The following is a 115,343-nucleotide window of genomic DNA, read 5'->3' on the forward strand; positions in this document are numbered from 1 at the left end:
CGGCGCGCGCGACGAGCTCCTTGCCGGTGCCGCTCTCGCCCATGATGAGCGTCGTCGTCGGGTACTCGGCGATGCGCTCGATGAAGCCGAACACCTCGAGCATGCGCCGGCTGCGCGCGACCATGCCTTCGAAGACCGTCGAGTCGCGGCCGCCGAGCTCGAGGATCCGCACGCGCTGACGCAGGCGGCGGCGCTCGACGATCATCTGGATCGTGTGGTGCAGACGCCGGCAGTCGACCGGCTTCTCGAGGTAGTCGGCGGCGCCCGCCTGGATGGCGGCGACCGCTTCCTTCACCGAGGAGTGCGCGGTGATCAGGATGAGGTCCGCCTCGGGATCGCGCCTGCGCACTTCCTGCAGCAGCTCGTATCCGCTCATCCCCGGCATGCGGACGTCGCTCACCGTGACGTCGATCGGGGTGTGGGCGAAGATCTCGAGCGCTTCGCTCGCGGAGCTCGCCGCGAAGACGCAGCACTCTCGCTGCCCGAGGTAGCGCGTCAGGATCGTCCGCAGGACGGGATCGTCTTCGACGACGAGGACGCGCGGCGCGTCGCCACCGGCGACCACCGGCGCACCTTCGTGAGCTCGGCCTTCCGCTTCCTCCACTGCCATTCCCCCGCTCGGGCCGCCGAGCAAGGGGGGTGCCACCGCGCTGTGTCAGAACCGACAACCTCGCGTGCCGCGGTTGTCACGCTCTGTCGAAGGGTTGGCTCGACATCGCAGGTGCGCAGCGCGCGCGGGGGCCGTCGAAGACGTGGCACAAGCCGGCCATGTTGCGGAACATTCGTCAAATTTGTGGCGCCCAAGGCCCATTCCGCTTGGCAGATGGAACACGAGACGGTAAGCGGAAGCGCTTGCCGTTCGGCATGCACGGGAGGTTCCATGTTTCGTTGGAGGGTTGCTTGGCGGGCGGCGACGACCGTGATCGCGGTCCTCGCGCTTGGCGCCGCGGTCGTCGCACGGGCGGCCGATGACGCGCCCGACGCCAAGCCGGAGGACGTCGTCAAGACGTATCTCACGGCGATGCAGAAGGGCGACTACGCCACCGCCTACCGCCTTCTCACACCCGAGATGCGCAACAACCTGGATGAGAAGAAGTGGATCGCCCAGCAGGTCCTGGTCATGAAGCTCGCCGACGTGCAGATCGACTCGTTCGAGGTCTTCCCGGCCAGGATGCAGGGCGAGAACGAGGCCATCGTGCCCAACTTGCTCAAGTCCAAGGACAAGTTCATCAACCAGACCGGCGCCAACGAGTACGAGCTCTATACGCTCGTCCGTGGACCGGAGAAGGAATGGCGGATCGCGTTGCAGCAGCTCGTCGAGACGGACGCGGTCGCCAAGTGGTTCCCGCCCACCGTCAAGGCGGAGTAGCACCACAAGGAGGAATGAAGATGACCCGGCTCCGCGCGGTGGTTGCGGGCGGCGCTATGCTGCTCGCCTTGGCCGCGTGCCATCGCGACGTCGAGATGGCGCCGCTGATCGACCGCAAGATCTATCTCACCGACAAGTTCTACGACGTGAAGGCGCTGTCGCCCGAGAAGGCGATCGTGGTCGGCTACGGGGGCAAGATCCTGACCACGAACGACAGCGGACGCAGCTGGAACGTCGCGCAGAGCAATACCGACAAGGCGATCTACAAGGTCGCCATGGCGGACGAGACGAACGGCTGGGCGGTCGGGCAGGGCGGCACGGTCCTCAAGACGACCGACGGCGGCCAGACGTGGCAGCCGATGGATGCCGGCACGCAGTCGTACCTGTTCAGCGCCTTCTCGCTGTCGCCGCAGCACCTGATCGCGGTCGGCGACAAGTCGACCATCGTGCAGACGACGGACGGCGGCGCGACGTGGCAGGTGTCGAAGTACGAGCCGCCGAAGCAGGAGGACATCTCCGACGAGCTGCTCGCCGGTCTCGACGACGCCGCCGTGATCGCGCAGGAGCCGTCGTTCTACGACGTGCAGTTCGTCGATCCGAACACCGGCTGGATCGTCGGTGAGTTCGGCAAGATCCTCAAGACGACCGACGGCGGCAAGACCTGGACGGAGCAGCAGGAGTCGCTGCTCGGCGGCGAGATCGTCGACGCGCTCGATCTGCCGACGTTCTTTGGCATTGACTGCGTCGACGCGAACGAGTGCGTGGCGGTCGGTCTCGACGGCAAGATCGCCGGCACCAAGGACGGCGGCGCGACCTGGGCCTTCGAGGACACCGGCAGCGACTTCAGCGAGCCGCTGTTCACCGTGCAGATCTTCCCCGACGGCTCGGGCTGGGCGGCGGGCGTCGCCGGTGAGGTGATGAAGCGCGAGCGCGGCGAGTGGCAGCAGGCCGACCTCGGCATGCGCGTCTTCTCCTGGCTGCGGCAGGTCTCGTTCGCCGACGAGAACAACGGCTGGTTGGTGGGCGGGTTCGGACTCATCCTGCGCACACGCGACGGCGGCAAGACCTGGATCCCCGCGGCGGCGTGACGGCAGGAAAGGAATTCTTCGAGGAGAACGACGGTGAGCCCTGACGCGACCGAGACGAGACCGCTCTACTGGCTCGGCTACAAGCTGATCGAGTGGCGCTTCCGGGTGATGGTGATCGTGTTCATCATCACCGCTTTCTTCGCGTACCACACCTACAAGCTCTACGAAGCGGGCTTCGTGACCTCGTTCGGCGATCTGCTGCCGCAGACGCACGAGTTCATGAAGGTCCACAACAAGTACGCCGGGACCTTCGGCGGCGCGAACAACGTGATGGTGATGGTGGAGGTCAAGGATGGCCACATCTTCAACACCAACACGTTGACGCGCATCTACCGGATGACCGAGGAGCTCGATAAGGTCTACGGCGTCAATCACAGCCAGATCGACTCCATCGGTCACCGCACGACGCGCTCGCTGCGCGTCGCGGCCGGCGGCACGATGCGCTCCGAGCCCGTCATGATCGGGCCGCCGAAGACCGAGGAGCAGGCCGCCGAGATCCGCCACATCGTCCACAACACCGAGAGCATCTACGGCATTCTCGTCTCGCTCGACGACAAGGCCGCGCTGCTCAAGGCGAACTTCATCGAGGGCCGGCTCGACTACCGGCGGATCTTCGACGAGATCAACGAGCGCGTCATCACGCCGTTCGAGAAGGGCTGGGTCGGCGCCACTTTCAACAACAAGGACGACGCCGGCGTGTTTCCGCCCGCGATCGTCGAGACGGTGTTCGCGGGCACCCCGGCCGAGGGCAAGCTCCAGCCGGGCGACAAGGTCGTCGACGTCGACGGCAAGAAGATCGAGAACCGCTTCCAGTTCGCAGAGGCGATCGCCGCGCACGAGCCCGGCGAGACCGCGAAGGTCACCTTCGAGCGCAACGGCCAGACGCAGACCGTCGACATCAGCGTCCCCGAGAGCGACATCATCGTCTCGGTCGCGGGCGAGCCGCGTCTCTACGGCTGGGTCTACCACTACGCCGACGAGGCGAAGTGGATCTTCCTGATCACGACGGTCCTGACGTGGATCCTGCTCTACCTCTACTTCCACGACTGGCGCGGTGCGCTGCGTCCGACCATCACCGGCGTGATCTCGGCGATCTGGGGTCTCGGCTTCATCAACCTCGTCGGCTTGCCGTTCGACCCGCTCACGCTCGTCATCCCGTTCTTCATCACCGCGCGCGCGATCTCGCACTCCGTGCAGATGCACGACCGCTACTACGAGGAGTACGAGAAGTGCGGTTGGGACAAGGAGAAGGCGATCGTCGGCGCGTTCGCGGAGCTCTTCGTGCCGACGCTGTCGGGCATCATCACCGACGCGATCGGCATCCTCGCGATCCTGCTGGTGCCGATCCTGATGCTGCAGAAGCTCGCCATCTCGGCGTGCTTCTGGATCCTGGCGATCACGGTCAGCGAGCTGCTGCTGAACCCGATCGTGTACCACTACCTCGCGCCGCCCGATAAGGAGACGGTCCTGCAGCGCGAGCGCGGCTGGTTCCGCAACCTGATCGTGTCGTTCGTCAACGGCCTGCTCACCAAGAACGGCCGGCGGGCGACGGTCGTGGGGTGGGCCATCGTCGCCGTGCTCTCGGCCTACTTCATCAAGGACATCCAGATCGGCGATCCGACGGCGGCGTCACCGCTGCTGTGGCTCGACTCGCCGTACAACGTCTCGCACACCAACATTCAGCAGAAGTTCGGTGGCGTCGAGCCGCTGATCATCGTCGCGGAGGGCTACGACAAGGACGCGATGAAGGACCCCGACGTCCTGCGCACGATGGAGAAGTTCCAGCGCTACCTCGAGCGCGATCCGGACGTCGGCTACAGCTTCTCGCTCGCCGACATCCTGCGAGCCGTGAACATGGTGTTCCACGAGCTCGAGCCCAAGTGGGGCGTGATCCCCAACGACTGGATCGACGTCGGCGGCCTGTTCTTCGTCTTCTTCTCCGGCTCGCCGCCGAGCGAGACCGCGAAGTACGTGACGACGGACTACGCGACCGCCCACGTCACGTTCTACGCGAAGAACCACAAGGGCGACAACATCCGCCGCATCATCAAGCGGGCGCGCGAGTTCATCGAGCAGAACCCGATGGAGAAGGCGCAGTTCCGCCTCGCGGGTGGTCTGATCGGCGTGCTCGCCGCGGGCAACGAGGAGATCCTGAAGAACGACCTCCTGATGAACGCGCTCGGCTTCCTCACGATGTACGTGACGGTGCTGTTCACGTACCGCTCGTGGGCGGCGGGCCTGTACCTGCTCGCGCCGCTCGCGCTCGCCAATTTGATGATGAACGCCTACCTGAGCACGGCGGGCATCGGCATCAACATCTCGACGCTGCCGGTGGTCACCGTCGGCATGGGCTTCGGCATCGACTACGGCATGTACATCCTGAGCCGAACCATCGAGGAGTATACGAAGAGCGGCGACCTCGACTTCGCGGTGCGCGAGTCGCTCAGCACCTCGGGCAAGGCCGTGACCTTCACCGCGGTGACCATGGTTCTCGCGACGCTGGTCTGGTACTTCTCCGAGATCCGCTTCGACGCCGAGATGGGCGTGCTCCTCGCGCTCTGGATGGCGGTCAGCTTCGTCGCGTCGATGACGCTGCTGCCGGTGCTGCTCGTCGGCCTGCGGCCGCGCTTCATCCTGCGCGAGCGTGCGGACGTCGCGGCTGCGTCGGCGACGACCACGCGCGGCGCCGTGAGCTGAGGCACGCGAGCCCCATGCGGGCGCGGCCGCGCCGCGAGGCCGCGCCCGCGTGGACCAGCGCATGATCGAGGTAGAGGGTCTCTCCAAGTCGTACGGCTCGATCCCCGCACTGCGCGAGGTCTCCTTCCGGGTCGCGGCGGGTGAGATCGTCGGCCTGCTCGGGCCGAACGGATCGGGCAAGACCACGCTGCTGCGCATCCTGACGGGTTTCTTCCCCGCCGATCGCGGACGCGCGCGCGTCGCCGGCGTCGAGCTGTCGGACGATCCCTTCGAGGTGCGCCGCCGCGTCGGCTACCTGCCCGAGCAGTCGCCGCTCTACCCGGAGGTCAGCGTGCGGCGCTTCCTGCGCTTCGCGGCCGACGTCAAGCTCGGCGACCCCGAGCGCCGCGACGAGCGCGTCGACGCGGTGATCGCCGAGTGCGGCCTCGAGGGCGTGCAGAACCGGCGCATCGGTACGCTGTCGAAGGGCTACCGTCAGCGCGTCGGCATCGCGCAGGCCCTGATCGGACGTCCGCAGGTGCTGGTGCTCGACGAGCCGACCGCCGGGCTCGACCCGGCGCAGGTGCTCGAGGTGCGCCAGCTCATCGCCTCGCTCGGCGGCGGCACGACCGTGCTGCTCTCGAGCCACGTGCTGGCCGACGTCGCGAGCGTCTGCGACCGCGTGCTCATGCTGCATCTCGGACGCCTCGTGCTCGCCGAGCGCATCGACACGCTGCGCCGGCAGGTGCGGAGCTCGGGCGAGCTCGTGCTGCGCACGCGCGCGAGCGACGAGCAGCTCGCGCGTCTGCTCGCGGCGGTCCCCGAAGCCCAGGAGACGCGGCGCGACCGCACGCCCGACGGCTCGGTCCTGCTGCACCTCTTGCACCCGGGACGCGACGGCGACGAGGAGTCGCGGCGCAGCGCCGAGCGCGTCACCGACGCGCTCGCGCGCGCGTGCGTCGCCGACGGTCTGCCGGTGCTCGAGCTCGGACCGCGCACGCGCACGCTCGAGGATCTGTTCGTCGATCTGCTCGGAGAGCGTCCGCAATGAAGAAGCGCCTGCCGTCGCCGCGCCGCGTGTCGGCGCTGCTGCGCAAGGAGCTGCACGCGACGTTCGCGCAGCCGCTGCTCTACGTGGTCGGCGGCGTCTTCCTGCTGCTCGCCGGCTACTACTTCTACTCGGACCTCGGCTTCTTCGTCACCTTCGGCTTCGGGCAGAACATCTTCGAGAACTTCTTCCAGCTGCTGTTCGTCGACCTGCGGCTCGTCCTGCTGCTGACGGTGCCGCTGCTCACGATGCGGCTCTTCGCCGAGGAGCGGAAGCTCGGCACGATCGAGCTGCTCTTCACCTACCCGCTGTCGGACCTCGAGATCCTGCTCGCGAAGCTGATCGCCTGCACGCTCGCCGCTTGTGCGCTGCTGCTCACCACCGCGGTGAGCCTCGTCTACCTCTACCGGATCGAGCCCTTCGCGTTCGGGCCGGTGTTCACCGGCTACCTCGGGCTCGCGCTGCTCGCGGTGTCGTTCGTCGCGTGCGGCACCTTCCTCTCGACGCTCACCGACAACCAGGTGGTCGCCGCGATGTCGACGGTCGGCACGCTGCTGCTGCTCTGGATCCTGTCGTGGAACGAGGCCGCGCCGGGGATCGCGTCGCTCGGCTTCTTCTCGCGGCTCTCGATCTTCAACCACTTCGAGAGCTTCTCGCGCGGCGTGATCGAGACCAAGGACCTGGTCTACTTCGCGTGCCTGGTCGCGTTCGCCGCGGCGGCGACGCTCGCCTCGCTCGGCTCGCGCGCCTGGCCGCGCTCGCGTCTCGCGCCGACCGTCGTGGGGCTGCTCGGTTTGCTGGTCGCGCTCGGCATCGTCGACGCGTTCGCCGAGCGGCACAACATGCGCTTCGACCTCACGCCGCAGCAGAAGTACACGCTGTCGCCGCACGCGCGGCGCATCCTCGACAGCGTGACGCAGCCGATCGAGCTCATCGCCTTCGTGCGCTCGGGCGACCCGCGCAACGCCTCGACCGTCGACCTCCTCGAGCGGATCAGCGAGGTGACGCCGCTCATCAAGCACCGCGTGGTCGACGTCAACCGAAATCCGGCGCTGGCGCGGCGCTACGGCGTCGACGCGTTCGGCGCGATCGTGATCGCGACCGAGGACCAGCACCGCGTCGTCGGCCAGGCGCGCGAGCACATGGTGGTGGGCGCGATCCTGCAGCTCACGCGCGGCAAGCGAAAGGTGGTCGGCTTCGTCGGCGGGCACGGCGAGATGGATCCGGGCGACCGGGATCGCCAGCGCGGCCTCTCGCTGCTCGCCTCGAGCCTGCGCGACGACGGCTTCGACGTGCGCTCGGTGACGATCGCCGATGGCGTGCCGGACGACGTCGACGTGCTCGTGGTGGCGGGCGGTGAGAGCCCGTGGTCGGACGCCGAGCTCGCGCGGCTCGACGAGTGGATGGCGCAGGGCGGACGCTTGCTCGCGCTGCTCGACCCGCGTCAAGCGCCGGAGCTCGCGGCGTGGCTCGCGCAGCGCGGCATCGCCCCCGCGCCGAACGTCGTGCTCGATCCCGAGAATCGGCTCTACGGCGGCGAGGGCGTGTCGATCGAGGCGGCGCCGCCCGCCGACATCGCGGTGCTCGACGCCGACGGGCTGCCGTCGGCCACCGTGATCGCGAGCGAGCTCGGTCAGGGCGTGCTGCTGTCGACCGCGCGCGCGCTCGAGCTGTCGGCGGGCGCGGTGCCGCTGCTGCAGAGCGGCGCGGAGAGCTGGGCCACGACCGCGATCGAGCGTGCGGAGTCGGGCGACGTCGAGTACGAGGAAGGGCGCGACGTGCCCGGACCGCAGGTCGTCGCCGCGGCGCGCGAGTGGCAGGTCGCGGGCGACGACGACGAGGCGAGCGTCGCGCGGCTCGTCGTCATCGGCGACGTCGACCTCGCGACCAACCGCTTCATCGAGTTCCTGAGCAACCGACACGTGCTGCACAATGCGATCACCTGGCTCGTCGGCGAGGAGGCGCTGATCGCGATGCGTCCGGAGCGCAAGCAGTCCGGCCGCGAGCAGCTCTTCCTGAGCGCCGGACAGGCGCGCACGGCGCTGCTGCTGTCGACCGGCGTGATGCCCGGGCTGAGCCTGCTGGTGGCGCTCGTGCTCTATCTCCGCCGCAGGACGGGCGCGTGACCTGGAAGGGGAGCTTCTACTGCTGGCTGGTCGCGGCGCTTCTGGCGGTGCTCTACGTCGGCACCGCGCACGAGCCGCCCGCGCAACACGAGCTCCCCGGCGTGGCGCCGCACACGCCGGAGCCGAGCGAGCGCGGCTACGAGATCGATCCAGCGTCGCTGCGCTCGGTCGAGCTGCGGCGCGGCGAGCGCACGGTGGTGCTCGAGCGCGGCGAGCGCTCCTGGAAGGTGATCGAGCCGGCCGACCGCACGATTCCGGGCGGCCTCGTGCAGGCGTTCGTCGACCAGCTCGTCGACAGCGGCGACGGCGAACGCGTCGCCGAGGACGCCGCCAACCCGGCCTTCGGCTTCGACAACCCGCAGCTCCAGGTCACCGCGACGACCAGCGACGGCGAGCGCCTGACGCTCGTCGTCGGCGCGCGGACGCCGACCGGCACCGCGGCGTACGCGCGCATCGAGGAGGACGGCGGCGTCGTCCTGGTCGGCCTGAACCTGCTGTACTACGCGGATCTTCTGCTCGGCTGAGCGCGGCGGTCGCGCCCGGGGCGTCAATTGACCTCGGCAAGCGCAGCGTAGTAACCGATCTGCCGAGTACGGAGTCCCCGCCCGGGCAGGTTCTGCCCGAAAAAGCTCTGTCTCCACGCTCCCGCATGACGACGATGGGCTCGATTGGCATCTCCGCGCACGGCGCCTACGTTCCGAAGGCGCGGCTGCCGCGCGAGCTGATCGCGGGCGAGTGGGGCGGCTTCTCGATGGGCGGCGAGAAGGCGGTCGCGAGCCACGACGAGGACAGCCTGACGCTCGCCGTCGGCGCGGCGCTGAACTGCTTCGCTGCGGGCGAGGTCCCCGACCTCGACGGCGTGCTGTTCGCCTCGACCACGTCGCCGTACCGCGAGAAGCAGGTGGCGGCGACGCTCGCCGCGGTGCTCGACTGCCGCGAGGAGATCCGCACGGCCGACGTCACCGACTCGCTGCGCGCCGCGACGACGGCGCTGCTCGCCGCGATCGACCAGGTGAAGGCGGGCGCGCGCAAGGTGCTGGTCGCTGCCGGCGACTGCCGCACGCCCGAGCCGGACTCGATGAACGAGCAGTCGAACGGCGACGGCGGCGCCGCGGTGGTGGTCGGGCGCGACGACGTGCTCGCCGAGATCGTCGAGACCGTGAGCCTGTCCGACGAGTTCCTCGGCAGCTTCCGCACCGACGAGCAGGCGTACGTCAAGAGCTTTCCCGGCTTCGACCTGAAGCTCGGCTACGGGCGCCAGCTCGCGGCGGTGCTGCAGGCGATCCTCGCCAAGACCAAGATCGAGCCCGCGGCGCTGTCCTCGGTCGTCATCGCCGGGCCCAACCCGCGCGCGCCGCAAGGCGTCGCGAAAGGCTTCGGCCTCGACGCGAAGAAGCAGCTCGCCGACACCCTGTGGGGAACGATCGGCGACGTCGGCTGCGCGCAGCCGCTGCTGCTGCTGTCGGCGACGCTCGAGCAGGCGAAGCCGGGCGACCAGATCCTCGTCGTCGGCGTCGGCGACGGCGCCGACGCGATCCTGCTGCGCGCGACCGACGGCGTGTCGCGCTTCCGTCCGCAGCGCGGCGTCGCCGAGCAGATCGAGGTCAAGCGCACGCTTCCGTCGTACGGCAAGTACCTGCGCTTCCGCCGGCTGCTGAAGAAGGACGCGCCGGCGCAGACGCAGTCGACGCCGGTCGTGCTGTTCCGCGACCGCAAGACGCTGCTGCCGCTCTACGGCGGGCGCTGCAAGGCCTGCGGCACGGTGCAGTACCCGCCGCACCGCGTCTGCATCGAGTGCTCGGACCGCAGCGGGCTCGAGCCCGTCAAGCTCAAACGGACCGGCAAGGTGTTCACCTTCGTCGTCGACCACGTCGCCGAGTCACCCGACGGTCCGGTCGTGAGCGCGGTCATCGACCTCGACGGCGGCGGCCGCGTGCTGATGGAGCTCACCGACTGCTCGCCCGACGAGATCGAGATCGACATGCCCGTGGAGCTCACGTTTCGCCGCTACCACGACGGCTTCGGTATGAAGAACTACTTCTGGAAGGCGCGCCCGCGCGTTCCATAGGAGACGTACCCGCATGGACTTTGGCTTCAGCGAAGACCAGGAGATGCTCCGCCAGTCGGCGAAGGACTTCCTCGCCAAGGAGTGCCCGATGACGCTCGTCCGCAAGATGATGGACGACGAGTCCGGGCACTCGCCGGAGCTGTGGAAGAAGATGGCGGAGCTGGGCTGGCAGGGCCTGATCCTTCCCGAGCAGTACGGCGGCGCGGGGCTCGACTTCGTCGACCTCGTCGTGGTGCTCGAGGAGATGGGGCGCGTCGTGCTGCCCGGACCGTTCCTGTCGACGGCGGTCTACGCGGGGTTCACGCTGCTCGACGCCGGCAGCGAGGAGCAGAAGCAGAAGTACCTGCCCCGCATCGCGTCGGGTGACCTGCTCGCCACCGTGGCGCTGCTCGAGCCCTCGGGACGCTGGGACGCGGAGGGCATCGCCGCGACCGCGACCGCGACCAGCGGCGGCTACCGCCTCGACGGCACGAAGCTCTTCGTCCCCGACGGGCACATCGCCGAGCTGATCATCGTCGCCGCGCGCAAGCCCGGCACCGCGGGCAAGGACGGCGTGAGCCTCTTCTGCGTCGACGCGAACGCGTCCGGCGTCAAGCGCACGCCGCTCAAGACGATGGACCAGACGCGCAAGCTCGCCGAGGTCGTCCTGACGGGCGTCGAGGTCGGCAAGGACGCGCTCGTCGGCAAGGAAGGCGAGGGCTGGAAGACGATCGAGCGCCTCTCGGACCGCGGCAAGGTCGCGCTCTGCGCCGAGGCGTGCGGCGGCGCCCAGCAGGTGCTCGACATGTCGGTCGCCTACGCCAAGGTGCGCGAGCAGTTCGGCAAGCCGATCGGCTCGTTCCAGGCGATCCAGCACAAGTGCGCCAACATGATGGTGCAGGTCGAGAGCTCGAAGTCGGCGACGTACTACGCGGCCTGGGCGGTCGCGAACGACGTGCCGGAGGCGCCGCTCGCGGCGGCGATGGCGAAGGCCTACTGCTCCGACGCCTACCGCACGGTCGCCGGCGAGGGCATCCAGATCCACGGCGGCATCGGCTTCACCTGGGAGCACGACATGCACATCTACTTCAAGCGTGCGAAGAGCTCCGAGGTGACGTTCGGCGACGCGACGTGGAATCGCGAGATCGTCGCGCAGCACATCCTCTGAACTGGGGACCGCGTGCGCGCACGGCGATCCCGTACGTCGGGATCGTCGTCGCGCTCAACGTCGGGTTCAGCCTCTACCCCGAGCACGACTGGTTCTGGTCGTTGCTGGTCGGCAGCGTGCTCGTGCTGCGCGACTACGCGCAGCGGGTCTGGGGACACGCCTGCCTGCTGCTGATGGGGCTCGCGGCGGTGCTGTCCTACGCGCTCGGGTCGCCGGAGGTGGCGCTCGCCAGCGCGACCGCGTTCGCGGTCAGCGAGACCGTCGACTGGCTCGTCTACACCGTGACGGAGCGACCGTTCGCGGACCGCGTGCTGCTGTCGACGGGGGCGAGCGCGCCGGTCGACACCGTGGTGTTCCTCGTCCTCGCCCACCTCTTCAGCTGGGACCTGCTCGCCATCGGGGTCGCGAGCAAGTGGACGGCGGGCATCGTCGTCTGGAGCGTGCTGCGCGGGGGGCGCAGCCAGGGGCGGTACGAGGCCGCGGCCTGCTGACGCGGCGCTTCGTCGCCCGCGCAGGACGCGCTTGACCGGGTCCGCCGGCTTCGTGAGAGTTGCCGGACGTGCCATCAGCGAGGGAGCCATGAGCGAAGCCAAGACCGTGATCGAGTCCGTCCTCAAGGAGGACCGCAAGTTCCCGCCGCCCGAGGCGTTCGCGCGCGAGGCGCACGTCAAGTCGTTCGCCGACTACGAGAAGATGTACGCGGCGGCGGAGAAGGACCCCGAGGGCTTCTGGGCGGGGATCGCGAGCTCGCAGCTCGACTGGTTCGAGCCGTGGACCAAGGTGCTCGACTGGCAGCCGCCGTTCGCCAAGTGGTTCGTCGGCGCCAAGATCAACGCCACCTACAACTGCCTCGACCGGCACCTCGGCACCTGGCGTCGCAACAAGGCCGCGCTGATCTGGGAGGGCGAGCCGGGCGACTCGCGGACGCTCACCTACCAGCAGCTCCACCACGAGGTCTGCCAGGCGGCGAACGTGCTGAAGGCGCTCGGCGTCAAGGCGGGCGACCGCGTCGGCCTCTACATGCCGCTGATCCCCGAGCTCGCGATCGCGATGCTCGCGTGCGCGCGCATCGGTGCGACGCACTCGATCGTCTTCGGCGGCTTCTCCGCCGAGGCGGTGCGCGACCGCATGAACGACGCGCAGGCCAAGGTGGTGATCACCGCCGACGGCGGCTGGCGGCGCGGCTCGATCGTGCCGCTCAAGGCGAACGTCGACGCGGCGCTGACGGGCTGTCCGTCGGTCGAGACCGTGCTGGTCGTGCGCCGCACGGGCGAGAACGTTCCGATGGCGCCGGGCCGCGACCGCTGGTGGCACGAGGAGATGGCGCGCGCGTCGGCGAAGTGCGAGCCCGAGCCGCTCGACTCCGAGCAGCCGCTGTTCATCCTCTACACGAGCGGTACGACCGGCAAGCCGAAGGGCGTCGTGCACACGACGGGCGGATACTTGACGCACGTCACCTACAGCACGAAGCTCGTCTTCGACCTCAAGGACACCGACACCTACTGGTGCACCGCCGACATCGGCTGGGTGACCGGGCACAGCTACCTGGTGTACGGCCCGCTCGCGAACGGCGCGACGACCATCATGTACGAGGGCGCGCCGAACCATCCGCGTCCCGACCGCATCTGGGAGATCGTCGAGAAGTACGCGGTGACGATCCTCTACACGGCGCCGACGCTGATCCGCTCCGTCGTCAAGTGGGGCGAGGAGTGGCCCGCGAAGCACGACCTCTCGTCGCTGCGTCTGCTCGGCACGGTCGGCGAGCCGATCAATCCCGAAGCGTGGATGTGGTACCACGAGAAGATCGGCGGCGGCCGCTGCCCGATCGTCGACACCTGGTGGCAGACCGAGACCGGCGGCATCATGATCTCGCCGCTGCCCGGCGCGACGCCGACCAAGCCCGGCTCCGGCACGCTGCCGCTGCCCGGCATCTTCCCCGACGTCGTCGACCGCGAGGGCAAGAGCGTCGGCAAGAACCAGGGCGGGCTGCTGGTGATCCGCAAGCCCTGGCCCGGCATGCTGCGCACCGTCTACGGCGACCCCGAGCGCTACGTCAAGCAATACTGGAGCGAGATCCCGGGCAACTACTTCACCGGTGACGGCGCCCGCCGCGACGACGACGGCTACTACTGGGTGATGGGCCGCATCGACGACGTGGTGAACGTCGCCGGGCACCGCCTCGGCACGATGGAGGTCGAGAGCGCGCTGGTGTCGCACCGCGCGGTCGCGGAAGCGGCGGTGGTCGACCGCCCCGACCCGGTGAAGGGCCAGGCGCTCGCCGCCTTCGTCACCCTCGAGGGCAACTACCAGCCCTCGGAGGGGCTCAAGAACGAGCTGCGCGAGCACGTCGCGAAGGAGATCGGCGCGTTCGCCAAGCCCGACGACATCCGCTTCACCGACGCGCTGCCGAAGACCCGCAGCGGCAAGATCATGCGCAGACTCTTGCGCGACATCGCGAGCGGCAAGGAGAGCGTCGGCGACACCACCACGCTCGAGGACCTGAGCGTGCTCGCAAGGCTGCGCGAGTCCGAAGAGTAGGCGCCTGCGCGTTGCCGCACCGGGACGGAGGCGATACCGTGCGCTCGATGCGCGAGCGTGAGCCCGAGCCCGGGTGGTGTCCGAGTCCTTCGTGAGCAGGACCTGGCTGCGGAGGATCGCGCTCCTCGTCGTCGTCGTCCTGGGGATCTGGGGTCTCGTGCGCGTCGTGCGGCCGGCGCGGCTGCCCGACGGCATCGCGTCGAGCAACGGCCGGATCGAAGCGACCGAGATCGACATCGCGACCAAGATCGCCGGCCGCATCGAGGCGATCTTCGTCGACGAGGGCGATTACGTCTCGGCGGGTCAGGTGCTGGCGAAGATGGACACCGCGACCCTCGAGGCGCAGCTCCGCCAGGCCAAGGCCCAGCTCCAGCAGGCGATCGTCGCCGTCGAGACCGCGGAGAGCATCGTCGCGCAGCGGCAGGCGGAGAAGAACGCCGCCCTCGCGCTGATCGCGCAGCGTCAGGCCGAGCTCGAGGCGGCGCGCAAGAACTTCGAGCGCATCGACGCGCTCGCGAAGAGCCGCGTGAGCTCGCGCGAGGAGCTCGACGAGGTTCGCGCCCGCTACGAGGGTGCGCGCGCCGCGGTCAGCGCCGCCGAGGCGCAGTCCGCCGCCGCCGACGCCGCGATCGGCGTGGCGCAGTCGAACGTCATCCAGGCGCGCGCCGAGGTGGAAGCGGTGCAGGCGACGATCCAGCGCATCCAGGCGGACATCGAGGACAGCACGCTGCGCTCGCCGCGCGACGGCCGCGTGCAGTACCGCGTCGCCGAGCCGGGCGAGGTGCTCGCGGCGGGCGGCCGCGTGCTGAACCTCGTCGATCTGACCGACGTCTACATGACCTTCTTCCTGCCGACCGCCGCGGCGGGGCGCGTCGCGATCGGCTCGGAGGTGCGGATCGTCCTCGACGCGATCCCGCAGTACGTGATCCCGGCGAAGGCGACGTTCGTCTCGGACGTCGCGCAGTTCACGCCGAAGACGGTCGAGACGGAAGAGGAGCGACAGAAGCTCACCTTCCGCGTCAAGGCAAAGATCCCGCCGGAGCTGCTCAGGAAGTACGTCGAGCACGTGAAGACCGGCGTCCCGGGCATGGCCTACGTCCGGCTCGATCCGAACGTCGAGTGGCCGCCCGAGCTCGCCGTCCGGCTTCCGGGATGAGCGCGACGCCGCCGAGCCGCGCCACCGGCGACGGCCCGGAGCGCGGGGCGGACGCGGCGGTCGCGCGGCTCCGCGGCGTCTCGCTCGCGTACAAGACGGCCCACGCGCTGCGCGACGTCGACCTCGATCTGCCCGCCGGCGTCATGGTCGGGCTGATCGGTCCCGACGGCGTCGGCAAGTCGAGCCTGCTGTCGCTGGTCGCGGGCGCGCGCGCGATCCAGAGCGGCAGCGTCGAGGTGCTGGGCGGCGACATCGCCGACCCCGCGCACCGCGCCAGGGTGCAGCCGCGCATCGCCTACATGCCGCAGGGTCTCGGCAAGAACCTCTACCCGACGCTCTCGGTCTACGAGAACATCGACTTCTTCGGACGCCTCTTCGGGCACGACCGCGCCGAGCGCGAGCGCCGCATCGCGGCGCTGACGAAGAGCACCGGGCTCGCGCCGTTCGTCGACCGTCCCGCCGGCAAGCTCTCGGGCGGCATGAAGCAGAAGCTCGGGCTGTGCTGCGCGCTGATCCACGATCCCGATCTGCTGGTCCTCGACGAGCCGACGACCGGCGTGGATCCGCTCTCGCGCCGCCAGTTCTGGGAGCTGATCGACGACATCCGCGCGCGCCGTCCGGGGATGAGCGTGGTGGTCGCGACGGCGTACATGGAGGAAGCGGAGCGCTTCGACTGGCTCGTCGCGATGAACGCGGGACGCGTGCTCGCGACCGGCACGCCCGCCGAGATCCTCGCGCGCACCGGAGCCGACTCGCTCGAGGACGCCTTCATCGCGCTGCTTCCGGAGGATCTGCGGCGCAGCCACGTCGCGGTCCGCATCCCGCCGCGGAGCGCGGCGACGACCGAGGTCGCGATCGAGGCGCACGGCTTGACCAAGCGCTTCGGCGACTTCGTCGCCGTCGACCGGGTGAGCTTCCGCATCGAGCGCGGCGAGATCTTCGGCTTCCTGGGCTCGAACGGCTGCGGCAAGACGACGACGATGAAGATGCTGACCGGTCTCCTGCCGGCGAGCGAGGGCAGCGCGTCGCTCTTCGGACGGGAGGTCGACGCGCGCGACCTCGAGACGCGCCGGCGGGTCGGCTACATGACGCAGTCGTTCTCGCTCTACTCCGAGCTCACCGTCCGGCAGAACCTCGTCCTGCACGCGCGTCTGTTCGAGATGCCGGAGAGCGAGATCGGGCCGCGCGTCGCCGAGATGGCGCGCCGCTTCGACCTCGAGGGCATCCTCGACGAGCTCGCGAGCTCGCTGCCGCTCGGCCAGCGTCAGCGTCTCTCGCTCGCCGTCGCGACGGTGCACCGCCCGGAGATGCTGATCCTCGACGAGCCGACCTCCGGCGTCGATCCGATCGCGCGCGACCTTTTCTGGCAGTCGCTGATCGATCTGTCGCGCAACGACGGGGTGACGATCTTCCTCTCGACGCACTTCATGAACGAGGCCGAGCGCTGCGACCGGATCTCGCTGATGCACGCCGGGCGCGTGCTGATCAGCGACACCCCGGCGGCGATCGTCGAGCGCTACGGCGCGGCGACGCTCGAGGACGCGTTCATCCGCGTGCTCGAGGAGGCGGCGGAGGAGGGCGGCACGAAGGACGACGTCGCCGGGGAGCCGGCGGAAGCAGAGGCGGAGGCGCCGTCCGCCGCCGCGACGGAGACGGCGCTGCCGGCGTCGGCGTCCGCTGCTCCGACCGAGATGGCAGCGCCGTCGTCCGCGCACGCGCGCCCGCGACGCTTCGATCTGCGGCGCGCGCTGAGCTACGCGCGGCGCGAGTCGCTCGAGCTGCGTCGCGACCCGATCCGCCTCACGCTCGCGGGGCTTGGCAGCGTCCTGCTGCTCTTCATCATGGGCTACGGGATCAGCCTCGACGTCGAGGAGCTGACCTTCGCCGTCCTCGACCGCGACCAGACGGGCACGAGCCGCGAGTACGTCTGGAACCTCGCCGGCTCGCGCTACTTCATCGAGCAGCCGCCGCTCGCCGACTACGACGACCTCGACCGGCGCATGCGCTCCGGTCGGCTCGCGCTCGCGATCGAGATCCCGCCGAACTTCGCGCGCGACCTCGCGCGCGGACGGCGCGTCGAGATCGGCGCCTGGATCGACGGCGCAATGCCGATGCGCGCAGAGACGGTGCGCAGCTACGTCGAGTCGATGCACGCGCTCTGGCTCGCGCGGCGCGCGGCGCAGGCGTCGAGCGTCGCCGGGAACGACCTCGCGACGATCGAGATCCGCTTCCGCTACAACCCGAACGTCGAGAGCATCGTCGCGATGGTGCCCGCGGTGATCCCGCTGCTCCTGATGCTGATCCCGGCGATGCTCGCGGCGCTCAGCGTCGTGCGCGAGAAGGAGCTCGGCTCGATCGTCAACTTCTACGTCACGCCGACCCGCCCGCTCGAGTTCCTGCTCGGCAAGCAGGCGCCCTACGTCGTGATGGGGGTGCTGAACTTCCTGCTCCTCGCGCTGCTCGCGGTGACCGCCTTCGGCGTGCCGCTGAAGGGCAGCTTCCTCGCGCTTTTCGTCGCGACCTTCCTCTACGTCTCCGCGGCGACGGCGATCGGCCTCCTCATCTCGTGCTTCATGCGCAGCCAGATCGCGGCGATCTTCGGCACCGCGATCCTGACCATCCTCCCCGCGGCGGAGTTCTCCGGGATGATGGATCCGGTGTCGTCGCTCGAGGGCGCGGGAGCGTTCATCGGCCGGATCTACCCCACGACCCACTACTTGACGATCTCGCGCGGCGTCTTCTCGAAGGCGCTCGGCTTCGGCGAGCTCGAGAGCTCCTTCGTCCCGCTGCTCGTCGCGACGCCCCTCGTGCTCGGGCTCAGCGCCGTGTTCCTGAAGAAGCAGGAGAGCTGAGCATGCGCTCGGGGCACATCTTTCATCTCGGCGTCAAGGAGATCCGGAGCCTGCTCCGCGACCCGATCCTGCTCGTCCTGATCGTCTGGGCGTTCACCTTCTCGATCTACGTCGCCTCGACGGCGGCGCCGGAGACGCTGACCAAGGCGCCGATCGCGATCGTCGACGAGGACGGCTCGCCGCTCTCCGAGCGGATCATCAGCGCGTTCTATCCGCCGTACTTCCTGCCGCCGGTGCAGATCGGTCCCGCGGAGATGGACGCGCGCATGGACGAGGGCCTCGACACGTTCGCGCTCGACATCCCGCCGAACTTCCAGCGCGACGTGCTCGCGGGACGCTCGCCGGCGATCCAGCTCAACGTCGACGCGACGCGGATGAGCCAGGCGTTCACCGGCAGCGCGTACGTCCAGGCGATCGTGCTCGGCGAGATCCGAGCGTTCCTGCAGGGGGTCCGCACGGAGCCGGAGACGCCGGTCGGCCTCGCGATCCGCGCCCGCTTCAACCCGGAGCTCAACAAGCGCTGGTTCGGGGCGATCATCGAGCTCGTCAATCAGGTGACGATGCTGTCGATCATCTTGACGGGCGCCGCCCTGATCCGCGAGCGCGAGCACGGGACGATCGAGCACCTGCTCGCGATGCCGGTGACGCCCTTCGAGATCATGACGGCGAAGGTCTGGTCGATGGCGCTCGTCGTCCTGATCGCGTGCACCGGCTCGCTCTTCGCGGTGGTGCAGGGGCTGCTCGAGGTGCCGATCGAGGGCTCGATCCCGCTCTTCCTGCTCGGCGTCGCGTTCAACCTCTTCGCCACGACCTCGATGGGCATCTTTCTCGGCACGATCGCGCGCTCGATGCCGCAGCTCGGCTTGCTGACGATCCTCGTGCTGCTGCCGCTCGAGCTGCTCTCCGGCGGGGCGACGCCGCGCGAGAGCATGCCCGAGATCGTGCAGACGATCATGCTCGCCGCGCCGACGACGCACTTCGTGCTGCTGTCGCAGGCGATCCTCTACCGTGCCGGCGGCCTCGACGTCGCCTGGCCGCAGTTCGCGGCGCTGGCCGCGATCGGCGGCGTCCTGTTCACGATCGCGGCGCTGCGCTTCCGCAGCACGATCGGGACGATGGCCTAGACGGACGGCCATCGATCGACGGGGCTCGACGACGCCCTGGACGAGCCCGGCGATCGTGCCCGAGCCGACGCCCTACGCGCGCCGGCGCGCCGCGCCCGGCTCGCGTCCGAACAGGCGCCGCAGCTCGTCCTTCGCCCGCTCGAGCACGCGCCGCTGCCGCGCCTCGACGTTCCGCCCGGCGCGGTTCAGGTAGAAGGTCAGCATCGACATCGCCGAGCGGTACGGGTCGGACTTGCGGCGCGTGCTCCGCCTTGCGGAGCGCTCGAGCGAGCGCGCGACGGCCTTCGGATCGCGCAGCTTGAAGACGCCGGGCTCGAGGTCGAGCGCGTTGCTCGAGCGCGTGACGCCGGCCGACCAGCGGCGCGGACCGTTGCCGCGCTCGGCCGTCGTCGCCGCGCGTCCGCTCGCTCGTTGCGCGCCGCGCCGGGCGCGGGACGCCGCACGGGGCTTGTCCTTCGCCCGGCCGCGTGCGGTCGCGCGCTCGCGCGCGCTCCGCTTCTTCGCTGGGGTCGCCATCCGCTCACCTCCTGTCCGTTCGCCGTCGGTCGGCGGATCAGCAAGACGCCTGCCGGCGCGGAAGGCGCGGCGACGCGAGCGCCCGGTCGGGCCGCCGCAACCGGGCGTTGCAACGACGTTGCATTCGTGTCTCGCCCGTCGCGGCATCCCGTGGTACCCAAACCGGATGCCTCCGGGTTCCCCGATCTCGCTTTACAACACGCTCACGCGCCGCATCGAGCCGCTCACGACGCGCGAGCCCGGCCACGTCCGCATGTACGTCTGCGGCGTGACGGTGTACGACCTCGCGCACGTCGGGCACGCTCGGGTCTACGTCCTGTTCGACGTCGTGATGCGCTACCTCGAGGCGCAGGGGCTGCGCGTCACCTACGTGCGCAACTTCACCGACGTCGACGACCGCATCATCGAGCGCGCCAACGCGACCGGCGTCAGCGCCGCGCAGCTCGGCGCCGAGATGTGCGAGGCGTTCTCCGCCGACATCGCGGCGCTCGGCTGCCGCAAACCGAGCTTCGAGCCCCGCGCGACGCTGCACATCGAGGACATGATCGCGCTCATCCAGCGCCTCGAGGAGCGTGGCATCGCCTACCGCGCGCAGGGCGACGTCTACTTCGACGTCACCGCGTTTCCGTCGTACGGCAAGCTCTCGCACCGCAAGCTCGAGGACCTGATGGCGGGCGCCCGCGTCGAGGTCGGCGAGCACAAGCGCAATCCCGGCGACTTCGCGCTCTGGAAGGCGGCGAAGCCGGGCGAGCCGTCGTGGGACAGCCCGTTCGGACCCGGCCGTCCCGGCTGGCACATCGAGTGCTCCGCGATGAGCACGCGCTACCTCGGCCAGCCGTTCGACCTGCACGGCGGCGGCGAGGACCTGGTCTTCCCGCACCACGAGAACGAGATCGCGCAATCCGAGGCCGCCTACGACAAGCCGTTCGCGACGCACTGGGTGCACGTCTCGTTCTTGCGCCGCGGCTCCGAGAAGATGGCGAAGTCGCTCGGCAACTTCGTCACCATCCGCGACGCGCTGACCCGCCACCCGGCGGACGCGCTGCGCCTGTTCCTGCTGCAGACGCACTACCGAAGCCCGATGGACTTCTCGGAGGAGGGCGTCGCCGAGGCGCGCAGCGCGGTGGTGCGCATGTACGAGACGCTCGCGCGCTGCGACGCGGCGGGCGGGAACGTCGCGACCGACGTCGCCGAGGCGCAGGCGTGCGCGACCGAGTTCCGCGCCGCGCTCGCCGACGACCTCAACACCCCGCGCGCCGTCGCCGCGCTGCACGAGGGGGTACGGGCCGCGAACCGCCTGCTCGACGCCGGCAAGGCCGCCGAGGCGCGCGCGGTCGCGGCCGCGCTGCGCGAGGCGGGCGCGCTGTTCGGCATCCTGCAGCTGCCGCCCGAGGAGACGCTCGCCGCGTGGCGCGGCGCTCAGGCCGCGGCCGCCGGGCTGTCCGACGCCGAGATCGAGGCGCTGATCGCCGAGCGCAACGCGGCGCGCAAGGCGCGCGACTTCAAGACCGCCGACGCGATCCGCGACCGTCTGACGAGCGCGGGGATCGACCTCAAGGATCGCCCGGACGGCACGACGACCTGGTCGCTGCGGCGCTAGGTCTGGCGCGTTCGCGTCGCGACGGCGGCAGCGGGGGCGGCCGCCGCCGTCGCGACGCAGACACCCTGCTCGGGAAGCTCGAGCCCCCCGCAGTCGAACGCACCGATCGCGCCCGCCGTCGTCGCCACCGTGTCGTAGCAGCCGCCCGACGCGATCTGGCAGCAGAGCGGCAGCGGATCGATCGGCTCGTCGACGCACGAGCCGGGGACGCGGCAATCGAGCTCGTCGCCCTCGAAGCACGGCGCCTCGCCCTCGCAGTGGCCGGAGTATCCGCTCCCGGCGATCAGGAGGCAGAGCTTCGATCCGTAGAAGCACTGGCCGGTACCGGGCGGCTCGCAGCTCTCGCCATTTTCCGATCGACGATGCCGTCGCCGCAGACGCTCGGACGGCAGCCCTCGCTCGGCAGGCAGGCGTAGTCGAGGTGCGCGAAGCGCGACGTGCAGGCGTCGCCGTCTCTACATGTACGTTGGCTGGCGCGGGTTCGTGCCGAAGAGCTCGTCCTTGCGGGCGAGGATCTCCTCGGCGCCGAGCGCCTCGCCCTGCTTCTCGATCTTCCCCGCGACGTGCCAGCCGCGAACCAGCGTCACCTCTCCGCCCCAGACGATGAAGCCCTGGCCGTTGATGTCGCCCGCCGCCTCGCTGGCGAGCGCGACGACGAGCTGCGCGGGCCAGGCCGGATGGAAGGCATCGAAGCCCGACTCGGGCTTCGCGAACATCGAGCCGTTCGGCATCGACTCCGTCATGCGCGTGCGCGCGCGCGGCGCGATGAAGTTCGAGGTCACGCCGTACTTGCCCATCTCGCGCGCGATGCTGATGGTCAGCGCTGCGATCGCGGCCTTCGCCATCGCGTAGTTGCTGTTGCCCGCCGAGCCGAGGAGGCCGGCCTCCGACGCCGTGTTGATGATCCGCCCGTAGACGGCGCCGCCGCTCTTCGCGATCTCGCGCCAGCGCGCGCAGGCGTGGCGCGTCATCGCGAAGTGGCCCTTGCAGTGCACGCGGAGGACGAGGTCGAACTCCTCCTCGGTCATGTTGAAGCTCATCCGGTCGCGCAGCACGCCCGCGTTGTTGACCAGGACGTCGAGCTTGCCCCAGGTGTCGTACGCCTGCTCGATCGTGCGCCGCGCGCCGTCCCAGCTCGCGACGTCCTCGTAGTTCGCGACCGCGTGGCCGCCGGCGCTCTGGATCTCCCGCACCACCTCGTCCGCCGGCGAGCGGTCGGCGCCGTCGCCCGCGAGCGACGTCCCGACGTCGTTGACGACGACGCGCGCGCCCGCCGCCGCGAGCGCGAGCGCCTCCTCGCGCCCGAGGCCGCGGCCGGCGCCGGTGACGATCGCGACCTTTCCGTCGAGGAGCGGCATGGCGGCCTCCATAGCCCAGGAGCGCTGGCGAAGGCGAGCACCCGAGGGCTTCCGGCGGCCTCGGGACGTCGCCCGGCGCGGACGGGACGCGCGCCGTCCATGGATGCCGACGCGAGGCCGCGTGCCGCGTGGCGCGGCGGTGGCACGTCGCGCGGATCTCCGGGATGATGCAGCGCATGGCCGCGGTCGACGGACTTCTGAATCTGCTGGTCGCGCAGGGCGCCGACACGCTGACGCTCGTCGAGGGCAAGGCGCCCGAGCTGACGCGCGGCGGCGAGCTCAAGCCGCTGTCGATGCCGCCGCTCGGCGCCGAGCTGCTGCAGCGCTTCATCGCCGAGCTGCGCGCGACCGGAACGAGCGATCGCTACGTGTTCGCCGGCAAGAGCGGCACCGTCGAGTTCGAGGTCGAGATCGAGGAGCCGCACCGGATGGTGTTCCGGCGCGCCGACGTGGGGCAGGGCGTGGCCGCAGCGGCGGCGACGGCGACGCCGGCGTCCAGCGCCACGCTCGCTCCTGGCGCCGGTCGCACGACGCCCGCGGCGTTCGCGGCGGCCGGGACGATGGCTTCGCCCGCCGCCCCGCCGCCGGCCGCCGCCGACCCGCTCGCGACCGCGCGCTTCGTCGAGCTCGTCACCCGCGCCGTCGTCGCCGAGGCGACCGACCTCTTCGTGTCGAGCGCGACCGACGCGCGGATGCGCGTCTCGGGCGAGCTGCACGAGCTGCCGGCCTCGCGCTTCGACGAGGCGTCGCTGCTCGCGCTCTTCGCGCTCGACGACGCGCAGCGGGCGCGCCTCGACGCGCACGGCAGCGTCGACATCGGGCTGCACGTCGAGGGGCACAAGCTGCGGGTCAACGTGTTCCGGCACCGCGGCGGGCTCGCGGCGGCGATCCGGCCGCTGCGCCGCATCCGCTCGCTCGCCGAGCTCGGCCTGCCGCCCGATCTCGCGACGCTGAGCGAGCTCTCCGACGGCCTCGTGCTGTTCGTCGGCCCGACCGGCTCCGGCAAGTCGTCGACGCTCGCCGCGCTGCTGCAGCACCTCAACGAGACGCGCTCGCGCCACGTCGTGACCATCGAGGATCCGGTCGAGTTCGAGTACGTCGGCCAGCGCTGCCTCTTCCACCAGCGCGAGGTCGGGCGCGACGTCGAGAGCTTCGCGGCCGGTCTGCGCGCGGCGATGCGCGAGAGCCCGGACGTCATCCTGGTCGGCGAGATGCGCGACGCCGAGACCTTCGCCGCGGCGCTGACCGCGGCGGAGACCGGGCACCTGGTCTTCTCGACGTTGCACTCGGGCAGCGCCGCGATGGCCGTCGACCGCATCATCGACGCCTTTCCGCCGCACCAGCAGGACCAGGTGCGCGGTCAGCTCGCGGGCGCGCTGCGTGCGATCGTCACCCAGGTGCTGCTGCCGGGCATGCAGCCCGGCCGGCTCGTCCCGGCGCTCGAGCGGCTGCACGTCACGCACGCCGTCGCACACAAGATTCGTGAGGGACGCGGTCACCAGATCGGCGACGACATCCAGACCGGTCGCGGCGACGGCATGGTGACGCTCGAGGCGTCGCTCGCCGACCTCGTGCGACGCTCGCAGATCACGCTCGCGACCGCGCGCAGCGCGGCGCGCAAGCCCGAGCTGCTGCGCGAGCTGCTGCAGCAGTAGGGCGCGTCAGGCCGAAAGCTCGCGCGGCTCGCGCGGTCCGAGCCAGCGATCGAGGACGACCTTCAGCTCGTCGGGCCGCACCGGCTTCGCGACGTGGTCGTCCATGCCCGCCGCGAGGCAGGCCTCGCGGTCGCCCTCCATGATGCTCGCGGTCATCGCGATGATCGGCGTGTGGCGGCCGGAGGTCTCGCGCGCGCGGATCGCGAGCGCCGCCTCGAGGCCGTCCATCTCGGGCATCTGCCAGTCCATCAGCACCGCGTCGTAGCGGCCGTCGCCCATCGCCTCGACCGCCGCACGGCCGGTCGACACGGCGTCGGCGTCGCAGCCCAGGCGCTCGAGGATGCGCAGCGCGACGCGGACGTTCATCGGATTGTCCTCGGCGACCAGGATGCGCGGCCGTGACCGGCGCTGCGCGCCGTTGCGGCGCGGCGCGGCGAGCCGCGGCAGGCGCGCGTCCGACGCGCCGTTTCTCTGCTTCGTCGTCTCGAGGACGTTCTCGAGGCAGGCGACGAGCTTCTGCTCGCGCACCGGCTTGACGAGGCAGGCGGCGATGCCGGCGCGCTCGGCCTCCGTCGCCCAGCGGCTGTCGTTGACCGCGGTGAGCATCACGAGCGGCATCGAGCACAGCATCGGATCCGCCTTGATCTTGCGGGCGAGCGCGATGCCGTCCATGCCGGGCATGACCAGGTCGAGGATCGCGATGTCGTACGGCGTGCCGTGCGCCGCCGCGCGCCGCAGGAGCTGCAGCGCGAGCTGGCCGTTCTCGACCGCCGAGGGCTCCATGCCGTGCGCCGCGAGCCGCGAGGTGAGCCAGACGCGGATCGTCGCGCTGTCGTCGACGATCAGCACGCGCGCGCGCACGGGCTGCGCTTCGTCCGCGTCGGCCGCGGTCGCCACCTGTCCGAGCCGCGCGGTGAACCAGAAGGTGCTGCCCTTGCCGAGCTCGCTCGTGACGCCGATCTCGCCGCCCATCAGCTCGACGAGCTGACGCGAGATGGTGAGGCCGAGGCCGGTGCCGCCGTACTTGCGGGTCGTCGACTGGTCGCCCTGGCGGAAGGGCTCGAACAGGCTCGGCACCGCTTCGGGCGCGATGCCGATGCCGGTGTCGACCACCGTGACGCGCACGACCACGGTGTCGCGGCTCGTCTCCTCGAGCGTGCAGCGCACGACGACCTCGCCCGCCTCGGTGAACTTGACGGCGTTGCCGACCAGGTTGGTCACCACCTGGCGGAAGCGCACCGGATCGCCGCGCACGACGCGCGGCACGGCGTCGTCGACGAACGCCGCGAGCTCGATGCCGCCCGCAGCCGCCTTCTCGGCGAGCAGCGCGAGCACGCTGTCGAACACCTCGCGGATCTCGAAGTCGACCGCCTCGAGCGAGAGCTTGTGCGCCTCGATCTTCGAGAAGTCGAGGATGTCGTTGATGATCGTCAGCAGGCCCTCGGCGGAGCTGCTGATCGTCTGCGCGAACTCGCGCTGCTCCTCGGTGAGGTCGGTGTCGAGCAGCAGGTGCGCGAAGCCGATGATGCCGTTCATCGGCGTGCGCAGCTCGTGGCTCATGTTGGCGACGAACTCGATCTTGGCGCGGCTCGCGCGCTCGGCCGCGTCGCGCGCGGAGCGCAGCTCCTCCTCGAGCGCCTTCTTCTCGGTGATGTCGCGCACCGAGCCCGCCATGCGCACCGGCACGCCGTTCTCGTCCCAGATCGCCTGGCCGCGCGAGTGGAACCAGCGGTAGCTGCCGTCGCGCGTGCGCACGCGGTACTCGACGTCGTACGGCACGTGCTCCGCCAGGTGGCGCCGGATGGTCTCGACGACGCGCGCCTGATCCTCGGGGTGGATGTGCGCGCCGAAGGTGCCGAAGGTCTGGTCCGTCGTGTCCGCCGGGTAGCCGAGCAGCTCGCGGTAGCGCGGCGAGTAGTACTGCACGCCGGTCTGGAGGTCGTGGTCCCAGATGCCGATGTCCGAGCCGCGCACGGCGAGCTCGTAGCGTTCCTCGCTCGCGCGCAGGTCGCGCTCGGCGCGACGCCGCTCGGCGGCGAACGCCGCGAAGAGCTGCGCGGGGATCGCGAGCACCGCGAGGAAGGCGGGTAGCCAGGTCGCCGCGAGCGCCTCCCCGGACGGCGCCACCGCGACGAGACCGTCGAGCCCGCCGAAGCCGAACGCGCTTCGCGCCGCGGCGCGCAGCGCGATCACCAGCACGACGAGCGCGGCGACGAACGGCCCGAGCCGCGCGGCCGCCCACACGCCGAGCGGTAGCAGCACGAACGGCGGCATCAGCGCCGGCCCGCGCGACAGCGGCAGCGCGACGCTCGCCGCGACGACCGTCACCAGCAGCAGCGCGAGCGACTCGAGCAGCTCGGCGCGCCGCCGCGGCCGCGTCTCCCAGGCGAGGACGCAGGGCGCGACGATCACGATGCCGAGCAGGTCGCGGGTCCACCAGGCGAGGAGCTGTGGCGCGAGCGCGACCACGTGCGATCCCACCGCCACGACGAGCGCGCGCAGCAGCGCGCCGGCGCCCGCCGCCGCGACCGCCACGGCGAGCAGCATGCGAACGTCATGGACGCGCTCGAGGCGGATTCCGTCCGGGCACCAGCGTCGCACGAGGAGCGCGCCGACGAGCGCGGCGCACGCGGGTGCGCAGGCGAAGCACACGATCGCGCTCGGCGCGAGGCCGTGCGCGATCCCGAGCGCGACGCCGACCAGCACGCCGATCGCGAGCCGTCGCGCCCACGCGCGCGTCTCGCTGCACGCCAGCACGGCCAAGAGCAGCCCCGTCGCCGGCCCAGGCGCGACCACGTCCGCGCCGGGCGGCGACGACATCCGACCGATCTCCAGCGCGAGGACGAGCGCTGCAGCAAAGCCCAGGTCGTCTGTCGTGGATGTTCGACGGAACGAAGAGAAGAGGGCGCGAGGGTGCCGAAGGAGCGTCATGGGAACCCACGACGCACATCGGCCAAGGGAGGGTCGACGCTTGAGTCAGGGCGCGTCAAACCCGGAAAGGACGTGGTGCGGGCACGCGGCCCGCACCACGTCCGTCAGGTCAGAAGTCGACCAGCGTCGGGGTCTCGACGAGGAAGGCTCGCGAAGCCGACCCCACACCCGGCAGCGGCGGACACGTCTGCGGCGCTGGCGTTTGCGGAGCACCGACGAACTTGCTCGTCGTGTCGAACTTCGCCGTCGAGGGTGGGTTGCCGGTCGCCTTGGCGGGAGCCGAGGCGCAGAGCTGCACCAGCTCGCCGAGCTGGAAGCGCACCGCGACCTCGTTCTGCGGCGCGTTGGCGAGCGACAGGAGCTGCTCGCCCTGGCCGTTCAGCGCGAGCGTCTTGGCGTTGAGGTTCACCGAGCGGATCGGTCCGTCGACGCCCTTCGGATCGCGGTAGACGTAGCGCGTGGCGTTCTTGCCGATCGCGCGCCAGCGCGCCGCCGGCAGGTTCACCGTGATCACGTCGCCGGTGCCGTCGGCGCGATAGAGGATGAGCTTCGCGCCGTGCAGCGTCGGGTCGCCGATGCTGCCCGCGCCGGGCAGGACGACGCCGCTCGGCGTCTGCCCCTTCGGCGCCGAGCGGAAGCGGATCTTGCGCTTGCGCGCATCGAACGGCGGCACCGGATCGTCGGTCAGCGTCAGGGCTGCGGTCCGGATGCCGCTCGTGCCGACCGCGCCGGGGAAGTCGAGCGGGTCGGCCGGGTTCGTGCCGGCGTCGAGCTCGTCGCGATCGTAGAAACCGTCGAGGTCGCGATCGAGGCCGATGCGCTCGCCCGAGCCGCGCGGCACGCAGGTCCAGGTCACCTCCTGACCCGGCTCGACCGCCATCGCGCGCAGCTGCGCATCGGTGAGCGTCGGATCGTCTGCGCGGTCGAGCTGGAAGGTGCCGTCGGGCAGCCGCAGGCCGCCGCGCGGCTCGCCCGCGATCGTCGTGTGGACGACCAGGTCGCAGTCGCCGGCCGCGGCGCGCTGGTTGAGCAGGGTGATGCGGTTGGTCACCGTGGCGTTGTTCACCGCGCTCGACAGCGTCACCTGCTGGCCGACGATCGGCTTCAGGTTCGAGTCGAAGGCCAGGGTGAAGGCCTCGAGGTTGCGCCGCTCCGTCGTGCTCAGGTCGAACACGGCCGCGCCGAGGAAGTTGAAGACGGTGTCGACGGCGCCGTCGTGCAGGAAGCCGAAGCCGCGGACCTGCGGTCCGAGGTGCGGGCTCGGCGCGATGCCGAACATGCCGACCTTCTGGTACGCGTTGCGCAGGTGGGCGACCTTGAACATCTGCGGCTCGCCCTCGAAGGTGCCGAAGCCGTCGGTGCCGAAGAAGCCGGTGTTCACCGAGAAGCTGCCGTCAGGCGTCGGGTTCACGTTCGGGTCGAGCGTGTGGCAGCCGTTGCAGTTGAACAGCACGTCGGTGACGCGCCCGAAGTAGGTGTTGCGACCGGCCTGCTGCTGCGCGGTGAGCGAGTTGTCGAGGTTGCGGATCGGGTTCGGCGGGTAGGTCACCGTCAGGATGAAGTCCGCGAACGCGCGCATGTCGCTCGCCGAGAGCTCGGAGGTGCGGCCGATCAGGCCGACGAACGCGGGATTGAACTTCTCGAACGCGCGGATCTCGTTGAACGGACCGGAATCCGGGTCGTTGCCGCCCGTGCGGTCGCCGCGCCAGTGCATCGAGCCGTGGTTCGCCATGCCGCGCAGGCTCTGCGTCGTCATGGGACCCTTGAGCGGGTGGAAGTCCTTCGGGATGCCGAGCGGGCCGATGCGGAACGGCAGCGGGTTGTTGAGCACGACGTCGTCCGGGTTGCCGAGGTCCCAGGCGAGGCTGTCGAAGTCGGCGAAGATGTGGCAGCTCGAGCACGACGCCTCGCCGTTGCTCGAGGTGAACGACGCGTCGTAGAGCAGCGGGCGGCCGTTGACGATCACCGGCGGCTCGGGGTTGTAGAGCGCCACCGTGTCGACCTCGGTGTTGCTCGCGAGGTCGACGATCGCGATCGAGTTGTCGAAGCGCGTCAGCACGTACAGGCGGTTGCGCGCCTCGTCGAGCACGAGCCCGGTCGGACCGCCGCCGGCGAGCTGGATGTGGCTCGCGGCGTTCGGCGTGAAGGAGTCGTTCTCGAGCGCCGCCGTGTCGAACACGCCGATCTTGCTCGAGCCGAACGCGGCGACGTAGAGCTTCGAGCCGTCGGACGTCACCGCCATGCCGAGCGGCGTGGCGAGGCTGTGCTGCGCGGTCGACGGTGACGCCGGCCGCACGTCGTAGTCGATGTGCTTGTTCAGGTGGCGCGGCAGCACGTTCGAGCCGTCGATCACCGTGATGCGCGCCTCGTGCAGGTGGCCCTGCACGGTCGTGCTGGTGAGGCCCGGGCCCTCGAAGCGGACCTCGTTCCGCGCGTCGGTGTTGCTCACGTAGACCTTCCCGGTCACCGGGTTGGTCACCATGTTGAAGAGGATCGTGCCGACGTGCGGGAAGCTCTGCGTCTCCGCGGGCAGCGCCGCCGAGGCGTTGATCGCGAAGACGTCGAGGTCGGGCAGGTCGAAGCGCACCGACTGCGTCCAGTCGCGGCCGATGTTGTCCTCCCAGCGGCCGTTCGCGCGGTTGTACTTGAGAATCAGGCCGGTCTCCGGGCCGGGGACGCCGTTCGCGTCGACGTTCGGCGCCGGCAGACCGCCCGGCGCCTGGCCGGCGTCCGTGAAGCACGGACCCGCCGCCGCGCCGCCGTCACACACGAGCTGCTCGAGGATCGCGGTCGTCTGGTTGCCGGAGTGGAAGACCGCCGCGTAGACGGTGCTGCCGTCGGCGCTGCGTGCGAGCGCGCGCGGCGTGTCGCCGAAGAGCACGATGTTGGTGAGCGGCGTGCCGTTGAGGCTCGCGCCGAGGTTGTTCGCGTCCCACACCTGCACGACGGCGCGGCCGATGCCCTCGGTGGTGAGCTCGGCGGGCACCGGGCAGTTCTGGCCGCGACGCGCGGTGGTGACGAAGGCGCGGTTGTTGCCCGGGCCGGCGAAGACGATGTCGCGCGGCTCGTCGCAGGTCGCGAGCGTGCGCGTCACGCGCGGCGGCGTCGAGCCGACGTCGACGATGCTCACCGAGTCGGAGAGGTGGTTGACCACCCACACCTCGGTGTTCGAGCGGGCCGCGACGGCGATCGGCTCCATGCCGACCTTCACCGAGCCCACGTGCGTCAGACCGCCCGCGTCGATGTCGAAGATCTCGAGACGGTTGTCGGGCGTGTTGATCGCGAACAGCCGCGAGCCGTCGGGTGACATCGCGAGCGGTCGCACCTGACCGGTCTCGAAGTTGACGAAGGTGGCCGCTCGCGTCGGCGCGGCGGTGAGCGCGACGGCGAGCGACGCGATCAGCGCGACGGCGGTGCGCGCGGGGGTGGACCAAGTCATGGGGATCCCTCCTTGGGCTACCGGATGAAGGTGCTACCGGCGCAAATCGGACCGCGGCAGGATGCACGAGGTGCGGGGTAGTGCGCAAGGCATCGAGCAGTGGTCCGTGTGCGAACGGTCCATTCGGGGGTGTGAGCGGGCTGCCGGTTCCCGCGGTCCCCGTCGTGTGGAACTTTGCTACGGCGTCCGCGCCGCGCCGGAGGCCTGGCCGAAGGGGCGAGTCGTCGGGGCCTGCGCTTCCGGACGGCTGGCGCTGGACGCGAACGGCTGCTGCGCTCCGCCGGCTACTGCGCGGCGCCGGCGACCACCCGCAGGTCGAACGCCGCCGCCGTCAGGGCCCGGGTGTACGGGTCCCGGGGGCACGCGAAGATCTCGTCCGCCGTCCCCTGCTCGACGACGCGTCCGTCCTTGAGCACCAGCACCCGGTGGCTCATCGCGCGCACGACCCGCAGGTCGTGGCTGATGAAGAGGTACGCGATGCGGTGCTTCTCCTGCAGCCGGCGCAGCAGCTCGACGATCTGCGCCTGCACGGACACGTCGAGCGCCGAGGTCGGCTCGTCGAGCACGACGAAGCGCGGCTCGAGCACCATGGCGCGCGCGATCGCGATGCGCTGACGCTGTCCGCCGGAGAACTCGTGCGGGTAGCGGTGGCGGGTCTCCGGGTCGAGGTCGACCTCGACGAGCGCGCGCGCGATCCGCTCCTCGCGCTCGGCCGCGTCACCGCCGAGCCCGTGCACGAGCAGTCCCTCCTCGAGGATCTGCCCGACCGACATGCGTGGGCTCAGCGAGCCGTACGGATCCTGGAAGACGATCTGCATCTCGCGCCGCAGCGGACGCAGCGCGCGCGAGCGCAGACCCGCGATCTCGCGTCCCGCGAACTCGATCGGCCCGGCGCTCGCGATCAGGCGCAGGAGCGCGAGCCCGAGCGTCGTCTTGCCCGAGCCGCTCTCGCCGACCACGCCGAGCGTCTCGCCTTCCCGCACCTCGACGGTGACGCCGTCGACGGCGCGGACATGATCGACGGTGCGGCGCAGTACGCCCTTCTTGATCGGGTACCAGACCTTGAGGTCGCTCGTGCGCACCAGGACGGGCGCCTTCTCGGGCACCGGCGCGGGCTCGCCGCGCGGCTCGGCGGCGAGCAGGGCGCGCGTGTACGGATGCTGCGGCGCGGAGAACAGCGTCTGCACGTCGCCGGTCTCGACGATCTCGCCCGCGCGCATGACGCACACGCGGTCGGCGACGCGGCGCACGATGCCGAGGTCGTGCGTGATGAACAGCATCGCCATGCCGAGGCGGCGCTGCAGGTCCTCGAGCAGCTCGAGGAGCTGCGCCTGGATGGTGACGTCGACCGCGGTGGTCGGCTCGTCGGCGATCAGCAGGTCGGGCTCGTTGGCGAGCGCCATCGCGATCATGACGCGCTGACGCTGTCCGCCCGAGAGCTCGTGCGGGTAGGCGCCGAGCCGGCGCTCGGGGTCGCGGATGCCGACCAGGTGCAGGAGCTCGAGCGTGCGCGCGCGCACCTCGGACGCCGACATCTCGCGGTGCAGCAGCACGGCCTCCGAGATCTGGCGCTCGATCGTGTGCAGCGGGTTCAGCGAGTTGATCGGCTCCTGGAAGATCATCGCGATCCGGTCGCCGCGGATCGCGCGCAGGGTCTTGGCGTCGGCGCCGAGCAGCTCGGTGCCCTGAAAGCGGATGCTGCCCGACGGATGGCTCGCGAGCGGGTAGGGCAGGAGCTGCAGGATCGACAGCGCGGTCACCGACTTGCCCGAGCCGCTCTCGCCGACCAGCGCGACCGTCTCGCCGCGCTCGACCGTCAGCGAGACGCCGCGCACGGCGTCGACCGCAGAGGCGCCGGCGCCGAAGCGCACGCGCAGGTCACGGATCTCGAGCAGCGCCGGTGCGCCGCCGCCGCTCGACGCGGGTGAGCCGAAGGCGGCGCCGGGCGCGGCGGCCGTCGCCTGCGGCTCGGCCGTCGCGTGCGGCTGCGCCTTCGGATCGAGCGGGCGCGGCGCGAGCCCCTTCTTCTTCGCCTCCTCGGCGGGCTCCTCGGCGCGGAACGTCTTGCGCGGATCGAAGGCGTCGCGCACCGCCTCGCCGATGAAGACCAGCAGGCTCAGCATCAGCGCGATCGTCACGAAGCCCGTGAAGCCGAGCCACGGCGCCTGCAGGTTGTCCTTGCCCTGCTTGAGCAGCTCGCCGAGCGAGGGCGAGCCCGGCGGCAGACCGAAGCCCAGGAAGTCGAGCGCGGTCAGCGTCACGACGGCGCCGCTCGTGACGAACGGCAGGAAGGTGAGCGTCGCTACCATCGCGTTCGGCAGCACGTGACGCCAGATGATGCGCGGGTCGGCGACGCCGAGCGCGCGCGCGGCGCGCACGTAGTCGAAGTTGCGCGCGCGCAGGAACTCCGCGCGCACGACGCCGACGAGCGTCATCCAGCTGAACAGCAGCATCAGCAGCAGGAGCCACCAGAAGCTCGGCGTCACCAGGCTCGCGAGGATGATCAGCAGGTAGAGCGTCGGCAGGCCGGACCAGATCTCGATGAAGCGCTGGAACAGCAGGTCGACGAGGCCGCCGAAGTAGCCCTGCACCGCGCCCGCGGCGACGCCGATGATCGAGCTCAGGATCGTCAGCGTCAAGCCAAAGAGAACCGACAGGCGGTAGCCGTAGATCAGGCGCGCCGCGACGTCGCGCGCCTGGTCGTCGGTGCCGAGCCAGTTCTGCCAGGTCGGCGGTGACGGCGCCGGCGTCGGCAGGTCGCGGACGATCGTGTCGTAGCTGTAGGGGATCGGCGGCCAGATCATCCAGCCCTTCTCGCGGATCATCTCCTGCACGGCCGGGTCGGTGTAGTCCGCCTCGGTCGCGAAGAAGCCGCCGAACTCGGTCTCCGGGTAGGAGACGAACACCGGGAAGTAGAAGCGCCCGTCGTAGCGCACGAGCAGCGGGCGGTCGTTGGCGATCAGCTCGGCGTTGAGGCTCACGAGGAGCAGGCCGAGGAAGATCCACAGCGACCAGTAGCCGCGTCGGTTGCGGCGAAAGTTCGCGAGCCTGCGACGGGCGAGGGGAGAGAGCTTAATCACGCCGCTCGAAGTCGATCCGCGGGTCGACGAGCACGTAGGTCAGGTCCTCGATCAGCTTGGTGAGCAGGCCGAGGAGCGTGAAGAAGTACAGGGTGCCGAACATCACCGGGTAGTCGCGGTTGATCGCCGCCTCGAAGCCGAGCAGCCCGACGCCGTCGAGCGAGAAGATCACCTCGGTGAGCAGCGCGCCGGTGAACAGCATGCCGACGAACGCGCCCGGAAAGCCCGCGATGACGATCAGCATCGCGTTGCGGAAGACGTGGCCGTAGAGCACGCGCCGCTCGGTGAGACCCTTGGCGCGCGCGGTGACGACGTACTGCTGGTTGATCTGGTCGAGGAACGAGTTCTTGGTCAGCATGGTGAGCCCGGCGAAGCCGCCGATCACCATCGACAGCACCGGCAGCGTGATGTGCCAGAGGTAGTCGACGATCTTCCCCCACAGGCTCAGCTCCGCCCAGTTGTCGGAGGTGAGGCCGCGCAGCGGGAACCAGTCGAAGTAGCGTCCGCCGGCGAACAGCACGATCAGCAGGATCGCGAAGAGGAACCCGGGGATCGCGTTGCCGACGATCACCGCGGCCGACGTCCAGACGTCGAAGCGCGAGCCGTCGCGCACCGCCTTCGCGATGCCGAGCGGGATCGAGATCAGGTAGACGAGCAGCGTCGTCCACACGCCGAGCGAGATCGACACCGGCATCTTGTCGATCACCAGCGACACGACCGAGCGATCGCGGAAGAAGCTCTCGCCGAAGTCGAAGCGCAGGAAGTTCCACATCATGAGCAGGAAGCGCTCGTGCGCCGGCTTGTCGAAGCCGAACTGGCGCTCGAGCTCGGCGATGAACGCGGGGTCGATGCCGCGCGCGCCGTGGTACTTGCTGCTCGTCGCCGACGTGGGTCCGGTGCGCTGCGCGCCGCCGCCGGCCTCGCCCCGCTGGCTGCCGGAGATCCGCGCCGTCGCCTGCACGGCGGTGTCCTGCACGCGCGCCAGGATCTGCTCGACGGGTCCGCCCGGCGCCGCGTTGATGACGACGAAGTTGAGCAGCATGATGCCGAACAGCGTCGGCAAGAGCAGAATCAGACGGCGGACGATGTAGGCGGCCATGGTGCTGCGGGTCGGGCGCGCTGCCTCGGGCCTCGGCTCAGCCCTTCACGCGCCGCTTCTTCTCCTCCACCGCGCGCGCCTTCTCCGGATCGATCCACCAGGTCGAGAACTGCACGCCCTGGTCCGGAACGACCGACGGCTTGCCGAACTTGTCCCAGTACGCGATGCGGTCGTACGGGATGTGCCACTGCGGGATCACCCAGTGGCCCCACTGCAGCACGCGGTCGAGCGCGCGCACGCGGTCGATGAGGCTCTGGCGGTCGGGCGCGGCGATCACCGCCTCGATCAGCGCGTCGACCGTCGGATCGGCGATGCCGATGTAGTTCTGGCTGCCCGGCTTGTCGGCGTAGGACGATCCCCAGAAGCTGCGCTGCTCGTTGCCGGGCGAGTCCGACTGCGGCCAGTTGCCGACGATCACGTCGTAGTCGAACTGGTCGAGCAGACGCCGGTACTGCGCGGTGTCGACGGTGCGGACGTTGGCCTCGATGCCGAGGCGCTCGAGGTTCTTCACGAACGGCAGCGCGATGCGCTCGAAGAGGGGCGTCACGAGCAGGATCGTGAACCGCATCGTCTCGCCCGACGCGTTGGTGAGCTTGCGCGTCTTCGGATCGATCTTCCAGCCGGCTTCCTCGAGGAGCTTCGCCGCCTGGCGCAGGTTCTGCCGGATGTCGCCCGAGCCGTCGGTCTTCGGCGGCTGGTACTCCTTGGTGAAGACCTCCTCGGGGATCTTGCCGCGGAAGGGCTCGAGGATCGCGAGCTCGGCCGGCGTCGGCAGACCCGTCGCCGCGAGCTCCGAGTTGTCGAAGTAGCTGCGCGTGCGCGTGTACTGGTCGTAGAACAGGTTCTTGTTCGACCACTCGAAGTCGAAGGCGTAGGCGAGCGCCTCGCGAACGCGCGGATCCTGGAACATCGGGCGACGCACGTTGAAGGCGAAGCCCTGCATGCCGGCCGGCCGCTTGTGCGGGACCTCCTCCTTCTTCATGAGCCCGCTCTTGAGCGCCGGCGTGTCGTACGACGTCGCCCACGCCTTGGCCGAGCTCTCGATGCGGAAGTCGTACTCGCCCGCCTTGAACGCCTCGAGCTCGACCGTGTCGTCGCGGTAGTAGTCGATCTCGATCTCGTCGAAGTTGTTGCGGCCGACGTTCACCGGCAGCTTCTCGCCCCAGTAGTCCTTGACGCGCTCGTAGACGATGCGCCGTCCGGGCTCGAAGCTCTTGATCTTGTACGGACCGCTGCCGAGCGGCGGCTCGAGCGAGGTCGAGTCGAACTCCTTGCCCTCCCACCAGTGCTTGGGCAGCACGGGGAGCTGGCCGAGGATCAGCGGCAGCTCGCGATTCTCGCCCGGCTTGAAGGTGAACTTGACGGTGCGCGGTCCGGTCTTCTCGACCTTGTCGACGTTGCCGTAGTACGCGCGGTAGAACGGCTGGCCCTTGGTGCGCAGGATGTCGAAGCTGAACACCACGTCGTCGGCCGTGACCGGCTTGCCGTCGTGCCAGCGCGCCTCCTCGCGCAGCGTGAAGGCGACCCACGAGCGGTCCTGCGGCATCTCGACCTTCTCGACCAGCAACCCGTACTCGCTGAACGGCTCGTCGGCCGACGAGGTCATCAGCGTGTCGTAGAGGTAGCCGATGCCCGCGGCCGGGTTGCCGCGCACGATGAACGGGTTGAAGCTGTCGAAGGTGCCGGTGGTCGCTTGCTTGACGCGGCCGCCCTTCGGCGCGTTCGGGTTCACGTAGTCGAAGTGCTCGAAGTCCGGGCCGTACTTGAGGTCGCCGTGCATGGCGATGCCGTGCCCGGTGTAGATCTCGCTCGCAGCGGGCGACTGGGCGGACGCGGACGTCGCGTCGGTCGCGGCCGTCGCGGCGGCTGCCGGTGCGGCGTCCGCGGCGGGCGAGGCGGCCGGTGCAGGATCGGCGGCACGCGCGACCGCAGCCGCGCAAACGAGCGCGATCGGCCACGCGGCGAGCACGCGGCGGAGGTGTCGTCGTCGCATCCCGTCAGATTAACCGGAATTCGCGGCGGTTCTCCAACGGCTCGCGTCGGTCACCGCGCGCCCGACGTGCGTCGGCGCGCGCGTGCGCTCACTTGGTCGTGGTCGCGGTCGCGGAGACGTCGCGCAGCACGTCCTCCGCGTGGGTCGCCGGGTTCACGCTGCCGTAGGCGCGCAGCACCTTGCCGTCCGGTCCGACGAGGTAGGAGATGCGTCGCGCCGTCGCCTGGTCGCTCGAGTCGGCGGCGCCGACCTGCACGGCGAGCGTGCCGTCGTCGGTGAGCAGCCGGAAGGGGAAGCTCTGCGCCGCGGCGAACTTCGCGTTCTCCGCGGGCGCGTCGAACGACACGCCCAGCACCTCGACGCCGCGCGCTTGCAGCTCGGGGAAGCTGTCGCGCAGCGCGTTGCCCTCGGCGGTGCAGCCCGGCGTCATCGCCTTCGGGTAGAACCAGAGCAGGTACGTCTTGCCCGCGAGATCGCTCGAGCTGACGGTCTTGCCGGTCTGGTCGGGCATCGACCACGCCGGGAAGGCCTGGCCCTCCTCGAGCAGGGCGGTCGCGTGCGCGGCGTCGGGCGCGCACGCGAGGAACGCGGCGAGCGCGACGGTCGCGAGGATCCTGCGATGGCCGACGAGAGCGAGTGCGAGGGCACGTTGCATCGAGCGTTCCTCCGAAGCGGTGAGTCGTACGTCAGGCGGGCGCGTGCGCTCCGCCCTGGCCGCCGCGCGGCGCCATGCCGCGCAGCCGGAAGCCGAGCAGCAGGAGCACGATGCCGAAGGCGACCGCGTAGGCGCCGATCAGCCAGACGATGCTCAGCGCGCCGGCGAGCGGGAAGATCACCAGCAGGACGCCGAAGCCGATCGACAGCACGCCCGCGAGCCCGAGCCAGAACTCGCCCTCGATCTCGCGCCGCAGCCGGATCGCCTGCACGAGCTCGATCACGCCGGTCACGATCGCCCACGCGGCGATGTACATCAGCAGCGCGAACGCGGTGACGACGGGTGCCACGAAGGTGAAGATGCCGATCGCGATGCCGAGCAGGCCTTCGAGCAGCAGCCAGCCCCAGTGCGGGGTGTGCGCGCGGCCGCCGATCGCCGAGATCACCGCGAACACGCCGTCGACCAGCATGTAGGCGCCGAAGAAGATCACCAGCACCTCGAGCGTGATCCCGGGCCAGAGGAGCGCCAGCACCCCGAAGACGATGCCCGCGATCCCACGCAGCACCAGCGCCCACCAGTACCTCGCCAGCATCTCGATCATGGCTTCCCCCCCGTCCGGCGCGAGAGCGCCGCTTCGCGCCGATGCGCGATGATGCGCGATGATGCGCGAAATGAAGGATCGAGGCCACCCTGGCGGGTCCGCTTGCGCGAAGGTCGCGCGCGCGACAGCGTCGAGCGAGGGGCCGCGCAGCGTATGGAGAAGCGCACGTTCGGTGCGGGCGGACCGCAGGTGCCGTGGATCGGACAGGGCACCTGGCGGATGGAGCGCGACGATCGGCGCGCCGCGATCGCGGCGCTGCGTCGCGGCTTCGACCTCGGCGCGACGCACGTCGACACCGCCGAGATGTACGGCAACGGCGAGGTCGAGGAGCTGGTCGCCGAGGCGATCGCGGGACGGCGTGACCAGATCTTCCTGGTCTCGAAGGTGCTGCCGCAGCACGCGACCTACCGCGGCACGCTGCGCGCCTGCGAGCAGAGCCTCGCGCGTCTGCGCACCGACCATCTCGACGTCTACCTGCTGCACTGGCGCTCACGTCATCCGCTCGAGGAGACGATCCGCGCGTTCGAGGAGCTGGTCGCGGCCGGCAAGATCCGCGCGTGGGGCGTGAGCAACTTCGACGTCGACGACCTCGAGGAGGCGCTCGCGATCGCCGGAGAAGGGCGCATCGCGTGCAACCAGGTGCCGTACCACCTCGAGGAGCGCGGCATCGAGCACGACGTGCTGCCGTGGTGCGAGCGGCACGGCGTCGCCGTGGTCGCGTACAGCCCGTTCGGCGCCGGGCGCTTTCCCTCGCCGCGGCGCGGCGGCGGGCGCGTGCTCGCCGAGATCGCATCCGCGCGCGGCGCGACGCCGTACCAGGTCGCGCTGCGCTTTCTCGGCCGGCGGTCGTCGGTGTTCGTGATTCCGAAGGCGGCGAGCGTGCGCCACGTCGAGGAGAACGCGGGCGCGGACGCGCTCGCGCTCGACGACGAGGAGATCGCGCGCATCGACGAGGCGTTCGCGGCTGCGCGCTGAGGCGGAGCCGCGCGCACGGCGCGCCCGTCGAGGCCGGGCCTGGCGGCGCTAGACGGACTCCGACGGCACGTCGAAGTACTGCTGGTAGCGGCGCGCGCGCTCGCGCAGCGCGCCGCGGTCGAGCCCGGTGTCGTCGAGCGCGTACTGGTGCAGGCCGTGCTTGTCCTGCGGGTTCTCGGCGAGAAACGCGCGCATGCGCGTCTCCGCTTCGCCCGTCAGCTCGAGGTCGAGCCGCGCGTAGATCGCGCGCACGGTCGCGAGCGGGTCGGCCATGAAGTCGCGGAACTGCACGTCGACCACGCGCTCGGCGGGCACGAGGCCCTGCTCGCGCACCGTCACCGAGCGATCGAGGCCGTCGAGCACATAATCCGCGAACTCGGCGGCGCCTTCCTCGAGGGAGACGTCGTCGCTCGCCAGGCGGCGCAGCGTCGCGAGCAGCGAGGCCAGCGACGCCACGATGCGCAGTGGGTCGCGGTGGGTCTGCATGAGCAGCGCGTTCGGGTACTCGGCGAGCAGACGGTCGAGGCACCACACGTGCCCTGGCGACTTCAGCACCCAGCGCTCGCAGCGGTGGCCCGACTGCAGGAGCTGCAAGAAGGTCCGGTGCCAGCGGTAGGCCGGCGCCATGTCGGCCTCGGTCAGCACCCAGCGCGCGTAGGACGGGACGCGGTACTGCGTCGGGAAGATCATGCTGCGGAAGTCGTGCGCCGTGATGCGCACGCACTCCTGCGCGAGCCGCGCGCCGATCGGGTGGATCGACTTGAAGCGCGGGATGATGAGCTCGGTCATGTCGAGCTGCGCCTGCACCTCGTCGATGCGCGGGTCGCTGTCGTAGGTCACGCTCTCGGGCGGCGGCAGCGGCCGGTCGACCTCCCAGGTCAGCGGCACGCGGTGCGCCGGGTCCTGCGCGAGGAGATCGTGCAGGATCGTGGTGCCCGTACGCCCCTGGCCCACGATGACGATCGGCGGCGTCACGTCCTCGGCGCGCGCGCTCGGGTGTCGCGCGTGCCAGTCGACGATCCGCAGGCGGTTCGTCAAGTACATCAGGATCTCGCCCGACGCGATCTGCACGCCGATGTCGTTGAGGCGCGCTTCCGCGTCGAGCGCGTCGACCAGGCGATCGAGGCCCTCGCGCCAGGTGTCGGCGCCGAAGTCGTCGAGGCCGGTGGCCTCGCGCGCGGCGGCGACCAGCGCGTCGGCGTCGATCCGTCGCTCGGCGGCCATCAGCTCGGAGACAACCCGATCAGCGGGTACCGGTAGTACTGCCCGCGGCTCGCCTTGATCGCGCCGACGATCGGCAGCACGAGCGCCGCGACGACGACGAGGACGAACGCGACGACGAGCACGAGCATGCCGAGGATGGCGAGAATCGAGGCGTCGGGCGACTCCACGAGGGCGATGCCGATCACGCCCGTGAGCACGCCGACGCCGAACAGGGCGATCGCGATCCACGTCGCGACGTTGAGCAGCAGCGCCTGCAGCGCGATGCGCGCGACCGGGCGCGACTCGTCCTTCATCACGAAGTAGAGGATGAGCGGCACGAGCACGCCGCCGAGCGGGACGAGGTAGCCCGAGAGCCCGGAGAGGTGCGCGAGCACCGCCATGCCGCGCTCCGAGGCCGGGATGTCGGTCGTCGTCGGTTCCATCGCGGGCTCGGCGGCAGTGCACCAGGGGAGGGCGGGGTGTCAAGCGGGACGTGCGCGTCGGGCGAGGGGCCGGGGATCTTGATCTTGGGAGTCGCGCAAGGTTGATTGCGGCGTTGCAGCGCCCGTAGCTCAGTTGGATAGAGCGGCAGACTTCGAATCTGTAGGTCGGGTGTTCGATTCACCCCGGGCGCGCTCCCAACTTGCTCCCTTCGCGATTCCTCTGACGCTGATGGTCAGATCGAGCACGTTCGTCGTTCCGTCGGCTTCCCGCTTGGCAGCAGGCCTCGCGGCGTGCATCACGCCGCGCAGATCCAGGTGACGCGCAACCGTCTGCTCGGCGGAGCTCGGATGGAGACCCTCGAGGACGCCTTCTGCGAGGCGTGCGGGCGCCACTACTGCGACGCGTGTGGCGGGGAGATCGAGCCGTTCGAGCGCGACGACGACCTCGAGCCGCTGCTGCTCGAGGACTATCCCCGGGGCTTCGGACTGGGGCTCCTCGAGGCCGTCGTGATGGGCGCCGAGCTCGTTCTCCTCATCGGCCTCGTGCTGTTCATCCTCGCATTCGTCGCGCTCGGCCTGGTGCTGATCTTTCTCTAGAAGGGACGGACGTGAGGCCGCGGCTGACGAGCGGAGTTCAGCTGGTCGCGGGCGTGAAAGCGCAGGGCGGCGGCCGGAGGGTTCGTCCGGCCGCCGCCCGATCGTCGTCCAAAGGTCGCGAGAGCGAGGTTCGACTTACCGCCCGCGGACCGCGTTCTCCGCTGCCTTGAGAACCCGCGCGACGTCGTCTCCAACCGGGTCGACGTCCACCTCGGCCGCCTTGGCCGCAGAAGGGGCGTCCGCGGAGCTTCGATCGAGCTGCGCGCTCAGGTGACCGCCGGACACCCGCACGCCTGTCATCGGATGCTCCCCGAAGAAGTCCCCGCACTCGTCATCCACGAGAAACGCGGAGGTGTGAATGCCCGCCACCGTGTTCGGGCCGGTCTGATTGAACAGGTAGCCGTCGCAAAGGATCAGATCGTAAGCGAGTCCGATGTACTCGTACGGAAGGGGATTTCCGGGATCGAGATCCTGAACCCGCGTCACGATGATGGGCTGCCCGATCTCGTCTTCGCCGATGAGCGTGGGGATGCCTGACACCGTCTGGACCCGGTCGAAGAAGTAACGCTCGGTGAACGTGCTGATGATCGTGAACGTGAAGTCCCACGTGCCGATCAGGCCAGCGAGTCCCGTCGCGGGACCACCGCCGCTCCTGCCGACGATGACGAAGTTCTGCGCTCCCTCGCTCCACTGAATCGTCGCGCTTTGGCCCGGCTGCGGGAAGTCGTTGAGAATGTACGCCCCCGACGCACCGGCCAGGAACTCCGTACCGAAGGTCGTGACGCGGAAGGTTCGCTTCGCGAACTCGACGCCGTTCTGCCTGACGCTGATCGTGTGCTCGCCGTCACCGAGCAAGTTGAAGTTGAACTGCGAGATGAACCCGTTGCGGCCGTCGTTGCCGCAGACGGTTGCCGTGTCGTTGCGACGGATTCCCGTCGCGACGGGAATCGGCGGGCCGCCGTCGAACGAGATCGTGATGTTGCTGTTCGGCGGGCATTTCCAGCCGGACACGTAGCCGATGCCGCTCGCGTCCCCGAAGGGCACCTCGAGAACGGCCGCCGCCGCGACCGACGAGGTCGAGAGAACGGCGAGGATGCTGAACAGAGCGAGTCGTCGCATGGTTTGTCCCTCCGGTCTGACGTCACAAGGAATCGCCAGCGAAATGGCGTCAGGTCGAGAAATTACTCGGACGCTCGGACAGCGGCTGTCCGATGTCCGTCCGGAGGGCGTCTGGAGGAAGGCTTGGTGCGGTCGTGATTGCGGCCGCGGCGCCGAACGGAGATTCTCACCTCCCCTCGAACGCCCGCCGCAGCTCCGCGATCTCGAGCTTCCTCATCCCGAGCATCGCCTTCATCACCCGCCGCGCCGCCGCGACGTCCGACGACCGCAGCATCTCCATCAGCTCGCGCGGCACGATCTGCCACGAGACGCCAAACCGATCCTTCAGCCACCCGCACTGCTGCGCGTTCGGGTCGCCGTCGGCCGACAGCGCGCGCGAGTAGCGATCGATCTCCTCCTGCGTGTCGCAGAAGACCTGCAGCGAGATCGCCTCGTTGAACGTGAAGGCGGGGCCGCCGTTGAGCGCCGTGAACGGCTGGCCGTCGAGCTCGAAGTCGACGGTCATCACGGAGCCGGGCGGGCGGCCGTGCACCTCTTGCCCGGCGTCGGTGTAGCGGAGGACGTCGAGGATCCGCGAGTTCTCGAACACGGAGACGTAGAAGCGTGCTGCCTCCTCGGCCTGGTCGTCGAACCAGAGACACGGTGCGATCGTCTGCGCGATGGGCATGGTCACCTCCCGATGCGCCAGCAGGGCGCTCTCGGGAGGTAGTCGTCGCCCGCACCGCGAGATCGACGGTCGCCGCGAGGAATCTTCGGCGCGCGCCGCCCCTAGCGTGCCTTCTCGGCCCTCACGGCGCCTCGTACGCGCCGAGATCGCACGGCACCGCGCGCGCGACGCCGCGCTGATCGGGCTGGCGGCACAGCGAGCGGGTCGTGAGCACGCCGATCGCGGGGCTGCCGGCGCCGAGCGCCTGGGTTTCCGTGGGACCGCCGTTGTTCTGCAGCGGACCGAGCAGCGGATCGTCGGTCAGGAGCGGCGAGCGGCCGGCGATGACCTTCGTGCAGGTGTCCGACTCGATCAGGTTCCCGGCGAACAGACGCGCCTTCACGTTGTCGCAGTCGGCCCCTTCGGGTGCCGAATTGTCGGCCAGGATCGTGCCGCGGAAAATGGCCTTTTGCTCGAAGGCCGGTGCGGTGCCGATGCCGCCGCCACGCACCGCAGCGGTGTTGTTCGCGACCGTGACGTGATCGAGGCGCAGCGTGCTTTGCGCCGCGATGCCGCCGGCCCTGCTCGCCGAGTTGCCGCTGATCGTGCTGTCGGTGATCCGGACCTGTGCGCGGTCGAGGAAGTAGCTGGCGATGCCGCCGCCGATGTTCGCGCTGTTGCCGCTCACGGTGCTGCGGATCACCTGGAGATTGTTTGCGAAGACGCCGCCGCCTTCCTCGACGGCGGTGTTGCCGCGCACGGTGGAGTCCGTGATGTGCACCCTCCCGAGGCTGAAGAGGCCGCCACCACGCAAGCTCGTGTTGCCTTCGAGCGTGCTGCCGACGATCGTGATCCTGGCGCGTCTCGAGTCGGCCCGTATTCCGCCTCCGGGGATCGCGTTGGAGTTGTCGGCGATCGTGCAGCCATCGATCGTCAGGTTCGCGCGCTCGTCGAGAACGATGCCGCTCCCGCCGACGTTGTCGAGCACCTCACAGCTCGCCAGCCTCACCTTGGCCGCGGTGCCGAGGTGAACGCCGCGATTTCCGTTCCGGATGGTCAGGCCCTCCACGGTGAGCTGCGCTCCGGGCCCCTGAACCTCGACCACCGTCCCGGCGCCGCCGCCGTCGACCACCGTCGCACCCGCGCCCGCTCCGCGGATCGTCAGGCGCGAGCGCGGCGGAACGACGAAGCTCTCGACGTACGTCCCGGCCGCGATCTCGATCACGTCGCGGCGCGCTGCGGCGTCGATCGCCTGCTGGATCGTCGGGAAGCACCCACCCGTGCCGCCTGGATTGACGCACAGAACGGCTGCGAACGCCTTGCCGGGAAGGAGCGTTGCGACCGCGAAGGCCGCGGCCAGAGTCCTGCGCAAGATCATTTTTTGCCCTCCTTTGCGCCGTGCCGCGTACGCTAGTCCCAGACGTCGAGCGCACGCAAAACGTCTCGAGCAGGATTCGGCAGCGAGCCGCGCGGCTGCCGGGCGGGCCCCAGGGAGACGAGGCGGACGGGGCCGCTACAGGTCGACGCTCGACCGCAGCCTCAGCTCGGCTCGACGCGGCTCGCGCGCGCGCCGGCGCCGCTCAGCAGCGCGTCGATCCGCCACAGCGCCACGACCCCGATCGTCGCCCCGCCGACGCTGAGAGCGACGAACAGCACGCGCACCGCCACGTCGGTCGGCGGAAAGCTCGCGAGCAGCGTCATCCCTCCCCAGCCCTCGGCGAAGCCGTGCGCGATCACCAGCGCGGCGAGCGACAGCACGGACGCCCGGATCGCGCACCGACCGGCGTCGAGAGCTTTCGAGGCTTCGGCTGCCGCGCTCGGCGGCAGCGCGCGCGCGAAGCTGAACATCACCGAGCCGAGGAGGCCGAACGCGGTGAAGGCAGCGGCGAGGATCGTCGTCGTCGCGGGGTCGATGCGCCAGAGCACGCCCGCTTCCGAGATCACGCCGAGGAGGTAGACGAGAACGAACGCGAGCCGCAGCGCGACGCGCGGCCCGGCGCCGAGCGGGCGCCAGCGCGCGGCGCGCGTCGTCGCGTCCTCTCCGGTCGCCGTCGCCGAGCTTTCCATCGCCGCCGTGGTGTACGGCAGGACGCGCGCCCGGCTTTACGCGCGCGTGCGCGCCGCGCGGCGCGGAGCGGAGCCTCAGCGCGGGGCCGAGAGACGCCTCGGGTCCGAAGTGACAGAGGGCGTGTCATTTGTTTCCTTCCCCGCCGATGCCCTCCCGGTACCCCGAGCGCCGCGGACGAAGCGCGGCGTGGCTGTCGGCGCTCCTCGCGCTGCTCGCAGCGGTCGTCCCGGCCGCGGCGCAGCCCGCACCGGCGACGCAGCCCGCCGACGCGAAGCGCCCGAACGTGCTCGTCGTCCTCATCGACGACGGCGGCTTCACCGACCTCGGTCCGTACGGCGGCGAGGCGCGGACGCCGAACATCGACCGTCTCGCCGAGCGCGGCGCGCTGTTCACGAGCCACCACAGCTCGCCCCTGTGCTCGCCGTCGCGCGCGATGCTGCTCACCGGCATCGACAACCACCGCACCGGGGTCGCGACGATCGAGGAGGTCATTCCGCCCGAGCACGAGGGCCAGCCGGGCTACACGCTGCACCTCGAGCCCGGCGTCGAGACGGTCGCGACGCGGCTCAAGCGCGCCGGCTACCGGACCTACATGGCGGGCAAGTGGCACCTCGGACACGGCCCGGGCGACCTGCCGAACGCGCACGGCTTCGACCGCTCGCTCGCGCTCGACGCGTCCGGCGCCGACAACTGGGCGCCGAAGCCGTACATGCCGTACTACGCGGACGCGCCGTGGTTCGAGGACGGCGAGCCCGCCAGGATGCCGGAGTCGTACTACTCCTCGGAGCTGCTCGTCGACCGGTTGATTCAGTACTTGACGGAAGACCAGGGCCGCTCCGAGCCGTTCTTCGCCTACCTGTCGTACCAGGCGGTGCACATCCCGGTGCAGGCGCCGGGCGAGATCACGGCGCGCTACGCAGGACGCTTCGACGCCGGCTGGGAGGTCGTGCGGCGCGAGCGCTGGCGGCGCGCGCGCGCCCTCGGGATCATCCCGATCGACGCGCCGCTCGGTCCGATTCCTCCACAGCTGCGCTCCTGGGCGTTGCTCACCGACGACGAGCGGCAGATCTACGCGAAGAGCATGGCGGTGTACGCCGCGATGATCGAGGCGCTCGACCACCACCTCGGTCGGCTGCTCGCCTGGCTCGACGAGCGCGGCGAGCTCGAGAACACGCTCGTCATCGTCACCTCGGACAACGGGCCCGAGCCGAGCGACCCGGTGCACGCGCCGGGGATGAACGTCTGGATGGCGCTTCACGGCTACAGCTGGGAGCTCGACAACCTCGGCGAGCGCGGCAGCCTCAACTTCATCGGTCCCGAGTGGGCGACGGCGGCGGGATCGCCCGGCAGCTTGTTCAAGTTCTACACCACGGAGGGCGGCATCCGCGTGCCGCTCGTCATCGCGGGACCGGGCGTCACGCCGGGGACGCGCGTGCGCACGCCGACCTTCGTCACCGACGTCACGCCGACGATCCTCGAGATCGCCGGGGTTTCCGCCGAGGGCGGCGGCGTGCCGATCACCGGACGCAGCCTCGGCCCGGTGCTGCGCGGCGAGGCGGAGCGCGCCCACCCGGTGGACGCGCCGGTCGGCGTCGAGGTGGCGGGCAACGCGGCGCTCTTCAAGGGCGACATGAAGCTCGTGCGCAACATGCCGCCGTGGGGCGACGGCGCGTGGCACCTCTACGACATCGCGCGCGACCCCGGCGAGACCGAGGACCTCTCCGCATCGCGCCCCGAGCTCGTCGCCGAGATGCTGCGCGACTACGAGGCCTACATGCAGGAGATGGGCGTCCTGCCGATGCCCGAAGGCTACGACGTCCAGCGGCAGATCATCCGCAACTCCATCAAGCGCCAGGTGCAGCACAACATGGGGTTCCTCGCGGTGGTCGCGGCCGTTCTGCTCGCCGCCGCAGCGTTCGTCGTGCGGCGCCGACGTCGCACCCGCCACGCGCGCGCCGCGCATTGACGCCGCCATCCGTGGAAAATCGCGCCGCAGAAAGAAAGAGCAACGTTTCACCCATCCGCCTGCCGTCGCCTGTCGTTTGATCGGGTGACATCGCGTGCGCGTCGCGAGAGCGGCTGCGCGTTCCCGCGGTGGTTCGGAGGCTGGATGACGAACGACGCTGAGCTGCGCGCTGCGGTGCGCCAAGCGGTCGAGGCCGGGCGACTGCCCGACCGCAGGCCGGACCGTACGTGGGGCGGACGTGGCGGCGGAGATCGCTGCGCGATCTGCACGTCGCTGGTGCGCCGCGAGGAGGCGGAGCTCGAGCTCGAGTTCGTCCAGCCCGACGGCAGGCTCGACGTCTACGCCGTCCATGCGCGCTGCTTTGCGCTGTGGGAGATCGAGCGTCAGCGCGAGCAGCTCGAGCGCGTCGCCGAGGCGGCCGGCGAGCCGACGCTCGCCGACCTGGGCCTCTCGTCGCGCAACGGTCGGAGCGACGAGCGCGCGAAATACCTGTTGTCCGAAGTCGCGGAGGCGGCTACGACGGGCGGCCGTGAGCGCCGGAGGCCCGACAAGCCGCGATCCGTCTGATGGCCCCGGCCTGACCCTCGGTGACCTCCTCCACTCCGACAGCAAGGTCCCGGTCTCCGAGGAGGAGTGGGTCGACCTCGTGCGGCGCGTCGCGGCCGGCGACGAGCGCGCCCTGCGCGCGCTCTACGACCGCGCGAGCCGCATCGTCTTCACGCTGAGCATGCGGATCACGGACGATCGACAAGCGGCGGAGGAGGTGACGCTCGACGTCTTCCACGACGTCTGGCGTCGCGCCGCGTCCTACGACGCCGCGAACGGCACGGTGGTCGGCTGGATCATGAACCAGGCGCGCTCGCGCTCCATCGACCGACTGCGCGCCGGACGTCGCAAGAAGCGCGTCGACCATCAGCCCGGGATTCTCGCCGCAGCATCGGACGATCCGCAGGACGACGCGTCCCGCCGGGAGGAGGGCAGGGCGCTGCACGGCGCGCTGACCGTCCTGAACCCGAAGGAGCGCCGGGCGATCGAGATGGCCTACTTCTCCGGGCTGACCCATGCCGAGGTCGCGGAGCGCCTCGAGGAGCCGCTCGGCACCGTAAAGACACGAATTCGCTCCGGGCTCGACAAGCTGCGCCGGGCGCTCGTCGGGAGGAAGCAGCCATGAGCGGGGCGGCGCGGATGCACGACGCCGAGCACGCCGACGCGCTGCTGCTCTACGTGCTGCAGATGCTGCCGACGAGCGAGGCCGCCGCGGTGGAGGAGCGCCTCGCGAGCTGCGCCGAGTGCCGAAGCGAGGCGCAGTCGCTGCACGGCGTCGTCGACCGCTTCGTCGACTGGCCGACCGACGTGCTGCGTCCGTCGGTCGCGCTGTGGGGCCGTCTCGCCGAGCGCGTCGGGATCGGATCCGATGCCGCGCGCGCCGGCGCAGCGCGCGCGCCGCGCGCGAGCGCGCCGACCGCAGACCGGGCCATGGGAGAGCCGTCCGCGGCCGCCTGGACCGCCCCGCAGTGGACCGAGCCCGAGTGGACCCAGGCCGCGCCGGGGATCCACGTCAAGCTGCTCGCGAGCGACGCGGCGAGGCAGCGCGTCAGCATGCTCGTGCGGCTCGCGCCGGGCGTCGACTACCCGCCGCACCGCCACGCCGGCGTCGAGGAGCTGCACCTGCTCGAGGGCGAGCTCTGGATCGACGACCGCAAGCTCCTGCCCGGCGACTTCAACCGCGCCGAGCCCGGCACCGCCGACAAGCGCGTCTGGAGCGAGACCGGCTGCACCTGCGTGCTGATCACCTCGCCGCGGGACGAGCTGGGCTAGACGCGCCTCGCTCTCGTCACGCCGTGGCGCGGGACACGGCCCGCGTACCTCACGGCTTCGAGGACTCTACTTTCGCGCCGTCCTTGCCGATACGGCGTGCATGCGAAGGTTCGGCTCCGGTCTTCTCCTCACGCTCGCCGCGGTTCTCCTCGCAGCGAGCGCTGCGGACGCGCAGCTCGCACGACGCTTCAAGAGCGAGCTCTACGAGGCCAATCCCGACCTCACGAAGGTCGCCTCCCCGCTGCTCGAAGCGCGCAAGCTCGCTCGCGAGGGCAAGAGCAAAGCGCAAGTGCAGCGCGCGGTGCCCGCGCTTCCGTTCCGAGCCGGCCTGCCCGAGATCGAGGTGCGCCTCTCCGAGCTCACGCCGGAGATCCTCGACCAGCTGCGCGCGGCCGGTCTGATCGTCGAGGAAAGCCATCCGAAGTACGCGCGGGTCATCGGCTGGTGCGATCCCCTGCAGCTCGACGCGGTGGCCGCGATCCCGCAGGTGCGGACCATCCATCCGAACTACCCGCCCGAGAAGAGCGTCGGCGCCGTCACCAGCCAGGCGGATCTTTCGATCGCCGTGCAGCAGGCGCGCGCCGAGTTCGGCGTCGACGGCTCCGGGGTGCCGGTCGGCATCCTGTCGGACAGCTTCGCCGCGCTGACCCCCAGCAGCGTCTCGGGCGTCGGCTGCTCGCGCCTCGTCACCGGCACCTCGTCGCAGCTCACCGCCGACCTGCCGCCGACCGTGCAGGTCCTGGAGGACTTCGATGGCGAGGACGAAGGCCGCGCCATGGCCGAGCTCGTGCACGACCTCGCGCCTGGGTCGCCGATCCTGTTCCACACCGCGTTCGAGAGCGAGGCCGGCTTCGCGAGCGGCATCGACGCCCTGCGCGCGTGCGGCGCGAAGGTGATCGTCGACGACGTGTCCTACCTCACGGCGCCGATGTTTCAGGACGGCATCGTCGCGCAGGCGGCACAGGCCGCGGTGGAGGCGGGCGTGCCGTACTTCAGCTCGGCGGGCAACCAAGGTCGCTTCGGCGTCGACGCCGTGTTCACCTCCGCGGTGCCCGGCATGGCCGGCTTCGACCTGCACGACTTCGGCGGGGGCCAGACCCTCGCGCGCATCACGCTGCCGGACCGCTGCAGGGCGAGAGCGGTCCTGCAGTGGACCGATCCGTTCGACGGAACGCTCGGGCCCGGCGCCACGACCGACCTCGACCTGCTGGTCTTCTCGTGCAGCGACGGCTCGTGCGACCTTCGCGACGACCTGTCCAGCGTGACCCCGCAGGGCTGCAGCCGTCAGGGCGGCGTCGGTGGCGACCCCGTCGAGCTCGTCGCGCTCCCGCAGACGAGCGGCGAAGCCCGGACCTACTACCTGGCGGTGGATCGCGCGTGCGGCGACGCGAAGCGCTTCCGCGTCGTGCTCTATCCATCCTGCACCGACCCGGCGAACTACGACACGGAGATCTTCCGCGACGCCGAGATCGCCGGGCACGCGGCGGCCGCGGGTGTGATCGCGGTCGCTGCGGTCGACTACCGCGAGATCGACTCGGGCGGAGCGTTCATGCCGCCCGCCGACGTGATCAACGTCCAGCGCTACAGCTCGCTCGGCGGCGAGATCCCCTTCTACTTCGGGCCGACGGGCGAGCCGCTTCCCAACGCCCCGGTGCTCCGCGCGAAGCCGGAGATCGCGGCCCCGGACGGCACCGACACGACGTTCTTCATTCCCGGCGTCGATCCGGACAACACCGGCTTCCCGAACTTCTTCGGCACCTCGGCCGCGGCGCCGCACGCCGCGGCGGTGGCGGCGCTCATGCTGCAGAAGAACCCGACGCTGTCGCCCGCGGGCGTGCTCGCGGCGCTGATCGACAGCGCGCTCGACATCGAGGCGCCGGGCTACGACTTCCTCTCGGGCTACGGCTTGGTCGACGCGGTCGGCGCGGTCGCGGAGGCGGCGAAGCCCGCTCCGTCGCCGACGCTGGCGCAGCTCGAGAATCCCGCCCCGGGGAGCGCGCAGAGCGGCATCGGCCTGATCTCGGGCTGGGTCTGCAACGCGACGAAGGTCCAGTACCAGGTCGACGGCGGCGAGCCGAAGGACCTCGCCTACGGCACGTCGCGCCTCGACACCGTCGGGGTGTGCGGCGACGCCGACAACGGCTTCGGGGGGCTGCTGAGCTGGAGCGTGCTCGGCGACGGCGAGCACACGCTGCGCGTCCTCGCCGACGGCGTCGAGATCGCGAGCTCGACCTTCACGGTGACGACGTTCGGCGTGGAGTTCCTTGCCGGCGCGAGCGGCGACTACCCGATCTCGAACTTCCCGCGGCCGGGCGACTCCTTGCTGCTCCGCTGGCAGGAGCCGCTGCAGAGCTTCGTCATCGCCGCCTTCGCGCCAGCGCCGGCCGGCGCAGCGCTCGCGGCCGAAGCCAGCTCCGGCGACTCCGCCACGGCGGCGACGGCGAGCGCGCTGCGCGTGCGCGCGAACCCGGAGCTCGACGCCGCGGCGACGCAGGCGAGCCCGCTCGGCGTGCTCGAGAACCCGGCGCCGTCCTCGTTCCAGAGCGGCATCGGCATCGTCTCCGGCTGGGTGTGCGATGCGACCGAGGTCACGTTGAGCATCGACGGCGGGACGCCGTCGCGGGCCGGCTACGGGACCTCGCGGCGCGACACCGAGGCCGTGTGCGGCGACACGGACAACGGCTTCGGACTCCTGCTCAACTGGGCTCTGCTCGGCGACGGCACGCACACCGTCACCGCGTACGCCGACGGCGTGCCGTTCGGCGAGGCGACCTTCACGGTGACGACGCTCGGCAGCGAGTTCGTGATCGGCGCCACGGGCGAGTACGTGCTGCCCGACTTCGCGGGCCGCGACGTCACCGTGCGCTGGGAGCAGGCGCAGCAGGGCTTCGTGATCGTCGACGTCGAGTGAGCGGACGTCGAGCCGCGTGCGCCGCGTCCTCTCGTTGCGCGCGCGCCTTCGCGAGCGAGCGCTCTTCTTACGGACGCCGGCTCAGCAGCTCGCGCGCGGCGAGGATCGCCTCCTGCGTTCCGGCGACGGCGAGGATGTCGCCCGCGCGCAGCACCTCGGTCGCCTGCGGGACGGCGATGCCCGCGCCGTCGCGCGAGATCGCGAGCACGGTCGCGCCGGTCGTGGCGCGCAGGTCGAGCTCCGCGAGGCTCTTGCCGACCGCGAGCCCGCCCGGCGGGATGCGCACCGTCTCGGGCTCGCCGATGCCGGGCAGCAGCCGGTGGACGTCCTCCATCGAGTGCTCCTCGCCCGCGCCTGCCGACTGACGCGCGAGCGCCTCGACGACGACCTGCGCGCCCGCGCGGACGTGGGCGTCGAGATTGGTCGTGCTGCGCCACAGCGAGATCAGCAGGATGCCGAGCAGCCCCGCGACCAGCAGCGCGCTCCCCGAGCCGCCGAGCACCGGCTGCGTGATCGCGACCAGCGGCATCGCCACCGCGAGCGCGAACACGATCTGCAGCGACACCACCATCGCGCGCCGCGCCGCGGCGGCGAAGTCGAGCCCGCCCGGCTCGGCCTCCGGGAAGGCGCGCGCGGCGAGCGCGTAGCTCAGCGAGCGCGACACGCGGACGATGCCGATCGCGAAGGGCAGGGCGAGGATCACGTTCGCGATTAGCACGAGCACGTGCGCCGTCTGCAGCGACACCGACAGGTACTCCGAGACGACCGGCGCGAGCCGCGGCCGGCCGATCGCGCCGGCGAACGCGAGCACGCTGATCACGAGCGCGTCGATCAGGAGCAGGCGCACGAGGTGGTGCACGCGCGACACCGAGCGCGGCTCGTCGCTCGAGGCGGTGCCGAGCCGGTCCCACCACGATCCGTAGAGCACCGCGAAGGTCTGCATCGGCTTCGGCAGGCTGTGCTCGACGAAGCTCGCGAGCGATCCGGAGACGCGGATCAACCACGGCGTGGTGAGCGTCGTGATGGCCGACACCGCGACGGCGACCGGGTAGAGGAAGTCGCCGGTCGCGCCGAGCGCGCGGCCGAGCCCGGCGATGATGAACGAGAACTCGCCGATCTGCGCGAGCGACATGCCGGCCTGCACCGAGGTGCGGATGCCGTTGCCGGTGAGGAACGCGCCGATTCCGACGCTGACGAGCTTGCCGAGGATCACGGTCAGCGTGATCACGGTGATCGGGATCGCGTACTCGAGGAGCTGCGTCGGGTCGATCAACATGCCGACCGAGACGAAGAAGACCGCCGCGAAGACGTCGCGCACCGGCTGCACGAGCCGCTCGACCTCGTGCGCTTGACCCGATTCCGCGATCAGCGAACCCGCGAGGAACGCGCCGAGCGCGACCGAGTAGCCGAACTCGAGCGCGAAAAGCGCGATCGCGAAGCAGATGCCGATGCTCGCGACGAGCGTCGTCTCGTCGCGCCCGATGCGCACGACGAAGCGCATCGTGCGCGGCACGATGAACAGCCCGACGATCAGCAGGATCGAGAGGAAGGCGAGCAGGCGCATGCCGGTGACGGCGAGCGAGCTCGCCGACAGCCCCGTTCCGCTCGCGAGCGCGGTGAGGATCGCCATCAGCAGGATCGCGATCAGGTCCTCGACGATCAGCACGCCGACCACGAGGTCGCGCAGGCGCCCGCGGATCCCCTGCTCGTCGAACACCTTGGCGATGATCGTCGTGCTCGAGACGCAGATGATCGCGCCGGTGAAGATGCTCTCCTGCGTCGTCCAGCCGAAGCCGCGCGCGATGACGTAGCCGAGCCAGAGCAGCAGGCTGCACTGGATGATCGCGGTCGCGCCGGCGCCGGGTCCGACCGCGAAGAGCTTGCGCAGGCTGAACTCGAGCCCGAGCGAGAACATCAGCAGGATGACGCCGACCTCGGACAGCGTCTGCACGATGCCCATGTCGGCGACCAGCGGGATCGGCACGTTCGGGCCGACGATGACGCCGGCCAGGATGTAGCCGAGCACCACCGGCTGGCGGAGTCGCTGGAAGACGACGGTCGTGATCGCGGCGACGCAGAGCACGACGGCGAGGGCTTGCAGGAAGTCGTGTGCCCCGTGCATCTCAGCCCTCGTCGTGTCGGCGCGGCTCCATGGCGGAGCCCAAGGCGCTGCTCGTCCTCAGCGCGTCCCGCATCTCGCGATCACTCCCTGCTCCCTCCAAGCCGTCGTCGTGTGTAGCGCAAATAACGATCGGCGCGCCGCTCGACACGTCCGATTTTCGGCAACGCCCTTGACCCCGGACCGACCCTCCACCCATCATGAAGGACGCGCGATCGCTCGGCCCCGCGCTCGCTCAGGAGAACCCTTGCACAGTAGCTCGCGTCCACGACGCGGCTCGCGCGCGCCCGGCGGTCCGGACGAGCCCGGTCGCGGCTCTCACGTCGTTCAGCTCTACGAGGGCGACGCCTTCCTCCTCGACCAGGTGTCGCGCTTCATCGTCGCCGGCTTCGACGCGGGCGACGGCCTGGTGGTCATCGCGGAGGAGCCGCACGTCGCCGATCTCGAGGCGCGGCTTGCGAGCTACGGCATCGACGTTCCCGCTGCAAGCGCGCAGGGGCGTTACGTCGCGCTCGATGCGCGGCAGATCCTGCGCGAGGTGTCGGTCGACGGGCGCGTCGATCGCGAGCGCTTCCTCGACGTCGTCGAGGGAACGCTCGCGCGCGTCGCGGAGAATCGCGCGCAGGTCCGCGCCTTCGGGGAGATCGTCGCCGTGCTGTGGCGCGACGGACGCCACGAGGAGGCGCTGCGTCTCGAGCGCTTCTGGAACGAGCTCACCGAGCGCATGCCGCTCGCGCTGCTCTGCGCCTATCCGGTCCGCGTCGGCGGCTGCGAGCCCACGGGGGCGCTGCTGCACGAGGTCTGCGACCAGCACACGGAGGTCGTTCCGGCGGAGAGCTATACCGCGCTGGTCTCCTCCGACGCCCGCCTGCGCGCGGTCACGCAGCTCCAGCACGAGACGGACGCGTTCGCGCGCGAGCGCTCGGAGCGCGCGCGCCTCGCGGCGATCGTCGAGTCGTCGGACGACGCGATCATCGGCAAGACCCTCGACGGCATCGTGACGAGCTGGAACGACGGCGCGCGGCGGATCTTCGGCTACACCGCGGAGGAGATGCTCGGCCGGCCGCTCAACTTGCTCGTGCCGCCCGACCGCACCGACGACATCGCGCAGATCCTCGCCAAGATCCGCGTCGGCGCGCGCGTCGAGCACTACGAGACCGAGCGCCTGTGCAAGGACGGCCGGCGCATCCACGTGTCGCTCACCATCTCGCCGATCAAGGACGCATCGGGCGCCGTGGTCGGGGCGTCGAAGATCGCGCGCGACATCACCGGGCGAAAGCGCGCCGAGGACGAGCTGCGCCGCGGCCGCGAGGCGCTCGAGACGATCTCGCGCGTCGGGCTGTCGCTGTCGGCGGAGCTCGAGCTCGACAAGCTGCTGCACGCCGTGACCGAAGCGGCGACCCAGCTCGCCGGCGCGCGCTACGGCGCCTTCTTCTACCGGCAGGTCGACGGGCTGGGAGAGCGCTACGAGCTGCGCGAGGTGCTGGGTCCGTCGAGCTGGCTCGAGGGCGCGGGCTGCCGTCCGGAGTCCTCGCCGCTCGCGAGCGTGCTGCGCGGCGAGAGCGTCGTGCGCCTCGACGATCTGCGCGCGGGGTGCGGCGCCGACGCGTCGGCGGGCGCGCCGGCGGAGCCGACGGTGCGCAGCTACATGGCGGTTCCCGTGGTCGGCCGCGGGCGCGAGGTGCTCGGCGCGCTCGTGCTCGGACACCCGCGCCGCGGCGTGTTCACCGAGCACGCCGAGCGTCTCGTCACCGGGCTCGCGGCGCACGCCGCGGTCGCGGTCGACAACGCGCGCCTCTACCAGGCCGAGCGTCGGCTGCGCAGCGAGGCCGAGCAGGCGAGCCGCGCCAAGGACGAGTTCCTCGCCATGCTCGGTCACGAGCTGCGCAATCCGCTCGCGTCGGTGCGCAACGCGATCGTCACCGCGAGCCTCGACCCCGGGCGCCGCGAGCGCGCGCTCGGCATCGCGCGCCGCGGCGCCGATCAGCTCGCGCGCATGGTCGACGATCTGCTCGACGTCGCGCGCATCTCGCGCGGCAAGATCACGCTGCAGCGTGCGCGGGTCTCCGTGCAGGCGATCGTCGAGCGCGCCGTCGAGACGACGCGCCCGCTGGTCGACGACCGCGGTCACACGCTGCGGGTGTCGTTGCCCGAGGAGCCGCTCGAGGTGAACGGCGACCAGACCCGGCTCGAGCAGGTGCTGGTCAATCTGATCACCAACTCGGCGAAGTACACCGAGGCCGGCGGGCACATCGAGGTGAGCGTCGAGCGCGCGGGCGGCGACGCGGTGCTGCGCGTCGTGGACGACGGCGCCGGCATCGCGCCCGAGATGCTGCCGCGCATCTTCGAGCTCTTCAGCCAGGCCGAGCGCGAGCTCGCGCGCACGCAGGGCGGGCTCGGCGTCGGGCTCACGGTCGTGCGTCAGCTCGTCGAGCTGCACGGCGGATCGGTCGAGGCGCACAGCGAGGGGCTGGGGAAGGGCGCGGAGCTCGTCGTCCGGCTGCCGGCGCTGTCGCCGGCGGAGCGCACGGAGCCGCAGACGTCGGCGGCGCAGCCGTCCGCGGTCGAGCGCGCGCGCGTGCTGCTGGTCGAGGACAATCCCGACGTCGCCGAGAGCATGGCGCTTCTCCTCGAGCTGCTCGGCCACCAGGTGCGCGTCGTCGACGACGGCCTCGCGGCGCTCGACAGCGCGCGCGCGTGGCGCCCCGAGGTCGTGCTGATCGACATCGGGCTGCCGGGGATCGACGGCTACGAGGTGGCGCGCCGCATGCGCGCCGACGAGGGCATCCCGCACGCGCTGCTGGTCGCGCTCACCGGCTACGGGCGCAGCGAGGACAAGGCGCGCGCGCTCGCGGCGGGCTTCGACCACCACCTCACGAAGCCGGTCGAGTTCGACGCGCTGAGCGCGCTCGTGTCGGCGCTGCCGCAGCGTCGCTCCGGAACGTCGTCGACGGTGCACTGAGCGCGGCGAGCGTCGGCGCGACGGCGTCGACGCGCCCGATCCGGGCCGGGACAGCCGCTGTCTTCGCGCCGTGCTTTACGTCGCGGCGTGAATCGACGTCGCACGATCCACCCCGGCGGCTCGAAGCCGCTCCCCTCGGGCGCGCAGCTCGCGCTCGTGGCTACGGTCGGCGCGCTCCTCGCGGCGCTCGTGCTGCGCTGGAGCGGCCCGGACGCGACCGCGCCACGCGGCGCGGCCGAGCTCGATCCGCTCGCGGCGCGCGTCGAGCTCGCCGCGGCGCTCGCCGACCGGCACGCCGGCGACGACGCGCCTGCCGCGCTCGACGCGGAGATCGCGGCAGGCCTGCCGCCCGCCGAGGCCACGCGCGTGCCGGGCGGCGACTCGCTGCCCGCCCGGCGTCAAGCACTCGCGCGCACCGTGCGCGACCTGATCGAGCAACGCCCCTCCGCCGCCGCGGAGGCCGACCCGGAGACGACCGCGGCCGTCGCGCGCGCCGTGCGCGCGGCGCTCATCGACCGGATGAACAGGAAAGGAGACGACCAGTGAAGAACGCCCTGAAGACCTTGCTCTCGCTCTTCGCGCTGCTCGCGACGCTCGGCCTCGCGACGCCGAACGAGGCCCGCGCCTACGCGCTCTCCTGCAGCACCGCCGTCAACTTCATCCTCTACGGCGACGACGGCGACGTCGGCCTCGTCGTCGGCCACTCGGCCGGGGTCGTCGACTTCATGGCCGGGATCTACTGCTTCACCAAGCACCGCGCCTGCAGCTGCCTGTCGAACCTGATCGTCCAGAGGACCGAGCAGTTCTCGGAGGCGTTCGCGGCGCGGCTCGCCTCGTGCGCGACCTCGCGGCCGCGCGATCCGGCGTTCGGCCCGGCGGTCCAGGCCGCGGCCGACGTCTGCGGTCTCTGAGCGTCGTCCGACGCTGCCGGCGCGTCCCTCGCCTCGCGCCGGCGCCCCGGCGGCCGTCCGCACGGATGCGGGCGGCCGCCGGGCCTCGACGCGAGCGGCGAGCTGCCGGCGTCGCGGCGCCTACGGATCGATCCCGTAAAGCTCGATCTCGCTCGGCGCCGTCGCCAGCATGCCGAACGTCCCGCCGACGTTGCCGTTGAAGTACTCCTGCAGCACGAGCGGCAGGGCAGGCAGGCCGCGGAAGCCGCTCGCGCGCACGCCGAGGAACGACGCGCGGTCGGGGTCGAGGTTGCGGCGCTCGTGGACGCCGCTCCCGCCCGGCGCCGGATCGGACGCCAGGCTGAAGGTCATCCAGCCCGAGATGAAGTTGCCGGTGGCGAGCGTCTGATCGGCGCGCGCGTCCGGCGGCCCGCCGATCTGCAGAATCGACAGCTCGCGCGGCAGGTTGCACTCGGGGCTCGGGAAGAGCTCGTTCTCCTCGCGGTCGAACGTGCGGCAGCCGATGCGCTCGCCGCTCGGCGAGCAGCGGAACGGCGGGCTCGCGACGTCGTCGGTGCAGTGCACGCCCTTGGTCGGCAGCGCGAGGACCAGGAAGGTCTTGCCCGCGGTGAGCGGGCTCACGTCGTAGGTGACGTGCAGCTTCGACTTCGACAGCACGAGGTCGAGCTGGTCGCGGCAGCTCGCGAGGCCCGAGTACGGGCTCTCGGAGCCCTTGTCCCAGTTGATGCAGCTTCGCACGTCGGGGAGCCCGCTCGAGAGCGGCGCCGCGATCGAGCCACCGCCGTCAATCACAAAACGTGCGATCGCCGGCATCTCGTAGTCGTACGCCACGCCGGACACCGCGCGGACCAGCGCGACGTGGCCCGCGAGGCTGTTGGGCGGCGTCGCCAGGTCGCCGGTGAGCCGCGCGAACGTGTTGCCCTCGCGCACGAAGCCACCTTCGAGCGGCTCGCACGGGAGCTGCTCTTGCGCGATGACCTCGAAGTAGCCGCGACGCACGTCGTCGGCCGCGAGGCCGTTCGGGACCTCGAACACCCCCTCGGCGCCGCCGCTCGTCGGGTCGAGCGCCGGTCCGGTGGTGAGGGTGGTCGAGCCGAGCGAGGTGACGATCGGCATGCGCGAGCGGATCGTCGGGACGCCGGCGTCGCCGAGCGTCACCACGCCCGCCCACACCTCGCCGCACGACAGCGCGACGTCGAAGGCGTAGACCTCGCGGCTCGTCTTGGACTCGCGGAAGCGCACGCGCGCGAGCACGCCGCCGAGCTCCCCGCCGAGCGGATTGAGATTGACGATCTGGATGTTGACCGCCTGATCGTCTTCGCCGGCGAGACCCGCGACGCGGCGCACGTCGTACAGGGTGCCGTAGAGCAGCTGTCCGACGCCGCCCGGGTTGAGCGTCATGCCGGCGAAGCCCTCGTCGCCGAGGCCGAGCTCGTCGGTGTGCGGATCGGTGCCCGCCGGTCCGGGCAGCGGCGTCGGGGTCGGGTTCGGCGCCGGCGTCGGCGACGGGCTCGGGGTCGGCGCCACCGGCGTCGGCTCGTCGGTTGGCGTCGGCTGCGCTCCGGGCGTCGGCGTCGCGCCGCCGGACGGGGTCGGGGTCGCACCGCCGTCCGGGGTGGGCGTGGGTCCGCCGCCCGGCGTCGGTGTCGGGCCGCCGCCCGGGGTGGGCGTGGGCGTCGGCGCGACCGTCGGCGTCGGCGTCACGGCGCCGCTGCATTCGACGTACGCTTCGGAGTGGCCGAGCACGATCTCGCCGCTCAGCGCGCCGATCCCGAGGATCGACACGTCGAGCTCCACGCGCAGCGCGTTGACCGCGAGGCCGAGGCTCGTCACGCCGTCGCCGGTGAGAATTTGTTCATTGACGATGACGCGCAGGCCGAGCAGATCGAGCAGTACGAGATTGGGCTGCGGGTTCTGCGGCAGCACGAGGCCCAGGCCGAGCGTGCCGCCGACCTGCGCATCCTCGATCACGGTGTCGCCGTCCGCCGCGAACGCACCGCAGTCGCCGCTGATGTTGGCGTTCGACGTGATGGTGGACGCGCTCAGGGTGAGCAGCGGCACCAGCCCCGCCAGGTTGAGGGAGAGGCCGTCGATCTCCGCCACGGAGGCCGTCGACGCATTGTCGGGGACGTCGGAGACCGTGAAGGCGACCAGGGCTCCGGTCGACAGGATCGGGCCCGTCAACGGCGTCGAGACGTTCACCGAAAGCGTCTGGTAGGGCCCGTCCGAATAGCTCGGCGGCCCCGAGCCCTGGGCGACGGGCTGGGCGGGAAGATCGATCGGGATGCCGGCGCCGAGGAGCGGCAGGAGCGTCATTCCGACGGCGGCGCCGTAGGCGGAGCTGCTGGCGCTCGACTGGGCCGCTGCGGGAGCGGCGACGAACAGGAAGCAAGCGATGAGAAGGGCAGCGCGTCGTCCGGTGGCGCCGGGTGTGCGGTGTGCTGCACGCATCAACATCAAAAAGACCTCCATCAGCTACGGCGGCCAGCTGCGGTGCTCGGATCGATGGTGGTCGGAGTCGGTGCCGGACGCGCCGAGCATCACCGAGGTCGGTGCGAGATGCAATGTGGTAGCGAACAAATTTTTCGACCTTGACGCTCGCCAGCGAGTTCGCCAGCGACGACCGATAGGCGCGCGCCTGCGCATCGTGCGATTGCTTGCACGCGCGCCACGTCGGGCGTCGAGAATGCGTCGCTCGGTTGCGGGTCGATGGGGAGGACCCGCTGGCGATGAGCGCGACGTCGAGCGGTCGCGCGAAGCGGGCGGACGGGCGCGCGCAGGCGCGCGCGGCCGCGCCCGCCTGGTCAGAGGCGCCGGATCGTCAAGCTCGAGAGTGTCAGCCGCGATCCGGCGCGAACAGCGGCGCCACGACCTCGCCCGCGACCCCCGTGAAGCGCAGCGGGCGGAACACGACGCGCACCGGCATGTCGCAGCGGAGATCCTCGGGCGCGCAGTCGACGATGCGGGTGACGAACCGCACGCGCGGATCCTCCTCGAGCGCGACCAGCGCGGGCACGATGGGCAGCAGATCCGCGACCTGCGGGATCCACGCGTGGCGCACGATGGAGAACGAGAACAGACGTCCGCGCCCGCCGAGCGTCGTCCACGCGAGCTCCGCGCCGCCGCAATGGCGGCACGGCGTTTCGGGGTACCAGACGAGGCGCGCGCACGAGCGACAGCGCGTCAAGCGCAGCTCGCCGCGCGCGGCGCCCGCCCACAGCTCGCGCGTCGGCTCCCAGGCGACGTCGGGCAGCGGAAAGGCGGCGTGCATCGGACGTCTCGGGCGCGCGTCCGTCAGGTCCGCGCCAGGATCAGCGTGCTCGCCTGCGGACCGCTGTAGCCGCCGTAGACGCCGATCTCGGCGTCGGGCACCTGCGCCGCTGCCTCGCCGCGCAGCTGGCGCACGAGCTCGGTGACGTGCGCGATGCCGAGCACGTAGGCGTGCGACAGCAGCCCGCCGTGCGTGTTGTACGGCAGCTTGCCGGAGTCGAAGCAGAGCGTGTCGCCCGCGACGAACGCGCCGCCCTCGCCCTTCGGGCAGAAGCCCATGTCCTCGATCTGCATCAGCGACACGATGGTGAACGGGTCGTAGCAGGCGAGCACGTCGACGTCGGCGCGCTCGATCCCCGCCATCGCGAACGCGCCCGGCGCGGCGTACACCTGCGGCGTCGCGGTGAAGTCGCCTTGCTGCGACCAGTAGGAGCCGGTGCGCGAGTTGCCGACGCCGACGCCGAGCACCGCGACCGGCGGCTTGCGCAGATCGCGCGCCCGCTCGAGCGAGGTCATGACGTAGGCCGCGCCGCCGTCGGAGATCAGGCAGCAGTCCTCGCGGCGAAACGGATCGGCGATCACCGGGCTCGCGAGGTAGTCCTCGAGCGTCAGCGGCTTGTCGTGCATCACCGCGCCCGGCGTGAGCGTCGCGTGACGGCGGCATGCGACGGCGATTGCGCCGAGCTGCTCCGGCGTCGTGCCGTACTCGTGCATGTGCCGCCGCGCGATGCTCGCGAAGTAGACCGGCTGCGGGAACCAGCCGAACGGCACCTCGAGATTTTGCTTGAAGAGGTCCTCGGCGTGCACCTGGCCGGGACCGCCGACCATCTGCGCGCGCTGCGTCGCCCAGGTGACGGCGAAGGCGTTGAGCACGTAGCGCGCCTTGCCGGCGCGGATCGCGAGCGCCGCCTCGTACGGCGCCGAGCCCGCCCACACCATGCCGCCGCCGTGCGGCGACGTCCACATCGCGTGCGAGGTGCCGAAGTGCGCGTGGAACGCCGCCGCGTCGAGCTGGCCGCCGAAGAACGGCAGCCACATCAGACCGTCGACGTCGGCCGGGGCGAGCCCGGCGTCGGCGAGCGCACGCTCCGCGGCTTGCGCCGCGATCTCCCGCGCCGAGCGCCCCGAGGCCTTCGAGAACTCCGCGTCACCGACGCCGACGATCGCGATGGCGCCGGCGACGTCGTCGAGCTCGCTCGCGAAGCCCCAGGGCTCGCACATGCGCTCGGGTGCGCTCAGTTGCCGGCGCTCTTCGGTGCCTCGGCGCCCTGGCCCTTGGCGGCGTCCTCGCTCTTGGCGGCGTTGCCGCCCTCGTCTTTGGCGTCGCCCTTGGCGCCATCGCCCTTCGCCGCGTCGCCGCTCGGGGTCGCGGTGGGGGCGCCGTCGGGCGGGAAGGTCGGGGCGGGCGTGGGGGTCGGCAGCCCGAGGCTCGCGGTGAGCTTCTCGATCATCGCGTTGCGCATCCCCTGCCTCGCGGCCACGAACTTCCGGAACTGGTCCTTGCTGAGGACCTTCTGCATGGCCGCGTCCCGGGCGCCCTCGATGTTGCGCGCGGCGCGATGGTTCTTCACCACGTCGCCGCCGTCACCGGTCAGGATCGGCTGCATGTCCTCGGCGTACTTCTTGTTGATCTCCTCGACCTGCGGGATCTGCTCGGGTGTCAAGGACAGGCGCTCGGTCATGATCTCGGTTTCCACCTTCGCGCGCTGCTCCGGCGTCGCCTTGACCAGCGCCTCGGGGACGGCGTGGGTCTGCGCCCACGCGACGCCGAACGAGCCGGTCGTGAGCACCACGACCAGCGACACCACCAACGTCCTCACAAGCTTCCTCATGAAACCTCCCTCCGCAGGCATATCGTGATCCCGAGCGCGCCGCCAAGCGGGCTCCCTGCGCGCTCCCGCAGCGTGCAGCACCTACGGATCGCGCCGCGGCACCGCATGCGTCCTTCGACGCACGACGCGCGGATTTCATCGCATGGCGCGTTGTCGCGGCCGCGAGCGTGGGCTATCGCGCTGCCATGACCGGCACCTTCGCGGCAGCGCGTGGTCGGAGCGAGCCGGCGCTCACGCCGCTCGTGCACCACCCGACGACGCCGCCGAGCGCGGCGCTCGAGGTGAGTGGCGGAGCGGCGCTCGAGGGGACGACGCTGTGGCTGCGCTTCGTGCTGCACGGAGAGCTTGCTCGCATCGCGCTGCCCGCGCCCGCAAGCGCGCCGAGGCGACGCGACGAGCTCTGGCGGCACACCTGCTGCGAGGCCTTTCTCGGCGCGGCGACGCGTCCCGCGTACGTCGAGGCAAACTTCGCGCCGACGGGCGACTGGGCGCTCTACGCGTTCGACGATCGACGCCGGGGGATGCGCGACGTTCCCCTGGCGCGCGCGCCGCGCAGCGCGACCCGCAGCGACGCGCGCACGCTCACGCTCGACGTCCTGCTCGATCTCGAGCCGGTCGCCGCGCTGCTCGGCCCGCCGCCGTACGCGCTCGGCCTTTCGGCCGTGGTCGAGGAGCACGACGGCAAGGTCGCGTACTTCGCGCTCGCGCACCCCGGCGCCCATCCCGACTTCCACGACCCCGGCGGCTGGAGCGCGTCGCTCGCCGCGCGGGCCGGGTCGTGAGGACGCGATGGGTGTGAAGCTCGGCATCGATCGGCTGCTCGAGGACCGCGCGCTGCGCGCGAAGCTCAGCGGGCGGCGCGTCGCGCTGCTCGGCCACCCGGCGTCGGTGACCTCGACGCTGACGCACTCGCTCGACGCGCTCGTCGCCTGCGGCGACCTCGACGTGGTGGCGGCCTTCGGACCGCAGCACGGCATGCGCGGCGAGAAGCAGGACAACATGATCGAGTCCGAGGACTACGTCGATCCGGTGCACGGCATCCCGGTGTGGAGCCTCTACGGCGAGACGCGCCGTCCGACCGACGCGATGCTCGACCAGATCGACGTCCTGCTGGTCGACCTGCAGGACCTCGGCTGCCGCATCTACACGTTCGCGACCACGCTGCGCTACGTCCTCGAGGACGCCGGACGCCGCGGCAAGGCGGTGTGGGTGCTGGACCGCCCGAACCCGGTGGGCCGGCCGGTCGAGGGGCTGCGCCTGCGTCCGGGCTGGGAGAGCTTCGTCGGCGCGGGGCCGATGCCGATGCGCCACGGCCTCACGCTGGGCGAGCTCGCGCGCTGGTTCGTGCGCGCGGCGAACATCGACGTCGAGCTCGAGGTCGTCGCCGTGCACGGCTGGGACCCGCACGCGGCGCCCGGCTTCGGCTGGCCGATCGGGCAGCTCTCGTGGGTCAACCCGAGCCCGAACGCGCCGAACCTGTCGATGGCGCGCTGCTACGCCGGTACGGTGATGATCGAGGGCACCGAGCTCTCCGAAGGACGCGGCACGACGCGGCCGCTCGAGATCGTCGGCGCGCCCGAGATCGACGCGCGCGCACTGCTCGCCGAGATGCACCGGCTCGCGCCGGAGTGGCTGCGTGGCTGCCGGCTGCGTCCGTGCTGGTTCGAGCCGACGTTCCACAAGCACGCGCGCAAGCTCTGCGCCGGTGTGCAGATCCACGTCGACGACCCGGGCTACAAGCACGACGTCTTCCGCCCGTACCGGATCGTCGCGCTGCTCCTGAAGGCGTACCGCGCGCTGCATCCCGACGCGCCGCTGTGGCGCGACTTCGAGTACGAGTACGAGCGCGAGCGCCGCGCGATCGACGTCATCAACGGGAGCCCGCTGCTGCGCACCTGGGTCGACGACCCGGCGGCGCGTCCGGGCGATCTCGACCATCTGCTCGCGCCGGACGAGGAGAGCTGGCGCGAGGAGCGAAGACCGCTGCTGCTCTACGCGCCCTACCGCGCCTGAGCCGCGCGCGTCGAGAGGAGAGCCCATGTCCCGCAGCTCGCGACCCCATCCGAACGCTCCTTCGGTCCTCCGAGCTGCGCTCGCCGTGGCGCTCGTCGTCGTCGGGGGCGGCATGAGCGCGCGCGCCGCCGCGCACGCGACGCAGGACGAGCCGCGCGCGGAGGACCAGCTCACGCCGGTCCTGGCGCGCGTCCTCGCGACGCCCGCCGTGGTCGTGCAGAGCGACGGCGTGTGGCGTCTGCCCTGGGAGCTCGTGCTGACCAACGTGACCGACGTCCCGATCACCATCGAGTCGGTCGAGGTGCTCGATCCGACGCGCGGCGACGCGGTGGTGACGAAGCTCGACGGCGAGAACCTCGCGTCGCGCATCGGGCCGCCGGTGCGCTCGACCACGCTCGGCCCGGGACAGGACACGGTGATGTACCTCGAGGCGAGCTTTCCGCGCCGCGAGGACGTGCCGAAGAAGCTCGCGCACCGCATCGTCGCGACCACCAAGCAGCCGAAGCCGCCGCTCGGCGAGCGCACCGTCGAGCGCGTCGCGCCGACCGACGTGATCACCGACGCGCCGCTCGTCGTCGGACCGCCGCTGCGCGGCGCCCGCTGGGTCGCGGCCGCGAGCTGCTGCGACTCGTACCACCGCCGCGCGGTGCTGCCGATCAACGGCGAGCGCCGGCTCGCGCAGCGCTACGCCATCGACTGGATGCAGCTCACCGAGGACGATCGCCTGGCGAGCGGCGATCCGAAGCGCAACGAGAGCTACCCGCAGTTCGGCGCCGAGGCGATCGCGGTCGCCGACGCGACCGTCGCGCACGTCCAGGACGGGATGCCGGAGGGGACGCCGGGCGCCTTCCCGGAAGGCGTCACCGCGACCACCGCGGACGGCAACGCGGTCGTGCTCGACCTCGGCGGCGGCCGCTACGCGCTGTACGCGCACTTCCAGCCCGGCAGCATCCGGGTGCGCGAGGGCGAGCGCGTGAAGCGCGGGCAGGTGCTCGGGCTCGTCGGCAACTCCGGCAACAGCGACGCGCCGCACCTCCACTTCCACGTCATGGACGGTCCGTCGCCGCTCGGCTCGAACGGCGTGCCCTACGTCATCGACGCCTTCGAGGTCACCGGCCGCGCGGTGTCGCAGAGCAGCCTCGACGAGGAGCTCGAGAAGGCGGACCAGCAGGTGCAGGTCGTGCCGGTCGAGGGCGAAGCGCAGCGTCGCAACGAGCTGCCGGTGGATCTCGCCGTGGTGACCTTCCCGGAGAGCTGAGCGGCGCCCCCCGCGGCCGGACGGCGCGTTCCCGCCGTTCGGAACGCGGCCGGTCCTCGCGTTCCCGGCGCCGGGAAGCGGACGCGCCCGCGCGCCCGCGGTCTCGTCGTGTCGTGGCCGTCCGAGCGGTCGATTGGGGCGGATGCCGATCTGGCACATCGCCTGCGTGGCGCCGCTCGCGACGGAGGTTCACGCGATGGCCGACTTTCTTTCCGCGTACTCGATCCAGGGCTGGCTCGAATCGGCGCCGCAAGGGTACCTCATGGGCACCGAGTACGGGCACGCGCCGGGCGAGAAGGAGCCGGAGCTGCTGCTCGACAACGAGGTGCTGCGCGAGGAGTCGATCAAGGCGACGGTGCAGCTCATCGTCGGCGAGCGCTGCGCGCTGTCGGCGTCTTCGGGGCTGATCAACGCGGCGCCCGACGAGGGGAGCCGCCGCTTCCTCGCCACGCAGACGCTCGACGAGGCGCGGCACGTCGAGGTGTTCACGCAGCGCCTGTACGACCTCGGCGTCCCGAAGAGCGAGCTCGAGGACACGATCCGCCACTACGCCAACCCGAACCTCGTCAAGTTCGCCGAGGTGCTGCTCGAGAAGGTCGACCGCAAGGACTTCGTCGCCGGCGTCGTCGGCCAGAACGTCGTGCTCGAGGGGATGGCGTTCAGCGTGTTCGAGATGATGTACGCGATGAACGCGAGCATCAATCCAAAGTTCGCGCACACGCTGTCCGGCACGATCGCCGACGAGCGCCGGCACGTCGGCTTCGGGGAGAACCGCATCGGCTCGCTGGTCCGCCAGTACCCCGAGAAGAAGTCCGAGATCGAGCAGATGCAGAAGGACATGTCCTACTTCATGCTCGCGACCTTCGCCGACGCGTTCCGCGGCAGCCGCACGGTCGACGAGCTGCAGAAGCTCGGCGTCGACCGCCCGCGCGGCACCTACCAGGGGGCGGATCTCGGCGGGATGAGCCCCGAGCAGATGGAGCAGCTGCTCGCGGACACCGTGCTGCGCGACTTCAAGGCGCGGCTCACCCGCATCGGGCTCGAGTACCAGACGCCCGCGCGGCCGTGAGGAGGGGGGTGCGATGCCGACGGTCGGGGACGTCGCCCTGGTGTACACGCCGAATCTGCTCGCCGGTGACGCGCTCGAGGATCCGCTCGAAGCCGAAGCCCTGCCGAGCGGTCCGGAGGAGAAGCGCGAGCGACGTCGCTTCGTCCTCGAGGACACCGGCTTCGACGAGGTGCCGCGTCGCTTCCGGCGCTTCTACCGCAAGTGGCGCGGCGCCGGGGACATGCTCGCGCCGAACGAGGTGCTGTGCCCGGTGTGCAAGGTCGTGATCCGCTCGACGCGCGAGCTGCGCCCCGGCGACCGCGTCTACTGCATGCCCTGCATGTCGCGCCTGATCGTCGTGCGGGGTGCGTCGGGCATGCTCGAGGCGCGGGTCGCGTACTGAGCCGACGCCCCGGCGACGTCGCACGTCGCGACGCGATCGTTACTTGACGCTGCTGCCGAAGTGCCGCGCGAGCAGCGTCGGCTCGTCGTCCGCGGCGACGAGCTCGAGCAGGGCGTCGGTGAGGTGCGAGAGCCTTCGCGCGACCTCGCGGCCGAGGTTCATCTGGAGGAGCGTGAACTGCTCGGGCAGGCGCCGGTAGAGCTCGAGCAGCACGCGGCTCGGCAGCTTGCGCGCCCGACAGTCGTCGAGCGCGCGGACGCTCGCGGTGCGCGGGCAGATGCCGATCAGCGCCACCTCGCCGAAGCACGAGCCCGGCTCGAGCAGCGCCAGCACCGTGCTCTTGCCGTTGCGCGACTTCGTCACCTCGACCCGTCCCTCGTCGAGAACGTAGACGCTGTCGCCGAGGTCGCCTTCGGAAAAGAACGAGCCGCCCGCGGGGACGTGCACCGTCTCGAGGCGCTCGTCGAGAAAGCGCAGCGCCTCGCTCGACAGCCCGCCGAAGATCGACACGCTCGCGAGGGCGTCGGTGCCGGTCGGCATGACGCGCGAGCATAGGGCGATCCCGAGGCGCAAACTAGGCGGTTCGCGGCGGGGTCGCGGCGGTGCGCCGCAGGATCGGGCGCAGCAGGCGGAGGTAGTTCTTCAGGCAGCGGTTCGCATACGCGCGCGGGTTCTCCGGATCGAGCTCGGCCGAGCGCAGGGGGCCGCTCGACGGCAGCGGGTCGACGAAGATCGTCGAGCGGTCGCGGGGACGTCGCGCGGCGAGGATGGTGGCGATGCGCGCGTCGTAGGCCGCGGCGTAGCGCCGCGCGACCTGGATCTCGGGCAGCATGCGCACGGTCTGGCGGTAGCCGACGAACGACGCGGCGAGCACCACGGCGGCGACCACCGCCGGCGCGCTGCCCGGCACCGCGCGCAGCACGCCACCGAGCGCGACGCCGAGCGTCGCCATGCCGCCGATCAGGAAGAAGGCGAGGACGAACCGTCCGCGCTCGGGCGGCGGCGTGCCGAGCGCGTAGTAGCCGGGGAAGCTCGCCGCGACGGCGACGCCGAACGCGGCGACGAGCAGCAGCGCGACGACGCCGAGCACGCGGCGCGGCGGCAGCGCCGTCGCGCGCTCGGGCGCGAAGACGAGCGCCGCGAGCGTCCACGTGGCGAGGGTCGCGAGGAGCGCGGACGGCGTCGCCTCGGCGACGCCGCGCAGGACCTGCGGCCCGCCCGTGAGCGCGTCCCGCAGCGCGACGTGCAAGGGCGCGCGCGGTAGCTGATCGAGGCGCGCGGCGCTCCCCGGTGACGCCGCCGAGACCGCGAAGCTCGCGAGCGCGACCGCGAGCACGACCGCGCCTCGCGCGAGACGCGGATCGTCGCGCCGCACGACGAAGCCGAGCGCGAGCCCGAGCCCACCCAGGAAGAGCGCCGAGAGCGCGACCGACTCGTGGCCCGCGGTGGAGATCGCCGCGAGCAGCGCCGCGGGAACGGCGAGGCGCGGGTGCGCGTCCGCGCGCAGCACGCAGGCGAGCGCGAGCAGCGCGCAGCACAGCGGCACCAGGTTCTCGATCGCGCAGAAGACGAAGAACCACGAGTCGCCGCGGTGCGGGGTCGCGTAGAAGAGCAGGGCGACCGTCACCAGCGCGAGGAGCGGCAGCACCGCCGCGCGCACCGCGTCGCGCCAGACGACGCGCGCGACGACCCACGTCGAGAGCACCGCGTAGGCGAGGGCGGCGAGCGAGAACGGGTACGACGAGCGCGCGTCGGACAGCGTCGACATCACCGCGGCGACGATCAGGTTCGACGCCCAGCGCCCGGACCACGTCGTGTAGAGCTGCCACTCCGTGCCGAGCACGCCCCACTTGCGCGTGCTCGCGAACAGGCAGAGGTCGTCCGGGACGAAGCGCGCGCTCTGCGCGAGCGCGACGTAGAGGACGAGAAACAACGCCGCGAACAGCGCGAGCGTCGCGAGCGCGACGGTGCGCCCCCGCACCGCGTTCACCGTCGGCCGGACGCGAGGATCAACGCCGCGCCCGGCGGCGCTGCTCGGCGTCGCGGTACGCCGTCTCCGCCATGCGCTCGCCGAACACGACCTCACCGGGGCTCTTGCCGTCGACGTGGCCCATGATGCCGCGGTAGAGGCGGTAGCCGAGCAGCTCGAGCAATCGATCCGGGAAGGTCGCGGCGATCTCGCGCGGGATGCCGAGGTAGGGGTTCTGCTGCTGGCGGACGAAGCCCGGGCAGTACTGCACGTTGACGCCGCAGCGCCACTCCGACTCCGTGCGGTTCGCGCCGCCGCCGTGCCACAGGCTGCCGTGGAAGACCATCACGCTGCCCGCCGGCATCTCGATCGCCCGCACCTCGACGTCTCCCGGGACGCCGTCCGGGCCGGGCACGTCGGGCCAGCGGTGCGAGCCCGGCACGTAGCGCGTGCCGCCGTTGGCCTCGGTGAAGTCGGTCAGCGCCCACATGCAGGTGACCATCATCGGCGCGTGCGGACGCTTCAGGTGGCGCGACATGACGAGGTCGTCGCCGTGCAGCGGCTGTGGATCCTCGCCGGGGCCGATGTCGATCGCCGTCATGCCCGAGAGCAGGCAGCCGCGGTCGAGCAGGCGCTCGACGAGCGGCAGGACGTTGCGGTGCAGCGGCATCGCCTGGAACACCGGGTCCTTGGCGAGCAGGTTGTAGATGCGACGGGTCGCGTGGCCCTCGGCCGCGGTGCCGCGCGGCTTGACGTCGAGCTCGCGCTCGAGGCGACGGATGGTGTCGCGCAGGGCCACGACGAGCTCGGGCTCGATCGCGCCCTCGAGCACCGTGTAGCCGTCCTCCTCGATGCGGGCGAGGTGGTGGGCGAGCGTCGGCTCGTCGAGCTGCCAGGTCTGGGTCGTCATGTCTCGGCTCGATCGGCAACATAGGCCCTCGTGCACCCGCTCGACAACCCCGCGTGGCACGCGCTCGCAGGCCCCCACCGCGCGCTCGGCGAGACGCTGCCCGGCGCCGCGCGCTACCAACCCGACGTCACGCCGTTCGCGGCGCTGCCCGACGCGCCGACGGAGGACGACTGGCGCGCGCTCGCGACGCTCGTCGGACCGAGGGGGCTCGTCGTCCTGTTCCGCCCCGCCGAGGTCCAGGCACCCGACGGCTGGCGGGAGACGTTCCGCGCTCCGACGGTGCAGATGGTCGGCGGCGGCGCGCGGAGCGCGCCGAGCGCGCGCGCGGTGCGGCTCGGCGACGCCGACGTCGACGACATGCTGGCGCTCGTCGCCGCGACCAAGCCCGGACCGTTTCTCCGCCGCACGATCGAGCTCGGCACCTACCTCGGCATCCGCGGGGGCGGCGCGCTGCTCGCGATGGCGGGCGAGCGCATGCGGCCGCCCGGCTACACCGAGATCAGCGCGGTCTGCACGGCCGACGCCGCGCGCGGCCGCGGGCTCGCGACGGAGCTCGTCTGTGCGCTCGTCGAGCAGATCCAGGCCCGCGGCGAGACGCCCTTCCTGCACGCCGCCGCCGACAACCACGACGCGATCCGGCTCTACGCGGCGCTCGGCTTCACGCTGCGCGCGAGCTTCGACGTGGTCGCCCTCCGGCCGCCGCGCGAGGCGCCGGCGGTGTCTTGACGCGGGGTCGTCTGCCCGGTCCGCTGCGCCTCGAAGACGCCGCGTAGCCCCACCGCGACGACTGAAGCCGCGGCGCTCGGCCGCCGATACTCCCGGGATGAAGCTTCATCACGCTCTCGTCGGCGCCGCCGTGCTGGCCGCCGCGCTCGCCCCGCAGCGGGCCGTCGCCTGCTCGCGGATCTTCTGGAACGACAACGATCAGGCGAAGGTGGTCGCGCGCACCGTCGACCTGTTCCGCTCGGACGAGGCGCGCATCGTCGTCTACCCGCGCGGGATCGAGCGCACGGGGGCGGAGAACGAGCCCAACGCGCTGCGCTGGAAGTCGAAGTACGGCAGCGTCGCCGTCACCGCGTTCGGCGCCGCGACCAGCGACGGCATGAACGAGAAGGGTCTGTCGGCGAACCTCCTGTATCTCGACCAGACGCAGTACCCGCCGCGCGGCGACGGGCCGGTGCTGTCGAACTACCTCCTCGCGCAGTACATGCTCGACAACTTCGCGACCGTGAACGAGGCGCTCGAGGCGATGTCGGGCTTCCAGATCGTGGCGCCGATCCTCGCCGACCGGGAGTGGCCGCTGCACCTGTCGATCGCCGACGCGAGCGGCGACTCGGCGATCATCGAGTTCATCGGCGACAAGAGGGTCGTCCACCACGGCAAGCAGTACCAGGTGATGACCAACGAGCCGGCCTACGACATCCAGCTCGCGAACCTGAAGAACTACAAGCTCTTCGGCGGCGAGCGCTCGATGCCGGGCGACATCGATCCGCTGAGCCGCTTCGTGCGCGCGGCGTCGTACCTGAAGACGCTGCCGGCGCCGAAGGACGTGGCCGGCGCCGTCGCCGGCGTGTACAGCGTCGCGCGCACGGTCGCGGTGCCGTTCGGGGCCGAGGACACCTCGAGCTCGGTGACCACCGACACCTGGCCGACGCTGTGGTTCGGCATCGCCGACCTCACGCACCGCGTCTACTACTTCCAGTCGACGACGAGCCCGAACCTGTTCTGGGTCGACCTCGCGAGCGTGCCGCTCGACGAGGGCTCGCCGGTGCGCGACGTCGACGCGTACGACACGTCGCTGACCGGCGGCATCGCGAATCGCTTGACGCCGATCTGAGGGGCGCCTTGGTCTGAAGGACGGCGGGGGAGGCGCCGCGGCGCCTCCCTAGTCCGTCACCGCCTTCGCGGTCTTGGCGAGCAGCTCCTCGATCGCGCGCTTGTGCGCTGCGGTCGTGAACGTCGTCGGCTCGGCGAACTCCTCGGCGAGGAGCGTCTGCTCGAAGCTCATGTCGGCGGCGTTCCGCATGAGCGGCTTGGTCATCGTGACGGCGTGCTCGGGGAGGCGCGCGATGCGGTCGCACCACGCGAGCGCCGCCTCGAGGAGCCGCTCGTGCGGCACGACCTCGTTGACCAGGCCGAGCTCGAGCGCCTTCCCGGCGTCGATCACCCCGCCGCGGACGAAGAGCTCGAACGCCTTCTGGTAGCCGACGCGGCGCGTGAGCGCCCAGTTGGTGCCGACCTCGGGAACGAGGCCGATGCGGCCGAAGGCGAGCACGAGCTGCGCGCGCTCCGACGCGATCACCAGATCGCTGTTCAGCGTCCACGCGAGCGCGACGCCCGCCACCGGTCCGTTCACCGCGACCACCACCGGCTTGTCGGAGTGCGCGATGAGCCGCGCGACGCCGCCGAACTGGTAGCGGATCCACTTCCAGATGCCGACGTTGCCCTCGGCGCGCTCGATCGCGCTGTGCCCGCGGTCGCGCATGAGCTTCCAGTCGCCGCCGACCGAGAGCATCGGGTCCGTGCCGGTGAGCACGACCGAGCGGATCTCCGGATCGGCGAGCGTCTCGGCGAGCGCCCGGCGCAGCTGCACCGTCAGCACGCCGGAGAGCGCGTTGTGGTTCTCGGGGTCGTCGAGGCGGACGACCGCGCAGTGCGGCCGCGGGCGCTCGACGGCGACCAGCCGGCGCGGATCGCTCTCGAGGTCGCGGATGAACTCCTCGTAGGGCACGTCGGTCTTCATGCGACGGTCGTAGATTTCGCGCCCGGCGGCGACAACGTCGCGGGCGGCGCGACGGCTTGCCCGGAGGGGTTGACTCCCGGACGAAATGCGGAGTACGACTACGCACTACGTAGCAGCAGGGCGCCATCGGGCGGCGCCGGGAGGACGCGATGCTGACGCAGGAACGTTACGCCTACCCCGTCGGGGACCTGGAGTGGACCGTCAAGCAAGACTTCGAGGCGCGGTTCAACTGGGAGTACCAGGACGGCCGCGAGAAGCTGCTGAACCTCTACGAGAAGGGCAAGCGCCTGCAGTGGGACGCCAACGAGCGCATCGACTGGTCGCAGGATCTCGACCCGGAGAACCCCGAGCAGCTACCTGACGAGACCATCCCGATCTTCGGCTCCGGGCCGTGGAACCGGATGACCCCGGCCGAGAAGGCGAACCTGCGCCGGCACTTCCAGGCGTGGCAGCTCTCGCAGTTCATGCAGGGCGAGCAGGGCGCGCTGATCTGCGCGGCGAAGATCGTGCAGCAGGTGCCCGACCTCGACTCGAAGTTCTACGCCGCGACGCAGGTGATCGACGAGGCGCGCCACGTCGAGGCGTACTCGCGTCTGCTGCACAGCAAGTTCGAGCTGGTCTACCCGATCAACAAGCACCTGCAGAAGCTGATCGGCGACACGCTCACCGAGTCGCGCTGGGACTTCGTCTACCTCGGCATGCAGGTGCTGATCGAGGGCGTCGCGCTCGCCGCCTTCGGCTTCATCCGCGACAACGCGAAGAACCGCCTCGCGGCGTCGGTGAACGCCTACGTCATGCAGGACGAGGCGCGGCACGTCGCCTTCGGCCGGCTCGCGCTGCGCGACTACTACCCGCAGCTGACCGAGAAGGAGCGCGACGAGCGCGAGGAGTTCGCCGTCGAGGGCTGCTACCTCCTGCGCGACCGCTTCCTCGGCGAGGAGGTGTGGGAGACGCTCGGACTGCCGGTCGACGAGTGCGCCCAGCACGTCGACCAGTCGGAGTTCATGAAGCTCTTCCGCACGAACCTGTTCACGCGTATCGTGCCGACGATGAAGGACATCGGCCTGTGGGGGCCGCGCATCCGCAAGGCGTACGAGAAGATGGGCGTGCTCGGGTTCGCCGACGTCGATCTCGATGCGCTGACCGCGAACGACCAGGCCGTCGGCGAGCGCTTCGACCGCGAGCGCCGCGAGCGCGAGATCGCCGCGGTGGCCGAGCTGGGCGCGTCAGCTGGCGAGGCCGAGCAGCGTCTACAGTGACGTGAGCCAACGCAGGAGCGCGGGACGAGCGCCGCAGCGCCGGCTGAAGATGAAGGATCTCGAGCGTGCGACCGGTGTCGGACGCGAGACGATCCGCTTCTACATCCGCGAGGGGCTGTTGCCCGAGCCCGAGCGTCCCGGGCGCAACGTCGCCTGGTACGACGCGGCGTTCGTCGAGCGCATCCTGCTGATCAAGCGCCTGCAGGCGGAGCGCTACCTGCCCTTGTCGGTGATCAAGGGCATCGTGGGCGCCGCGCGCGAGCTGTCGGAGGTCGAGGCGCGCGCGCTGAACGCGCTCGACGGCACGATCCAGCCGGCCGTCGAGCGCGACCGCCCGCACCCGCCGGAGACGCTGCCCAAGCTCGCGCGGCGCATCGGCCTGCCGGTGTCCGAGCTGCGCGAGATGGCGAAGCTCGGCGCGGTCGAGATCGTCGTGCGCGGCGGCAAGCAGTGCCTCGAGGGCAGCTCGGTCGCGATCGCCGAGACCTGGGCGCGGCTGCGCAGGGAAGGGGGCTACAGCAACGAGTTCGGCTTCTCCGCGCAGGACCTCGAGATCTACGTCGAGATGGTGCAGTGGCTGACGCGCGAGGAGATCCGCCGCTTCGGGAGCCGCATCGCCGCGCGCGTCGATCCCGAGACCGCGCGCCGCATGGCGCGTGACGGCATCGACCGGATGAACGAGCTGATCGGGCTCCTGCGCGAGGCGAGCCTCCTGCGCGCGCTCGCCGAGGGCAACGTCGAACCGCGCGCGAGCCGCACCGGCCAGCGCGCCAGCCGAGCCGGCCAGCTCCCCTCCTGACGGCTGCGACCAGCCGGCGAGCACCAGGGGCGAGGCGCCCTTCCCCGACGCTCCTCCCGACGGCCAGCGGCCCATCGAAATCTCGATGGCGTCGGGCGTCGGGAGGAGCCGCCGAAGCAGCAGCTAGAGCGCGCTCGTCACGGCCGGAAGAACGACTCCGGCAGGTCGACGTCGGCGATGAAGGTCCACTGGTCCTCGCTGCACGGGGGCTCGAAGCACGGCCCGGCGCCGTAGCAGCTGTACCGCAGGATGTCGTTGTCGTCGTTGTCGTCATCGTCGTCCCGGCCGATCAGGTCGTCGATGAAGTCGATGAAGTCGTCGAAGAAGTCGCCGTCGTCATCGTCGTCGTGCTGCTCGCACCAGACGAACGAGGGCTGGCCGCCGTCGAGCGGGAAGACGTTGCCGGTGACCGTGCCGTCGTCGTTGCGCGTGATCGCCCAGCGCTCGTTGTTGACGTCCTTGCTGACCAGGACCTCGTCGGCGTCGGGCGTGACCTGCACGCCCGAGCCCTGAGCGGACGCGCTTTGCGGCGCGGCAAGCAGCACGCCGAGGGCGAGCGCCGGCAGCGCGGCGAGAAGCGACGCGCGCCGTGGATGCGCGCAGCCGACCAGAGAGCTTTCGTTGAACATCGTCGTAGCCTCCTTGCGGGCCATGTCGTGGGTTGGTGCCGCCGGCGGACCTCGTCGCGCGCGCCTTCGCGTCACGCGCGGGCGCTCGTGTCGCCGAGCGGCGCCGGTGATCGGCCGCGCGCGGGGCGCGGCCGTGGCAGCTTTCGCAAGGGGCTCATGCAGGATCCTTTCCAGGCGGAGTGTCACGCTGCGCGGGCATTCGACGGCGCCGCGGCGCGCGAACCCTGTGGAAAGTTCAGGGCGTGTGTAAGCGACGGCGTGCGGATGGGACGCGCGTCCTCAATCTGCGGGGCAGGGCAGGGTCAGGCCTGCGCGCGAGCCCGAGGGCCGAGCTCACCCCGTGACGGCTCGCGTCAGAAGACCCTGGAGGTCGAGATCGTCTCGCGCTCCGCGCCGCACCGCAGACCTTCCAGCCGTGCAGCGCGGGGCGAATTCTTGTCAGGACGAAGCGCGCGTCGCGCGCCGTCCGGTACGGCGGACTACCAGCCGAGGACGTACCCGAAGATCAGCGGCGCTACGATCGACGCATCCGACTCGATCATGAAGCGCGGCGTGTCGATGCTGAGCTTGCCCCAGGTGATCTTCTCGTTCGGCACCGCGCCGCTGTAGCTGCCGTAGCTCGTGGTCGAGTCGCCGATCTGGCAGAAGTACGCCCACAGCGGCGTCTCTCTGCGACGCAGGTCCTCGCGCAGCAGCGGCACGACGCAGATCGGGAAGTCCCCCGCGATGCCGCCGCCGATCTGGAAGAAGCCGATGCCGCGCGGCGTGCGGCTGCTCTCCTCGGTGTACCAGCGCACGAGCTCCATCATCGCCTCGATGCCGGTCTTGACGGTGTGCACCGAGCGGATGTTGCCCTCGATGCAGTGCGCCGCGTAGACGTTGCCGAGCGTCGAGTCCTCCCAGCCGGGGACGAAGATCGGCAGGTCGCGCTCCGCCGCCGCGAGCAGCCACGAGTCCTTGGGATCGATCTGGTAGGACGACTCGAGCTTGCCGGAGCGCAGGATGCGGTAGAGGAACTCGTGCGGGAAGTGGCGCTCGCCCGCCGCGTCCGCCGCCTTCCACTCCTCGATCACCAGCGCCTCGATCCGCCGGATCGCTTCCTCCTCGGGAATGCAGGTGTCGGTGACGCGCGGCATGCGCCGCTCGTAGAGCTCCTGCTCCTGCGCGGCGCTGAGCTCGCGCCAGTTCGGGATCTGCTCGTAGAGGTTGTGCGCGACCAGGTTGAAGACGTCTTCCTCGAGGTTCGCGCCGGTGCAGCAGATGGCGTGGACCTTCTCCTGGCGGATCATCTCCGCGAGCGAGCGGCCGAGCTCCGCGGTGCTCATCGCCCCCGCCATCGTCAAGAACATTCGACCACCATGGTCGAGGTGCTCGACGTAGGCGCGCGCCGCGTCGCGCACGGTCGCGGCGTTGAAGTGTCGGTAGTGTCCCTCGATCAGCTCGCGAATCGTCATCGATACCCCTCGTGTCGGCAGCGAGACCGCTGCCAAGCCGCAAGGTGACCTATCGTTTCACCGCCGCCCCGACCTCGGCTGGAAGCCGGTCGAGCGCGCGCTGCATCCACAGCCGGAAGATCTGCAGCGTCGCGAACGCCAGCGGCCAGACGAGCGGCGTCGTGAGATCGAACGTATAGGTCCAGTTGACGTGCGTGCCGCGCTCCGTGGGAGCGAAGCGCCACTCGCCCTCGGCGCCGCGCACCAGGAGGTGGAGCGGCGCCACCGGACGCGAGATCCAGCGATAGGCGTGCCGGCGCGGCGGATCCAGCGCGAGGACCTCCTCCAGGACCTCGCTGCCGTCGCTCATCGTCACCCGACGGCGCGCGCCGGGCTCGTTCGGGCGGCCGTCGAGCACCTCGATGCGCGCGATCGCGGGGATCGGCCCGAGCGCGTGGACGAAGCGCGGAAAGCTCTCCGGCGCGACCGCGAAAGCAAACACCTCGTCGGCCGGGCGCTCGACCTCGACGCCCGCGGCGACCTCGATCCGCACCGGTGACCCGCGCGGCTCAGGACGCGCGGACGAGCTTCCCGGGCAGAGCGCCGGTGTGCTCGCCGTCCTCGAACGTCACCTCGCCGTTCACCACCGTCGCACGGTAGCCGTCGACCCGCTGCACGAGACGGCGGCCGTTCGCCGGCAGGTCGAAGACCATCTCCGGCGCGTGCAGGTGGAGCGCATCGAAGTCGATGACGTTCAGGTCCGCCTTCTTGCCGACCTCGAGCGTGCCGCGGTCGTGCAGGCCGTACACCGCGGCGGTGTTCGCGGTCTGCAGCCGCACCGCCTGCTCGAGCGGGATGCGCTCGCCGCGCTTGCGGTCACGCACCCAGTGCGTGAGCAGGAAGGTCGGCATGCTCGCGTCGCAGATCAGCCCGCAGTGCGCGCCGCCGTCCGACAGCCCCTGCACCGTGTTCGGGTGCAGCATCATCTCGCGCAGCGCATCGAAGTTGCAGTCGACGTAGTTCGCGAGCGGCGCGAACACGAACTGCTTGCCGTCGCGCTCGAGGAGCATGTCGTAGACGACCTCCTCGGGACGCTTGCCGTCGCGCGCCGCGATCGCCGCGACGCTGGTCTCCGGCGCGGGCTCGTAGTCGGGCGGGTCGTTGAGCGGGAACATCTGCGCCCAGTTGGTGGCGATCATCCGCACGACGGGATTCTCGTGCTGCAGCTCCTCGGAGAGGATGCGGGCGCGCACGTTCGGGTCGCGCATGCGCGCGACGCGCTCCGCGAGCGGCAGCTCCGCGAGCTCGCGCGCGTAGGTCGGGTGGAAGAGGAACGGATGGAACGAGCTCTGCAGCCCGAACAGCATGCCGGTCGGCCGGCACGGCACCTGCGGGACGATCTTCAGACCCTGCGCGGCGAGCCGCTCGACGGTCCTCAGCGTCTCGCGCCAGGTGTTCGGCTGGATCGCGGTCTGCGCGAGCGCGAACGTCAGCACGCGGCCGGTCGTCGCGCAGAGCTCCTTCATCCACGAGAGGTCCGGCTCCTGACCCTGCAGGTCGGCGACCATCTCGAAGACGCCGTGCCCGACCTCGCCGAGCGCGCGGCCGATGCGGAGCAGCTCCTCGGGCGTCGAGTTCGTGCCCGGCACGAGGCCGTGCTTCGAGCGGTGCAGGAAGGTGCGCGACGTCGAGAAGCCGATCGCGCCCGCGGCGAGCGCCTCGCGCGTCAAGCGCGCCATCTCGGCGATCTCGTCCGCGGTGGGATCGTCGTGCGCGCGCTCGCCGAGCACGTAGGCGCGCAGCGCGCAGTGCGGCACCTGGGCGGCGACGTCGAGCGTGCGCGGCATCGCCTCGAGCGCGTCGAGGTACTCCGGGAAGGTCTCCCAGCGCCAGTCGATGCCCTCGTGCAGCGCGGTGCCGGGGATGTCCTCGACGCCCTCCATGAGCTCGATGAGGAACGCTTCCTCGCCGGGACGCCGCGGCGCGAAGCCGACGCCGCAGTTGCCCATGACGAGCGTCGTCACGCCGTGCCAGCTCGACGGCGCGAGCACCGGGTCCCAGGTCACCTGGCCGTCGTAGTGCGTGTGCACGTCGACCCAACCCGGGGTGACCAAGAGGTCCTTGGCGTCGATCTCGCGTCGGCCGCGTTCGCTGACCTTCCCGATCGCGACGATCCTGCCGCCGTCGACGGCGATGTCCGCCTGCTTGCGGGGCGCGCCCGTCCCGTCGACCACCGTGCCGCTACGAATCACCAGGTCGTGCATGACGTCCTCCCTGCTCGGGAGTGACTATCTGCCGGATCCCGGCCTGTCGAGCGGACGCGGACCGCGGCCGTCGCCGCGACGATCGGGACGCAGCTCGGCGAGCTTCTGCTGCTGCTCGGTCGTGAGCGCGTTCTTGATCTCGAGCAGCAGGCGCAGGTGCTCCTGCTTGATCTTGCCCTCGAGCGCGATCACCTCGGACGCCGCGGCGAGCGCCTGATCGACGTCCACCTTGTCGCGGTCGACGAGCTTCTCGACCGCCTGCGCCTTGGCCTCGACGTCCCACTGCAGCGGCACGAGACGCTCCTGCGCCCGCTTGATCGCCGCGGTGATCGACTCCTTTTGCTCCTGCGTGAGCCCGAGCTCGGTCTGGTAGCGCATCACCAGCTCGGGGCGGAACAGGTGCTCGAGGAACATCGGCCGGCGAAAGCCGGTGCCCATGCCCGGCGGGGTCCGCGGCGGCTCGGCGAGCGCCGTCGGCGCGCCGGCGCACGCGACCGCCGCCGCCAGGACGAGGGCGAGCGTGGTCGCACGAGAGATCGCGTGCAGCGTCTTGATCACGAGAAGATCCTCACTTCGTTGCGCCGGGAGACCGGATCGAGCGTCAGCGCGTCGAGCTCGAGGCAGCCGAGCTCGTCGTCGTCGCACGTCGTCCACGGCTCGGCGGCATACACCTCGTCGAGCACCACGTCGTCGAGCAGGGCGTCGCTCGGGGTCTCGTAGACGCCGAGGTCCGCGAGCTGGATCTCGACCACCTCGGCGGTCGGCGCCGCCGCGCGCTCGCCGAAGGGCAGGTTGCGCGGTCCGACGAGCCACAGCGCCAGCGCCGCCGCTGCGGCGAGCGGCAGCGCGGTCGCGACCAGCGGCAGCCGGCCGCGGCTCGCGCGCAGGCGCGCGGCGCGTGCCGACTCGAGCGGGACGACGCGCGGCTCGGCGAGCGGTCGCGCGGCTGCAGCCGCGGCTTCGCGAGCAGGTGCTCCAGCGCCGCTCGCATCCGGCGCCGCGACGCCCGCACGTGCCGCGGCTCCGCTCGCGCGCGCCGCGGCGACGATCCGCTCTTCGAGATCCGGCGACGGCGTCGCCGCCGGCAGCGCGTCGAGCAGCGCGTCGAGACGCCGCGCCTCGTCGTGCAGACGGCGCGCGTCGGCGCTCGCGGCGATCAGCGCCAGCGCGGCGTCGCGCTCGGCCTCGGGCCAGCGCTGCGGGTCGCCGCCGTAGGCGTCGAGCAGCGTCGCGAGCCGCTCGAGGTCGATCGGGTGCACCGTCGTGCTCACGGCTCCTCCAAGAGCTCGCGCGCGACCGCGCGCAGCTCCTCGCGCAGCTTGCGTCGCCCGCGTGCGAGCAGCGACTCGAGGGCTTCGACGCTCACGCCCAGCACCTCCGCGGCCTCGATGTTGCGCATGCCCTGGTAGTGGCAGAGGACGAGCGCGTGGCGCTGCGTCTCGGGGAGACGGTCGAGCGCGGCGCGCACCAGCTCCGCGGTCTCGCGACGTCCGAGCTCGCCCGCGGGGCCTGGCGCCGGGTCGACGGCGTCGGGCGGATCGCCGAGCTCCTCGCGCTTGCGCGCGCGGCGGTCGAGGCAGAGGTTGAGCGCCACGCGGTGCAGCCAGGTGCCGACCCGCGCCTCGTTGCGGCGCCACTGCGGCGCGAACTTCCACAGCCGCAGGAAGGCTTCCTGGGCGACGTCCTCGGCCTCGTCGGCGTCGCCGAGCGTGCGGCTCGCGAGCGCGACGATGCGGGCGAGGTAGCGGCGCGTGAGCGCACGCAGGGCGTCGGTGTCGCCGGCTGCGAGCGCGGCCATGAGGGCATCGTCCGAGGCGTCGCCGAGCGCTCCCTCGGCGCGCGCGGTTCGCTGCTCGCCTGGCGGCGACGACGCCAAGGCTCAGCAGTGGCCGGCGCGGTCGCGGACCGCGGCAAGAAGGATGTCCGTCGTCGTGCGATGCTCATCGTCGCCCGCTTCGCTGCGCATGGGCTTCCTCGGCGGCCGCGCGACGTCGGCGTCGCGGTGCCGCTTCCGACGTTCCTGATACGGCCCGGGGGCGGCTTTTCCGTCGCCGCGTCGCGCGCGTCCGCGTCGCGGAGGATCGGTTGCCGCAGGTCCGCCTCCTCTTTCTAATGGATCTCGACCCGTCCGGGCACCTCGCCGCGTGGCTCCTGGCAAGGTGCCGACGCGCGGGGCTGCACGCGATGCCACGCCACCGACAGCGACTGCCATGGGCTTTGCGGCTCGTGCTGGCGCTCTTCGTGCTGCTCGCGGTCGTCTGGGTCGGCGTCTGGCTGGTGGCGTCGCCGCTCGTCGAGCGACGCATCGAGGCGCTCCTCGAGCGCCGCTTCGCGGCCGACGTCTCGTTCGGGTCGTTCAGCTTCCTGCCGCCGTTCTGGGTGGTCGCGGACGACGTGGTGCTGGCCTCGCAGCCCGGCGGGGAGGGCGCGGAAGGGCCGGCCGGCGCGCGCGCCGAGCGCGTGAGCGAGCGCATCGACGAGCGCGTCGAGTGGATTCGCATCCCGAGCCTGCGCGTGCGTCTGAGCTGGCTTCCCGGTGGCTGGCCGCCGGAGGTCGCGCTGCTGAGCGTCAGCGCGCCGCGCCTCACGGTGCTGCGGGACGACGAGGAGCTGCTCCACGCGGCGCAGCTCTGGGTGGAAAGCGCGCAGCGCCGCGCTCGCCTGCCGCTGCGCAGGATCGTCGCGCGCGACGCCACGATCGAGATCCGCAGCGCGGCCGACGCGGCGCGCGAGAGCGCGCCGCTCGTCCTCGACGGCTTCGATCTCGAGATGGAGGCGGACGAGGGCGGCGCGCGCGCCTACGGCTGGCGGCTCGAGGGCGGCGAGCGCGTCCGCGTCGACGGCACGGGCGTCTTCGACCTCGACGAGGACGTCGTCCAGGTCGACGCGCTCCGCGCGAGCCTCGTCCTCGGCGCGGACGGCGTGACAGCGCAAGCGACGAGCAAGGAGCACGACGGCGCCGGCGGGATGCCTGTTGCCATCGACGACGCCAAGGGGCGCATCGAGCTCGAGGCCCGTCGCCTGCGGATCGACTCCGCAAAGCTGTCGTTCGGCAACGAGCCGCAGATCGTCCTCTCCGATCTGCAAGCGACCGCCACGCTCGCCGACGAGCGCATCGACGTCCCCGACCTCGCGTTCCGCGTCTTCGGCGGCGACGTGAAGGCGCCGCTGCACGTGCGCCTCGCCGACGTCCCGCGCTGGCAGGGCGACGTCGAGCTGAGCGCGCTCGACCTCTCGGCGCTCGCCGCCCACGTCGGCACCGCGCGCGACGACCGCATCGCCGGCACGCTCTCGGGACGCGCCGACCTCGAGGGTACGCTCGCGCCCGACGCCCTGCTCTCGTCGCTGCGCGGCCGCGGCGAGGTGCGCGCGCGCGGCGAGCGCTTCTACGTGATCCCGCTGATCGGCGAGCTGCTCGAGGCGATGCGCCTCGGAAGCGAGGCGGTGACGGTGAGCAGCGCGTCCGCGGAGCTGCACGTCGCCGACCGCACGGTGTTCCTCGACAACGTCGCGCTCGGCTCGCCGGCGATCGGCATGCAGGGACACGGCAAGGTCGGCTTCGACGGCCGCGTCGACGTCGACGTGATCCTGGTGCCGCTCGGCGACGTGCGGGAGAAGGTCGCGGGCAGCGGCCTGCCGGTGATCGGCGACGCGGTCGCCGCCGTGGCCGGCACGCTGCAGCGCCTGTTCGCCGGCGTGAGCGAGCTGGTCTACGAGTTCCACGTCACCGGCACGCTCGGCGACCCGCAGGTCACGCCGGTGCCGGTCCCGGCGCTGACGCGCAACGCGTCGACGGTGTTCGAGCGCATGGTGCGCCGCGGCTGGGACGCGGACGTGCTGTCGATCGACGAGCGCCTCGGGCGCGACGGCGGCGGCGGAGCGGATCCCGGCTAGACGTCTTGCCTAGCGTCCGGCGGCCTGCAGCCGGCGCAGGTTCTCTTCGTGCCTCGCGCGGTCGATCGGGTAGAGCGCGAGGAACGAGATCGCCCCCGCGTACAGCACCACGACCGCCGGCGCGAACACGAGGCCGAGGTTGCGGATCACCTCGGGGGGCACCGACCCCGGCTGCGCGTCCTGCGGGAAGCCGATCGCGCTCAGCAGCAGCGTCGAGGTGAAGATGCCGATGCCCGAGACGCACTTCTGCACGAAGCTGCCCGCCGCGGAGAACGTTCCCTCCGAGCGCCGTCCGGTGCTGAGCTCGCTGTCCTCGACGACGTCGGCGACCATCGACGCGCTGACGATGTTCGACGAGATCAGTAGCGTCACGACGATCGTGTTCATCACCAGCAGCGTCGGCACCAGCGCCGGCGAGTGGTTGGCCGGGAACAGGCCGAGCAGGCGCAGGACGATCGGCAGCGGTCCGAGCAGGAGCCCCGCGGCCGACAGCGAGAGCACCGCCGGCTTCTTGCCGAGACGTCGCGAGAGCCGCGGCGCGATGCCGAGCGCGAGCGCTGCCGAGACGAAGTTGGCGAGCAGCAGCACCGCCATCTGGCTCTCGGTGAGCTCCCAGAAGTACGTGTTGAAGTAGATGTTGAGCGACGCCATCAGGCCGGCGGCCATCGAGCCGAAGACCATCGCGCCGAACAGCGCGAGGAAGGCGCGGTTCGACAGCGTCTCGCGCAGCTCGGCGAGCGTGCGCTTGAGCTCGAACGGTCGCTTGGGCGGCGGCTTCTTCAGGTACGGGATGTACGGGTGCGTGCCGAGCGCCGCGGTCAGGATCGCGACCGCCATGATGATCGACGCCGCGAAGCCGTACGTGCGGTAGCCCTCCGGGTTGAGCACGCCCACCGCGTGCTCGGCGTCCGGCTGCAGGAAGACCTGGAAGGCGAGCAGCCCCATCGTGAGCCCGCCCCACCAGCCGAAGAAGAAGCGGAAGCTCAGCAGCGAGGTCCGCTCGTCGTAGCTCGACGTCAGCTCCGGGACGAGCGACGCGCTCGGCACCTCGTAGAAGGTGATGAACGTCCGGATGACGATCGCGACGATCACCATGTAGGCGAACAGCGCCCCGTGGGAGAGGTCGCGTGGCGGGTTCCACAGCAGGAAGTAGGACACCGCGACCGGAATCGCGGACGCGTACATGAACGGATGTCGCCGTCCCCAGCGCGTGTGCAGGTTGTCGGACGCGTAGCCGACGATCGGGTCGGACAGCGCGTCGGCGACCAGCACGATCATGATGCCGAGGCCGACGAGCTGCTCCGGCAGGCCCAGCACCTGGTTGTAGTAGAGCAGCAGCAGGAAGCCGAAGCCCTGGTCCTTGACGCCGAAGGCGACCGAGCCGAAGCCGTAGAAGAGCTTGGTGGCGAGGGTAGGCGAGGGACGCGACATCGAAGAGCGGGACCGACGGTATGGACGCGAGCCGACGCGCGCAAGGGCGACGCCGGGTCGCGTCGGGTCCACGCGGCGCGAACGGCGCAATCCGCGCCGTACGGCGCCCGATCGCGCTCGTGAGCGGCGCGTCAGAGGCGGCGCGTGACCCCGGGCGCTCGGCGTCGACGCATCGCCTGCCGCGTCACGCTCTAGTCCGGCGCGCCGCGTCAGCCCCGTCGCGTCAGCGGTAGCCCTTCAGGACGTGCTCGATCCACCACTGCGGCGCCGCGCCGAGCAGCTTCTGCAGATCGGGGTAGTCCCACCAGCGCACGATCTTGCCGTCGCGAAACTCGTGCACCGAGACGAATTTGATCTTGATCTGCTCGCCGCTCGGCCAGTGCCACTCCTCCTCGTGCTCGGTCATCACCAGGTCGCCCTCGGCGATCATGTGCCGCGGGTGGTGATGGATCGCGGCGAGCGGCTCGAGGCCGAGGCGCAGGCGGGCGACGATCTCGGCCGGACCGCGCGCGACGTCGTCGTCGGGCGTCGGCACGTCGGTGTACTCGCCGTCCTCGGCGAAGTAGGTCCCGATCGCGTCGAAGTTGCGCGCGTAGAGGTCGCGCCAGAAGCGCTCGATGGTCTGCTTGTTCCGCGCCGCGTCGCTCATGCGCGTGCTCCTTTCCAGGCGGGATCGCGCACGAAGGCGACCGGCATGTGGCGCACGCCCGTGTGCTTGTTGCTGCGCGTCCACTCGACAGGACCCGCGAGCGCGATCTCGGCAAAGCGCTCGACGAGCCCCTCGAACACGAGCCGCATCTCGAGGCGCGCGAGCGCCGCGCCGAGGCAGAAGTGGGTCCCGTGGCCGAAGGTCAGGTGCGGGTTCGGATCGCGCCGGACGTCGAGGCGGAACGGATCGGGGAACACGTCCTCGTCGCGGTTCGCCGACGCCCACCACAGCGTGACCTTGTCGCCGGCGCGGATCTTCTGCCCGCGCAGCTCGACGTCGCGCGTCGCGGTGCGGCGGTTGTAGGGCGTCGACGACGCCCAGCGCAGGATCTCCTCGACCGCCGTCGGCAGCAGCGAGCGATCCGCGCGCAGCGCGCGCCACTCGTCGGGGTGCTCGACCAGCGCCTTGACGCCGGCGGCGATCGAGTTGCGCGTCGTCTCGCTGCCGGCGGCGATCAGCAGGTTGAAGAACATCTGCAGCTCGAGCTCCTGCAGCGGCTCGTCGGCGGCGTCGCTCCCGCCGGCGGCGTGCGCGCACGGGATGCGTCCGTGCACGACGGCGGAGAGGATGTCGTCCGCGGGACGGCGGCGCTTCTCCTGCAAGAGCTCGGTGCCGTACGCGAACAGCGACGCCTGCGCGGCGCGCACCTTGTCGCTGGTCTCGCCGAGGTCGCGGTCGTCGTAGTCGAGCGTCGCGTTGGCCCAGGCGAAGAGCTGGTGGCGATCCTCCTGCGGGATGCCGAGGAGCCACGCGATCGCCTGCAGCGGCAGCTCGGTCGCGACGTCGGTGACCAGGTCGCAGGCGCCGCGCTCGGCGACCTCGTCGAGGATCGCCTCGGTGCGCTTGCGCAGCTCGTCCTCGATCCGCGCGAGCGCGCGCGGCGACACCGCCGGCGTGACGAGTCGACGGAAGTGTCGGTGGCGCGGGTCGTCCATCATGTTGAGCAGCACGCCCGCCGCGAAGCCCGACGGCAGATCCTCGATCAGCGTGCCGCCGCCCTCGCGCGCGCCGCCGCGGTGCGAGGAGAAGGTTGCCGCGTCGTGCGCCGCGTCGCTCACGTCCTGGTAGCGGCTCAGCACCCAGAAGCCCTCGCCGCCCGGCGTGTGCTCGGTCGGCGGGTGGAACCACACCGGCGCCTCGCGCCGCAGACGCGTGAACACGTCGTGCGGGAAGCCGTTCGCGAAGCGATCGAGGTCGGTCAGATCGACGTCGAGCGGCATGGCGCCGCGAGCGTTCCAGGGATGTCCGGGGAGGTCAACGCGGCCCGTGGCGGACGGTCGCTCGTCGCGCGTCGGCTCGCGGCCGTGCGTGGAGGCGCGCGGGTCCGCGCGCCGTCAATACACGCCGGGGATCAGGCGTGCGGTGCGACGGCGGTAGCCACCGTACTCCGGGAAGGCCGCGTCGAGCACCGTCTCCTCGTGCCGCATGCGCCGCAGCTGGCACCAGACGTGGCCCGCGAAGATCGCGAGCGCGACCGCCGCCACGCGCGGCGGCCACAGGTAGCCGAGCAGCACGCCCGCGACCGCGAGCGCTTCGAACAGATAGACCGGATGCTGCACGAAGCGGTACGGCCCCGACGTCACCAGACGTCGCGCCTCGGCCATCATGCTCGCCGAGCGGCTCAGATGAAGCAGCGCGTACACCGCGAGCGCGTTGCCGGCCGCGATGCAGACGAACGAAGCGAGGTTCAGCACCGTCGAGCCGTCGTGGCGCGGCAGGAAGCCGAACAGCGTCGGCAGGAAGGTCCCGCCGAGCGCGGCGAGGCGTGGTGCGACCCCCGCCGCCCGCGCGACCGGCTCGAGCCGTACGACGAAGAGGAGCAGCAGCAGGAGGAGGAAGACCGCGAACGCGAGGCGCGCGGCGAGCGCGCTGACCACGACCGCGCCGGACATCGATTCGGGGTGCGCCGTGGCGAACGCCATGAGCCCCGTCACGCTGAAGGCGAGCAGATATCCCGTCCACAGGATGCCGAGCGCCCGCATCGTGACGTCCCAGGCCGCGCTCCAGACGAGGCGATGCAGCCACGACGGGCGGCGCGCCCGCGCGGGCCGCTGCGGCGTGTCGACCGCGAGCCTGTTCGGGGCGTCGACCCGCATCCGACTTCCCTATCGGTGTTCGCGTCCGGTTTCATCGGCCCGCGGAAGCAGAAAGGCAGGGCCGTCCGCGAGCCGGCGCCGCGCTGGCGCCCGGCGGAGCGACCGTCTATCCAATTTTCTTGACGATCTTCCCGACGAGGAGCCGATGCCCGAGCGAACCGAGAATCCCAAGCTGACGAGCCGCTTCGAGGAGGCGCTCGCCTACGCGGCCCGCATCCACTGGAAGCAGATCCGCAAGGTGGCCGCGGAGGAGCAGGGCGCGCCGGAGATCCCGTACGTCGCGCACTTGCTCGCCGTCGCGTCGCTGGTGCTCGAGCACGGCGGCGGCGAGGACGAGGCGATCGCGGCGCTGCTGCACGACGCGATCGAGGACGCGGGCGGGGCCGCGCGGCGCGAGGACATCCGCGTGCGCTTCGGCGACGAGGTCGTCGCGATCATCGACGCCTGCTCGGACAACGACGGCGCCGAGCCGAAGCCGCCGTGGGTCGTGCGCAAGGAGGCGTACATCGCGCACCTCGACGAGGTGGACGACAGGGCGCGCCTCGTCACCGCGTGCGACAAGCTGCACAACCTGCGCGCCGTGGTCTCCGACTACCGCAAGCTCGGCAGCGATCTGTGGAGGCGCTTCAACGGCGGGCGCGAGGGGACGATGTGGTACTACCGCGCGATCGTCGACAAGGTCGCGCCCGAGCTGCCAGCGGGCCTCGGAGAAGAGCTCGGCCGCGCGATCGACGAGCTCGAAGCTCTCGTTCGCGCGGCCGAGCCAAGCTGGACGCCGGGCAAGCCGGCGTCGGACGCTCCGGCGTAGTCGTTACGCCGCCGGCGTCGCCCCCGCGTTCTGCTGCGCCGCCGGGTTCGCCGACATGAACTGCATCAGCAGCTCGACGAGCTCGTGCGGCGGCGTCACCTCGGGGTCCTCGACCGAGTCCTTCATGTTCTCGAACTTCAGCAGGTCGAGCTTCTCGTAGGCGTCGCGCACGCGCGGCGTCAGCAGACCGAGCCGCTTCAGGTTCGGCACGATCTTCGAGAACATCATCTGCCGGAAGCCGATCATGAAGGGCGTCTGCTTCGCCCAGTCGACCCACAGCTTGACGTCCCAGCCGAGACGCTCGAACACCGCCTCCATCAGCAGGCGGTCGCGCAGCAGGTGGGTCGCCTCGATGACGAAGTCCTCGCGCTCCTTGAGGTCGGTCGACGACATCTCGTTGGTGTAGAGGTCCTGCAGCGACAGCACGCCGAAGGCGACGTGGCGCGACTCGTCGGCCATGACGCGGCCGATGAGGTCCTGGATGAGCGGCTCGTCCGCCATCTGCATGCGCGTGACGCCGAACGCGGCGAGCGCGAGCCCCTCGACCATGATCTGCATGCCGAGGAAGGTGATGTCCCAGCGGTTGTCGCAGATGATCGTGTCGAGGAGCTGACGGAGCTGCTCGTTGATGCCGTAGGAGACGCCGAGCTTCTCCGTCAAGTAACGATGGTACACCTCGACGTGCCGCGCCTCGTCCGCGACCTGGTTGGCGGCGTAGAACTTCGCCTCCTCCCAGGGCACGCTCTGCACGATCTTCGCGGTCGCGAGCAGCGCGCCCTGCTCGCCGTGCAGGAACTGCGACAGCATGAACGAGTTCATGTGCAGCTGCATCCGCACCGCTTCCTCGTCCTGCAGCTTGATCGGCGGATTCATCAAGGTGTTCATCAGCTGGGCGGCGCCGTTCGCGACCCGCTCACGCACCAACCGCTCCGGATCGACGTCGATCGACCAGTCGAGGTCGTTCGCGTTCCACGCGAGCGTCTTGCCCTTTTCGTAGAGCTGCAGCAGATTTTTGCGCTTGAGCTCGTACTGCCAGTCGAGCACGGTCCGGATGGTCGCGTCGAGCGTCTCGTAGGGGCCGCCCGGGGGAATCGGGAGTGGATTGTGCTGGACGTATTCCATGACTTCCTCCGTGATTGCTCGACGATCGAGCGCTAGAGCCTCTTCTGCTTCGTGTTGGTCTTGGGCTTCCGCGGCTGCGACGCGCGCGCCGCGCCGGCGCTCGCGCCGTCCGGGATGCCGACGTAGGCGATGAACATGCGCGCGACCTCGCGCTTGAGCTCGTCGAGCCCGAGCGTGCGTCCCGCCGCGTGCGTGCCCTCGAGGAGCACGTGCTCGTTCATCAGCGCGAACGCGGCCTGGACGCCGAGGTCGATGGCGAGCACCGGATCGGGGTGCCGGAAGTTCGGCGACCGGCCGACCAGCAGCGCGGCGATGCGCTCCGCGGCGCGATTGCGGAAGCTCACCGCGTCGTCGCGGATCTGCACGTCCTGCGTGGCGCGGAACAGGAAGGCGCGGATCAGGTGGCGGCGCGACGCCGTGACGCTGACCAGCTCGTCGACCGCGGCGACGACGATGTCGGCGATCGGCGCGCCCTCCCAGCGGCGCTCGTCGGCGAGCGCGTCGAGCCGCGCCTGGACCTCGAGGAAGAAGCGCTCCTCGAGCGCGCGCAGGAGCTCGTTCTTGTCGCGAAAGCGCGCGTAGAAGCCGCCGACCGACGAGCCGGCGCGGCGCACCACCTCGGGGATCGACAGCCCCGCGAGGCCGCGCTCGGCGATCAGCGACTCGGCGGCGTCGAGCAGGCGGTAGAGGGTCCGCTCGCTGCGGGCCTGCTTCGGCCCGCTCACGGTCTGCAGCGTCGCCGCGCTCGCTCCCCGCATGGTCGCTCGTGCTCCGATCGGAATGAGAATCGGATTCTCATTCTGTACACGGTCGGGCTCGCGACGTAAAGGGGCTTTCGCGGCGCGACGCGAGGGGCTTGTCGCCGCTAGCCGCGCAGCGCGTCGCGCAGCCCCGAGGCGCGCTCGGTCGGGCGCGCGACCGCCGCCGCGATCACCTCCTCGGTCGCGTGCAGCACGACCGACTGGCGCGCGCGCGTCACCGCCGTGTACAGCAGCTCGCGCGTCATCAGCGGAGACGGACGGTCGCCGAGCAGCACCGCGACCCGGTCGAACTCCGAGCCCTGGCTCTTGTGCACCGTCATCGCGAACACCGTCTCGTGCGGCGGCAGCCGCGCCGGCGACAGCAGGCGCTGCGCGCCGTCGGCGGCGGCGAAGAACGCGAGCTTGCGGCCGCCGACCTCGACGATCGTGCCGACGTCGCCGTTGAAGAGCTCGAGCTGGTAGTCGTTGCGCGTCACGATGATCGGGCGTCCGGCGTAGGTCGCGCCGCCGCCGCGCTCGATGCGCCCCGCGGTCGCGAGCGCGCTCTCGATCTCGGAGTTGGCGGTCTCGACGCCGTGCGGTCCGCGGCGGTGCGCGCACAGCACGCGGAAGCGCTCGAGCGCCCGCAGGCGCTCGCCCGCATCCGACGCCTCGAAGTAGGGCGCGAAGCCATCCATCACCTGCGCTTCGAGCGCGGGCGACAGCGCCTGGTCGCGCGCCGGATCGACGCGCGTCACGTCGGGGTACGCGGGATCGGCGACGATCTCGAGCGCGCGCGCCGCGTCGCCCGCGTTGATCGCGCGCGCCAGCGCCTCGATGCCGCTGCCCGGCCGGTAGCGCCAGCTCCGCGTCAGGTGGACGATGCAGCGCCCGAGCGGTCCGTCGTCGCGCGGCTCCGCGCACAGCTCGCCGAGCACCGCTCCCGCCTCGACCGACGCGAGCTGGTCCTTGTCGCCGAGCAGGATGAGACGCGCCTCGTCGGGCACGGCGTCGACCAGCCGCGCCATCAGCGCGAGGTCGACCATCGACGCCTCGTCGACCAGCACGACGTCCGCCGGCAGCGGGTTGTCGCGGTGGTGGCGAAAGCGCGTCGTGCTGCCCTCGATGACGCCGAGCGCGCGGTGGATCGTCGAGCTCGCCTCGGGGATCGCGGCGCGCACCTCGTCGTCGCAGGCGAGCTGCGCCTTCGCGTTGCGGATCGACTCGGTGAGCCGCATCGCCGCCTTGCCGGTCGGCGCGAGCAGCAGCGCGCGCGGCGGCGGCTCGCCGGCGCGCAGCCGCTGCTCGGCGAGCAGGGCGAGGATCTTGACGACGGTCGAGGTCTTGCCGGTCCCGGGACCGCCGCTGATGACGCACAGCCGCCGCGTCGCCGCCGTGCGCGCGGCCGCGCGCTGCGCGTCGTCGCCGCGGCTGGCGGACGCGTCCGGCCGGGCGTTGCTTGACGTGTCCGAGCGAGCGTCGCTCGACGGCGCGTCGAGCTGCAGCGCGAGCTGGCGGTCGTCGCGCGCGCCGCGCGAGCGCGCCGTGCTCGAGGGGGCCGGTGGCGCGGACGGCACAGCGACGGGCGTCGCACCAGAGGGCGGCGCCTCTGGCGAAGCGGACGCCGGTCCGAACAGCCGATCGAGCGCCGCCTCGAGCTCGTCGTTGCGCGCGCCGCCGCGCTGCCCGTCGTCGCTTGCGCGGGCGCGGATCGCGGCCGCGAGCCGCTGCTCGTGCGACCAGTAGCGACGCAGGTAGAGCCGACCCTGCGCGTCGAGGACGAGCGGTGTCGCCTCGTCGGGATCGTCGGGCGCGCCGACGAGCGGGCTCGCGCGCAGCGCCGCGCACCAGCGCTCGAGCTCCGGCCAGCGGATCTCGATCGTTCTCTCGCCGCCCTCGGCGACCAGCGTGCGCTCGTGGACCAAGCGGCGCAGATCGAGGCAGGTGTGGCCGAGCCCGACCTGACGGCTCGCGAGCGCCGCCGCCAGCACGATGCTCGGGTCGCGCTCGTCGGCGAGCCGCGCGAGCGTGAGCGCGAACTGCTCGTCGAGCGGGCTCAGCACGCCCGCGGCGCGCAGCTGGGCGAGGGTGATCACCGCTCGCCTCCGTGCGGCGCCTCCGCTGCGAGCGGCGCACCGCCGATCAGACGCGACAGATCCTCGATCAGCGCGGCGCTCGGGCGGTCGTGGAAGATACCGCAGCCGAGCTCGTGTCTCGCCGACATGCCGCGCAGGAAGAGGTAGTAGACGCCGCCGAAGTCGCGCTCGTAGTCGTAGCCCGGCAGCCGCGCCGCGAGGTGACGGTGCAGGGCGAGCACGTAGAGGTGGTACTGCAGGTAGTAGTGGTGCAGCGACATCACCTGCGGCAGCAGGTGGGCGCGGTAGTGCTCGGCGCGCGGTCCCAGGAAGTTCGACTTGTAGTCGACCACGTACCAGCGCCCCTGGTGCTCGAAGACCAGGTCGATGAAGCCGCCGAGGAAGCCCTGCAGCGCGTGAAAGCCGAGCTTGCGGATGCGCGCGGGGTAGTCGGCCGGGTACGAGCGGCCGGCGTGGCGCGCGAAGCAGTCGGCGAGCCGCGCGCGGTCGAACGCGGAGTCGACCGGCAGCAGGAACTGGAGCTCGTTGAGCCGGCGCTCCGGCGCGACGTCGCACAGCGCGAACGAGCGCCGCGCGTCGAGCGGTGTCGCGAGCACGTCGAGCAACGCCTCGACGAGCACCGGTTGCCAGCGCGCCTCGATGCCGTAGCGCCGTAGCTCGTTCTGCACGACGGCGCCGAGCGCGTCGGGATCGCGCTCGCGGAAGTCCGCGTGCTCCAGGATCGCGTGCAGCAGCTCGCCCGTGCGCGCGCCGCGCGGCAGCTCGTGCAGCGCGACCGCCTCGGGGCCGCGCGCGACGCCGGGCGGCAGCGGCGGATCGGCGTCCGAGGTCGCGTCGTGGTCGAGGCCTTCCTCCGCCTGGTGGCCAATGCGGCCGCCGGACGCGGCGAGCCCGGAGAAGCTCGAGACGCGCCACGTCAGGTCGAGGGTGTCCTCGAAGGTCGGCAGCGGCGCGAGCGCGGCGGTCGCTTCGGCGGCGAGCGGCCGGCGCTCGACCTCGCCGTGCATCGTCGCCTCGCGCACCTCGATCGCGCCGCCGGCGTGACGCTCGAGCTCGCGCAGATCGGCGAGCAGCGTCGCCTGGTCGAGCGTCTTCAGGCGCTCGCGCGTCGCCTCGAGCAGCTCGAGCCCGTCCTCGATGCCCGGCGCCTGGTGCAGCAGGTAGCCGAGCGGGGCGTCCTCGTTGTAATTGACGTTGCCCCAGACCAGCGTGCAGCGGTGGCGCGCGCGGGTCACGGCGACGTAGAGCAGCCGCAGGTTCTCGGCGAGCGCCTCGATCTTCGCCTGCTCCTTGTGCTGCTCGCGGCGCTCCGAGCCGATGTCGAGGCGCAGCCTGCGCTCCTCGTCGTGGAAGCGGATCCAGCGCTTGTCCTCCTCGTACAAGCTGGTCCCGTCCCAGGTGAACGGGCAGAAGACGACGCCGTACTCGAGGCCCTTGGAGCGGTGGATGGTGACGAGCTGCACCGCCTTCTCGTCGCTCTCGAGGCGGATCTGCATCGACTCGCTCGCGAGCTCGGCGCGCGCCGCCTCGTCGGTGCGCATCAGCGTCAGCCAGTCGACGAGCGCGAGCGGACCGCGGTGCGCCTCGCGCGACGCCGCCTGCAGCAGCTCGGCGACGTGCAGCACGTTGGTCAAGCGCCGCTCGCCGTCCTCGAGCGCGAGCAACCGCTGCTGCACCTGGCAGACGTCGAGCAGGCGGCGGAAGGCCGCCATGAAGCCGTGGTTCGTCCAGGTGTCGAGCCATTCGCGCAGATGAGCGGCCCAGTCGTCCCAGCGCGCTTCGTCCGCCTGCAGCCCGGCGAGCGCCGGCGCGTCGAGTCCGATCAGGCGCGTCGCCAGCGCCGCGCGCAGCAGCCGCGGATCGCCCGGCTCGGCGATCGCGCGCAGCACGCGCTCGATGTCCTCCGCCTCCTCGGACTCGAAGACGCTGTCGTCGCCCTGGCGGACGCTCGGCACGCCGCACGCGCGCAGGGCCTCCTGCACCGCCATTGCTTGACGGTTCGTGCGGCACAGGACCGCGACGTCGCCGGCGTGCAGCGGGCGGTCGCCGATCGTCGCGTCGGAGGCGAGCAGCCGGACGATCTCGCCCGCGATCAGGCGCGGCACGCGCCGGTTCACCCAGCCCTTGTTCGTGCGTCCGTTCTTCGCGTCGGGCGGCGGCGTGAGGACGAGCAGCTCGAGCGGCGGGCGCGCCGCGATCTCGCCGCGCAGCTCGGCGCGCGTGCCCTGGCGCGCCTTGACCTTCGTGTACGGGATCTCGTCGAACAGGAACGGCGCGCGGGCGCGCGAGAAGAGCGTGTTGACCCCGTCGACGAGCCGCGGGGTCGAGCGATGGTTGGTGTCGAGCGTGTGCGCGCGCGCGCCGGCGTCGCGCTTCGCGTCGACGTAGGTGAAGACGTCCGCGCCGCGGAAGGCGTAGATCGCCTGCTTCGGGTCGCCGATCAGGAAGAGCGGCTGGCCGCTGCCCTCGTAGACCTCGCGGAAGATCGCGTACTGCACGGGGTCGGTGTCCTGGAACTCGTCGATCAGCGCGGCGCGGAAGCGCTCGCGGATCTGTGCGGCGAGCGCGCGGCCGGTGACCGGACGCAGGAGCGCGTCGCGCAGGCGGTAGAGCAGGTCGTCGAAGGACTGCGTGTTCGCGGCCTCGTGCCGGCGCTCGACCTCGCGCCGGACGTCGTCGACCAGCTCGCGCTTGAGGCCGAGGAACCACGCCTTGGCGAGCTCGGCGAAGCGCTGCTCGGCCGCGCACACGCGATCGCAGGCGGCGAACAGCGGGTGCTCGGGCGTGGTTCGCCCCTGCGCCGTATTCTTGCGCAGCTCCTCGGTGGTGAAGCGGAAGAGCTTGTCGCAGGCGCCCGGCACCCCGTCGCTCGCCGTCGTCAGGAAGGCGTCGAGTGCGGCGCACCAGCTCGCCACCCGATCCTTGCGGTACACCTTTCCGCGCAGCGCGCCGGACACCAGCAGCTCCTGGACGTCGTCGCGCGACGCGCTCCAGATGCGCGCCGCCTCGTCGACCGCCTGCTGCCACTCCGCGCACGCGCGCTCGATCTCCTCGCGCGGCGGACGGCACGCGTCGTCGGGCACGACCGGCATGTCGCGGTGCGCGAGCACCTTGCCGGCAAGGTGCGCGAGGTCGCTCGGCGTCGCCTGGTGCGCGCTCGCGCAGCGCACGAGAAGCGGCGGCGCGTCGTGCAGCGCGCGCACCCAGAAGTCCTTGACGACCTCGCTGCGCAGGGGGCTCTCGTCGGTGAGCAGCTCGGCCTCGAACGGCGCGCCGCTCTCGAACGCGTTCTCGAGCAGGATGCGCTGGCAGAAGCCGTGGATCGTGAAGATCGCGGCCTCGTCGAAGCTGCGCAGCGCGCTCGCGAGGTGCTTGCGCGCGTCGGCGAGCCCGCCTTCGGCGGCGCAGCGCGCGGCGAGGACGGCGAGCGGGTCGTCGTCGCCGCGTCCGCCCGGACGCTCGTCGCCCGCCTCGACGTGCTCGAAGTACGCGACCGCCTCGCGCAACCGGTTGCGCACGCGGTCGCGCAGCTCGGCGGTCGCGGCGTTGGTGTAGGTGACGACCAGGATCTGGCCCACCTCGAGGCGGCGCTCGAGCAGCAGCCGCAGATAGAGCATGGCGAGCGTCCAGGTCTTGCCGGTGCCGGCGCTGGCTTCGATCAGCGTCGTGCCGCCGAGCGGCACCGCGAGCGGGTCGAGCGGCTTCACGACGACGCCTCCTTGCGGTGGTCGAGCAGCGGACCGAGCACTTCCTCGGCGACGGTCGCGAAGGTCAGCGGCTGGTCGAGGTCCGGCACCACCACCGCGGACTCGAGCGGGTCGCAGCCCATGAACGCGAGCCGGTTGTATTGGTCTTGACGCTCGTAGCTGGCGTCGCCTTTCTCGCTCTCCCAGGCGCGGCGCGCGTCTTCGAGCGCCTGCGCCGGCTCCTTCGGCTTCGCGCCTCGCAGCGCGGCGACGTAGACGCGCGACGTGCGCGGAAAGAACGGCAGCGGGACCATCGCGCCGATGCGGTAGAGCGCGAGCAGCCGCCGCAGCAGCTCGCGCGCGTCGGGCGGCGCGCCGAACCACACCTCGTAGGCGCCGCCGTTGCCGCTCGGCCGGCCGACGATCGCCGTGCAGCGCGGGTAGCTCGCGGGCGCGAAGGCGTCGATCAGCAGATGGCGGATCCACGTGACGACCTCGCTGCGGCCGCCGAGACGCGAGAACTGCACGCGCACGTGGCCGCGCGCGTACAGCTCGCCGATGCGTCCGGTGATCCGCACGCCGTCGAGCTCGGCGTCGATCTCGAAGGGCGGCAGCGGCTCGCCGGCCGTCGCGCGCCGCGCGCGCTGCGCGATCTCCACGACCTCGGGAACGAGCTCGCGGTACACGCAGTCGCCGGGCACGCCGAGCGGCAACAGACCCTTGCCGCGCAGGATCGTCAGCGCGTCCTCCGGATCCTCGCCCTCGAGGACGCGGGCCAGCACCTGCTGACCGATCTCCCAGCGGTCGAGCTGGTCGAGCTCGAGCGGCTCGCGGTTGTCGAGCGGCTCGGCCTCCTTGCCGAGCGACAACAGCAGCCGGCGCTGCAGGAACGTGCGCGCCGGCTGCTCGAAGAAGCGCACCAGCTCGTCGACCGTCACCTCGCGCGGCGCCTCGGCCGCGAGCGGCGCCGGGACGAAGCGCGGCGTCGGCTGGCGCGGCCCGACGAGCGCCTGCGCGCCGCGGTAGTACGCGGCGGCGTAGCTCACCAGACGCGGCTCCTCGCCGCTGAAGTAGCGCGGGCTGAACGGCTGCAGCGGATGGCGCACGACCACGCGCTCGCGAATGCGGCGCTGCGCGCGCTCCGAGGGCAGCTCGTTCGGATCGTCGTTTGCCGACGCGCCGTCGTCGGGGACGACGAAGGACTCGCCGAGCGTGTCGAGTAGCTCGCTCACCACCACCGACGGCGGCAGCTCGGTGTTGTCGCGCACGCTCTGCCCGACGTAGCTGATCCACAGACGGTCGCGCGCCGAGAGCAGCGCCTCGAGGAACAGGTAGCGGTCGTCCTCGCGCGCCGAGCGGTCGCCGCGCCGCGGGTGCCGCGCGACCAGGTCGAAGCCGAGCGGGCGGCGCACGCGCGGGAAGGCGTCGCCGTTCATGCCGAGCAGGCAGACGACGCGGAACGGGATCGCGCGCATCGGCACGAGCTCGCAGAAGGTCACGCCGCCGGAGAGGAAGCCGCGCGCGGTGCGCGCTTCGGCGATCTCGCTGCGCACGAGGTCGCGCGCCGCATCGAACGACAGCGGATCGGTGAAGCCGACGCTGCGCGCGCGCTTGGCGAGGCTCTCGAGCGCCTTGCGGATCGTGTGGTGCTGATCCGCCGTGCGGTCGTCGCTCGCCACCATGGCATCGAGCAGCCGCCCGAGGTCGTCGCGCCACTCGTCGAGCGTGCGGGGCGCGGACAGCTCGTCGTGGAAGCGGAACAGCGTCGTGCAAAAATCCGCGACCTTGCCGAGCAGCACGCCCGCGCTGCCCTCGACGTCGTCGTAGGGCAGGGTGCCGGCGAACGTCCGGCGCTCCTCGCCCGGCATCGCGTAGCCGAGCAGCAGGCGGTCGAGGCCGAAGCGCCAGGTGTTCTGCGCGATCTCCGGCTGGCCGTGCGCGCGACGGTGCGCGGCGTCGATGCCCCAGCGGATGCCCGCCTCGGCGACCCACTCGCGCACGACGTCGACCTCCTCGGCCTCGATGCCGAAGCGCTCGCGGATCGCCGTGATGCGCAGCAGGTCGAGCACGTCGGACGCGGGCATGCGGCCGTCGAGCACCTCGAGCAGCCGCGCGAAAGCGTCCGCGATCTCGTCGGTCGCGCGCGAGCCGCGATCCGCGATGCGGTACGGGATGCGCGGCCGGGTGTCGACCTCGCCGAACACCGCCTCGATGAGCGGCGCGTAGAGCTCGATCGACGGCGTCATGACGACGACGTCGCGCGGCTGCAGGCCCGGCATCTCCTGGAACAGCGCGACGAGCTGGTCGTGCAGCACCTCGACCTCGCGCATCGGCGAGTGGCACGAGTGGACGGCGATCGTGCGGTCGTTCGGGTCGAGCGGCAGCGCGGGGCGGCGCTCGTGCTCGCGTCCTTCGGGAGCCGTGTGGCGGCGCTCGAGCAGGTTCAGGATGTCCGACTGCAGCGTCGCGAGCATGCTGCCGGTTCCCGGGTCGACGTAGAGGTCGGTGTCGTCCTCGACGTAGTCGCCGCCCGCTTCCAGCACCGCTTGGAAGTCGCGGCCGAGGCGTCCGAGCGAGGCGAGCAGCGGGTTGCCCTCGCGCAGGTGCAGCTCCTCCTCGGTGACGTCGCCGGGCGCGCGCTCGACGGCGCGGCGAATCTCGGACGCCGAGCGGATCTCCGCCCAGTACTCGCGCGACGGGCTCAGCACGAAGAGGTGCACCTCGACCACGCGCGACAGCGCGAACAGCACGCGCACGTAGAGCGGCGGCAGCGTCGAGAGCCCGAACAGGCTGACGCGCTCGGGGAAGCCTTCGAGCCGGTCGATCTGCTCGAGCCGGCGCCGGAAGCGCTCCTCGCGCGCCGCGAGGTGGTGCGGGCCGAGGCGCTCGACCAGCGCGCGCCAGAGGATCGCCTGCCAGTGCTCCTCGGCGCCGCTCTCCCAGCGCAGCACCATGTCGGGGCGGAAGACGACGTATTGGTCGAAGGTGGCGGCGATGCGCTGCGCGAGCTGCAGACGGCGCAGCCCGCGCTCGTCGGACGCGAGGTAGCTGCGGATCGGCTCGAAGGCCGGGTGCTCGAGGTGCTGCGGCAGCAGGTCCGCGACCGCCCAGGTCAGCGTCTCGGGCTCGTAGACCGCGCCGGCGGACTCGTCGGCGCCCGCGGCCGCCGCGAAGGCGCGCTCGATCAGGCGGCGCGGGAAGGGGAAGTCCGGATTCGCCCAGACGCCGAGGCGGCGCGCGAGCTGCATCGCGAGCCAGCGCTCCATGCCGCGGCCCTGGACGACGATCGTCTCCTGCGCGAACGGGCTCGCGAGCGGACGCGCCACCACCTCGCAGAGGACGTCGACGAGCTTCTCGGTGCGGTTGCTGCGGTGGACGTGCACGGAGCGCTCGGCAACCTACGGGATGGTCCGGACAGCCGTTGTCTCGAGCTCAGCCGCGCGACGGCAGCTTCTCGCCGGCGAGCTCCGTTCCCGCGTCCAGGCAGAGGAGCCGCACGCGCCCGGTCGCGACCACGCGACCTTGCTCGTCGCGCGCGGTCGCTTCCCAGAGCTGGGTGCGTCGTCCGCGCGTCACCGGCGTCGCGACCACCCGGATCTTGCCGCTGCGCACCGCGCGCACGAAGCTCGTGTGGTTGTCGAGCCCGACGACGCTCTGCCCGCGCGACATCGCGTCGAGCGCGGCGCCGGTCGAGCACGTGCTCTCGATCACGCCGCAGTGCACGCCGCCGTGCACGATGCCGTACGGCTGGCGGTGCTGATCGCCGACCTCGTACTCCACCTCGACGCGGTCGCGGTCGGCGTGCAGGATCCGGAAACCCATGGCGCTGTCGAAGCCCATGTGGAAGCTCGGCAGCGTCGCGGTGGTCTCAGAGCTCTGGTCGTGCGCCATAACGGGCGCACGCTTACAACGCGCGGCGCCGTCGCGCGAGGAGCGGTGCGGTGCTTTACGCCGCCCGTCGCGCGGCGCTCACTGCACGGCGCAGGTCTGACCCGGGCAGCGGTTCACCTCGACGGTGACGTGCGACAGGTCGATCTCGTCCTCGATCAGCCGCTTGTAGTGCTCGGGCGGGCGCGGGTCGTGCGTGACGACGCTGATCATCGCGCACAGCTGGTGGGGTCCCACGCGCCAGAGGTGCAGGTCCGTGATGCGGTTGTCGGCGTGGCGCTCGATGCGCTGCTTCAGGCGCTCGGCGAGCTCGGGCTCGACGTCGCCGTCGAGCAGCACGCGCGAGGTGTCGCGCAAGAGCCCGATCGCCCAGCGCGCGATGATCAGCGAGCCGAGGATGCCGACGAACGGGTCCATCCACAGCCAGCCGAGGTACTTGCCGGCGAGCAGCGCGACGATCGCGAACACCGAGGTCAGCGCGTCGGCCAGCACGTGGAAGTAGGCGGCGCGCAGGTTGTGGTCGCGGTGCTCGCGGTGCGCGCGGCGGACCACCGTGGCGTCGTCGGCGGGGCCATGCGCCTTCTCCTGATCGGGGTGCGGCGCGTCGAGCAGCCACGCCGAGACCAGGTTCACGACCAGGCCGACGACCGCGACCAGGATCGCCTCGTTGAAGCTGATCGAGAGCGGCGAGAAGAAGCGTCCGAGCGACTCCCACGCGATCAGCACGGCGATCACGCCGAGCACGACGGCGCTCGTGTAGCCGCCCAGCACGCCGACCTTCCAGGTGCCGAACGAGTAGCGCGCGTTGTCCGCGTGCCGCCGCGCGTACGCGTAGGCAAACGCGCTGATGCCGAGCGCCGAGGCGTGGCTCCCCATGTGCCAGCCGTCGGCGAGCAGCGCCATCGAGCCGAACAGCGACCCGGCGACGATCTCGATCACCATCATCGCCCCGGTGAGCCAGATGACGCGCCAGGTGTTGCGCTCGGCCCGGGCGTGCTCGTCGGTCAGGTAGTTGTGGTCGTGCTGCCAGGCCTCGATCGATTCGTGCTGATGCATGGCCGTTCTGGTTATCTTCGGTCCGATCCGGCGATAGTCAAGTCAGACGCGGAGCAGCACCGCGCGCGCCGGCTCGCCCGTCGCGCGCGCCACGGCCCGAGCATAAAGTTCTACTTGACGACGGTATCCGTCGAGCCGCCCCGCGATCTCGAGGTCGCTCTTGAAGTCGACGACGACCCAGCCCGGCGTCGGATCCTCCTCGCGGAAGGCGACGTCGACCACGCCCTCGACGAGCACGCCGTCGACCTCGAGCGTCACCGGACACTCGCGGCGGCAGGCGCCGCGCTTCGCCGCCGCGGCGGCGCGCGCGACGAGCGGGTGCGCGAGCGCGCGCTGCGCCGCGGCCGCCGCGGCCTCGACCTCTTCGTCCGAGGCGCCCAGCACGCGGCCGTGCAGCACCGCCGCGTCGGTGACGGCGGCGGCATCCGCGTCGAGCGCGACCGTCGCCAGCACCGCGTGCACGAGCGCGCCGAAGCGCTTGCCGTGCGGCCGCGCGAGATCTGCGCTCGCGACCTGCTCGACCGTCACCTCCGGCGCGACGCGCGGCTCGGCGTCGAGCGCGAGCCCGAGCGCCTCGTCGCCGCTCGGCGTGACGACGCGTACGCTCGGCGCGGCCGCCGTCGTGCGCACGCGCTCGCGCTCGGCGCGCCACGCGGCGTGCGCGACGACGCTCTGCTCGGCGCGGACGTTGCCGTCGTCGGCGGCGAGCAGCCGCTGCTGGCGGAGCCCGATGCTCTCGCGCGCGCCGAGCTCGAGCGTCGCCGGATCCCACCACACCACGCGGTGCTCGCCGGCCTCGGGACGGTGCACGCCGGGAACGACGGTCATGCGCGGCCCGAAGGAATTCGGCGGACGCTCGAGCACGCTGTCGCGGCCGACGCGCGGTGGGCAGCCCGGCCCCTGCGGCGCCTCGGGACGGCTCGCGCGCTCGGGCGCCGGGTAGACTGCCGGGTCGAGCGCCGACAGCCAGCCCGAGAAGCGCTCGTCGCCGATCACCGGCACGACCAGCAGGTCGCGGGCGCGCGTCGCCGCGACGTAGAGCAGGCGCGTCGCCTCCTCGCGCTCGCGCTGCATCTCGAGCTCGGCGTTGTCGAGCAGCTCGCGCGGCGAGCAGCGCGCGATGCGCATCGCGCACAGGCCGCGCGCCGCATCGACGTGGCGCTGCGGCTGCTCCGGCGTCTCGTGCGCGGTCATGTCGGCGAGGATCACGACCGGGAACTCGAGGCCCTTGGCGCGGTGCACGGTCATGATGCGAACGCCGTCGGTGCCTTCCTCGAAGATCGGCGCCTCGCGCGCCTCGCCGTGCTCGGCCTCGTCCTCGAGCTGCTGCACGAAGGCGCGGAACGAGATCGTGCCGCGGCGCTCGGCGCGCCGCGCGAGGTCGAGCAGCCGCGCGACGTTGGCCAGCGCCTGCTCGCCGCTCGGCCAGATCGCGAACGCCGCGTGCGCGCGCGTCGCCGCGAGCAGACGCGAGATCGTGTCGGCGAGCGGACGCCGGTTGCGTCCGCGGTGCAGCTCGCGCAGCACGGCGAGCGCGCTCGCGACCTCCGCGATCGGCTGCGGCGCGTCGTCCGGTACTTGACGGAAGGGGTGCAGCGAGCCGACCGTCTCGCGGAAGGCGAGCAGGTCCGCGTCGCACAGCGCGAACAGCGGACCGCGCAGCGTCGCGTAGACCAGCAGCTCGTCGTCCGGACGCTCGACCGCGCCGAGCGCGCAGCGCAGCGCCTCGATCTCCTCGCGCTGGTGGAACGACCCGCCGCCGACCAGCAGGTGCGGCAGCTGACGCGCTTCGAGCGCGCGCGCGTAGGGCCGCGTCATGTCGCGGCCGAACGAGCGGAAGCGGCGGAACAGCACGCAGACGTGCCGCGCCTGCACCGGCACGCGCTCGTTCGGACGCTCGCGCTCGGTCACCGTCCAGCCGCTCTTGCGCACGAGCCAGTCGACGAACGCGGCCACCGCGTCGGGCAGCGACTCCTCGATGCGGAAGTTCGCGATCTGGCGGTCGCCGTAGGGGTAGGGCACGGGCAGCGCGACCACCGCGGGCTGCGTCGTGACGCCCTCGCGGCAGGGCTCGAGCGCGACGTACGCCGCCTGGCTCGGCGAGTCGCCGCGCATCCGCGGCGCGAACGCCGCATTCACGGCCTCCTGGATGTCCGGAACGGCGCGGAAGCTCACCGTCAAGTAGACGAGCGACGCGCCGCAGGCGAGGAGCTGCTGCTTGACGGACTCGTAGAGCGCCACGTCGGCGCGGCGGAAGCGGTAGATCGACTGCTTCGGATCGCCGACCAGGAAGAGCTTGCCCGGCACCGGGCGCACGCGCCGCCAGTCGTCGACCGACGGATCGTCGGCCGCGAGCAGCAGCAGGATCTCGACCTGCAGCGGGTCGGTGTCCTGGAACTCGTCGACGAAGACGTGCGTGAAGCGGCGCTGCAGATCCGCGCGCACGCTCGCGTCGCCGCGCACCAGGTCGCGCGTGCGCACCAGCAGGTCGAGAAAGTCGAGGCAGCCGGTGCGGCTCTTGAGCGCCTCGTAGGCCTCGACCACCTCCCAGAGCTCGTCGCGCAGCAGCGGCGCGAGATCCGCGCCCGACGCGGCGACGAAGGCGTCGAGCCGCTCCTTCAGCGCGTCGCGGCGCGCGAGCAGCTCGTCGCGCGGGAAGCCGTCGTTCGTGCGGCGTCCGCGCCAGCGCCACAGCCGGTGGCGCGCGAGCTCGCGCAGACCCGCCTCGAGCGCGTCGTAGTCGCGGCCGCGCAGCGCCTCGCGGCGCTCGACGTCGCGCACGAAGGACGCGATCTCGGCGAGCGACTTGACGAACCAGTCGTCGGGATTGCCGGACTCGGCCCAGCGCGCGAGGTCGGCGAGCTCCGTGACCAGCGCGTCGATCTCGGGCTCGCGCTCGAACGGCGTGCGCTGCCAGGGCGTCGGGAAGTCGCGCCGCTCGATCAGGCTCCAGGCCGCCGCGCGCAGCATGCCGCGGGCCGACTCGTCGCGGTCGGCGCGCCAGCGCAGCACGCGCCGCACGCCCTCGCGCGGCGACTCGAGCTGGCGCTCGAACCAGCGATCGAAGGCGCGCGCGAAGATCTCGCCCGCGACGTCGTCGGCGGCGACCTCGAACAGCGGATCGATCCCCGCCTCGACCGGACGCTCGCGCAGCACGTCCGCGCAGAACGAGTGGATCGTGCCGATGCGCGCCTGCTCGAGGTGGGGCAGGGCGTCCGTCAGCCGCGCGCGCTCCTCCGCGGTCGTCTCCGGTGCCTGACGCGCGCGCTCGATCTCGCTGCGCAGCCGTAGCTTGAGCTCGCCCGCCGCGGCCTCGGTGAAGGTCAGCGCGACGATGCGGTCGAGCGTCGCGGTGCCGCTCGCGAGCAGACGCACCATGCGGCTCACGAGCGCGGTGGTCTTGCCGGTGCCGGCGGCGGCCTCGACGACCAGCGTCGCGTCGAGGTCGCGCGCGATGCGGTCGCGGGCTTCCTGGTCGGCGAGCGGGGACCTCACGGCATCTTCCTCAGGCGCTCGAGCGGCGCGAGCCGGTCCTTCGGCTTGCGCTGCACGCGCTGCTCCTCGTACGGCCCGCACACCGGGCGGTAGTCGCACCACCTGCACGCGCCCTCGGACGGCGCGGCGGGAAGGAAGCCTTCGGCGAGCGCGCCGCCGATGGTCTCGATCACCGTCGCCGCCGCCTCGCGCGCGCGGGCGTCGAGCGGCACGACGACGTCGGTGTAGCCGCCGTCCGCGGTGCAGTAGTAGAGGCGTCCCGACTCGACGGGCGCTTCGAGCCGCCTCTCGCAGGCGAGCGCGTAGAGCACCGGCTGCAGCACCGTGCCGCCGCCGATCACGAGCCCCGCGCTCGCGCGCGGCTTGCCGGTCTTGTGGTCGGTGACGCGCAGCACGCCGCGCGCGTCGCGCTCGACCAGATCGATCGAGCCGCGCAGCAGAAGGCCCCCTTCGAGCGGCACGGGCTCCTTGCTGCTCGCCGGATCCTGGTAGGAGCGCTCGCGATCGACGATCCCGAACGCGACCTCGAAGCGATCCGGGACGAAGCCGTCGGTCGCGCGCGCCGCGCGGTGCAGCCACTCGTGCAGGTCGGCGCGCATGCCGGCGATCGCGTCGTCCCAGACGCGCGGGATCGCCGGCGCGAGCTCCTCGCGCTTCTCGCCGGCGAGGCGCTCGAGCGCTTCGTCGGCGATCGCCTGGGCTTCCTCCAGCGTCTCCGGACGGACGGGCAGCAGCTCGCGGGCCTTCAAAGCGGTCAGGACCTCGTACTGCACGTCGTGGAACAGCGCGCCGCGGGTCAGCGCGTCCATGCTCTCGATCGCGACCGGCTCCTCGCGCGGCGCGAGCCGCACGAGCGCCTGCAGGAAGAAGCGGTACGGGCAGGTCGCGTAGTGCTGCAGCGCGGTGGGCGAGAACGAGCGCGCCGCGAGCTGGTGGCGGGCGAGCGCCGCGCGTCCGTGCTCGCCCGGATCGACGAGACCGTCGGACGGCAGCCAGCGCGGATGCCAGCGCCGGGCGCGGGCGCGCAGGGCGCGCTCGAGGTGCGGGTTCGTGCCGAGCAGGTAGCGCGCGGCGCCCTGCGCGGTGTGCTCGTCGACGTCGACCAGCGGCGCGAGCAGCGCCAGGTCGTACTCCGCGTCGTCGATCGCCTGCTCGGGCACCTCGGGCGCGGGCCAGCCGAGACGCGCCGATGACGCCGCGCTCGTGCGCTGCGCGAGCTCGTCGAAGCCCGGCAGGCGACCCTCCGTCGCACGCAGCGCCTCGAGCAAGTAGAACGACGGCACCCGCGCGCGCGCCTGCTCGACGTCGACCCGCGGATACGAGAGGTGCACGCGCGAGCGCGCCGCGCCGACGGCGAGACGCAGCGCGAGACGCTCCTGCGCGACGCGCGTCGCCTGCGTCGGCAGCTTCTCGCCGTCGAGCTGCTCGCGCAGCGCGTCGGGCAGCAAGGGCTCCTCGACGATCTTGCGCGGGAAGAGCTTCTCCGCGAGCCCGGGCACGAACACGACGTCGAAGACCAGCCCGCGCGCGCTCTCCGCCGGCGCGACGAACACCGCGCCGTAGCGGCGCGGCGCGGGCGGCACCTGCAGGTCGCGTAGCTGCGGCGTCAAGACAAAACGCACCTCGTCGAGCTCGACCGGTCCGACCGGCGCGATCGGCTCGAGCTCGGCGAGCACCGTCAGCACCGGCTCGGGGTCGCGCACCGCGGCGCGCACGAGCGCGCGCAGGTGCTCGAGCCACTCGCCCCACGACGCCCTCTCGGGCAGCGCCGCGAGACGCTCGATCAGCGGCAGCGCGAAGGCGCGCAGGTGCGCGAGGTCCTCGAGGCGGCGCTCGCAGGCGGCGATGCGTCCCTCGTCGGCCGGATCGAGGCCCGCGCGCTGCTCCTCGATCTCGCGGGCGAGGCCGTCGAGACGCCGCTGCCAGCGCTCCTTGCTGCCGATCACCGCGGCGTCGACCAGGAGCTGCTCCCAGCGCCACGGCGCGCGCACGGTGCCCGCGCGGCGCGCGGCGGCGTCGGGATCGCCCGCGGTCGGGTCGTCGTGCTCCTCGTCCGTGGCGTGCGCGGCGTCGTCGTCGGTGCGGCCGACGTCGAGGCGCAGCAGCTCGTCGCTCGGCGGGACGAAGGAGCCGCCGTTCGCGAGCGCGGGATCCGGCACCTGGCCGAGCGACAGGTACTCGGCGAAGCGCCGTGCCGACAGCTTCTCCGCGGCGCACGCGAGCAGCGCCAGCAACGCGCGCCCGCCGGGGTGCGGACGCGTCGTGCCGCGCGCGAAGCAGGCCGGGATCGCGGCGCGCTGCAGCGCTTCTTCGAGCTGCACGCCGTAGTCGCTCGCCGCGTGCAGGAAGACGGCGATGCGGTCGAACGGCACGCCGCGCGCGGCTTCTTCCTGGATCTGGCGCGCGATCTCGACGCACTCGCGCGCGACGCCCGGCCAGCCGCGCAGCGTGACGCCCTCGTCGAGCGACGCCGGCTCGGGCGCGGTGTCGGCGAAGAGGTGCTGCTGCAGGCGCCCGAGCGAGCCTTCCGCTGCGGCGCCGGCGGCGCGCTCCGGCGCGCAGCCGAGCGCGCGCGAGAGGCGCTCGACGCCGAGCGTGTCGCCGTCGGGCGCGGTGGCGAGCGCCGCGGGCGCGCGCTCGGCGAGCGCACGGACGAGCTCGACCTCCGCCGCCGACGCGAGCGGCACGTCGAGCAGCAGCAGCGGCAGCCCGACCGGCACGGGGGCGGCCGCGTCGCGCGCCGCAGCGGTCGCGGTCGCGAGCACGCGCGCGCGGTCGGCGACCCGCAGCGCGTCGAGCTCGGCCGCGGCGGCGTCGGCGAGCTCCGCGAGGTCGCGTCCCGTGCGGCCGAGGGCGCGCAGCGCGTCGGTCCCGATGCCGCTCGTGCGCAGCTCGTCGAGCGTGCGCGCGAGCGCGGTCGCGAAGCCCGGGCGGTCGGCGACGCGGCCGAGGTAGGGCAGACGTCCTTCCTTGAGCGCCCGGTAGGTGGCGCGCGCCGCGACCGCGGTCAGCGACAGCTGGCTCGCCGGCGCGAGGCGCTCGCGCGCGAGGCCCGGCACCGCGAGCAGCGCCGCGAGGCGTCCGAGCGTCGTGCGGTGCACGCCGAAGCGTGCGCCGTGCGCGCGCGTCGCGTCGCGGACCAGCTCGTCCGCGGCCTGCTGGCTCGCCGCGACGACGAGCAGCTCGGCGTCGGCACGTTGCGCTTCGAGCCAGCGTGCCGCGGCGGCGGTCCGCGTCGCTGCGTCGGCGGCGACGACCAGCGACTTCGCAGGCCACGTCACGCCGCGCTAGCTACCACGCGCGATCCGGACGCGGTATGCCGGAAGCGGCAAAACGTGGGACGCGTCCCGCTTGCCAGGCGAGCGCGAAACCCACAGGAGGACGAGGGGCGGTGGCGATCTCGAGACCAACCGCGGACGCGGAGCGATGCCGGCCGGGCTGATCCTCCAGCCGACCTACCAGATGCGCGACGAGCGCCCGGTGGTGCAGCTCTTCGGGCGACTGGTGGACGGACGGCCGTTCCTCGTCGAGGACGACCGCTTCCGACCGTACTTCTTCCTGCGCACGCGCGACGTCGGGCTGCTCGGTCAAGTACCGGGCATGACCATCGAGGCGAACGAGCTGCGCGACATGGACGGCCGCCCGGTGGTGCGGGTCACCGTGCCGACGCCCGGCCTGGTCGCGACGCTGCGCGACCGTCTCGCCCGCGAGGGCGTGCCGACCTACGAGGCCGACGTCCGCTTCGCCTACCGCTACCTGATCGACCACGGCATCCGCGCGGCGGCGACGATCGAGGGCGAGGAGGAGCCGCGCGAGGGCGGCCTCGTGCTGTTCCGCAACCCGGTGCTGCGCCCCGGCGTCGAGCGCCCCGAGCTGCGCGTGCTGTCGCTCGACATCGAGACGTCGCCCGACGCGAGCCGCATCTACTCGGTGGCGTTCGTCGGCTGCGGCGTCGAGGAGGCGCACCTCGTCACGAAGCGCGAGGTCAAAAGCGCCATCTGCCACGCCGACGAGCGCCGGCTGCTCGAGGGCGTCGTGCGGCGCGTGCGCGAGCTCGATCCCGACGTGCTGCTCGGCTGGAACGTCGTCGACTTCGACCTGCGCGTGCTCGCGCGGCGCTGCTCGGCGCTGCGCGTGAAGTGTCAGCTCGGGCAGGTCCCGGGCGACGTCCGCTTCGAGCAGGACAGCACCTTCACCCGTCAAGGACGCGCCAACGTCCCGGGTCGCATGGTGCTCGACGCCGCGGGGCTCGTGCGCGACGCGATCCGCTTCGAGGACTACCGGCTCGACACCGTCGCGCGCGCGCTTCTCGGCCGCGGCAAGCTGATCGACACCGACGCGCCGGATGCGGCGGCGGAGATCGCGCGCCTCTACCGGCGCGATCCCGAAGCGCTCGTCGCCTACAACCTCGAGGACGCGCGGCTCGCGCTCGAGATCGTCGAGCAGGAGGGTCTGCTCGCGCTGACGATCGAGCGCAGCCTGCTGTCGGGCATGCAGCTCGACCGCGTCGGCGCGAGCATCGCGTCGTTCGACCAGATCTACCTGCCGGAGCTGCGCCGGCGCGGCGTCGTCGCGCCGAACGTCGACGCCGACCGCTCCGGCGTCACCGTGCAAGGCGGCGCGGTGCTCGACTCCGTCCCCGGGCTCTTCCGCAACGTCGCGGTGTTCGACTTCAAGAGCCTCTACCCGAGCCTGATCCGCACCTTCAATCTCGACCCGCTGGCGCACGCGCGCGCGCGGCAAGGCGACCCCGACGTCGTCTGCGCGCCGAACGGAGCGCGCTTCTCGCGCTCGGACGCGATCCTGCCGGCGCTGATCGACGGCTTCGTCGAGCGTCGCGAGGCGGCGAAGGCGCGCGGCGACCGCCACGCGGATCAGGCGATCAAGATCATGATGAACGCGCTCTTCGGCGTGCTCGGGGCGCCGGCGTGCCGCTTCTTCGACCCGGAGATCGCGAACGCGATCACCACTTTTGGCCAGCAGACGCTGCTCTGGACGAAGGCCGCGTTCGAGGCCGAGGGCTTCACCGTGCTGTACGGCGACACCGACTCGGTGTTCGTCAAGCTGACCGGCGACGACGCGGGTCCGGCGGCGTGCGAGGAGGCGCAGGCGCTGCGCGCGAAGGTCGAGGCGCACGTCGTCGCGCGCGTGCGCGAGCAGTACCGGGTCGAGCCGAAGCTCACGCTCGAGCTCGAGCACGTGCTCGAGCGCTTCTTCATGCCGCGCGTGCGCTCGGGGCTCGGCGGCAGCAAGAAGCGCTACGCCGGCTGGGTCGACGGCAAGCTGCTGGTCGTCGGGCTCGAGTCGGTGCGGCGCGACTGGCCGGCGATCGCGCGCCGCCTGCAGGAGGGCATCCTGACGCGCGTGTTCACCGACGAGGACCCGATGCCGTTCGTCACCGAGGTCGTGCGTCAGGTGCGCGCGGGCGAGCTGGATTCCGAGCTGGTCTACGCGAAGCGCATCCGCAAGGGCTCGCTCGACCGCTACACCGCCGCCACGCCGCCGCACGTGCAGGCGGCGCGCAAGCTCGGCGCCGACGTGGGCCCCGTGATCCGCTACGTCATCACGCGCCAGGGCCCCGAGCCGGTGCTGCCGGGCCGGCCGCTGCCCGACGACGTCGACCGCGCGCACTACGTCGACAAGGTGCTGCGGCCGATCGCCGACGCGATCCTGCCCGCGCTCGGTCGTAGCTTCGACGAGGCGACCGGCGAGCCGCGTCAGCTCTCGCTCCTGTGAGCGGGCCGCGTGGGCCGCGCCGCAAAGCGTGCTAGGACGCGACACGAAGGAGGACGCCATGGCGCAGCCGCCCGTTTTCGAGCAGTACGACCAGCGCATCGCCGACGGCATGCTGCGCGCGAACGACCAGGTCACCGGCTTGCCGGCCTACCTCGGCGTGCGCTTCGTCGAGTTCGGCCCGGGACGCTTGCTCGCGACGATGGAGGTGCGCGACGAGCTCCTGACGCCGTTCGGCACGCTGCACGGCGGCGTCATGGCGGGGCTCGTCGACCACGTCCTCGGCTGCGTGCTCTATCCGCTGATGCAGCGCGGGCAGTGGGCCGCGACCACCGAGTTCAAGCTCAACTACCTCGCACCGGTGCGCAGCGGCACGATCACCGCCGAGTCGACCGTGCTGTCGCTCGGCAAGCGCACCGCGGTGGTGCGCGTCGAGGTGACGAACGACGGTCGGCTCGCGTGCGTCGCGCAGGGCACGCTGCTGGTCTCGGATCCGCCGGCCCGCACGGCAGGCTGAGCGTCACACGGGAGCGGCATGGGACTCGACCGTCTCGACAGCGAGCGCCTGCGGCTGCTGCTCGAGCTGTCGCGCTCGTTCGCCGCGCACACCGATCTCGAGGAGCTCGTCTCGCTGGTCGTCACGCGCTGTCGTGAGGCCTTCGGCGTCAAGGGCGGCGTCGCGGTGCTGCTGCTCGATCCGGCGACCAACGAGCTCTACTTCCCGTACGCCGCCACGGCCGATCCGGTGTACGGCGAGCGCATCAAGAACGTGCGCATCCCGTCCCACGTCGGCATCGCGGGCAGCGTCGTGCGCAGCGGGCGCTCGGAGCTCGTGCCCGACGCGCAGCAGGACCCGCGCTACTTCGACGCCGTCGATCGCGCGATCGGCTTCAAGACCGGGTCGGTGATCGCCGCGCCGCTCACCACGCGCGCCGGGACGATCGGCTTGATCTACGTGACCGAGGCGCACGGCGGTCCGGTGTTCACGCAGGACGACCTGGTCTTCCTCGAAAGCCTCGCCGGCAGCGTCGCGCTCGCGATCGAGAATGCGCAGATGTACGGCCGCCTGCGCGCCTCGGAGGAGGAGCTGCGCTCGCAGATCGGCGCGCTGCGCAAGGACCTCGAGCGCCGCGACCGCTTCCCCGAGATCGTCGGCACGAGCCAGGCGATGCGCGAGCTCATTCGCCTGATGGAGAGCGCCGCCCAGGCGCCGATCCCGGTGCTGATCGAGGGCGAGACCGGCACCGGCAAGGAGCTGGTCGCGCGCGGGGTGCACCGTGCGAGCCCGCGCGGCGCGAAGCCGTTCCTGCCGGTCAACTGCGGCGCGCTCGCGGAGTCGACGCTCGAGTCCGAGCTGTTCGGACACGAGCGCGGCGCGTTCACCGACGCCGACCGCTCGCGTCGAGGCGTCTTCGAGGCCGCGTCGGGCGGGACGATCTTCCTCGACGAGGTCGAGGAGATGTCGCCCGCGATGCAGGTCAAGCTGCTGCGCGTGCTGCAGGAAGGGGAGGTCATCCCGATCGGCTCGACCGTCGGGCGCAAGGTCGACGTGCGGGTCATCTCGGCGTCGAACCGGAGCCTCGAGGCGGAAGTCGACGCCGGACGCTTCCGCGCCGACCTCTACTACCGGCTCGCGGGCTTCCCGATCTACGTGCCGCCGCTGCGCGAGCGTCGCGAGGACATCCCGCTGCTGATCGACCACCTGCTGCACCTCGCCGCGACGTCGCACAACAAGCGCATCGGCGGCGTCACGCCGGAGGCGCGCGAGGTGCTGCAGGCGTTCCACTGGCCGGGCAACGTACGTCAATTAAAAAACGAGCTCGACCGCGCGGTCGCGCTCGCGCACGACGGCGACGTGATCGGCGTGGAGTATCTTTCGTCGGTGGTGCGCAACGGGGTGGTCGCGGAGGACGCGCCATCGCCGTTCCGCGACGCGTCCGGGACGGCGAACGACGCGCGCGCGACGGCGTCGGGCGACCTGGCCGCGCCCTCGGCCGCGGTCTCGATCGAAGGCAACGGCGCCTCACCGAACGGCGACACGTCGCTGCGCGCGGCGCGGGCGCGCTTCGAGGCGAGCTACATCGCCATGGTGCTCGAGCGCGAGGGCGGCAACGTGTCGCGCGCCGCCGAGGTGCTCGGCCTGTCGCGCGTCATGCTGCACAAGAAGCTGAAGAGCCTGGGCTTGCGCTGAGCGACGCCGAGCGCTCTCGTTCGGGCGAAAAGAGCGGACGTGCCGCTCAGGCCGCCGGCGCGAAGATCAGAAAGTACTGGTAGGGCAGCAGCTCGGGCTCGGCGACCAGGCGGTAGCCCGCCGCCTGGAGCTCCTCGACCACCTGCTCGCGCGCGAGCTTGTGCGCCATTCCGGGTCCCACCGGCAGCTCGCGCTTCTGCCAGTCGATGATCGCGACGCGGCCTCCCGGCTTGAGCGCTTCCTTCAGGCGGCGCGCGTAGGCGATGCGGTCGTCGATGTGGTGCCAGGTGTCGACGATCAGCACGACGTCGCTGCTGCGCGCGGGGAGACGCGGGTTGTCCTTCGAGGCGAGGATCGGCACCACGTTGGCCGTGCCCTCGCGCTCGGCGCGCGCGCGCAGGTGCGCGACCAGCGCCGCCTCGGGCTCGGCGGCGAGCACGGTGCCCCGCGGTCCGACGGCTTGCGAGAGGTAGCGCGAGAAGTAGCCGGTGCCGGCGCCGAGGTCGGCGACCGTCATGCCGGGCTCGAGCGCGAGCGCGCGCACGACCTCCTCCGGCTTCTGCCAGGCGTCGCGCTGCGGGTCGTCGAAGACGCGCGTCCAGTGCTCGACGTCGGCGAAGTCGTGGTGCGTCGTCGCGGGCTGCGCCGCGGCGCCGTGCACGCCGATCGCGAGGACGTGCAACGCGGCAGCAACGGCGACCACGACGGCGAGCGACGAGCGCCCGCCGCGGTGCGACGCGGTCGACCTCATGCCGCGGGCTCGACGCGGATCGTCGTCCCGGTCGCGAGCCCGAGACGCGCGCGCGCCGAGCCGTCGCGCACCGCGATCTCGACGAAGCCCTCGCTGCCGATCACGGCGAGGATCGCGCCGGGCGCGGCGTCGCCGTAGGTCCGCACCAGCGGGACGCGCTCGTCGCCCGGCAGGCGCACGACGTACGACGCGGCGCCGAGGCTCTCGAGGTGCTGCGCGGTGACGTTGGTGATCGCGTTGCCGAAGTGGTCGTAGTAGGTGACCTGGCCCTCGATCGCGCCGGGCACGTGCACGGGCTCGGTGCCGGGGAGCTGCACGAGGTCGTGCGGCCTGCCGATGTCCGCCGGCGTGAGCAGACGCGCCGCGAGCACCGCGGCGGCGGGCGCGAACAGGTCGCGGCCCTCGAAGGTCGACGCGTGGCGGTGCGGCAGGTAGCGCGCGAGCTTGCCTTGACGGTCGAGCCGGTACGCCGCCTGCGGGCCGCCGAGCCGCGCGACCACCGGTCCGAAGAGCCCGTTGTCGGGTCCGACGAACGCCTGCCCGCCAGCGACGATCACGACGGGCGCGCGCTCGGTGCCGACGCCCGGGTCGACCACGGCGACGTGCACGCTGCCGGGCGGAAACCACGGGCACGCGCCGCGCAGCACGGTCGCGCCGTGCTCGATGTTCTGCGGCTCGATCTGGTGCGCGATGTCGTGGATCTGCAGCGTCGGCGAGATCGACAGCATGACGCCCTTCATCGCGCCGACGTACGCGTCGCGGGTGCCGAAGTCGGTCGTGATCGTGACGATGCCGTTCGGCTCGAGGAGCGCCTCGCTCATGCTGATGGCGAAACTATCCCGGACCGTCGCGCCGTGCCAGCGCCGCGCGCCGGCCGGTGCGCGTGCGCGAGCGTCCGGCTCCGTCCGTGTCGGCGCTGCAGCGGCGCGCACGGCGTCGGGCGCGACGGGGGCGCTTCCGCCCGGGCACGGTGATAGGCTCCTCGCGAGCGAGGAGGGCGATCATGCGGCGACCTCGGCGATCTCGACACGCTCGCGACGACGGGCAGGACGAGCGAACGGCGCGCGAGCGTCTCCCCGACGAAGGACGCAGGCGCTTCCTGCGCGCCGCGGCGAGCGTCGCCGCCGGCGGCAGCGCCGCGGCGCTCGCCGGCTGCGAGTACAAGACGCAGCTCTTCCTGCTGCGCGACGCGCCGACCGAAGCCGAGGTCAAGCAGCCGTCGTGGAGCGAGTCGCGCGTGCGCGCGTACCGTCCGCTCGGCAAGACGGGCCACGCGATGTCGGACATCTCGTTCGGCACCTCGGGGCTCGACAACGTCGCGGTCGTGAAGCGTGCGCTCGAGCGCGGGATCAACTACTTCGACACCTCGCCCGACTACTCCCGCGCCGGCTCCGAGCGCGTGCTGGGCGAGGGCATCGCGGGACACCCGCGCGAGGAGCTGTTCATCGTCTCGAAGTTCTGCACGCCCGAGGGACACCTGCCGAACGACGCGACGCCGAAGGAGGTCATCGCCGCCGTCGAGGGCAGCCTCAAGCGCCTCGACACCGACTACCTCGACCTCGCGCACATCCACGCCTGCAACTCGCTCGACCGGCTCTTCAATCCAAACATCCACGAGGCGGCGGAGCGCTTGAAGGAGCAGGGCAAGCTGCGCTTCGTCGGCGTCAGCTCGCACACGCCGCAGCTCGAGCTCGTCATGCGCGAGGCGGTGCGCTCGGGGAAGTTCGACGTCATCATGGTGGCGTACAACTTCGAGAACTGGCCGGACCTGACGAACATCTTCCGCGAGTCGCACGAGCGCGGCGTCGGCGTCGTCGCGATGAAGACGCTGAAGGGCGCGCAGCACACCGTGCTGTCCGACTTCACGCCCACCGAGCGTGAGTCGTTTTCGCAGGCCGCGTTCAAATGGGTGCTGGCGAACCCGCACGTGAGCGGGCTCGTGGTGTCGATCAACTCGCTC

87 protein-coding genes, 1 tRNA gene and 1 pseudogene (2 of these 89 cut by a window edge) are annotated in these 115,343 nt (G+C 71.6%); 41 read left to right on the forward strand and 48 right to left on the reverse strand.

The genetic code is table 11. From position 1 onward, the window contains the following. On the reverse strand, positions 1–565 hold the start of the coding sequence (locus tag VIS07_05990) for a sigma-54 dependent transcriptional regulator (protein ID HEY8515042.1). The gene continues 806 nt to the left of window position 1, outside the view; only the first 565 of its 1,371 coding nucleotides appear in the window; it begins with the start codon at positions 563–565; the stop codon falls past the left edge of the window. Between the two features lie 354 nt (positions 566–919). Between VIS07_05990 and VIS07_05995 the strand changes: the two genes are divergently transcribed. The 13 genes from VIS07_05995 (at position 920) to VIS07_06055 (ending at position 19,192) form a co-directional block, all read left to right on the forward strand. Further along, complete coding sequence (locus VIS07_05995) at positions 920–1,369, forward strand: hypothetical protein (protein ID HEY8515043.1); 450 nt, start codon at positions 920–922, stop codon at positions 1,367–1,369. A 20-nt stretch (positions 1,370–1,389) separates the two neighbouring features. Beyond that, complete coding sequence (locus tag VIS07_06000) at positions 1,390–2,457, forward strand: YCF48-related protein (GenBank protein HEY8515044.1); 1,068 nt, start codon at positions 1,390–1,392, stop codon at positions 2,455–2,457. Between the two features lie 33 nt (positions 2,458–2,490). Then, positions 2,491–5,154: an MMPL family transporter gene (locus VIS07_06005; GenBank protein ID HEY8515045.1), complete on the forward strand. Its 2,664-nt coding sequence runs from the start codon at positions 2,491–2,493 to the stop codon at positions 5,152–5,154. Between the two features lie 61 nt (positions 5,155–5,215). Continuing rightward, positions 5,216–6,184 carry an ABC transporter ATP-binding protein gene (locus VIS07_06010; protein ID HEY8515046.1) on the forward strand — a complete coding sequence of 323 codons (969 nt, stop codon included), beginning with the start codon at positions 5,216–5,218 and terminating at the stop codon, positions 6,182–6,184. After that, positions 6,181–8,307: a DUF4350 domain-containing protein gene (locus VIS07_06015; GenBank protein HEY8515047.1), complete on the forward strand. Its 2,127-nt coding sequence runs from the start codon at positions 6,181–6,183 to the stop codon at positions 8,305–8,307. The genes VIS07_06010 and VIS07_06015 overlap by 4 nt, the downstream gene beginning before the upstream one ends. Next, a complete protein-coding gene (locus VIS07_06020) occupies positions 8,304–8,831 on the forward strand; it encodes a DUF4340 domain-containing protein (GenBank protein HEY8515048.1) in 528 nt (175 codons plus the stop codon). The genes VIS07_06015 and VIS07_06020 overlap by 4 nt, the downstream gene beginning before the upstream one ends. Positions 8,832–8,965: 134 nt before the next feature. Next, positions 8,966–10,375, forward strand: coding sequence for an OB-fold domain-containing protein (locus VIS07_06025; GenBank protein ID HEY8515049.1), 1,410 nt, complete (start codon positions 8,966–8,968; stop codon positions 10,373–10,375). A 13-nt stretch (positions 10,376–10,388) separates the two neighbouring features. After that, positions 10,389–11,522 (forward strand): acyl-CoA dehydrogenase family protein, encoded by a 1,134-nt coding sequence (locus tag VIS07_06030; protein ID HEY8515050.1) that lies wholly within the window; start codon positions 10,389–10,391, stop codon positions 11,520–11,522. Further along, on the forward strand, positions 11,486–12,013 hold the full coding sequence (locus tag VIS07_06035) for a VUT family protein (protein ID HEY8515051.1): 528 nt from the start codon (positions 11,486–11,488) through the stop codon (positions 12,011–12,013). The genes VIS07_06030 and VIS07_06035 overlap by 37 nt, the downstream gene beginning before the upstream one ends. 88 nt (positions 12,014–12,101) lie before the next feature. Then, entirely contained in the window at positions 12,102–14,060 is a 1,959-nt protein-coding gene (gene acs, locus VIS07_06040; GenBank protein ID HEY8515052.1) for an acetate--CoA ligase, read from the forward strand. 139 nt (positions 14,061–14,199) lie between these two features. Then, a complete protein-coding gene (locus VIS07_06045; GenBank protein HEY8515053.1) occupies positions 14,200–15,216 on the forward strand; it encodes an HlyD family efflux transporter periplasmic adaptor subunit in 1,017 nt (338 codons plus the stop codon). Then, positions 15,213–18,068 (forward strand): ribosome-associated ATPase/putative transporter RbbA, encoded by a 2,856-nt coding sequence (gene rbbA, locus VIS07_06050; GenBank protein HEY8515054.1) that lies wholly within the window; start codon positions 15,213–15,215, stop codon positions 18,066–18,068. The genes VIS07_06045 and rbbA overlap by 4 nt, the downstream gene beginning before the upstream one ends. Before the next feature lie 2 nt (positions 18,069–18,070). After that, entirely contained in the window at positions 18,071–19,192 is a 1,122-nt protein-coding gene (locus VIS07_06055) for an ABC transporter permease (GenBank protein HEY8515055.1), read from the forward strand. 72 nt (positions 19,193–19,264) lie between these two features. Here VIS07_06055 and VIS07_06060 read toward each other — a convergent pair whose 3' ends face one another. Beyond that, on the reverse strand, positions 19,265–19,708 hold the full coding sequence (locus VIS07_06060) for a DUF3175 domain-containing protein (protein HEY8515056.1): 444 nt from the start codon (positions 19,706–19,708) through the stop codon (positions 19,265–19,267). Positions 19,709–19,874: 166 nt separating this feature from the next. On the opposite strand from VIS07_06060, the gene cysS reads away from it, so the two are divergent. After that, positions 19,875–21,308: a cysteine--tRNA ligase gene (gene cysS, locus VIS07_06065; protein HEY8515057.1), complete on the forward strand. Its 1,434-nt coding sequence runs from the start codon at positions 19,875–19,877 to the stop codon at positions 21,306–21,308. 455 nt (positions 21,309–21,763) lie between these two features. Here the strand turns inward: cysS and VIS07_06070 are convergent, their stop codons facing one another. Further along, entirely contained in the window at positions 21,764–22,666 is a 903-nt protein-coding gene (locus tag VIS07_06070) for an SDR family NAD(P)-dependent oxidoreductase (protein ID HEY8515058.1), read from the reverse strand. Between the two features lie 164 nt (positions 22,667–22,830). On the opposite strand from VIS07_06070, the gene VIS07_06075 reads away from it, so the two are divergent. Further along, positions 22,831–24,321: a PilT/PilU family type 4a pilus ATPase gene (locus VIS07_06075; GenBank protein ID HEY8515059.1), complete on the forward strand. Its 1,491-nt coding sequence runs from the start codon at positions 22,831–22,833 to the stop codon at positions 24,319–24,321. A 6-nt stretch (positions 24,322–24,327) separates the two neighbouring features. On the opposite strand, the gene VIS07_06080 is transcribed toward VIS07_06075, so the two are convergent. The 8 genes and pseudogenes from VIS07_06080 to VIS07_06115 all read right to left on the reverse strand — a co-directional run bounded on the left by VIS07_06080 (position 24,328) and on the right by VIS07_06115 (position 38,119). Beyond that, positions 24,328–27,141: a response regulator gene (locus VIS07_06080; protein ID HEY8515060.1), complete on the reverse strand. Its 2,814-nt coding sequence runs from the start codon at positions 27,139–27,141 to the stop codon at positions 24,328–24,330. A 220-nt stretch (positions 27,142–27,361) separates the two neighbouring features. Continuing rightward, positions 27,362–30,691 carry a hypothetical protein gene (locus VIS07_06085; protein HEY8515061.1) on the reverse strand — a complete coding sequence of 1,110 codons (3,330 nt, stop codon included), beginning with the start codon at positions 30,689–30,691 and terminating at the stop codon, positions 27,362–27,364. A 284-nt stretch (positions 30,692–30,975) separates the two neighbouring features. Then, positions 30,976–32,562, reverse strand: coding sequence for an ABC transporter ATP-binding protein (locus tag VIS07_06090; protein ID HEY8515062.1), 1,587 nt, complete (start codon positions 32,560–32,562; stop codon positions 30,976–30,978). A gap of 201 nt (positions 32,563–32,763) precedes the next feature. Beyond that, positions 32,764–33,771 (reverse strand): annotated as a pseudogene (locus tag VIS07_06095) (ABC transporter permease). After that, a complete protein-coding gene (locus VIS07_06100; GenBank protein ID HEY8515063.1) occupies positions 33,764–34,870 on the reverse strand; it encodes a microcin C ABC transporter permease YejB in 1,107 nt (368 codons plus the stop codon). Before VIS07_06100 ends, VIS07_06095 begins: the two are co-directional and overlap by 8 nt. 37 nt (positions 34,871–34,907) lie before the next feature. Further along, entirely contained in the window at positions 34,908–36,863 is a 1,956-nt protein-coding gene (locus tag VIS07_06105; GenBank protein HEY8515064.1) for an extracellular solute-binding protein, read from the reverse strand. Between the two features lie 88 nt (positions 36,864–36,951). Next, entirely contained in the window at positions 36,952–37,518 is a 567-nt protein-coding gene (locus VIS07_06110) for a peroxiredoxin (protein HEY8515065.1), read from the reverse strand. Between the two features lie 31 nt (positions 37,519–37,549). Beyond that, complete coding sequence (locus tag VIS07_06115; GenBank protein ID HEY8515066.1) at positions 37,550–38,119, reverse strand: HdeD family acid-resistance protein; 570 nt, start codon at positions 38,117–38,119, stop codon at positions 37,550–37,552. Positions 38,120–38,272: 153 nt separating this feature from the next. Between VIS07_06115 and VIS07_06120 the strand changes: the two genes are divergently transcribed. Further along, positions 38,273–39,094, forward strand: a complete 822-nt coding sequence (locus VIS07_06120) for an aldo/keto reductase (protein ID HEY8515067.1) — start codon at positions 38,273–38,275, stop codon at positions 39,092–39,094. A gap of 48 nt (positions 39,095–39,142) precedes the next feature. Here the strand turns inward: VIS07_06120 and VIS07_06125 are convergent, their stop codons facing one another. After that, positions 39,143–40,318 (reverse strand): sulfotransferase, encoded by a 1,176-nt coding sequence (locus VIS07_06125; protein ID HEY8515068.1) that lies wholly within the window; start codon positions 40,316–40,318, stop codon positions 39,143–39,145. Further along, positions 40,318–40,740: a DUF4870 domain-containing protein gene (locus tag VIS07_06130; GenBank protein ID HEY8515069.1), complete on the reverse strand. Its 423-nt coding sequence runs from the start codon at positions 40,738–40,740 to the stop codon at positions 40,318–40,320. The genes VIS07_06125 and VIS07_06130 overlap by 1 nt, the downstream gene beginning before the upstream one ends. 118 nt (positions 40,741–40,858) lie before the next feature. Between VIS07_06130 and VIS07_06135 the strand changes: the two genes are divergently transcribed. Both VIS07_06135 and VIS07_06140 read left to right on the forward strand, forming a co-directional pair. After that, a tRNA-Arg gene (locus VIS07_06135) sits at positions 40,859–40,932 on the forward strand. 99 nt (positions 40,933–41,031) lie between these two features. Beyond that, a complete protein-coding gene (locus VIS07_06140; GenBank protein HEY8515070.1) occupies positions 41,032–41,337 on the forward strand; it encodes a hypothetical protein in 306 nt (101 codons plus the stop codon). Positions 41,338–41,472: 135 nt separating this feature from the next. Here the strand turns inward: VIS07_06140 and VIS07_06145 are convergent, their stop codons facing one another. From VIS07_06145 to VIS07_06160, 4 genes are all read right to left on the reverse strand, one after another. Next, positions 41,473–42,456 carry a hypothetical protein gene (locus tag VIS07_06145; GenBank protein HEY8515071.1) on the reverse strand — a complete coding sequence of 328 codons (984 nt, stop codon included), beginning with the start codon at positions 42,454–42,456 and terminating at the stop codon, positions 41,473–41,475. Positions 42,457–42,622: 166 nt separating this feature from the next. Beyond that, positions 42,623–43,123, reverse strand: a complete 501-nt coding sequence (locus VIS07_06150) for a VOC family protein (protein ID HEY8515072.1) — start codon at positions 43,121–43,123, stop codon at positions 42,623–42,625. Positions 43,124–43,244: 121 nt separating this feature from the next. After that, the gene (locus VIS07_06155; protein HEY8515073.1) at positions 43,245–44,234 is read right to left on the reverse strand and encodes a right-handed parallel beta-helix repeat-containing protein; all 990 of its coding nucleotides are present in this window, start codon (positions 44,232–44,234) and stop codon (positions 43,245–43,247) included. 407 nt (positions 44,235–44,641) lie between these two features. Beyond that, on the reverse strand, positions 44,642–45,169 hold the full coding sequence (locus VIS07_06160; GenBank protein ID HEY8515074.1) for a hypothetical protein: 528 nt from the start codon (positions 45,167–45,169) through the stop codon (positions 44,642–44,644). Between the two features lie 146 nt (positions 45,170–45,315). On the opposite strand from VIS07_06160, the gene VIS07_06165 reads away from it, so the two are divergent. From VIS07_06165 to VIS07_06185, 5 genes are all read left to right on the forward strand, one after another. Next, positions 45,316–47,136, forward strand: coding sequence for an arylsulfatase (locus VIS07_06165; GenBank protein HEY8515075.1), 1,821 nt, complete (start codon positions 45,316–45,318; stop codon positions 47,134–47,136). Positions 47,137–47,280: 144 nt separating this feature from the next. After that, positions 47,281–47,703, forward strand: coding sequence for a hypothetical protein (locus tag VIS07_06170; protein ID HEY8515076.1), 423 nt, complete (start codon positions 47,281–47,283; stop codon positions 47,701–47,703). Next, a complete protein-coding gene (locus tag VIS07_06175; protein HEY8515077.1) occupies positions 47,666–48,307 on the forward strand; it encodes a sigma-70 family RNA polymerase sigma factor in 642 nt (213 codons plus the stop codon). The genes VIS07_06170 and VIS07_06175 overlap by 38 nt, the downstream gene beginning before the upstream one ends. Beyond that, on the forward strand, positions 48,304–48,954 hold the full coding sequence (locus VIS07_06180; GenBank protein HEY8515078.1) for a cupin domain-containing protein: 651 nt from the start codon (positions 48,304–48,306) through the stop codon (positions 48,952–48,954). Before VIS07_06175 ends, VIS07_06180 begins: the two co-directional genes overlap by 4 nt. A gap of 100 nt (positions 48,955–49,054) precedes the next feature. Then, positions 49,055–51,865, forward strand: a complete 2,811-nt coding sequence (locus VIS07_06185; GenBank protein ID HEY8515079.1) for a S8 family serine peptidase — start codon at positions 49,055–49,057, stop codon at positions 51,863–51,865. Positions 51,866–51,932: 67 nt separating this feature from the next. Here VIS07_06185 and VIS07_06190 read toward each other — a convergent pair whose 3' ends face one another. Beyond that, complete coding sequence (locus tag VIS07_06190; protein ID HEY8515080.1) at positions 51,933–53,987, reverse strand: cation:proton antiporter; 2,055 nt, start codon at positions 53,985–53,987, stop codon at positions 51,933–51,935. Between the two features lie 244 nt (positions 53,988–54,231). Between VIS07_06190 and VIS07_06195 the strand changes: the two genes are divergently transcribed. The 3 genes from VIS07_06195 (at position 54,232) to VIS07_06205 (ending at position 57,857) form a co-directional block, all read left to right on the forward strand. Next, entirely contained in the window at positions 54,232–56,946 is a 2,715-nt protein-coding gene (locus VIS07_06195) for a PAS domain S-box protein (GenBank protein HEY8515081.1), read from the forward strand. Positions 56,947–57,033: 87 nt separating this feature from the next. Then, positions 57,034–57,492 (forward strand): hypothetical protein, encoded by a 459-nt coding sequence (locus VIS07_06200; protein HEY8515082.1) that lies wholly within the window; start codon positions 57,034–57,036, stop codon positions 57,490–57,492. Further along, on the forward strand, positions 57,489–57,857 hold the full coding sequence (locus VIS07_06205) for a hypothetical protein (protein HEY8515083.1): 369 nt from the start codon (positions 57,489–57,491) through the stop codon (positions 57,855–57,857). Before VIS07_06200 ends, VIS07_06205 begins: the two co-directional genes overlap by 4 nt. A 120-nt stretch (positions 57,858–57,977) precedes the next feature. On the opposite strand, the gene VIS07_06210 is transcribed toward VIS07_06205, so the two are convergent. The 4 genes from VIS07_06210 to VIS07_06225 all read right to left on the reverse strand — a co-directional run bounded on the left by VIS07_06210 (position 57,978) and on the right by VIS07_06225 (position 62,959). Then, on the reverse strand, positions 57,978–60,173 hold the full coding sequence (locus VIS07_06210; GenBank protein ID HEY8515084.1) for a hypothetical protein: 2,196 nt from the start codon (positions 60,171–60,173) through the stop codon (positions 57,978–57,980). A gap of 520 nt (positions 60,174–60,693) precedes the next feature. After that, positions 60,694–61,128, reverse strand: a complete 435-nt coding sequence (locus tag VIS07_06215) for an OB-fold domain-containing protein (GenBank protein ID HEY8515085.1) — start codon at positions 61,126–61,128, stop codon at positions 60,694–60,696. 23 nt (positions 61,129–61,151) lie between these two features. Beyond that, positions 61,152–62,348, reverse strand: coding sequence for a thiolase family protein (locus tag VIS07_06220; protein HEY8515086.1), 1,197 nt, complete (start codon positions 62,346–62,348; stop codon positions 61,152–61,154). A gap of 14 nt (positions 62,349–62,362) precedes the next feature. Then, on the reverse strand, positions 62,363–62,959 hold the full coding sequence (locus VIS07_06225; protein HEY8515087.1) for a hypothetical protein: 597 nt from the start codon (positions 62,957–62,959) through the stop codon (positions 62,363–62,365). Positions 62,960–63,144: 185 nt separating this feature from the next. Here VIS07_06225 and VIS07_06230 point away from each other — a divergent pair, with 185 nt between their 5' ends. The 5 genes from VIS07_06230 (at position 63,145) to VIS07_06250 (ending at position 67,681) form a co-directional block, all read left to right on the forward strand. Continuing rightward, on the forward strand, positions 63,145–63,741 hold the full coding sequence (locus VIS07_06230) for a DOMON-like domain-containing protein (GenBank protein ID HEY8515088.1): 597 nt from the start codon (positions 63,145–63,147) through the stop codon (positions 63,739–63,741). Between the two features lie 7 nt (positions 63,742–63,748). Then, positions 63,749–64,972, forward strand: a complete 1,224-nt coding sequence (locus VIS07_06235; GenBank protein HEY8515089.1) for a DUF1343 domain-containing protein — start codon at positions 63,749–63,751, stop codon at positions 64,970–64,972. An 85-nt stretch (positions 64,973–65,057) separates the two neighbouring features. Further along, complete coding sequence (locus VIS07_06240) at positions 65,058–66,230, forward strand: M23 family metallopeptidase (protein ID HEY8515090.1); 1,173 nt, start codon at positions 65,058–65,060, stop codon at positions 66,228–66,230. Positions 66,231–66,372: 142 nt separating this feature from the next. After that, the gene (locus VIS07_06245) at positions 66,373–67,299 is read left to right on the forward strand and encodes a ferritin-like domain-containing protein (protein ID HEY8515091.1); all 927 of its coding nucleotides are present in this window, start codon (positions 66,373–66,375) and stop codon (positions 67,297–67,299) included. A 13-nt stretch (positions 67,300–67,312) separates the two neighbouring features. Further along, the gene (locus tag VIS07_06250) at positions 67,313–67,681 is read left to right on the forward strand and encodes a hypothetical protein (protein HEY8515092.1); all 369 of its coding nucleotides are present in this window, start codon (positions 67,313–67,315) and stop codon (positions 67,679–67,681) included. 39 nt (positions 67,682–67,720) lie between these two features. Here the strand turns inward: VIS07_06250 and VIS07_06255 are convergent, their stop codons facing one another. From VIS07_06255 to VIS07_06265, 3 genes are read right to left on the reverse strand one after another with little or no spacing between them, the layout of a single operon-like run. Next, positions 67,721–68,221 carry a cyclic nucleotide-binding domain-containing protein gene (locus VIS07_06255; protein HEY8515093.1) on the reverse strand — a complete coding sequence of 167 codons (501 nt, stop codon included), beginning with the start codon at positions 68,219–68,221 and terminating at the stop codon, positions 67,721–67,723. A 34-nt stretch (positions 68,222–68,255) separates the two neighbouring features. Further along, positions 68,256–69,662 carry a DUF6056 family protein gene (locus VIS07_06260; protein HEY8515094.1) on the reverse strand — a complete coding sequence of 469 codons (1,407 nt, stop codon included), beginning with the start codon at positions 69,660–69,662 and terminating at the stop codon, positions 68,256–68,258. 28 nt (positions 69,663–69,690) lie between these two features. Continuing rightward, positions 69,691–70,560, reverse strand: coding sequence for a phytanoyl-CoA dioxygenase family protein (locus VIS07_06265; protein HEY8515095.1), 870 nt, complete (start codon positions 70,558–70,560; stop codon positions 69,691–69,693). Positions 70,561–70,590: 30 nt separating this feature from the next. Here VIS07_06265 and VIS07_06270 point away from each other — a divergent pair, with 30 nt between their 5' ends. Both VIS07_06270 and VIS07_06275 read left to right on the forward strand, forming a co-directional pair. After that, a complete protein-coding gene (locus VIS07_06270) occupies positions 70,591–71,286 on the forward strand; it encodes a GNAT family N-acetyltransferase (protein ID HEY8515096.1) in 696 nt (231 codons plus the stop codon). A gap of 97 nt (positions 71,287–71,383) precedes the next feature. Continuing rightward, positions 71,384–72,397 carry a linear amide C-N hydrolase gene (locus VIS07_06275; protein HEY8515097.1) on the forward strand — a complete coding sequence of 338 codons (1,014 nt, stop codon included), beginning with the start codon at positions 71,384–71,386 and terminating at the stop codon, positions 72,395–72,397. Positions 72,398–72,445: 48 nt separating this feature from the next. Here VIS07_06275 and VIS07_06280 read toward each other — a convergent pair whose 3' ends face one another. Continuing rightward, entirely contained in the window at positions 72,446–73,303 is an 858-nt protein-coding gene (locus VIS07_06280) for an enoyl-CoA hydratase/isomerase family protein (protein HEY8515098.1), read from the reverse strand. A gap of 149 nt (positions 73,304–73,452) precedes the next feature. Between VIS07_06280 and VIS07_06285 the strand changes: the two genes are divergently transcribed. Both VIS07_06285 and VIS07_06290 read left to right on the forward strand, forming a co-directional pair. After that, positions 73,453–74,562, forward strand: a complete 1,110-nt coding sequence (locus tag VIS07_06285) for a diiron oxygenase (protein ID HEY8515099.1) — start codon at positions 73,453–73,455, stop codon at positions 74,560–74,562. A 1-nt stretch (position 74,563) separates the two neighbouring features. After that, entirely contained in the window at positions 74,564–75,361 is a 798-nt protein-coding gene (locus tag VIS07_06290) for a MerR family transcriptional regulator (GenBank protein HEY8515100.1), read from the forward strand. Between the two features lie 137 nt (positions 75,362–75,498). Here VIS07_06290 and VIS07_06295 read toward each other — a convergent pair whose 3' ends face one another. The 7 genes from VIS07_06295 to VIS07_06325 all read right to left on the reverse strand — a co-directional run bounded on the left by VIS07_06295 (position 75,499) and on the right by VIS07_06325 (position 81,563). Then, positions 75,499–75,990 carry a hypothetical protein gene (locus VIS07_06295; GenBank protein ID HEY8515101.1) on the reverse strand — a complete coding sequence of 164 codons (492 nt, stop codon included), beginning with the start codon at positions 75,988–75,990 and terminating at the stop codon, positions 75,499–75,501. 479 nt (positions 75,991–76,469) lie between these two features. Then, the gene (locus VIS07_06300; protein HEY8515102.1) at positions 76,470–77,444 is read right to left on the reverse strand and encodes a deoxyhypusine synthase family protein; all 975 of its coding nucleotides are present in this window, start codon (positions 77,442–77,444) and stop codon (positions 76,470–76,472) included. A gap of 49 nt (positions 77,445–77,493) precedes the next feature. Beyond that, positions 77,494–77,976: an SRPBCC family protein gene (locus VIS07_06305; protein HEY8515103.1), complete on the reverse strand. Its 483-nt coding sequence runs from the start codon at positions 77,974–77,976 to the stop codon at positions 77,494–77,496. Between the two features lie 16 nt (positions 77,977–77,992). Beyond that, a complete protein-coding gene (locus tag VIS07_06310) occupies positions 77,993–79,687 on the reverse strand; it encodes a D-aminoacylase (GenBank protein HEY8515104.1) in 1,695 nt (564 codons plus the stop codon). A 24-nt stretch (positions 79,688–79,711) separates the two neighbouring features. Continuing rightward, entirely contained in the window at positions 79,712–80,245 is a 534-nt protein-coding gene (locus tag VIS07_06315) for a hypothetical protein (protein ID HEY8515105.1), read from the reverse strand. Continuing rightward, positions 80,242–80,958, reverse strand: coding sequence for a hypothetical protein (locus VIS07_06320; GenBank protein ID HEY8515106.1), 717 nt, complete (start codon positions 80,956–80,958; stop codon positions 80,242–80,244). Before VIS07_06320 ends, VIS07_06315 begins: the two co-directional genes overlap by 4 nt. Further along, complete coding sequence (locus tag VIS07_06325; protein ID HEY8515107.1) at positions 80,955–81,563, reverse strand: RNA polymerase sigma factor; 609 nt, start codon at positions 81,561–81,563, stop codon at positions 80,955–80,957. Before VIS07_06325 ends, VIS07_06320 begins: the two co-directional genes overlap by 4 nt. A 350-nt stretch (positions 81,564–81,913) precedes the next feature. On the opposite strand from VIS07_06325, the gene VIS07_06330 reads away from it, so the two are divergent. Continuing rightward, positions 81,914–83,581 (forward strand): AsmA-like C-terminal region-containing protein, encoded by a 1,668-nt coding sequence (locus VIS07_06330; GenBank protein HEY8515108.1) that lies wholly within the window; start codon positions 81,914–81,916, stop codon positions 83,579–83,581. Positions 83,582–83,590: 9 nt separating this feature from the next. Here the strand turns inward: VIS07_06330 and VIS07_06335 are convergent, their stop codons facing one another. The 4 genes from VIS07_06335 to VIS07_06350 form a co-directional block, all read right to left on the reverse strand. After that, entirely contained in the window at positions 83,591–85,012 is a 1,422-nt protein-coding gene (locus VIS07_06335) for an MFS transporter (protein HEY8515109.1), read from the reverse strand. A gap of 223 nt (positions 85,013–85,235) precedes the next feature. Beyond that, positions 85,236–85,661 (reverse strand): nuclear transport factor 2 family protein, encoded by a 426-nt coding sequence (locus VIS07_06340; GenBank protein HEY8515110.1) that lies wholly within the window; start codon positions 85,659–85,661, stop codon positions 85,236–85,238. Continuing rightward, entirely contained in the window at positions 85,658–86,941 is a 1,284-nt protein-coding gene (locus VIS07_06345) for a cytochrome P450 (protein HEY8515111.1), read from the reverse strand. Before VIS07_06345 ends, VIS07_06340 begins: the two co-directional genes overlap by 4 nt. 114 nt (positions 86,942–87,055) lie before the next feature. Continuing rightward, positions 87,056–87,817, reverse strand: a complete 762-nt coding sequence (locus VIS07_06350) for a methyltransferase (protein ID HEY8515112.1) — start codon at positions 87,815–87,817, stop codon at positions 87,056–87,058. Between the two features lie 145 nt (positions 87,818–87,962). Here VIS07_06350 and VIS07_06355 point away from each other — a divergent pair, with 145 nt between their 5' ends. Continuing rightward, on the forward strand, positions 87,963–88,625 hold the full coding sequence (locus VIS07_06355; protein HEY8515113.1) for an HD domain-containing protein: 663 nt from the start codon (positions 87,963–87,965) through the stop codon (positions 88,623–88,625). A gap of 3 nt (positions 88,626–88,628) precedes the next feature. On the opposite strand, the gene VIS07_06360 is transcribed toward VIS07_06355, so the two are convergent. The 9 genes from VIS07_06360 to VIS07_06400 all read right to left on the reverse strand — a co-directional run bounded on the left by VIS07_06360 (position 88,629) and on the right by VIS07_06400 (position 107,989). Then, positions 88,629–89,747, reverse strand: coding sequence for a ferritin-like domain-containing protein (locus VIS07_06360; protein HEY8515114.1), 1,119 nt, complete (start codon positions 89,745–89,747; stop codon positions 88,629–88,631). Positions 89,748–89,779: 32 nt separating this feature from the next. Next, on the reverse strand, positions 89,780–90,505 hold the full coding sequence (locus tag VIS07_06365) for a helix-turn-helix domain-containing protein (protein HEY8515115.1): 726 nt from the start codon (positions 90,503–90,505) through the stop codon (positions 89,780–89,782). 107 nt (positions 90,506–90,612) lie between these two features. Then, positions 90,613–92,583 carry an exodeoxyribonuclease V subunit alpha gene (recD, locus tag VIS07_06370; protein HEY8515116.1) on the reverse strand — a complete coding sequence of 657 codons (1,971 nt, stop codon included), beginning with the start codon at positions 92,581–92,583 and terminating at the stop codon, positions 90,613–90,615. Then, positions 92,580–96,290 (reverse strand): exodeoxyribonuclease V subunit beta, encoded by a 3,711-nt coding sequence (gene recB / locus VIS07_06375; GenBank protein ID HEY8515117.1) that lies wholly within the window; start codon positions 96,288–96,290, stop codon positions 92,580–92,582. Before recB ends, recD begins: the two co-directional genes overlap by 4 nt. Then, positions 96,287–99,652, reverse strand: coding sequence for an exodeoxyribonuclease V subunit gamma (recC, locus tag VIS07_06380; protein ID HEY8515118.1), 3,366 nt, complete (start codon positions 99,650–99,652; stop codon positions 96,287–96,289). Before recC ends, recB begins: the two co-directional genes overlap by 4 nt. A 49-nt stretch (positions 99,653–99,701) precedes the next feature. Next, positions 99,702–100,160, reverse strand: a complete 459-nt coding sequence (locus VIS07_06385) for a PaaI family thioesterase (GenBank protein ID HEY8515119.1) — start codon at positions 100,158–100,160, stop codon at positions 99,702–99,704. Positions 100,161–100,238: 78 nt separating this feature from the next. Then, entirely contained in the window at positions 100,239–101,213 is a 975-nt protein-coding gene (gene dmeF / locus VIS07_06390; GenBank protein ID HEY8515120.1) for a CDF family Co(II)/Ni(II) efflux transporter DmeF, read from the reverse strand. Positions 101,214–101,255: 42 nt separating this feature from the next. Further along, positions 101,256–104,708, reverse strand: a complete 3,453-nt coding sequence (locus VIS07_06395) for a UvrD-helicase domain-containing protein (protein ID HEY8515121.1) — start codon at positions 104,706–104,708, stop codon at positions 101,256–101,258. Then, on the reverse strand, positions 104,705–107,989 hold the full coding sequence (locus VIS07_06400) for a PD-(D/E)XK nuclease family protein (protein HEY8515122.1): 3,285 nt from the start codon (positions 107,987–107,989) through the stop codon (positions 104,705–104,707). The genes VIS07_06395 and VIS07_06400 overlap by 4 nt, the downstream gene beginning before the upstream one ends. Positions 107,990–108,134: 145 nt before the next feature. Here VIS07_06400 and VIS07_06405 point away from each other — a divergent pair, with 145 nt between their 5' ends. Genes VIS07_06405 through VIS07_06415 form a run of 3 tightly spaced genes read left to right on the forward strand, consistent with a single transcriptional unit; the run spans position 108,135 to position 112,632 of the window. After that, on the forward strand, positions 108,135–110,444 hold the full coding sequence (locus VIS07_06405; protein ID HEY8515123.1) for a DNA polymerase II: 2,310 nt from the start codon (positions 108,135–108,137) through the stop codon (positions 110,442–110,444). A 58-nt stretch (positions 110,445–110,502) separates the two neighbouring features. After that, positions 110,503–110,958, forward strand: coding sequence for a PaaI family thioesterase (locus VIS07_06410; GenBank protein ID HEY8515124.1), 456 nt, complete (start codon positions 110,503–110,505; stop codon positions 110,956–110,958). 18 nt (positions 110,959–110,976) lie between these two features. Then, a complete protein-coding gene (locus VIS07_06415) occupies positions 110,977–112,632 on the forward strand; it encodes a sigma-54-dependent Fis family transcriptional regulator (GenBank protein HEY8515125.1) in 1,656 nt (551 codons plus the stop codon). Between the two features lie 46 nt (positions 112,633–112,678). Here the strand turns inward: VIS07_06415 and VIS07_06420 are convergent, their stop codons facing one another. Next, positions 112,679–113,383, reverse strand: a complete 705-nt coding sequence (locus VIS07_06420; protein HEY8515126.1) for a methyltransferase domain-containing protein — start codon at positions 113,381–113,383, stop codon at positions 112,679–112,681. Beyond that, a complete protein-coding gene (locus VIS07_06425; protein ID HEY8515127.1) occupies positions 113,380–114,204 on the reverse strand; it encodes an SAM-dependent chlorinase/fluorinase in 825 nt (274 codons plus the stop codon). Before VIS07_06425 ends, VIS07_06420 begins: the two co-directional genes overlap by 4 nt. A gap of 182 nt (positions 114,205–114,386) precedes the next feature. Here VIS07_06425 and VIS07_06430 point away from each other — a divergent pair, with 182 nt between their 5' ends. Then, a protein-coding gene (locus tag VIS07_06430; protein ID HEY8515128.1) for an aldo/keto reductase crosses the window boundary here: on the forward strand, positions 114,387–115,343 show its 5' portion. 354 nt of this gene lie beyond the right edge of the window; 957 of the gene's 1,311 nt are visible here — the first part of the coding sequence; it begins with the start codon at positions 114,387–114,389; its stop codon lies off the right edge, out of view.

This window comes from Candidatus Binatia bacterium, from assembly GCA_036563615.1.
GTDB lineage: Bacteria > Desulfobacterota > Binatia > UBA12015 > UBA12015 > DATCMB01.

Coding starts and splice junctions, on each gene's coding strand:
- VIS07_06250 (HEY8515092.1), top strand. CDS start 67,313: ATGCCGACGGTCGGGGACGTCGCCCTGGTGTACACGCCGAATCTGCTC.
- VIS07_06210 (HEY8515084.1), bottom strand. CDS start 60,173: ATGACGCTCCTGCCGCTCCTCGGCGCCGGCATCCCGATCGATCTTCCC.
- VIS07_06255 (HEY8515093.1), bottom strand. CDS start 68,221: ATGCCGACCGGCACCGACGCCCTCGCGAGCGTGTCGATCTTCGGCGGG.
- VIS07_06385 (HEY8515119.1), bottom strand. CDS start 100,160: ATGGCGCACGACCAGAGCTCTGAGACCACCGCGACGCTGCCGAGCTTC.
- VIS07_06310 (HEY8515104.1), bottom strand. CDS start 79,687: ATGCACGACCTGGTGATTCGTAGCGGCACGGTGGTCGACGGGACGGGC.
- VIS07_06190 (HEY8515080.1), bottom strand. CDS start 53,987: ATGCACGGGGCACACGACTTCCTGCAAGCCCTCGCCGTCGTGCTCTGC.
- VIS07_06335 (HEY8515109.1), bottom strand. CDS start 85,012: ATGTCGCGTCCCTCGCCTACCCTCGCCACCAAGCTCTTCTACGGCTTC.
- dmeF (HEY8515120.1), bottom strand. CDS start 101,213: ATGCATCAGCACGAATCGATCGAGGCCTGGCAGCACGACCACAACTAC.
- VIS07_06340 (HEY8515110.1), bottom strand. CDS start 85,661: ATGAGCGACGCGGCGCGGAACAAGCAGACCATCGAGCGCTTCTGGCGC.
- VIS07_06280 (HEY8515098.1), bottom strand. CDS start 73,303: ATGAAGACCGACGTGCCCTACGAGGAGTTCATCCGCGACCTCGAGAGC.
- VIS07_06185 (HEY8515079.1), top strand. CDS start 49,055: ATGCGAAGGTTCGGCTCCGGTCTTCTCCTCACGCTCGCCGCGGTTCTC.
- acs (HEY8515052.1), top strand. CDS start 12,102: ATGAGCGAAGCCAAGACCGTGATCGAGTCCGTCCTCAAGGAGGACCGC.
- VIS07_06085 (HEY8515061.1), bottom strand. CDS start 30,691: ATGACTTGGTCCACCCCCGCGCGCACCGCCGTCGCGCTGATCGCGTCG.
- VIS07_06000 (HEY8515044.1), top strand. CDS start 1,390: ATGACCCGGCTCCGCGCGGTGGTTGCGGGCGGCGCTATGCTGCTCGCC.
- VIS07_06110 (HEY8515065.1), bottom strand. CDS start 37,518: ATGCAACGTGCCCTCGCACTCGCTCTCGTCGGCCATCGCAGGATCCTC.
- rbbA (HEY8515054.1), top strand. CDS start 15,213: ATGAGCGCGACGCCGCCGAGCCGCGCCACCGGCGACGGCCCGGAGCGC.
- VIS07_06245 (HEY8515091.1), top strand. CDS start 66,373: ATGCCGATCTGGCACATCGCCTGCGTGGCGCCGCTCGCGACGGAGGTT.
- VIS07_06360 (HEY8515114.1), bottom strand. CDS start 89,747: ATGGAATACGTCCAGCACAATCCACTCCCGATTCCCCCGGGCGGCCCC.
- VIS07_06365 (HEY8515115.1), bottom strand. CDS start 90,505: ATGCGGGGAGCGAGCGCGGCGACGCTGCAGACCGTGAGCGGGCCGAAG.
- VIS07_06235 (HEY8515089.1), top strand. CDS start 63,749: ATGGGTGTGAAGCTCGGCATCGATCGGCTGCTCGAGGACCGCGCGCTG.
- VIS07_06350 (HEY8515112.1), bottom strand. CDS start 87,817: ATGCGGGTCGACGCCCCGAACAGGCTCGCGGTCGACACGCCGCAGCGG.
- VIS07_06405 (HEY8515123.1), top strand. CDS start 108,135: ATGCCGGCCGGGCTGATCCTCCAGCCGACCTACCAGATGCGCGACGAG.
- VIS07_06115 (HEY8515066.1), bottom strand. CDS start 38,119: ATGATCGAGATGCTGGCGAGGTACTGGTGGGCGCTGGTGCTGCGTGGG.
- VIS07_06030 (HEY8515050.1), top strand. CDS start 10,389: ATGGACTTTGGCTTCAGCGAAGACCAGGAGATGCTCCGCCAGTCGGCG.
- VIS07_06420 (HEY8515126.1), bottom strand. CDS start 113,383: ATGAGGTCGACCGCGTCGCACCGCGGCGGGCGCTCGTCGCTCGCCGTC.
- VIS07_06345 (HEY8515111.1), bottom strand. CDS start 86,941: ATGCCGCTCGACGTCGATCTGACCGACCTCGATCGCTTCGCGAACGGC.
- VIS07_06160 (HEY8515074.1), bottom strand. CDS start 45,169: ATGGAAAGCTCGGCGACGGCGACCGGAGAGGACGCGACGACGCGCGCC.
- VIS07_06100 (HEY8515063.1), bottom strand. CDS start 34,870: ATGGCCGCCTACATCGTCCGCCGTCTGATTCTGCTCTTGCCGACGCTG.
- VIS07_06015 (HEY8515047.1), top strand. CDS start 6,181: ATGAAGAAGCGCCTGCCGTCGCCGCGCCGCGTGTCGGCGCTGCTGCGC.
- VIS07_06410 (HEY8515124.1), top strand. CDS start 110,503: ATGGCGCAGCCGCCCGTTTTCGAGCAGTACGACCAGCGCATCGCCGAC.
- VIS07_06425 (HEY8515127.1), bottom strand. CDS start 114,204: ATGAGCGAGGCGCTCCTCGAGCCGAACGGCATCGTCACGATCACGACC.
- VIS07_06150 (HEY8515072.1), bottom strand. CDS start 43,123: ATGCCCATCGCGCAGACGATCGCACCGTGTCTCTGGTTCGACGACCAG.
- VIS07_06355 (HEY8515113.1), top strand. CDS start 87,963: ATGCCCGAGCGAACCGAGAATCCCAAGCTGACGAGCCGCTTCGAGGAG.
- VIS07_06265 (HEY8515095.1), bottom strand. CDS start 70,560: ATGACGACCCAGACCTGGCAGCTCGACGAGCCGACGCTCGCCCACCAC.
- VIS07_06295 (HEY8515101.1), bottom strand. CDS start 75,990: ATGTTCAACGAAAGCTCTCTGGTCGGCTGCGCGCATCCACGGCGCGCG.
- VIS07_06080 (HEY8515060.1), bottom strand. CDS start 27,141: ATGTCGTCGCCGCCCGGCGCGGACGTGGTCGCGCCTGGGCCGGCGACG.
- VIS07_06275 (HEY8515097.1), top strand. CDS start 71,384: ATGAAGCTTCATCACGCTCTCGTCGGCGCCGCCGTGCTGGCCGCCGCG.
- VIS07_06165 (HEY8515075.1), top strand. CDS start 45,316: ATGCCCTCCCGGTACCCCGAGCGCCGCGGACGAAGCGCGGCGTGGCTG.
- VIS07_06125 (HEY8515068.1), bottom strand. CDS start 40,318: ATGGCCGCCGAGCGACGGATCGACGCCGACGCGCTGGTCGCCGCCGCG.
- VIS07_06120 (HEY8515067.1), top strand. CDS start 38,273: ATGGAGAAGCGCACGTTCGGTGCGGGCGGACCGCAGGTGCCGTGGATC.
- VIS07_06075 (HEY8515059.1), top strand. CDS start 22,831: ATGATGCAGCGCATGGCCGCGGTCGACGGACTTCTGAATCTGCTGGTC.
- VIS07_06415 (HEY8515125.1), top strand. CDS start 110,977: ATGGGACTCGACCGTCTCGACAGCGAGCGCCTGCGGCTGCTGCTCGAG.
- VIS07_06025 (HEY8515049.1), top strand. CDS start 8,966: ATGGGCTCGATTGGCATCTCCGCGCACGGCGCCTACGTTCCGAAGGCG.
- cysS (HEY8515057.1), top strand. CDS start 19,875: ATGCCTCCGGGTTCCCCGATCTCGCTTTACAACACGCTCACGCGCCGC.
- VIS07_06220 (HEY8515086.1), bottom strand. CDS start 62,348: ATGTGCGAGCCCTGGGGCTTCGCGAGCGAGCTCGACGACGTCGCCGGC.
- VIS07_06285 (HEY8515099.1), top strand. CDS start 73,453: ATGCTGACGCAGGAACGTTACGCCTACCCCGTCGGGGACCTGGAGTGG.
- VIS07_06060 (HEY8515056.1), bottom strand. CDS start 19,708: ATGGCGACCCCAGCGAAGAAGCGGAGCGCGCGCGAGCGCGCGACCGCA.
- VIS07_06130 (HEY8515069.1), bottom strand. CDS start 40,740: ATGGAACCGACGACGACCGACATCCCGGCCTCGGAGCGCGGCATGGCG.
- VIS07_06105 (HEY8515064.1), bottom strand. CDS start 36,863: ATGCGACGACGACACCTCCGCCGCGTGCTCGCCGCGTGGCCGATCGCG.
- VIS07_06180 (HEY8515078.1), top strand. CDS start 48,304: ATGAGCGGGGCGGCGCGGATGCACGACGCCGAGCACGCCGACGCGCTG.
- VIS07_06170 (HEY8515076.1), top strand. CDS start 47,281: ATGACGAACGACGCTGAGCTGCGCGCTGCGGTGCGCCAAGCGGTCGAG.
- VIS07_06145 (HEY8515071.1), bottom strand. CDS start 42,456: ATGCGACGACTCGCTCTGTTCAGCATCCTCGCCGTTCTCTCGACCTCG.
- VIS07_06010 (HEY8515046.1), top strand. CDS start 5,216: ATGATCGAGGTAGAGGGTCTCTCCAAGTCGTACGGCTCGATCCCCGCA.
- VIS07_06070 (HEY8515058.1), bottom strand. CDS start 22,666: ATGCCGCTCCTCGACGGAAAGGTCGCGATCGTCACCGGCGCCGGCCGC.
- VIS07_06055 (HEY8515055.1), top strand. CDS start 18,071: ATGCGCTCGGGGCACATCTTTCATCTCGGCGTCAAGGAGATCCGGAGC.
- VIS07_06215 (HEY8515085.1), bottom strand. CDS start 61,128: ATGCACGCCGCCTTTCCGCTGCCCGACGTCGCCTGGGAGCCGACGCGC.
- VIS07_06225 (HEY8515087.1), bottom strand. CDS start 62,959: ATGAGGAAGCTTGTGAGGACGTTGGTGGTGTCGCTGGTCGTGGTGCTC.
- VIS07_06300 (HEY8515102.1), bottom strand. CDS start 77,444: ATGACGATTCGCGAGCTGATCGAGGGACACTACCGACACTTCAACGCC.
- VIS07_06230 (HEY8515088.1), top strand. CDS start 63,145: ATGACCGGCACCTTCGCGGCAGCGCGTGGTCGGAGCGAGCCGGCGCTC.